Origin of the sequence: Parabacteroides provencensis (assembly GCF_900232875.1) — a bacterium.
Taxonomy (GTDB): Bacteria; Bacteroidota; Bacteroidia; order Bacteroidales; family Tannerellaceae; genus Parabacteroides; species Parabacteroides chinchillae.
This window is the reverse complement of the sequence record NZ_LT960488.1, coordinates 1030001-1145343: the sequence shown is the minus strand read 5'-3', so window position 1 is coordinate 1145343 and position 115343 is coordinate 1030001. Positions and strand designations below refer to the sequence as shown.

Annotated in this window: 99 protein-coding genes, 3 tRNA genes, 2 rRNA genes and 1 pseudogene (2 of these 105 running past the window's edge); 62 read left to right on the top strand and 43 right to left on the bottom strand. The window is 40.0% G+C overall.

Annotated features, from left to right (window positions below; translation table 11 throughout):
• From CTY47_RS05135 to CTY47_RS05080, 12 genes are all read left to right on the top strand, one after another.
• Positions 1-351: the end of a penicillin-binding protein gene (locus CTY47_RS05135; protein ID WP_099463707.1), read on the top strand. 1842 nt of this gene lie to the left of the window's left edge; 351 of the gene's 2193 nt are visible here — the last part of the coding sequence; its start codon lies off the left edge, out of view; it ends in the stop codon at positions 349-351.
• Between the two features lie 22 nt (positions 352-373).
• Entirely contained in the window at positions 374-1855 is a 1482-nt protein-coding gene (locus CTY47_RS05130) for a UDP-N-acetylmuramoyl-L-alanyl-D-glutamate--2,6-diaminopimelate ligase (RefSeq protein WP_099463706.1), read from the top strand.
• A 9-nt stretch (positions 1856-1864) separates the two neighbouring features.
• Positions 1865-3124: a phospho-N-acetylmuramoyl-pentapeptide-transferase gene (mraY, locus tag CTY47_RS05125; protein ID WP_099463705.1), complete on the top strand. Its 1260-nt coding sequence runs from the start codon at positions 1865-1867 to the stop codon at positions 3122-3124.
• A gap of 31 nt (positions 3125-3155) precedes the next feature.
• Entirely contained in the window at positions 3156-4499 is a 1344-nt protein-coding gene (gene murD, locus CTY47_RS05120) for a UDP-N-acetylmuramoyl-L-alanine--D-glutamate ligase (protein ID WP_099463704.1), read from the top strand.
• 19 nt (positions 4500-4518) lie between these two features.
• On the top strand, positions 4519-5802 hold the full coding sequence (locus tag CTY47_RS05115) for an FtsW/RodA/SpoVE family cell cycle protein (protein WP_099463703.1): 1284 nt from the start codon (positions 4519-4521) through the stop codon (positions 5800-5802).
• Positions 5799-6911: an undecaprenyldiphospho-muramoylpentapeptide beta-N-acetylglucosaminyltransferase gene (gene murG, locus CTY47_RS05110; RefSeq protein WP_099463702.1), complete on the top strand. Its 1113-nt coding sequence runs from the start codon at positions 5799-5801 to the stop codon at positions 6909-6911. Before CTY47_RS05115 ends, murG begins: the two co-directional genes overlap by 4 nt.
• Before the next feature lie 16 nt (positions 6912-6927).
• A complete protein-coding gene (gene murC / locus CTY47_RS05105) occupies positions 6928-8310 on the top strand; it encodes a UDP-N-acetylmuramate--L-alanine ligase (RefSeq protein WP_099463701.1) in 1383 nt (460 codons plus the stop codon).
• Positions 8311-8313: 3 nt separating this feature from the next.
• On the top strand, positions 8314-9042 hold the full coding sequence (locus tag CTY47_RS05100; protein WP_099463700.1) for a cell division protein FtsQ/DivIB: 729 nt from the start codon (positions 8314-8316) through the stop codon (positions 9040-9042).
• A gap of 5 nt (positions 9043-9047) precedes the next feature.
• The gene (gene ftsA / locus CTY47_RS05095; RefSeq protein WP_099463699.1) at positions 9048-10385 is read left to right on the top strand and encodes a cell division protein FtsA; all 1338 of its coding nucleotides are present in this window, start codon (positions 9048-9050) and stop codon (positions 10383-10385) included.
• A gap of 26 nt (positions 10386-10411) precedes the next feature.
• On the top strand, positions 10412-11773 hold the full coding sequence (gene ftsZ, locus CTY47_RS05090; RefSeq protein WP_099463698.1) for a cell division protein FtsZ: 1362 nt from the start codon (positions 10412-10414) through the stop codon (positions 11771-11773).
• Positions 11774-11802: 29 nt separating this feature from the next.
• Complete coding sequence (locus CTY47_RS05085) at positions 11803-12252, top strand: GatB/YqeY domain-containing protein (RefSeq protein ID WP_099463697.1); 450 nt, start codon at positions 11803-11805, stop codon at positions 12250-12252.
• 228 nt (positions 12253-12480) lie between these two features.
• Entirely contained in the window at positions 12481-13893 is a 1413-nt protein-coding gene (locus CTY47_RS05080) for a carbon starvation CstA family protein (protein ID WP_099463696.1), read from the top strand.
• Between the two features lie 228 nt (positions 13894-14121).
• Here the strand turns inward: CTY47_RS05080 and rprY are convergent, their stop codons facing one another.
• Positions 14122-14853, bottom strand: coding sequence for a response regulator transcription factor RprY (gene rprY, locus CTY47_RS05075; RefSeq protein WP_099463695.1), 732 nt, complete (start codon positions 14851-14853; stop codon positions 14122-14124).
• A 2-nt stretch (positions 14854-14855) separates the two neighbouring features.
• A complete protein-coding gene (locus CTY47_RS05070; RefSeq protein WP_099463694.1) occupies positions 14856-16415 on the bottom strand; it encodes a sensor histidine kinase in 1560 nt (519 codons plus the stop codon).
• Between the two features lie 451 nt (positions 16416-16866).
• Here CTY47_RS05070 and CTY47_RS05065 point away from each other — a divergent pair, with 451 nt between their 5' ends.
• From CTY47_RS05065 to CTY47_RS05045, 5 genes are all read left to right on the top strand, one after another.
• Positions 16867-17631, top strand: coding sequence for a ParA family protein (locus CTY47_RS05065; protein WP_099463693.1), 765 nt, complete (start codon positions 16867-16869; stop codon positions 17629-17631).
• Between the two features lie 11 nt (positions 17632-17642).
• Positions 17643-18527: a ParB/RepB/Spo0J family partition protein gene (locus CTY47_RS05060; protein WP_099463692.1), complete on the top strand. Its 885-nt coding sequence runs from the start codon at positions 17643-17645 to the stop codon at positions 18525-18527.
• A complete protein-coding gene (locus tag CTY47_RS05055) occupies positions 18524-19207 on the top strand; it encodes a DUF5683 domain-containing protein (protein ID WP_143813339.1) in 684 nt (227 codons plus the stop codon). Before CTY47_RS05060 ends, CTY47_RS05055 begins: the two co-directional genes overlap by 4 nt.
• Before the next feature lie 10 nt (positions 19208-19217).
• A complete protein-coding gene (locus CTY47_RS05050) occupies positions 19218-20792 on the top strand; it encodes a lytic transglycosylase domain-containing protein (protein ID WP_099463690.1) in 1575 nt (524 codons plus the stop codon).
• Between the two features lie 92 nt (positions 20793-20884).
• Complete coding sequence (locus tag CTY47_RS05045; RefSeq protein ID WP_099463689.1) at positions 20885-23170, top strand: RelA/SpoT family protein; 2286 nt, start codon at positions 20885-20887, stop codon at positions 23168-23170.
• 74 nt (positions 23171-23244) lie between these two features.
• Here CTY47_RS05045 and CTY47_RS05040 read toward each other — a convergent pair whose 3' ends face one another.
• Genes CTY47_RS05040 through CTY47_RS05025 form a run of 4 tightly spaced genes read right to left on the bottom strand, consistent with a single transcriptional unit; the run spans position 23245 to position 26040 of the window.
• A complete protein-coding gene (locus CTY47_RS05040; protein ID WP_099463688.1) occupies positions 23245-24192 on the bottom strand; it encodes a calcium/sodium antiporter in 948 nt (315 codons plus the stop codon).
• 9 nt (positions 24193-24201) lie between these two features.
• On the bottom strand, positions 24202-24597 hold the full coding sequence (locus CTY47_RS05035) for a DUF3127 domain-containing protein (RefSeq protein WP_099463687.1): 396 nt from the start codon (positions 24595-24597) through the stop codon (positions 24202-24204).
• Between the two features lie 52 nt (positions 24598-24649).
• On the bottom strand, positions 24650-25042 hold the full coding sequence (locus CTY47_RS05030; protein WP_099463686.1) for a MerR family transcriptional regulator: 393 nt from the start codon (positions 25040-25042) through the stop codon (positions 24650-24652).
• 14 nt (positions 25043-25056) lie between these two features.
• Positions 25057-26040 carry a M23 family metallopeptidase gene (locus tag CTY47_RS05025; RefSeq protein WP_099463685.1) on the bottom strand — a complete coding sequence of 328 codons (984 nt, stop codon included), beginning with the start codon at positions 26038-26040 and terminating at the stop codon, positions 25057-25059.
• A gap of 95 nt (positions 26041-26135) precedes the next feature.
• Here CTY47_RS05025 and alaS point away from each other — a divergent pair, with 95 nt between their 5' ends.
• Together alaS and aroB are read left to right on the top strand one after the other, a co-directional pair.
• Positions 26136-28757 (top strand): alanine--tRNA ligase, encoded by a 2622-nt coding sequence (alaS, locus tag CTY47_RS05020; RefSeq protein ID WP_099464086.1) that lies wholly within the window; start codon positions 26136-26138, stop codon positions 28755-28757.
• A gap of 171 nt (positions 28758-28928) precedes the next feature.
• Positions 28929-29993, top strand: coding sequence for a 3-dehydroquinate synthase (gene aroB, locus CTY47_RS05015; protein WP_099463684.1), 1065 nt, complete (start codon positions 28929-28931; stop codon positions 29991-29993).
• On the opposite strand, the gene CTY47_RS05010 is transcribed toward aroB, so the two are convergent.
• From CTY47_RS05010 to CTY47_RS04975, 8 genes are all read right to left on the bottom strand, one after another.
• Positions 29994-30227 (bottom strand): hypothetical protein, encoded by a 234-nt coding sequence (locus CTY47_RS05010; protein ID WP_099463683.1) that lies wholly within the window; start codon positions 30225-30227, stop codon positions 29994-29996.
• A gap of 194 nt (positions 30228-30421) precedes the next feature.
• The gene (locus tag CTY47_RS05005; protein ID WP_099463682.1) at positions 30422-32266 is read right to left on the bottom strand and encodes a putative barnase/colicin E5 family endoribonuclease; all 1845 of its coding nucleotides are present in this window, start codon (positions 32264-32266) and stop codon (positions 30422-30424) included.
• A gap of 226 nt (positions 32267-32492) precedes the next feature.
• Entirely contained in the window at positions 32493-32843 is a 351-nt protein-coding gene (locus tag CTY47_RS05000) for a hypothetical protein (RefSeq protein ID WP_143813338.1), read from the bottom strand.
• A gap of 28 nt (positions 32844-32871) precedes the next feature.
• The gene (locus CTY47_RS04995; protein WP_099463680.1) at positions 32872-33642 is read right to left on the bottom strand and encodes a zinc ribbon domain-containing protein; all 771 of its coding nucleotides are present in this window, start codon (positions 33640-33642) and stop codon (positions 32872-32874) included.
• Between the two features lie 48 nt (positions 33643-33690).
• Entirely contained in the window at positions 33691-34323 is a 633-nt protein-coding gene (locus tag CTY47_RS04990; RefSeq protein ID WP_099463679.1) for a GIY-YIG nuclease family protein, read from the bottom strand.
• A gap of 502 nt (positions 34324-34825) precedes the next feature.
• Entirely contained in the window at positions 34826-35785 is a 960-nt protein-coding gene (locus tag CTY47_RS04985; protein WP_099463678.1) for a phage/plasmid replication domain-containing protein, read from the bottom strand.
• Between the two features lie 50 nt (positions 35786-35835).
• Positions 35836-36573 (bottom strand): helix-turn-helix transcriptional regulator, encoded by a 738-nt coding sequence (locus CTY47_RS04980; RefSeq protein ID WP_099463677.1) that lies wholly within the window; start codon positions 36571-36573, stop codon positions 35836-35838.
• Positions 36570-37838: a site-specific integrase gene (locus tag CTY47_RS04975; RefSeq protein WP_099463676.1), complete on the bottom strand. Its 1269-nt coding sequence runs from the start codon at positions 37836-37838 to the stop codon at positions 36570-36572. The genes CTY47_RS04980 and CTY47_RS04975 overlap by 4 nt, the downstream gene beginning before the upstream one ends.
• A gap of 304 nt (positions 37839-38142) precedes the next feature.
• On the opposite strand from CTY47_RS04975, the gene CTY47_RS04970 reads away from it, so the two are divergent.
• Together CTY47_RS04970 and CTY47_RS04965 are read left to right on the top strand one after the other, a co-directional pair.
• A tRNA-Pro gene (locus CTY47_RS04970) sits at positions 38143-38217 on the top strand.
• Positions 38218-38382: 165 nt separating this feature from the next.
• Positions 38383-38649: a hypothetical protein gene (locus tag CTY47_RS04965; RefSeq protein WP_099463675.1), complete on the top strand. Its 267-nt coding sequence runs from the start codon at positions 38383-38385 to the stop codon at positions 38647-38649.
• 58 nt (positions 38650-38707) lie between these two features.
• Here the strand turns inward: CTY47_RS04965 and rpsA are convergent, their stop codons facing one another.
• Positions 38708-40501 carry a 30S ribosomal protein S1 gene (gene rpsA / locus CTY47_RS04960; protein WP_099463674.1) on the bottom strand — a complete coding sequence of 598 codons (1794 nt, stop codon included), beginning with the start codon at positions 40499-40501 and terminating at the stop codon, positions 38708-38710.
• Positions 40502-40752: 251 nt separating this feature from the next.
• On the opposite strand from rpsA, the gene CTY47_RS04950 reads away from it, so the two are divergent.
• Positions 40753-41148 carry a DUF6249 domain-containing protein gene (locus CTY47_RS04950; RefSeq protein ID WP_099463672.1) on the top strand — a complete coding sequence of 132 codons (396 nt, stop codon included), beginning with the start codon at positions 40753-40755 and terminating at the stop codon, positions 41146-41148.
• Positions 41149-41194: 46 nt separating this feature from the next.
• Here the strand turns inward: CTY47_RS04950 and CTY47_RS04945 are convergent, their stop codons facing one another.
• Both CTY47_RS04945 and CTY47_RS04940 read right to left on the bottom strand, forming a co-directional pair.
• A complete protein-coding gene (locus CTY47_RS04945) occupies positions 41195-41839 on the bottom strand; it encodes a carbohydrate-binding family 9-like protein (protein ID WP_099463671.1) in 645 nt (214 codons plus the stop codon).
• A gap of 1 nt (position 41840) precedes the next feature.
• Positions 41841-42500 carry a LysE family translocator gene (locus tag CTY47_RS04940; RefSeq protein ID WP_099463670.1) on the bottom strand — a complete coding sequence of 220 codons (660 nt, stop codon included), beginning with the start codon at positions 42498-42500 and terminating at the stop codon, positions 41841-41843.
• A 297-nt stretch (positions 42501-42797) separates the two neighbouring features.
• Here CTY47_RS04940 and CTY47_RS04935 point away from each other — a divergent pair, with 297 nt between their 5' ends.
• From CTY47_RS04935 to CTY47_RS04915, 5 genes are read left to right on the top strand one after another with little or no spacing between them, the layout of a single operon-like run.
• Positions 42798-43724: a Mur ligase family protein gene (locus tag CTY47_RS04935; protein WP_099464085.1), complete on the top strand. Its 927-nt coding sequence runs from the start codon at positions 42798-42800 to the stop codon at positions 43722-43724.
• Positions 43721-44269 carry a DUF4924 family protein gene (locus CTY47_RS04930; RefSeq protein WP_099463669.1) on the top strand — a complete coding sequence of 183 codons (549 nt, stop codon included), beginning with the start codon at positions 43721-43723 and terminating at the stop codon, positions 44267-44269. Before CTY47_RS04935 ends, CTY47_RS04930 begins: the two co-directional genes overlap by 4 nt.
• 6 nt (positions 44270-44275) lie before the next feature.
• Positions 44276-45142 carry a dTDP-4-dehydrorhamnose reductase gene (rfbD, locus tag CTY47_RS04925; protein WP_099463668.1) on the top strand — a complete coding sequence of 289 codons (867 nt, stop codon included), beginning with the start codon at positions 44276-44278 and terminating at the stop codon, positions 45140-45142.
• A gap of 60 nt (positions 45143-45202) precedes the next feature.
• On the top strand, positions 45203-46783 hold the full coding sequence (locus CTY47_RS04920; protein ID WP_099463667.1) for a peptide chain release factor 3: 1581 nt from the start codon (positions 45203-45205) through the stop codon (positions 46781-46783).
• Between the two features lie 6 nt (positions 46784-46789).
• Entirely contained in the window at positions 46790-47803 is a 1014-nt protein-coding gene (locus tag CTY47_RS04915; RefSeq protein WP_099463666.1) for an FAD:protein FMN transferase, read from the top strand.
• Positions 47804-47853: 50 nt separating this feature from the next.
• On the opposite strand, the gene CTY47_RS04910 is transcribed toward CTY47_RS04915, so the two are convergent.
• From CTY47_RS04910 to CTY47_RS04890, 5 genes are all read right to left on the bottom strand, one after another.
• Positions 47854-48549 (bottom strand): YjjG family noncanonical pyrimidine nucleotidase, encoded by a 696-nt coding sequence (locus CTY47_RS04910; protein ID WP_099463665.1) that lies wholly within the window; start codon positions 48547-48549, stop codon positions 47854-47856.
• Positions 48546-49418 (bottom strand): Cbp1 family collagen-binding glycoprotein adhesin, encoded by an 873-nt coding sequence (locus CTY47_RS04905; protein WP_099463664.1) that lies wholly within the window; start codon positions 49416-49418, stop codon positions 48546-48548. Before CTY47_RS04905 ends, CTY47_RS04910 begins: the two co-directional genes overlap by 4 nt.
• 18 nt (positions 49419-49436) lie before the next feature.
• Positions 49437-50141: a 16S rRNA (cytidine(1402)-2'-O)-methyltransferase gene (gene rsmI / locus CTY47_RS04900; RefSeq protein ID WP_099463663.1), complete on the bottom strand. Its 705-nt coding sequence runs from the start codon at positions 50139-50141 to the stop codon at positions 49437-49439.
• Positions 50138-50752, bottom strand: a complete 615-nt coding sequence (locus CTY47_RS04895; protein ID WP_099463662.1) for a hypothetical protein — start codon at positions 50750-50752, stop codon at positions 50138-50140. The genes rsmI and CTY47_RS04895 overlap by 4 nt, the downstream gene beginning before the upstream one ends.
• A 111-nt stretch (positions 50753-50863) precedes the next feature.
• Entirely contained in the window at positions 50864-52279 is a 1416-nt protein-coding gene (locus tag CTY47_RS04890; protein ID WP_099463661.1) for an ATP-dependent DNA helicase, read from the bottom strand.
• 93 nt (positions 52280-52372) lie between these two features.
• Here CTY47_RS04890 and CTY47_RS04885 point away from each other — a divergent pair, with 93 nt between their 5' ends.
• From CTY47_RS04885 to rsmD, 3 genes are read left to right on the top strand one after another with little or no spacing between them, the layout of a single operon-like run.
• Complete coding sequence (locus tag CTY47_RS04885) at positions 52373-53008, top strand: hypothetical protein (protein WP_099463660.1); 636 nt, start codon at positions 52373-52375, stop codon at positions 53006-53008.
• Between the two features lie 11 nt (positions 53009-53019).
• On the top strand, positions 53020-53844 hold the full coding sequence (locus CTY47_RS04880) for a DUF3822 family protein (RefSeq protein WP_099463659.1): 825 nt from the start codon (positions 53020-53022) through the stop codon (positions 53842-53844).
• Entirely contained in the window at positions 53832-54404 is a 573-nt protein-coding gene (rsmD, locus tag CTY47_RS04875) for a 16S rRNA (guanine(966)-N(2))-methyltransferase RsmD (protein WP_099463658.1), read from the top strand. The genes CTY47_RS04880 and rsmD overlap by 13 nt, the downstream gene beginning before the upstream one ends.
• Here the strand turns inward: rsmD and cls are convergent.
• The 6 genes from cls to CTY47_RS04845 form a co-directional block, all read right to left on the bottom strand.
• Positions 54376-55812 carry a cardiolipin synthase gene (gene cls / locus CTY47_RS04870; protein WP_099463657.1) on the bottom strand — a complete coding sequence of 479 codons (1437 nt, stop codon included), beginning with the start codon at positions 55810-55812 and terminating at the stop codon, positions 54376-54378. The two genes, rsmD and cls, sit on opposite strands and share 29 nt — an antisense overlap.
• Before the next feature lie 94 nt (positions 55813-55906).
• Positions 55907-56227: a hypothetical protein gene (locus tag CTY47_RS04865; protein WP_099463656.1), complete on the bottom strand. Its 321-nt coding sequence runs from the start codon at positions 56225-56227 to the stop codon at positions 55907-55909.
• Between the two features lie 121 nt (positions 56228-56348).
• A complete protein-coding gene (locus tag CTY47_RS04860; RefSeq protein WP_099463655.1) occupies positions 56349-57266 on the bottom strand; it encodes a ribonuclease Z in 918 nt (305 codons plus the stop codon).
• Between the two features lie 257 nt (positions 57267-57523).
• Positions 57524-58678, bottom strand: a complete 1155-nt coding sequence (locus CTY47_RS04855; protein WP_099463654.1) for a cytochrome d ubiquinol oxidase subunit II — start codon at positions 58676-58678, stop codon at positions 57524-57526.
• A 41-nt stretch (positions 58679-58719) separates the two neighbouring features.
• On the bottom strand, positions 58720-60276 hold the full coding sequence (locus tag CTY47_RS04850; protein ID WP_099463653.1) for a cytochrome ubiquinol oxidase subunit I: 1557 nt from the start codon (positions 60274-60276) through the stop codon (positions 58720-58722).
• 11 nt (positions 60277-60287) lie between these two features.
• Entirely contained in the window at positions 60288-60515 is a 228-nt protein-coding gene (locus tag CTY47_RS04845; RefSeq protein ID WP_099463652.1) for a DUF4492 domain-containing protein, read from the bottom strand.
• A 245-nt stretch (positions 60516-60760) separates the two neighbouring features.
• Between CTY47_RS04845 and CTY47_RS04840 the strand changes: the two are divergent.
• The 9 genes and pseudogenes from CTY47_RS04840 to CTY47_RS04800 form a co-directional block, all read left to right on the top strand.
• Positions 60761-61765: pseudogene (locus CTY47_RS04840) on the top strand (ISAs1 family transposase); the annotation flags it as partial.
• Positions 61766-61945 carry a hypothetical protein gene (locus tag CTY47_RS17275; RefSeq protein WP_233202118.1) on the top strand — a complete coding sequence of 60 codons (180 nt, stop codon included), beginning with the start codon at positions 61766-61768 and terminating at the stop codon, positions 61943-61945. It abuts the pseudogene before it with no gap.
• Positions 61946-62248: 303 nt separating this feature from the next.
• On the top strand, positions 62249-63736 hold the full coding sequence (locus CTY47_RS04830) for a Gfo/Idh/MocA family protein (protein ID WP_099463651.1): 1488 nt from the start codon (positions 62249-62251) through the stop codon (positions 63734-63736).
• Positions 63737-63760: 24 nt separating this feature from the next.
• The gene (locus CTY47_RS04825) at positions 63761-64639 is read left to right on the top strand and encodes a 3-keto-disaccharide hydrolase (RefSeq protein WP_099463650.1); all 879 of its coding nucleotides are present in this window, start codon (positions 63761-63763) and stop codon (positions 64637-64639) included.
• A 127-nt stretch (positions 64640-64766) separates the two neighbouring features.
• Positions 64767-65273, top strand: coding sequence for a DoxX family membrane protein (locus CTY47_RS04820; protein WP_099464084.1), 507 nt, complete (start codon positions 64767-64769; stop codon positions 65271-65273).
• 8 nt (positions 65274-65281) lie between these two features.
• The gene (locus CTY47_RS04815; protein ID WP_099464083.1) at positions 65282-66940 is read left to right on the top strand and encodes a Gfo/Idh/MocA family protein; all 1659 of its coding nucleotides are present in this window, start codon (positions 65282-65284) and stop codon (positions 66938-66940) included.
• A 286-nt stretch (positions 66941-67226) separates the two neighbouring features.
• Positions 67227-67610: a DUF6249 domain-containing protein gene (locus tag CTY47_RS04810; RefSeq protein WP_099464082.1), complete on the top strand. Its 384-nt coding sequence runs from the start codon at positions 67227-67229 to the stop codon at positions 67608-67610.
• Between the two features lie 10 nt (positions 67611-67620).
• Positions 67621-68184 carry an RNA polymerase sigma factor gene (locus tag CTY47_RS04805; RefSeq protein WP_099463649.1) on the top strand — a complete coding sequence of 188 codons (564 nt, stop codon included), beginning with the start codon at positions 67621-67623 and terminating at the stop codon, positions 68182-68184.
• Complete coding sequence (locus CTY47_RS04800; RefSeq protein ID WP_099463648.1) at positions 68181-68570, top strand: hypothetical protein; 390 nt, start codon at positions 68181-68183, stop codon at positions 68568-68570. Before CTY47_RS04805 ends, CTY47_RS04800 begins: the two co-directional genes overlap by 4 nt.
• A 225-nt stretch (positions 68571-68795) precedes the next feature.
• On the opposite strand, the gene CTY47_RS04795 is transcribed toward CTY47_RS04800, so the two are convergent.
• The 8 genes from CTY47_RS04795 to CTY47_RS04760 all read right to left on the bottom strand — a co-directional run bounded on the left by CTY47_RS04795 (position 68796) and on the right by CTY47_RS04760 (position 78483).
• Positions 68796-70253: an IS1182 family transposase gene (locus CTY47_RS04795; RefSeq protein WP_099463647.1), complete on the bottom strand. Its 1458-nt coding sequence runs from the start codon at positions 70251-70253 to the stop codon at positions 68796-68798.
• Positions 70254-70417: 164 nt separating this feature from the next.
• The gene (locus tag CTY47_RS04790) at positions 70418-71509 is read right to left on the bottom strand and encodes a DUF4097 family beta strand repeat-containing protein (protein ID WP_099463646.1); all 1092 of its coding nucleotides are present in this window, start codon (positions 71507-71509) and stop codon (positions 70418-70420) included.
• A 24-nt stretch (positions 71510-71533) separates the two neighbouring features.
• Complete coding sequence (locus CTY47_RS04785) at positions 71534-72070, bottom strand: hypothetical protein (protein WP_099463645.1); 537 nt, start codon at positions 72068-72070, stop codon at positions 71534-71536.
• 1 nt (position 72071) lies between these two features.
• Positions 72072-72605, bottom strand: coding sequence for an RNA polymerase sigma factor (locus tag CTY47_RS04780; protein ID WP_099464081.1), 534 nt, complete (start codon positions 72603-72605; stop codon positions 72072-72074).
• A 132-nt stretch (positions 72606-72737) separates the two neighbouring features.
• On the bottom strand, positions 72738-73481 hold the full coding sequence (locus CTY47_RS04775; protein ID WP_099463644.1) for a NigD1/NigD2 family lipoprotein: 744 nt from the start codon (positions 73479-73481) through the stop codon (positions 72738-72740).
• Positions 73482-73574: 93 nt separating this feature from the next.
• Positions 73575-74708, bottom strand: coding sequence for a lipid-A-disaccharide synthase (gene lpxB, locus CTY47_RS04770; protein ID WP_099463643.1), 1134 nt, complete (start codon positions 74706-74708; stop codon positions 73575-73577).
• 15 nt (positions 74709-74723) lie between these two features.
• Positions 74724-75491, bottom strand: coding sequence for a 5'/3'-nucleotidase SurE (gene surE, locus CTY47_RS04765; protein ID WP_099463642.1), 768 nt, complete (start codon positions 75489-75491; stop codon positions 74724-74726).
• 193 nt (positions 75492-75684) lie between these two features.
• Positions 75685-78483, bottom strand: coding sequence for an outer membrane beta-barrel protein (locus CTY47_RS04760; RefSeq protein ID WP_099464080.1), 2799 nt, complete (start codon positions 78481-78483; stop codon positions 75685-75687).
• 141 nt (positions 78484-78624) lie between these two features.
• On the opposite strand from CTY47_RS04760, the gene CTY47_RS04755 reads away from it, so the two are divergent.
• From CTY47_RS04755 to CTY47_RS04725, 7 genes are all read left to right on the top strand, one after another.
• Positions 78625-79194 (top strand): RNA polymerase sigma-70 factor, encoded by a 570-nt coding sequence (locus tag CTY47_RS04755; protein WP_099463641.1) that lies wholly within the window; start codon positions 78625-78627, stop codon positions 79192-79194.
• Positions 79195-79268: 74 nt separating this feature from the next.
• The gene (locus CTY47_RS04750) at positions 79269-80303 is read left to right on the top strand and encodes a FecR family protein (RefSeq protein ID WP_099463640.1); all 1035 of its coding nucleotides are present in this window, start codon (positions 79269-79271) and stop codon (positions 80301-80303) included.
• A 25-nt stretch (positions 80304-80328) separates the two neighbouring features.
• The gene (locus tag CTY47_RS04745; RefSeq protein ID WP_099463639.1) at positions 80329-81210 is read left to right on the top strand and encodes a PIG-L deacetylase family protein; all 882 of its coding nucleotides are present in this window, start codon (positions 80329-80331) and stop codon (positions 81208-81210) included.
• 313 nt (positions 81211-81523) lie between these two features.
• Positions 81524-84841, top strand: a complete 3318-nt coding sequence (locus CTY47_RS04740) for a SusC/RagA family TonB-linked outer membrane protein (protein ID WP_233202087.1) — start codon at positions 81524-81526, stop codon at positions 84839-84841.
• 13 nt (positions 84842-84854) lie between these two features.
• Complete coding sequence (locus tag CTY47_RS04735; RefSeq protein ID WP_099463638.1) at positions 84855-86444, top strand: SusD/RagB family nutrient-binding outer membrane lipoprotein; 1590 nt, start codon at positions 84855-84857, stop codon at positions 86442-86444.
• 30 nt (positions 86445-86474) lie between these two features.
• On the top strand, positions 86475-87272 hold the full coding sequence (locus tag CTY47_RS04730) for a glycoside hydrolase family 16 protein (protein ID WP_099463637.1): 798 nt from the start codon (positions 86475-86477) through the stop codon (positions 87270-87272).
• A gap of 6 nt (positions 87273-87278) precedes the next feature.
• Complete coding sequence (locus tag CTY47_RS04725; RefSeq protein ID WP_099463636.1) at positions 87279-88880, top strand: DUF4855 domain-containing protein; 1602 nt, start codon at positions 87279-87281, stop codon at positions 88878-88880.
• A 32-nt stretch (positions 88881-88912) separates the two neighbouring features.
• Here CTY47_RS04725 and CTY47_RS04720 read toward each other — a convergent pair whose 3' ends face one another.
• Entirely contained in the window at positions 88913-89461 is a 549-nt protein-coding gene (locus CTY47_RS04720; protein ID WP_099463635.1) for an RNA polymerase sigma-70 factor, read from the bottom strand.
• Positions 89462-89601: 140 nt separating this feature from the next.
• On the opposite strand from CTY47_RS04720, the gene CTY47_RS04715 reads away from it, so the two are divergent.
• The 6 genes from CTY47_RS04715 (at position 89602) to CTY47_RS04690 (ending at position 98158) form a co-directional block, all read left to right on the top strand.
• Positions 89602-90699, top strand: a complete 1098-nt coding sequence (locus CTY47_RS04715) for a FecR family protein (RefSeq protein ID WP_233202086.1) — start codon at positions 89602-89604, stop codon at positions 90697-90699.
• 180 nt (positions 90700-90879) lie between these two features.
• On the top strand, positions 90880-94143 hold the full coding sequence (locus CTY47_RS04710; RefSeq protein ID WP_099463634.1) for a SusC/RagA family TonB-linked outer membrane protein: 3264 nt from the start codon (positions 90880-90882) through the stop codon (positions 94141-94143).
• Positions 94144-94162: 19 nt separating this feature from the next.
• Positions 94163-95851 (top strand): RagB/SusD family nutrient uptake outer membrane protein, encoded by a 1689-nt coding sequence (locus CTY47_RS04705; protein ID WP_099464077.1) that lies wholly within the window; start codon positions 94163-94165, stop codon positions 95849-95851.
• Between the two features lie 25 nt (positions 95852-95876).
• Positions 95877-96545 carry a 3-keto-disaccharide hydrolase gene (locus CTY47_RS04700; RefSeq protein ID WP_099463633.1) on the top strand — a complete coding sequence of 223 codons (669 nt, stop codon included), beginning with the start codon at positions 95877-95879 and terminating at the stop codon, positions 96543-96545.
• 117 nt (positions 96546-96662) lie between these two features.
• Positions 96663-97034, top strand: coding sequence for a hypothetical protein (locus CTY47_RS04695; RefSeq protein ID WP_099463632.1), 372 nt, complete (start codon positions 96663-96665; stop codon positions 97032-97034).
• Positions 97035-97138: 104 nt separating this feature from the next.
• Positions 97139-98158, top strand: a complete 1020-nt coding sequence (locus tag CTY47_RS04690; protein ID WP_099463631.1) for a DUF4838 domain-containing protein — start codon at positions 97139-97141, stop codon at positions 98156-98158.
• A gap of 17 nt (positions 98159-98175) precedes the next feature.
• Here the strand turns inward: CTY47_RS04690 and CTY47_RS04685 are convergent, their stop codons facing one another.
• From CTY47_RS04685 to CTY47_RS04660, 6 genes are all read right to left on the bottom strand, one after another.
• Positions 98176-98949 (bottom strand): LytR/AlgR family response regulator transcription factor, encoded by a 774-nt coding sequence (locus CTY47_RS04685; protein WP_099463630.1) that lies wholly within the window; start codon positions 98947-98949, stop codon positions 98176-98178.
• Complete coding sequence (locus CTY47_RS04680; protein ID WP_099463629.1) at positions 98942-99967, bottom strand: sensor histidine kinase; 1026 nt, start codon at positions 99965-99967, stop codon at positions 98942-98944. Before CTY47_RS04680 ends, CTY47_RS04685 begins: the two co-directional genes overlap by 8 nt.
• 35 nt (positions 99968-100002) lie before the next feature.
• Positions 100003-101295, bottom strand: coding sequence for a TolC family protein (locus CTY47_RS04675; RefSeq protein ID WP_099463628.1), 1293 nt, complete (start codon positions 101293-101295; stop codon positions 100003-100005).
• The gene (locus CTY47_RS04670; protein WP_099463627.1) at positions 101292-104363 is read right to left on the bottom strand and encodes an efflux RND transporter permease subunit; all 3072 of its coding nucleotides are present in this window, start codon (positions 104361-104363) and stop codon (positions 101292-101294) included. Before CTY47_RS04670 ends, CTY47_RS04675 begins: the two co-directional genes overlap by 4 nt.
• Positions 104360-105409, bottom strand: a complete 1050-nt coding sequence (locus CTY47_RS04665; protein WP_099463626.1) for an efflux RND transporter periplasmic adaptor subunit — start codon at positions 105407-105409, stop codon at positions 104360-104362. The genes CTY47_RS04670 and CTY47_RS04665 overlap by 4 nt, the downstream gene beginning before the upstream one ends.
• A 224-nt stretch (positions 105410-105633) precedes the next feature.
• Entirely contained in the window at positions 105634-106908 is a 1275-nt protein-coding gene (locus tag CTY47_RS04660) for a 3-keto-disaccharide hydrolase (protein ID WP_394340706.1), read from the bottom strand.
• A gap of 753 nt (positions 106909-107661) precedes the next feature.
• On the opposite strand from CTY47_RS04660, the gene CTY47_RS04655 reads away from it, so the two are divergent.
• The 10 genes from CTY47_RS04655 to CTY47_RS04615 form a co-directional block, all read left to right on the top strand.
• Positions 107662-108789 carry a DUF3575 domain-containing protein gene (locus CTY47_RS04655; protein ID WP_099463624.1) on the top strand — a complete coding sequence of 376 codons (1128 nt, stop codon included), beginning with the start codon at positions 107662-107664 and terminating at the stop codon, positions 108787-108789.
• Positions 108790-108795: 6 nt separating this feature from the next.
• A complete protein-coding gene (locus CTY47_RS04650; protein ID WP_099463623.1) occupies positions 108796-109836 on the top strand; it encodes a DUF6562 domain-containing protein in 1041 nt (346 codons plus the stop codon).
• A 54-nt stretch (positions 109837-109890) separates the two neighbouring features.
• Positions 109891-111462 carry a DUF6562 domain-containing protein gene (locus CTY47_RS04645; RefSeq protein ID WP_233202085.1) on the top strand — a complete coding sequence of 524 codons (1572 nt, stop codon included), beginning with the start codon at positions 109891-109893 and terminating at the stop codon, positions 111460-111462.
• 500 nt (positions 111463-111962) lie between these two features.
• Complete coding sequence (locus CTY47_RS04640; RefSeq protein ID WP_099463622.1) at positions 111963-112373, top strand: HU family DNA-binding protein; 411 nt, start codon at positions 111963-111965, stop codon at positions 112371-112373.
• Positions 112373-112567 (top strand): hypothetical protein, encoded by a 195-nt coding sequence (locus CTY47_RS04635; protein ID WP_099463621.1) that lies wholly within the window; start codon positions 112373-112375, stop codon positions 112565-112567. The genes CTY47_RS04640 and CTY47_RS04635 overlap by 1 nt, the downstream gene beginning before the upstream one ends.
• A gap of 1 nt (position 112568) precedes the next feature.
• Positions 112569-112700 (top strand): hypothetical protein, encoded by a 132-nt coding sequence (locus tag CTY47_RS17520; RefSeq protein ID WP_262497702.1) that lies wholly within the window; start codon positions 112569-112571, stop codon positions 112698-112700.
• 446 nt (positions 112701-113146) lie between these two features.
• Positions 113147-114674: ribosomal RNA gene (locus CTY47_RS04630) — 16S ribosomal RNA — on the top strand.
• A gap of 190 nt (positions 114675-114864) precedes the next feature.
• Positions 114865-114938, top strand: a tRNA-Ile gene (locus tag CTY47_RS04625).
• 24 nt (positions 114939-114962) lie between these two features.
• Positions 114963-115039, top strand: a tRNA-Ala gene (locus tag CTY47_RS04620).
• Between the two features lie 174 nt (positions 115040-115213).
• Positions 115214-115343, top strand: a 23S ribosomal RNA gene (locus CTY47_RS04615) (it continues 2749 nt past the right edge of the window).
• Together the 16S and 23S rRNA genes with 2 tRNA genes alongside form the textbook arrangement of a ribosomal RNA operon.

Genomic DNA, 115343 nt, shown 5'->3' with positions numbered 1-115343 from the left:
GAGGTTGATTCTTTGGCCGTGAAAGTCCCTTCGGTGAAAGGTGGTAATTTGAAAGCTCTAGAAGATGTTTTAGACGAATTGGATATAGACACGGATACGGATAGTCTGGAGACCAAATGGGTATTTGCTTCGGATAACCAGGATGAAAAGAAAGTTGATCTGAAAGATGTAACAATACGGGAAGGCCTGGTGCCACGTGTAACCGGAATGGGTGCCCGTGATGCTGTTTATCTGCTCGAAAAAGTTGGATTGAGAGTTTCTTTAGCGGGAGCAGGGCGTGTTGTCTCGCAAAGTATTCTGCCTGGTCAACGTATTGTAAAAGGGCAGACTATATTATTGACATTGAGATAAGGAATAAATTGTACGATTGAATATGGAATTAAAGAAACTGCTTTATTCGTTGGATTCGCCGGAAGTGATGGGTGATGTGGCTGTAAACATAGCAGGTGTCCAGTCTGATTCACGTAAAGTGGAACCAGGCTTTTTGTTTGTTGCTGTCCGGGGTACGGCAGTAGACGGCCATGCGTATATTGAAGGCGCTTTGAAAAAAGGTGCGGTAGCCGTAGTTTGTGAAGAAATTCCTTTTCTTCCGGAAGAATTTATAATTTCTCTCGGAAGGAATCCTATTTTCATCCGGGTGAAAGATTCTGCCGAAGCTTTAGGCAAACTGGTTTCCCAATGGTATGATAATCCTTCGGATAAATTGGTGTTAGTGGGTGTTACCGGTACAAATGGTAAGACTACTATAGCAACTTTATTATATGAAATGTTCCGTAAAATGGGACATAAGGTTGGTTTGCTCTCTACTGTATGTAATTATATAGACGGTGAACCGATACCCACAGAGCATACAACTCCTGATCCGATTACGCTCCATGCTTTGATGGCACGCATGGTGGAAGCTGGTTGCGAATATGCATTTATGGAAGTGAGTTCACATTCAATAGATCAGCGACGCATTAGCGGCCTGTCATTTAATGGTGGTATTTTTACCAATTTGACGCGTGATCATCTGGATTATCATAAAACGGTAGAAAATTATCTGAAAGCTAAGAAAAAGTTTTTTGATGATCTGCCTGCCGGCACATTTGCGATTACGAATGTTGATGACAAATCAGGTTTAGTTATGTTGCAAAATACGGCTGCGAAGAAGTTGACTTACTCGTTACGTACATTAGCCGATTTTAAGGGAAAAATACTGGAGTCCTTTTTTGACGGGACAGATATGCTGATAAATAACAAAGAAGTGTTTGTTCATTTTGTCGGACGTTTCAATGTATATAACTTGTTGGCTGTTTACGGGGCTGCAGTTTCGTTGGGTAAAAATCCGGAAGAGGTTTTAGTGGTGTTAAGTACGTTACATTCGGTGTCAGGACGTTTTCAGACCATACAGTCTCCATTAGGTTATACTGCGATTGTTGATTATGCGCATACACCGGATGCTTTAGTGAATGTATTAAATACAATCCATGAAGTATTGGAAGGAAAAGGACGCGTCATTACCGTTGTTGGCTGTGGAGGAAACCGTGATAAAGGTAAACGCCCTATTATGGCTAAAGAAGCTGCCAGGCTGAGCGACCAGCTTATACTTACTTCGGATAATCCCCGGCTGGAAGATCCTGACGAAATTATTAAGGATATGGTAGCCGGACTATCCAAGGATGACATGCATGATACGCTTTGTATTACCGACCGTGCCCAGGCAATTAAAACGGCGACTATGCTGGCTAAGAAAGGCGATGTAATATTGGTAGCAGGCAAAGGACATGAAGATTATCAAGATGTGCAAGGTGTAAAGCATCATTTTGATGACCGCGAGAAATTAAAGGATATATTTGCAACACAACAATCATAGGAAAACGACATGCTGTATTATTTGTTTAATTATTTGGATCAGTTTGACTTTCCGGGGGCGGGAATGTTTAAATATGTATCATTCCGTTCGGCACTGGCATTGATCTTATCATTGTTTATCTCGACCGCTATTGGCAGGCGTATTATTGACAAACTGCAATTGCTTCAGATAGGGGAAACTGTACGTAATCTCGGTCTGGAAGGACAAATGAGTAAGAAAGGTACGCCTACAATGGGAGGACTGATTATTATTATTGCAATAGTGGTACCAACTTTGCTATTTGCCCGCCTTAATAATATATATGTAATTTTGATGCTGGTGACGACTCTGTGGCTGGGAGCCCTTGGTTTTGCAGACGACTATATTAAGGTGTTCAAAAAGAACAAAGAAGGTATGCATGGTAAATTCAAGATCATCGGACAGGTAGGTCTTGGCCTGATTGTAGGCTTGGTTCTTTTTATAAGCCCGGATGTGGTGATTAAAGAAAATATGGAAGTACGGCATGATAATGTGATTGAAGAAGTGCGTTATCATACGGTGGAGAAAAAGTCAACCAAAACTACAATTCCATTTGTGAAGAATAATAATTTTGATTATGCACAGTTGGTTAGTTGGGCAGGCGATTATAAAGAAGAAGCGGCCTGGCTTATATTTGTAATTATGGTGATTTTTGTGGTAACGGCCGTTTCTAATGGTGCTAACCTGACGGATGGGCTGGATGGATTGGCAGCAGGCAGCTCGGCAATAATAGGAGTGGCGTTAGGTATCTTGGCTTATATGTCGGCGCACTTTGAATTTGCGTCTTTCCTTAATATTATGTTCATTCCGGGAGCGGAAGAATTAGTCGTATTTGCGGCGGCTTTTATTGGAGCGACAGTTGGTTTTCTATGGTATAATTCATATCCGGCGCAAGTGTTTATGGGGGATACCGGAAGCCTTATGTTAGGTGGTGTGATAGCCGTTTTTGCCATTATCATAAGAAAAGAATTGCTTATCCCGATCCTTTGCGGTATCTTTCTGGTGGAAAATTTATCTGTACTTATACAGCGTTTTTATTTTAAATATACGAAAAAGAAATATGGCGAAGGACGTCGTGTCTTTAAGATGGCACCTCTTCATCATCATTTCCAGAAACAGGGTAATGCCGGAATCGAGGCTTTGATACAGAAGCCTTATAATGTGGTTCCCGAATCAAAGATTGTAGTTCGTTTCTGGTTAATTGGTATTATTCTGGCTGTTATTACAATTGTAACGTTAAAGATGAGGTAAATGACGGACAATTGACATTTAAAAGATAAAAATGGATAAAAAGAAAAGAATGGTTATATTAGGGGCTGGTGAGAGTGGAGCAGGTGCTGCCGTACTAGCCAAGGCGAAAGGATTCGATGTGTTTGTTTCCGATCTTTCGTTTATCAAACCTAAGTATAAGGAGATGCTGGATGCCCATAATATTCGTTGGGAAGAAGGACAGCATACCGAAGCCGACATTCTGAATGCCGACGAAGTGATAAAGAGCCCGGGTATTCCTGATAAGGCTCCTATCATTAAGAAATTGAAAGAACAGGGGACGCATATCATCTCCGAAATAGAGTTTGCGGGGAGATATACCGAGTCTAAAATGATTTGTATTACTGGTAGTAATGGCAAAACTACGACAACGATGCTTACCTATCATATATTAAAACAGGCAGGTATAGACGTAGGATTAGCCGGAAATGTAGGAAATAGCCTGGCTTTGCAGGTGGCAGAAAGTCCACATGCAGTATATGTTATAGAGCTGAGCAGTTTTCAATTGGATAATATGTATGATTTTAAGGCGGATATTGCGATTCTTTTGAATATAACACCGGATCACTTGGACCGCTATAATTATGAAATGCAGAATTACGTAGATGCAAAATTACGTATTTTGCAGAATCAGACCGAAGAAGATGTTTTTATTTTCTGGAATGATGATCCTATCATAGCTCGTGAGATTGCCAAGCGTAATCCGAAAGCTACTCTTTACCCGTTCGCCGAAACAAATGAAAAAGGTGTGAAGGGATATACTGATAATAAGCAAGTGAAAATTGAAACGTCAAATGGAACATTTACAATGGAACAAGACTTATTGGCATTAACAGGTACACATAATTTGTACAATTCATTGGCATCGGGTATTGCGGCTAAAGTCGTAGATATTCATGATGAGAAGATTCGTGCTTCGTTGAGTGATTTTGCCGGAGTTGAACATCGTCTGGAAAAAGTTGCCCGTATACGAGGCGTGGATTATATTAATGATTCTAAAGCTACGAATGTAAACTCGTGCTGGTATGCTTTACAGAGTATGACAACTAAAGTTGTACTCATATTAGGTGGTACGGACAAGGGCAATGATTATTCGGAAATAGAAGAGTTGGTAAAACAAAAAGCCCGTGCTTTACTGTTTTTGGGAGTTGATAATAATAAACTGCATGCTTTTTTTGATGGCAAAGTAGAGAAGATCGAGGATGCCCGCTCTATGGAAGAAGCAGTAACAAAAGCCTATAAATTGGCGGAAAAAGGAGATACTGTATTATTATCCCCTTGTTGTGCCAGCTTCGATCTGTTTAAAAGTTATGAAGATCGTGGCGACCAGTTTAAAGCTTGTGTACGTAACCTTTAATAACGAGGTCTGCTAGAGGATGAAACTGGTAAATAAATTATTAAAAGGAGATACGGTGATATGGATCATCTTTATGTTCCTTTGTGTTATATCGTTGGTGGAGGTGTTTAGTGCAACCAGCACTTTAGCCTATAAACAGGCAAGTCCGTGGGTACCTATCCGCAGGCATGCTATGATTTTGGCTTTTGGTGTTTGTTTGATTGTCTTTCTGCACCATGTACCGTATAAGAAGATTGCCGGTTTCTTAGTGTTGCTTTTTCCCATCTCTATTATCCTGTTGATATTGACTCCTATTCTGGGACAAGAAATTAACGGAGCCGGACGATGGCTATGGGGTATACAACCCTCGGAGCTTGCTAAGCTTGCCTCTATCGGCTATATGGCTTATTGGTTGAGCAAGAAAGATACGGTTCCTCCTGATAAGATATTCTGGTGGATATTAGGTGGCGTGGGGGTGGCTTGTGTTTTGATTTTTCCGGAAAACTTTTCTACTGCTGCAATGCTTTTTGGATTCTGTTACCTGATGATGTTTATCGGGCAAGTTGCAATAAAGAAGTTATTGATACTGGCGGGGATTGTTGTTCTGTTCGGTGCTACTATTCTTGCTGTATTATTTATTACTCCTGAAGATACGATGCATAAATATCTGGATCGCGGTTTGACATGGAAGTACCGTATTCAGGAGCATTTGCACGGAGAAGATAAAATAGATCCGGAAACGTATAAAATTAATGATAAAAACTATCAGGTTTCGCATGCGAAAATAGCTATAGCACGTGGTGGCGTTATAGGCAATATGCCGGGACATGGGCAGCAGAGAGATTTTCTTCCGCAAGCATATTCTGACTTTATTTATGCTATTATTATAGAGGAGATGGGATATGCCGGAGGTGTATTTGTGTTGATGTTGTATATAATGTTGCTGGTTCGGGTTGGTATTATAGCTCGGAAGTGTGATAAAGTATATGCTAAATACCTGGTGATAGGGTGTGGGCTTCTGGTTGGTATTCAGGCTCTTGCCAATATGGCGGTGGGTGTTAATTTAATACCTGTTTCTGGTCAGCCTTTGCCATTGGTTAGCCGTGGTGGTACTTCTACGGTGATATCTTGCATCTATTTCGGAATAATCCTGAGTGTAAGCCGGGTTGGTGCACATATGGGCGAGGGAGAAGACGATGAAGTTTTGGAAAATGAAGAAGACAATAATTCTTCCGAACTTCCAGAAGGGGAAATTGCAACACAAGAGTCTCCAATGGCTGCCGTGCAAGAAAATGTAGAAATTATAACAGAAACGAAAGTATGAAACAATATCGGATAATTATAAGTGGCGGAGGTACGGGGGGACATATCTTTCCGGCTATTTCTATAGCCAACACTTTCAAGAAACGTTTCCCTGAGGCGGAGATATTGTTTGTTGGAGCTGAAGACCGTATGGAGATGGAGAAGGTTCCGTCTGCGGGGTATAGTATTATAGGTTTGCCGGTGAGTGGTTTCGACCGTGCTCATTTGGCAAATAATATAAAAGTGATGGGAAGGCTGATTAGAAGTCTTCGCCTGGCAAAACGGACTATCCGCGAATTCAAACCGGATATTGCTGTTGGTGTAGGCGGTTATGCCAGTGGTCCGACACTATGGATGGCTTCTTCTTTGGGTGTACCTACATTGATTCAGGAGCAAAATTCGTATGCGGGAGTGACAAATAAATTACTGGCAAAGCGTGCAGACCGTATCTGTGTAGCATACCAAAGTATGGATAAGTTTTTCCCTGCAGAAAAGATTGTTATAACCGGTAATCCGGTGCGTCAGGATTTGGAAGAGGCTTTGGACAAGAAGAAAGAAGCGTTGGATTTTTTCGGTCTTTCTTCTGATAAAAAAACAATATTGGTTGTGGGCGGAAGCCTTGGTGCGCGAACTATAAATCGTAGTATCATGGGTGATCTTGATAAATTATTTGCATCGGATGTGCAGGTGATCTGGCAGACGGGACGCTATTATCAGGATGAAGCTTTAAAACATTTGAAGGCGTATCGCGGTATGCCGGTATGGTGTTCTGATTTTATTACCCGTATGGATTATGCCTATGCGGCAGCAGATTTGGTGATTTCCCGTGCAGGAGCCAGTTCCATATCGGAGCTCTGCTTGTTGCAGAAACCGGTGATTCTGGTGCCTTCTCCTAATGTGGCGGAAGATCATCAGACTAAAAATGCTCAAGCTCTGGTAAATCAAAATGCTGCAATTATGGTGACAGATAAAGAGGCCGAAAATTCATTGGTAACGACGGCACTGGCAACTATACATAATGATGATTTACTTCATGCGTTAAGTTCTAATATCACTTGTATGGCTCATCATCAAAGTGCGGAGTTGATTGTAGATGAAATTGTAAAGATTATAGAGAAAGAAAAAGCGTAACAGAAGACGATTTAATATGAATATAAACACTGTAAAAGCAGTTTATTTTGTGGGTGCCGGCGGTATAGGAATGAGCGCCCTGATCAGGTATTTTCTTTCTAAAGGGAAGTTTGTAGCCGGTTATGACAAAACTCCTTCTGCTTTAACGGAACAGTTAAATAAAGAAGGTGCTGCTATTCATTATGAAGATAATGTTGATTTGATTCCGGAGGTATGTAAATCGTTATCCGATACATTGGTTGTATATACACCAGCTGTGCCTGAGTCGCATACAGAGCTTGTTTACTTCCATACAAATGGATTTGAAGTGGTGAAACGAGCCCGAGTGTTGGGAGAGGTTACGAATTGTTCCCGTGGACTTTGTGTAGCCGGAACACATGGTAAAACGACTACCTCATCTATGACGGCTCATTTGCTGAAACAATCCCAAGTGGATTGTAATGCTTTTTTAGGAGGAATCCTGAAAAATTATAATAGCAACCTGATGTTGTCGGACAAAAGTGATTTGACTGTAATTGAGGCTGACGAATTTGACCGTTCGTTTCATTGGCTTACTCCCTATATGGCTGTTATTACAGCTGCCGATCCTGATCATTTGGATATTTACGGAACACCGGAAGCTTATCGTGAAAGTTTTGAAAAATTCACGTCACTGATCCGCCCGGATGGTATTTTGATAATGAAAAAAGGAATAAGTATAACGCCCCGATTACAAAAAGGTGTACGTCTGTATACTTATTCTGCTACGGACGGAGGAGATTTTCATGCGGAAAATATACGTATAGGAAATGGCGAAATCTTTTTTGATTTTGTGGCACCGGATGTTCGTATAGCCGATATCCAATTAGGTGTTCCTGTTAAAGTTAATATTGAAAATGGTATAGCAGCTATTGCTCTTGCATGGTTGAATGGAGTTACTGCAGACGAAATAAAAAAAGGGATGGCCTCTTTTGCCGGCCCTGTCCGTCGTTTTGATTACCATTTGAAGAAAGATAATATTGTATTAATAGATGATTATGCTCATCATCCTGAAGAGCTGAAAGCAAGTATATTATCTGTAAAGGAATTGTATGCGGATAAAAAGGTAACCGGGATATTTCAACCCCATCTTTATACGCGTACAAGAGATTTTGCAGCTGATTTTGCGGCAAGCCTGTCATTGTTGGATGAATTGATTTTGCTGGATATATATCCGGCACGCGAAAAACCGATTTCTGGTATTACTTCTCAAGTGATTTTAGATAAGGTAACTATTTCTGCAAAAAGGCTGATCTGCAAGGATGAATTACTGGATTTGATAAAATCGGAAAAGGAATCTTTGGAGGTTGTGTTAATGGTTGGTGCAGGCAATATTGATCGTTTGGTGGAACCGGTAAAAGAAATATTAGATAAGAAATAGATTGTGATACGGATTATCTCCATAGTAGTAGCTACGCTGTTGTTTTGTTACATCGTGTTTGTCACTTTTTTCTTTCGGGAAATGAGACGGGATTATGTTTGCCATGATCTTCAGGTTGTAGTAAAAGATAGTCTGGATAAGCATTTCGTGAGCGAAGGTGATTTGATTGGCTTATTAAAAAAAGCCCATCTTAATCCTATAGATAAGCAGATGAACACGGTAAATACCGACCAGATAGAAAATGAATTGCTGAAAAATCAGATGATCGCTTCCGTAGAGGCTTATAAAACACCTTCGGGTATTATAAAGTTGGAAGTAAAGCAGAAAGTTCCTATCTTGCGCATTATCGGTACTTCCGGGAATTACTATGTGGATAATTTGGGAAGCGTTATGCCTGTCAGTTCCCGTTATGTAGCTCATGTACCAATTGTAAGTGGCTATGTGGAAAAAGAGTTGGCGGTAACCGACTTATATAAATTTGCACTATTTTTGCAGAAGAATGAGTTCTGGAATAACCAGATAGAACAAATCTATGTGGAACAGGATAATGAAATAGAGCTTATTCCGAGGGTGGGAGACCATCGTATTATACTGGGGACGTTCGATAATTTTGAAGAGAAGCTTAATAATTTGCAACTTTTCTATGAACAAGCCATTCCTAAAGTAGGTTGGAAGAAGTATAATGTGATAAATTTAAAATATAACAACCAGATAGTTTGTACTAAAAAATAGATAATATGGCGTACACTGACTTTATAGCAACCATCGACCTGGGGACTTCCCAAATGGTTGGTATGGTGGGGACCAAGAATGCTGCCGGCACTCTTTCGATCATTGCCTACGAAGTTGAAAATTCCGCTAATTGTATACGGAGAGGATGCGTATATAATGTGGAAGAAACAGCTAACAAAATAAAACGTCTCATTCTTAAGTTAGAAAATAAATTGGGAGATGCTAAGATCGGGAAGGTGTATGTTGGCATAGGAGGACAATCTATTCGTTCATTGGAACATGCTGTTCCGAAGGTACTACCTGAGGATGGAGAAGTTACGGAGGAAATGCTGGATGCTCTTTATCAAGAGTGTAAGAACTATCACCCGGAGATGTTGGATGTACTGGCAATTACTTCGCCTACCTATTTTTTAGATGATAAACCGGAAGCGAATCCGAAAGGCATACCCTGCAAACGTATTGATGCCCATTACCAATTGATAGTGGGACGTCCTTCGTTAAAGCGCCATATCATGAACAGTATTTCCGAACGGGCTAAAGTAGAGATTGCTGATATAGTCGTATCTCCGTTAGCTCTTGCTGATGTTATCTTGACGGAAGACGAGAAGATGTTGGGTTGCGCTTTGATTAACTTTGGAGCAGGTGTGACATCTCTCTCTGTATATAAAAATGGTAACTTGGTGAATCTTTCGGTAATACCTTTCGGGGGCAATCTGATTACAAAAGATATAATGAGCCTGCATTTGGTAGAAGCTGAGGCTGAGAGGGTGAAACTAACCTATGGTAGTGCCATGACGGATAAAGATAACGACCAAATGATCAGTATTAACTCTGCTGATGGTATGGGGCTTCGTGAGATTAAGTTGTCCGAACTGAATAATGTAGTTGAAGCCCGTATAAAAGAAATATTGGAAAATATTTATGCACGTATTGAAGATACCGGTTTATTGGGATCTTTGGCAGCAGGTGTTATCGTTACAGGCGGAGCGGCAGCTTTAAAGAATTTGCAGGAAGTGATAAGTAGCCGGTTACAAATGGATGTCAGATATACTTCTGTTAGGAAAGGCCTGGTTGAAGGTGGCGAAATGATAGCTTCCAATCCCGGGTATGCTACAGCTGTAGGATTACTGATGCAGGGTACCAAGAATTGTGCTGCATATATTCCTCCGAAACCGGAACCTGTACCGGAAGTTAAACCTGAACCGGAATCTTTTGTAGAAGAGGTTAAAGCCAAACCGGAAGAGAAAAAAGTGAAAAAGGTAAAGAAGCCCTCAATCTTCGACCGTTTGAAGAAGAACATAGATAATATGACGGGTGATTTGTTTGACGATGAAGAAAGATAATCAGCAACGTAATAAAACCGGACGATATGGACGATAAAATATTAAACTTCGGTTATCCTACGAATACACCGAAAATCATTAAAGTAATTGGTGTAGGCGGTGGTGGTGGAAATGCCGTTGATCATATGTATAAAGAGGGTATACATGATGTAGCCTTTGTATTATGTAACACGGATATGCAGGCTTTAAATCGTTTGGATGTGCCTGATAAATTATTGCTGGGGCGCGAAATCACACAAGGGTTGGGTGCGGGCAACAAGCCTGAGCGTGCCATGATGGCTGCCGAAGAAAGTATGGAAGATATCCGTAAGATGTTAAGTGATGGAACGAAAATGGTCTTCATCACGGCTGGAATGGGTGGAGGTACAGGAACTGGTGCTGCTCCGGTTCTTGCGCGTATTGCCAAAGATATGGGAATACTTACGGTGGGTATTGTTACTATTCCATTCTTGTTTGAAGGTGAACGTAAGATTATCCAGGCTTTGAATGGCGTAGAAGAAATTGCTAAGAATGTAGATGCTCTATTGGTTATTAACAATGAGCGTTTGCGTGAAATATATGCCGATCTTACTGTTATGAATGCGTTTGGGAAAGCCGATGATACATTAACGGTTGCAGCGAAAAGTATTGCCGAAATTATCACTCTGCCCGGTATAATAAACCTGGACTTTGCAGATGTTAATACAACAATGAAAGATGGTGGAGTTGCTTTGATGAGTAACGGTTATGGTGAAGGCGAAGATCGTGTTCATCAGGCGGTCGAAGATGCATTAAACTCTCCGTTGTTGAGCAATAATAACGTAAAGAATGCGAAGAAGATATTATTCAATGTTTATTTCAGCAAAGAATGTGAACTTCGCATGGAGGAAATGAATTACGTAAATAACTTTATGGCCGAATTTAACCGGGATATAGAAGTTATTTGGGGTACGGCAATTGATGATACGCTAGGTGATAAAGTCAAGATAACAATCCTGGCTACAGGATTTGCAATGGATGATATCCCTCAGATTGCTGAAAAACGTCGTCTTGAAGATCAGCAGATGACGGAAGAACAGATTCGCCAGGAAGAGGAACGAATCCAGAAAGAGCAGAAAGAGCAGGAGCTTATCGGTAAGTATTATGGCAGTTCGGCTAAACAAGTAGGGCGTTTTATTTCCAGAGCGTCCGCAATTGTCCTTACTCAGGAAGAATTGGATGATGATGTGCTGATTGCCTTTATGGAGGAGAATCCGACATATAATCGCGATCCGAAGGTGGTTGCCCGCGTACGGGCAAAAGTTCCGGGAGAAGATATTACGGTATCCGGTGCATCTTCAAAACCGGCATCTCCTTCGGCACGTCCTAATACATCTACTAACGGGAAGCCGAAAATTAGTTTCAGATAATTAATTAATAAGATATTTACATCGTCATTATGGATTTGTTTGAAAGAGTCAGCGAAGACATTAAAAACGCAATGAAAGCGAAAGACAAAGTAGCTTTAGATACGCTTCGGAACGTAAAGAAATTTTTTCTGGAAGCAAAAACTGCTCCGGGTGCCAATGATACATTGACAGATGCTGATGCATTAAAGATTATGCAGAAATTGGTTAAACAAGGCAAGGATTCTGCAACTATTTATGTACAACAGGGACGTCAGGATTTGGCTGATGCTGAATTAGCTCAGGTAAATGTGATCGAGGCTTATTTGCCTAAGCAAATGTCTGCCGAAGAATTAGAGGTTGAGCTTAAAACTATAATTGCCCAGGTTGGCGCTACCAGTGCAAAGGATATGGGTAAAGTTATGGGCACTGCTTCAAAAGCTCTTGCCGGAAAAGCAGAAGGACGCTTAATTTCCGATATAGTAAAACGTTTATTAAATTAGTATTATAAAAGCCGGTGTGTCAAAAGTCAGGATTAAGGGACGCAAATGACGCAGAATATGTAGAGTATCGTAGACTTTTCTATTAATAATCAATAAGGCCTGCGTTTATCTTTGCTTTGTTTGTGTCATTTGCGTTCGGTAATAGCTTTTGGCATATTTCTTTTTTCTTTTTTACCCAGCTTTATCTGATCTAGCTTTATTGTTTCTCAATCTTCAATTAAAAAAACCATGATTACATTTATTTGTTGCCTTGTAGCCCTAATCGTTGGCTATTTTGTTTATGGCTCTTTCATTGAGCGTATTATCGGAATTGATCCGTCTCGTAAAACACCCGCTTACACACAACAGGATGGAGTAGACTATATCCCGTTGCCAACGTGGAAAGTTTTTATGATTCAGTTTTTGAACATTGCCGGTTTAGGCCCGATTTTCGGAGCTATTATGGGGGCAAAGTTCGGTACAGCCTCATTCCTATGGATCGTTTTTGGTAGTATCTTCGCAGGTGCAACGCACGATTTTATGGCAGGTATGTTGTCTTTGCGGAATAAAGGAGAAAGCCTTCCTGAAATGATCGGCCGGTATCTGGGAAATAATTTCGGTCAGTTTATGCGCGCTTTTACGGTAATATTGATGATACTTGTGGGATCCGTGTTTGTTGCAGGTCCCGCAGGCTTGTTGGCAAAACTTACTCCGGAACACCTGGATACTACTTTCTGGATTATTGTTGTTTTTATTTATTACGTATTGGCTACTTTATTGCCAATTGATAAGATTATAGGTAAGATATATCCTCTTTTTGCCATCGCTCTTTTATTCATGGCCGTGGGAATCCTGTTAATGCTGTTTGTTCATTATCCTCCACTGCCGGAAATAACGGATGGAATGCATAACACGGATCCTCAGGGTTTGCCTATCTTCCCGATCATGTTTGTGAGTATTGCTTGTGGTGCTATTTCTGGTTTTCATGCTACACAAAGCCCGCTGATGGCACGTTGCCTGACGAATGAGAAGCATGCTAAACCGGTCTTTTACGGAGCTATGATTACAGAAGGTATAGTTGCTCTTATCTGGGCTGCTGCTGCCACTTATTTTTATCAGAATAACGGTATGTCTGAAAATAATGCGGCTGTTATAGTTGATAGTATCACAAAGGAATGGCTTGGTACGGTTGGAGGAATTCTGGCTATATTAGGAGTAATTGCGGCTCCAATAACATCCGGCGATACTGCTTTTCGTTCTGCCCGCCTGATTGTTGCTGATTTTTTACATCTGGAGCAGAAAACTGTGGTAAAGCGTTTGATGATTTGCTTGCCATTGTTCTTAATCGCCATCGGTCTGCTTTTGTATAGCCTGAAAGATAAAGACGGATTTGATATGATATGGCGTTATTTTGCATGGAGCAACCAGACATTGGCCGTATTTACGCTTTGGGCACTGACAGTTTACTTGGTTAATGCCAAGAAAATATATTGGGTTACTCTTATTCCTGCCCTGTTTATGACGGCCGTATGTTCCACATATATTTTCGTAGCCCCGGAAGGATTGGGAATGTCTCCTTATATATCTCAATTGATAGGTATATGTATTACATTAATAGTAGCTGTCGTGTTTTTTGTCTGGAAACGCAGGGTATCCAAATAAAGAGACGTCCACGTTCCATAAATACGAATGGGGTATGTCTTCCACTTTGTCACCAGAGGGCTGTCCCTCAGTTGTAAAATAGTCTGATATTGGCTGTATTTGGGTAGGCAACTAAATTGAACAAGGTAGGTAATCAAACAGAGAAAAGTAGGCAACTAAAAAAACGCAGGTGCAACGGTTGATTTTTTTGCACCTGCGTTGGGTAATACTATTGCGTAAAAAACGTTCTTACAATACTTGTATGCCTTCTTCGCGCGCTTGTTCTTCTCCTGAAGGGGTAATCAGCTTATAGCCTTTACCGTGGATGTTGATGATTTCGATACCCGGATCATCTTTCAGCAATTTACGAAGTTTAGTGATGTACACATCCATACTACGGGCGTTGAAGTAGTTATCGTCTACCCAGATTGTTTTCAGTGCATAATTACGTTCCAGTATTTCATTTGCATGGGCACAAAGAAGGCTCAGCAATTCGCATTCCTTGGTTGTTAGTTTGGTCACTTTTTCTCCGATAGACAATGTTTGTTTTTGAGTATCGAATAAGAAGTTTCCTAACTTGTAGAAAGGAATATCTTTCATTTTTTTGCCTTTCACACGGCGAAGGATTGCTTCAATACGAAGTAATAACTCTTCCATGCTGAATGGTTTTGTCAGGTAATCGTCTGCACCAATCTTAAATCCTTCCAGAATATCTTCCTTCATTGTTTTGGCAGTAAGGAAGATAACAGGAATATCCGGATTAATGGAACGAATTTCCTGAGCTAACGTAAAACCGTCTTTCTTAGGCATCATCACATCCAGTACACATAAGTCGTATTTGCCTTTTGTGAAACCTTTGTAGCCGGCTTCTCCATCAGAGAAAAGATCCGTAACATAACCTTTAGCTTGTAAGTACTCTCTTAACAGCATTCCTAAATTTTCGTCGTCTTCGCAAAAGAAGATCTTCAGTTTTTCTTCCATAACTAACTTTTTATAAGAGGTAAAGTAATAATAAATTTTGTACCAATATTTCCGGGTCCACTTTCGGCGCGTATCGTGCCTTTATGGTCCTCTATAATTTTACGTACGTAAGCGAGCCCCAGGCCGAAACCTTTTACGTCGTGTACGTTTCCTGTCGGTACGCGGAAGAAACGGTCGAATACTTTTTTGAGGTATTCTTTCTTTATTCCGATACCATTGTCTTCCACGGAAATGAGCAGTTTCCCGCCTTCGTTCCATGTGCGCGCCATCAATGTAAGCGGTACTTCCGGACGACGGTATTTAACGGCGTTGTCCATCAGGTTAAACAGTACATTGGTGATGTGCATTTCATCCACATAAATGTCCGATTCGGTAGCTTGCAAGTCTATATCCATTGTACCACCATACTTTTCGACTTTCAGAACAAACGTGTTTGCTATGTTTGCTACCAGATCGTTAGCATCTATTTCTTTTAGTTTCAAGGCTGCTTTTTGTCTTTCGAACAATGACATTTGCAGAACCTTTTCAACCAGGAAGCCTAATCGTTTCGTCTCGTCGTTAATGACACCGGAAATATGTTTAAATACATCCGGGCTCTTCGTTATATCCGTATCTTTCAACATCTGGGCGGCGAGTGAAATAGTAGAAACAGGTGTTTTCAGCTCGTGTGTCATATTGTTGATAAAGTCGTTTTTCATTTCCGATAGTTTCTTCTGACGGAATACTATATATATGGTAAAGATAAATGTTACCAGCAATAGCAGCGAGAAGATAACCGACGGCACAATGAATGTGACCGAACTGGATATATAGTCTCCCTTTGTCGGGAAATACACTTTCAAATAATTTAGCTTGGATGGTGGGTCGTTAGGAAACAAAGCTCTTGTAAAAATGTCGGATGCAATTGGATCCTTCGGAATCTCACCACTTTGGTATACTGTATTTCCGTCTTTGTTAATAACAGAAAAAACGAACGGCAGGTTCAATCCGTTGTTAATAAATTCTGTTTTTAAGTAATTATTCAGCTTTTTAAAATCTATACGTTCCTCTATTGGTTTCAGACTGGCAGTAGATAAGATATTCAGAATCACCTCTTCAATCAATCCACCCTGGTATTGATAACGTCTTTTTAGTGTCCGTTGCAAGTCTTTCGAAGTGTTTACAATACTGTTGGATGATTCCCTTCCGGATAAAGATGATAACGGTTTTATTTTCTGACTACTGAAGCTGTGTAATTCTATATGTTGCACTGCACCGTTGGACTCCGTAATCTGTAATTGATATTTTTCCTGATTAATAACCTGTCCGAGACTTTGTACATCGGGTGCGTTCTGATACATAAAACTGCTTTGGTCCCTACTTACATCTTCTTCCAGATATTTTCTTGTTTCATCCAATTCCAGATTTTTAGATACTTGGTGCAAGCTTCTTTTTACAGTTTCATTAAATTGCTCGCTACGCGCCTTTAATAGTATGCTTACATAGTTTATTTGTAAATAAAGCAAGCCGGTGAAGGCGAATGCCATTACTAATGCAAGCAACCAAATTGTCGACTTCCTCATATCAAATCATATCTCTTAATAATGTAACAAATAACGTGTGTTTTAGTTTAATATTTACACAAAAAAGGTAAAAATAGAGGTCTTGATATGTTAATAATGGTTGGTTGTTAAGTGCGTTTTGTGCGTTAATATTGCTAATAATGAATAGTTTAAATCGTGTGTAAGAATCGTTCTTTTATCATTTGTTTTTTGGGTTGTATTATAAACAATATTCATTATTTCGGTTTAATATCCGCATTATTGCCCGTTTCTTATTCCTAAAACTTCGTTATCATTTCCAAAAAAACGCCCAGTTGCTTAATTTGTAACTGTTTATTCAAATAATTCTGGTTATCTTTGTAAGTTATCAACAGTTAGGGTGACTTATCAACAAAACAGGCATTGTTTTGATTGAACATGATTTGGTTCGGTTTTTAATGTTTAGTTTTGCCCCGAATTAATTGTATATAATATGGGAAAGATTATCGCTTTGGCAAATCAGAAAGGTGGTGTTGGAAAGACTACTACTACGATTAATCTGGCTGCATCTCTGGCTGCTCTTGAGAAAAAAGTGCTGGTTGTAGATGCCGATCCGCAGGCGAATGCTTCGTCCGGACTGGGCGTGGATATACGCAATGTGCAACTTTCTATCTATGAATGCTTGGTGAATGGAGAGGATTCAAAGGGAGCAATAATTTCTACGGAAGTAGAAGGACTGGATATTATTCCTTCTCATATAGACCTGGTAGGTGCGGAGATTGAAATGTTGAATATGGAAAACAGGGAACAGATATTGAAACAGATATTAGTTCCGCTGAAAGATTCATATGATTTTATTCTGATAGATTGTTCACCGTCATTGGGACTAATTACAGTGAATGCGCTTACAGCTGCCGATTCCGTAATGATTCCTGTACAATGTGAGTATTTTGCCCTGGAAGGAATCAGCAAACTGTTGAATACGATTAAAATTATTAAATCTAAACTGAATCCTGCGTTGGAAATAGAAGGCTTCTTGCTTACAATGTATGATGCCCGCCTTCGTCTGGCAAACCAGATATATGAAGAGGTAAAGCGTCCGTTTCGCGATTTGGTGTTTACTACGGTAATACAAAGGAATGTAAAGTTGAGCGAAGCGTCTAGTTATGGTAAACCCGTTTTGTTGTATGATGCCGAATCCAAAGGAGCGGTTAACCATATGCAATTAGCCCAGGAATTGATAGATAAGAACAAATAGTATTTTGATTTATGGCAGTAATGAAACGATCGGCTTTAGGCCGCGGATTGGATGCTTTGATTACGATGGACGATCTGAAAACAGGTGGTTCTTCTTCTATTAGTGAAATAGAATTAAGTAAAATACAGCCTAATCCAAACCAGCCTCGCTCTGTTTTTGAAGAAGAAGCTTTAGAAGAATTAGCAACTTCTATCCGTGCCCTTGGCGTTATTCAACCGATTACTTTAAAAGAAACCGGGACAGATAAGTATATGATTATCTCCGGAGAACGTCGTTACCGTGCTTCTTTGAAGGCTGGTTTGGATAGAATACCAGCTTATATTAAAACGGCGGCCGACGAGAATGTCGTCGAGATGGCGTTGATAGAAAATATACAACGCGAAGACCTGAACTCCATTGAAATTGCTTTGGCTTATCAGAAATTGATAGATAATTACGGGCTTACTCAGGAAAAATTAAGTGAACGGGTAGGTAAGAAGCGTGCGACGATTGCTAACTATCTGCGTCTTTTGAAACTTCCTGCAGAAATACAAATGGGACTGAAGGATAAAAAGATTGATATGGGGCATGCACGGGCTCTGATCTCGGTAGAAGATCCGGAGATTCAGTTGGCGTTATATGAACAAATATTGGCCGAAGGGCTTTCTGTTCGTAATGTAGAAGATTTGGTTCGTAACGCAACAGAAGGAGGTAAACGGGAGAAGAATGAGATTGCTCCCTCCCGGAAATCTATGTTGCCGGAAGAATTTAATCTGCTGAAAGATCATCTTTCCCGTTTCTTTAATACAAAAGTACAGTTAGCATGTAATGAAAAAGGTAAAGGGCGCATTACTATTCCTTTTGCTTCGGAGGAAGAACTGGAAAAGTTGATAAGCTTATTGGATAAGTTAAAATGAAAGATATAATCATATACTTTTTAATATTCATGTTAGGCTGTCCGTGTGTGATGCGTGCGCAGGAAAATCTGCCTGAAGCTGCTCCCGATTCGTCTGTCATGGCTGTATTAAAAAGTGCCGACTCGATTGCTGTTCCGGCTGCTACGAAAATGAAGATGGAATTTAAACCGAGCCCTACCAAAGCAACACTTTTAGCATTAGTTCCCGGATTGGGACAGATATATAATCGTAAATACTGGAAACTGCCTATCGTATATGGAGGTTTCATGGGATGTCTTTATGCTATAACATGGAATAATAAGAACTATCAGGATTATTCTGCGGCTTATAAAGATATTTTGATTGACTATAATAATGGAAATCCGTTGCCGGAGAAAGATTGGCATGATAGTTGGACTTTGCTTTTACCTAACGGGCGTGATGCGGCTGAATATGTGAAAAATACACAGTTTCATAGTCAGTTGAAGAGCAGGAAGGACTTTTACCGGCGTTATCGTGATTTGAGCATTATTATTACGGCCGGTATTTATTTCCTGAGTATTATAGATGCTTATATTGATGCCCAATTGTTTGATTTTGACATATCCCCGGATTTGTCAATGCATCTTGAACCTACTGTTACTCCGAAGACACATTATAGTCCTCGGACGTATGGCTTGAATTGCAGTTTAACATTCTGATTAATTATAAATGAAAACGTACCTGCTTACTGCCCTGTTATGTTCAGTTTGTGCTTTTGGACCTGTGAATGCCCAAACACAGACAGACGGCGAACAAAAGTATTCGGCCTTGTCAGCAGATTCTATTGCTGAGGAGGTGGGCTTGATACCGGAGAGTCTGGATGCAAATGTAGACAGTCTGTTCCGTACCTGGCATGTGCAATATTTTTCTAAGGTAGATGAATATTGCCATGATGATGTTGAAAATGTCTATTTCCCAGACTCTATCTATATTCAGCGTTTGGATAGATTACCCCGCGTGATTTCTTTACCATATAATAAGATCGTGCGCGATTGTATTGATTTATATGCAGATCGTAAACGAGATTTGGTACGCTATATGTTGGGTATGGCCGATTTTTATTTCCCTATTATAGAACAAGTGCTAGATAAGCATGGCTTGCCTATCGAATTAAAATATCTTGCTGTTGTAGAAAGTGCCTTGAATCCGGTGGCTTTGTCGAGAGTTGGAGCTTGCGGGCTATGGCAGTTTATGTTGCCAACCGGCAAAAGTTATGGCTTGGAGATTAATAGTTTGGTTGATGAAAGACGTGATCCTTTAAAAGCAACCGAAGCAGCCTGTCAATACTTTAAGGATATGTACGCAATTTACGGAGACTGGAATCTGGTGCTTGCTTCCTATAATTGTGGTCCGGGTAATGTGAACAAAGCTATTCGACGTTCGGGTGGAAAAACGGATTTCTGGGATATTTTCCCATATTTGCCAAAAGAAACCCGTTCGTATGTGCCGTTATTTATTGCAGCCAACTATATAATGAATTATTATTGTGATCATAATATCTGCCCGATGCAGACAAGTCTTCCTTTGGCTACTGATACGATAATGGTTAATAAAATGTTGCATTTACAGCAGGTTGCAGATTTGCTCCATCTGAGTATAGAAGAACTGCGTGCCTTGAATCCGCAATACAAAAGAGATATTATTCCAGGGAATGCAAAAGCTTCAGTGTTGAAGCTTCCTGCTGCTGAAACGTATGCTTTTGTAGACAAAGAGGACACTGTATACACTCATCGTGCGGAAGATTTACTGGCAAATTGTATTCCTGTAGCCGGTGCAAGCAAGAATTTATCACGTTCGGTAACTCAGGAAAAGATTACTCATATTGTAGGTGCAGGAGAAAATTTGTATACAATTGCTAATCGTTATGGAGTGACCGCTCGGGATATTCGTAAATGGAACGGTCTGAAATCGAATAGAGTTGCAAAAGGAAGGCGTTTGAAATTGTTTGTAGATAATGGCGGTGTAGCAATTGCTTCCAGCCAAAATTCAAAGAGAGACAATAAAAATACAACAACAACTGCTGCACGGAAGACTACGGTTGATAAAGATGCTTCTAACTCAAAGCAGGCAAGTTTGCCGCTTGTGGGGAAAAACTTCGTTTCCTATAAGGTGAAGTCCGGAGATTCGCTTTATTCAATTTCACAGAAGTACCCAGGTGTTACAGCATCGTCGTTGCAAAAGGTTAACGGGTTGTCTGGTTCTGATATTCGCCCCGGACAGGTGCTGAAAATTCCTGTGGGCTGACCTGCTATTTTCCTTGCTTTGTGATGCCCTTCTTCTGAATATTTGTATATTTGTGGCTAGAGATGTTTTTATAAACAGGAGGAAAGGTGATCATGGAGGATAATACAAAGGACACAAAAGATATACAGAGTGCAGGCGAGGCGAAACCTGCTTTATCGGCTGATGAGCAAATGATTCAAGAAGGATTCGATGCTCTTCTGAAAGATTACCTGGCTTCTAATCACCGCCGTAAGGTGGAACGTATCACAAAAGCATTCAATTTTGCTAATCAAGCACATGCCGGTGTAAAACGTCGTTCGGGTGAACCTTATATAATGCACCCGATAGCTGTAGCCCATATTGTATGTAAGGAAATGGGGCTGGGATCTACTTCTATTTGCTCCGCCCTCTTGCATGATGTTGTAGAAGATACGGAATATACTGTAGATGACATTCGCGATATGTTTGGCGATAAAATCGCCCAGATTGTAGACGGCCTGACAAAGATATCGGGCGGTATATTTGGGGAACAGGCTTCTGCGCAGGCCGAAAATTTCCGAAAGTTGCTTCTTACCATGAGTGATGATATCAGGGTGATTCTGATTAAAATAGCAGACCGTTTGCATAATATGCGTACGCTGGGTTCCATGCTACCGGCAAAGCAATTCAAGATTGCCGGCGAAACACTTTACCTTTATGCACCTATGGCTCATCGTTTAGGACTTTTTTCTATTAAGACCGAACTTGAAGACCTGAGCTTTAAATATGAACATCCCCAAGAGTACGAATTCATCAAAGAGAAGCTGAAATCTACCGAAGCAGCCCGTAATGCTTTGTTTCAACATTTTGCAGAGCCTGTAGATAAGAAACTAAAAGCTATGGGGCTTAGCTATGAGATGCGTGCCCGGGTTAAATCTATCTATTCTATATGGAATAAGATGGAAAGTAAAGGGGTGACTTTTGAAGATATCTATGATATATATGCTGTTCGTATCATTTTTGATCCGCTTCCCGGCGTAGATGAAAAGAATCAGTGTTGGGATATTTATTCGGCTATTACGGATATATACCGTATTCGTCCGGACCGTATCCGTGATTGGGTGAGCCGTCCGAAAGCAAATGGATATCAGGCTCTGCACCTTACAGTGATGGGGCCGGATGGAGAATGGGTGGAAATCCAGATACGAAGCCGTCGTATGGATGAAATAGCAGAGAAAGGTTTTGCTGCTCATTGGAAGTATAAAGAGCATCATGTTGAAGAAGATACCGAATTGGATAAATGGCTTCAAACAATTACGGAAATACTGGAAAGCCCGGACCCGAATGCTTTGGATTTTCTTGATACGATTAAGCTGAACTTGTTTACTTCCGAAATATTTGTATTTACTCCGAAAGGCGACATAAAAACTTTGCCGCAAGGCGCTACTTCTTTGGATTTTGCTTATGCTCTTCATACTGATGTTGGCAATCATTGTATAGGGGCAAAGGTAAACCACCGTTTGGTTCCTTTAAGTCATCCGTTGGCTAGTGGAGATCAGGTGGAAATACTTACTTCTCGATCTCAGGAACCGCAGGCAGAATGGTTGAATTTTGTTACAACAGCGAAGGCAAGGGCTAAGATTGACGCTGTACTGAAACGTGTACGTAAAGAAGCAGCAAAGGCTGGAGAAATAAAGGTTATTGCAGCATTTAAGCGTGCAGATATGGAGCCGAACACTTCTAATCTGGACAAACTTTGTATGTATTTTGGTTTTTCCAAGCGTGAAGAATTTTTCTGTGCTGTGGAAAAAGGTGATGTGGTTCTTCCTGAAAATATAAAGAAGTTATTGAAGGAGAAGACTGATAATGTTCTGTTTAAATATGTAAAGCAGGCTTTGCGGGTAGGCACTAAACCTAAAGAGGCCGAGATAGAACAAACACCGAAAGAAAAACCTAAATTTGATAAATCGAAGCCATACATTCTTCGGGAAGAAGCTTTTGAACGTAACTATGTTATAGCAGAATGTTGCAAACCTATTCCGGGTGACGAAGCACTAGGCTTTATTAATGATGACGGAAACGTTGTTGTACACAAGCGTTCGTGTCCGATAGCAATGCGTTTGAAGAGCAGTTTTGGCGAACGTATTCTGAATACAGAATGGAGTAGTCATAAGAATGCTTCTTTTGAGGCCACATTAGAAATAAAAGGTATCGATTCGATGGGAGTGCTTAATACGATAACTAAAATAATTTCCGATGATTTTAATGTTAATATCCAGCGTTTGCTGATAGAGGCAAAAGACGGAGTGTTTGAAGGTAAGATCAAAATGAAAGTACACGATGTGGAAGATATACAGAAAATGTGTGTTACGCTTTCTAAAATCAATAATGTCAAGTCGGTAGGACGCGTGGCCGATTGAACATGGAAAAGGGTAGGCATTCAAATAAAAAAAGGTAAGCATTTGGATCAGTCTGGATGCTTACCTTTTTTTATTTAGTATATCAGGTAGACAGTGTAGGCCACATAACATATAGCCATGAAGATACCTTCCCACCGCGTTATTGTCCGTTTTTTGAAAAGTAGCCCAAAGATGTAAAGTAAAATGCAGGAGCCAATCAAGATTCCTAAATCCATATTGGTAATACCTTGTATGTTCATTGGGCTGATAGTTGCACTGCATCCCAGTACAAAGAATATGTTGAATAAGTTGGAACCAATAACGTTTCCAATCGCCATTTCCGGATTCTTTTTCAGAGCAGCTACTATAGATGTTGCCAGTTCGGGCAGAGAAGTTCCGCCGGCTACTAATGTAAGTCCGATAACAGATTCGCTTATCCCCAAACTGCGCGCAATGCCTGACGCTCCGTTTACGAAAAATTGTCCTCCATAGATAAGCCCGACTAATCCTCCCAGAATGAATAAAGAAGATTTCCAGACGGGCAATTCTTTAATAGGTGTCTCGGTCTCTGCATTTCCATTATGTGCAATGGCAAATGTATAACTTAAGAAAATAAGGAAGAAGCAAAGTAAAATTAATCCGTCGCTACTGCTTATGATATTTGCCGGGGCTTTATTTATGAGCATGTCGTTTGAGCAAATAAATAAAATTATGGAGGCAAGGATGCACAACGGGATTTCTTTGCTTAATGTCCCTTTTGTTATATTGATCGGGACGATGGCTGCCGTGCAGCCAACGATCATTAAAGTATTAAAAATGTTACTGCCTATTACGTTACCTATTGCTATATCAGCGCTTCCCTTCAAAGACGATACGACACTTACGGTTAACTCAGGCGCTGATGTTCCGAAAGCAACGATCGTAAGCCCGATAAACAAATTGGATATGCGGAAGCGTTTAGCAATTGAAGCCGAACCATCCGTAAGAGCATTTGCTCCTACGAGAATAAGTACTAAGCCGCCAATAAGCAAGACGATATTCATACAATTAGTTTAAAATGGTAAATCGTCTATCGGGTTGGCTGGTCCGAAATCAGGTTCAGGTGATGCGATCGGTGCTGCTGCCGGAGCGAAATTATCTGGAGTGATAGTCTCCGCCGGGTTTTGGGTTACAGCTGCTCCTGCACGTTCGATTTTCCATGCACTGATGTTGGTGAACCAACGTCCCTGGTACTCGCGGCTGTCGATGTCGAAAGAAACAGTCAGTTCTTCTCCTGGCTGTATGGCTGCCTGTGCAATCCGGTCGGCCCCAAAAAGTTGGAAGCATACCTTTTTAGGGTATTGGTCGTGTGTTTCTAGTACATACTCTTGTTTTTTCCATTCGTTTCCAGTTTTGCTTATACCGCCTTGCTCCGGCAGTACGGCAATAATCTTTCCAGTAATTTCCATGTTTATCGTTTTATTAATTGACTGCGAAGTTACCCTTTTTACCCGTAACTTGCTAGATGTTTGGTTCGTTTTTATCAACAACCTGGTCTATATCTATAGGGTCAAGGAGATCAAAAGCGGCTTTCAGGGTAAGTAGTTCTTCTTTTATTTGCTTGAGCCGGTTTACGATCTCTTCTTGGTTTATGGTTGTTTCTTTGTTATCTTTAAGTTTCTGCCGTGCACCAGCAAGCGTCATGCCCCGTTCTTTTACCAAGTGATAAATAAGGCGTATTGCATCGATATCTTCCTGCTTATAGAAACGGGTTCCTTTACTGGTTTTCCTCGGACGTATGATATCAAACTCTTTTTCCCAGAAGCGTAGCGTAGACTCATTGACGTCGAATATCTGTGCCACTTCGCTTATGGAAAAGTATAGCTTTTGGTTTTTATTTTTTTTTAGTCCCATAGCCTTTCAAGTAATTAATCCATAACCTGACCATGGTTTTCTGCAATCTGAATCATACGGTCGTACTCTTCAGGTGTAAGATCCATATAGTAATATTTGGAAGGATTGTCGTGTTTACCGTGTACAATTACCTCATAATGCAGGTGAGGCCCGGTGGATTTTCCCGTATTGCCTACTTCCCCGATAACTTCTCCACGAGTAACCTTTTGTCCTACACGGGCTTTGAATTTGCTCATGTGGCCATATAATGTTTCAAATCCATAACCATGATCTATAGTCAAACAGTTACCATAACCTTGCTTCCATCCTGCAGAAGTCACAACTCCATTGCCGGTAGCATAAATTTCTGTCCCGATTTTAGCGGAAAAGTCCATACCTGCATGGAAACGCGGAGTACGATAAATCGGATCGATTCGTACGCCATAACCCGAAGCTGTACGCCTAAGGTCTTTGTTTGATATAGGCTGGATAGCGGGGATGCATTTGCTCCGTTCTTCCAGATTCTTACCCATAGAGATGAGTTCTTCCAAAGAGTTGGATTCAATATATAGTTGTTTTCGCAACATATCCATCTTTTGAGTGGTTGAAACAATAAGCTCCGGATTGGATAAATTCATTAAATGCTCGTATCGATTACTGCCGCCAAAACCGGATTTACGTACCGATTCCGGAATTGATTCTGCTTGGAAGATAGCACGGTATAAATTTTCATCTCGTTGTTGTATGTCATCAAGTGTCTCCAATGCATTGCTTAGCCGTAATGAAAGTACTTCATATTGCGTTTGCATCAACTTGTTTTCTTTCCTTAGTTGCGATTCCATGGGTGAATCTACTAAGTACATCATGGCAAAAAATGTTGCCACACCAAAAACAATACCGGTGCTTAAATGCCGGATTACTGTAAAAAAGCGGTCTCTGCCAGAGGGATAAACGCGCTCATAATTGAGGGTGTTTGGGTTATAAAAATAGTATGTTTTACGAGATTTAAATAGTCCCATTGATTTTTTTATTACTTGGATGTGTGCAAAAATAATAATTTGCAGTACTTTTGCAAATTGTTTTTCAGAATATTAACGAGAACTATATAGTAGATATGTTGACAGCAAAAGAAACCCGTGAGTCCTTTAAAGCATTCTTTGCCTCAAAGGATCACCAGATTGTGCCGTCTGCACCGATGGTGGTAAAAGGTGACCCTACATTGATGTTTACCAATGCAGGAATGAATCAGTTTAAAGATATAATCCTGGGGAATGTTCCTCGTAAATCTCCTCGTGTCGCGGATTCACAGAAATGTCTTCGTGTAAGTGGCAAGCACAACGATTTGGAAGAAGTAGGCCATGATACTTATCACCATACCATGTTTGAGATGTTGGGTAACTGGTCTTTTGGCGATTATTTCAAGAAAGAAGCCATCAACTGGGCATGGGAGTATTTGGTGGATGTGTTGAAACTGAATCCAGAACGTTTATATGCTACTGTATTTGAAGGTAGCCCTGCCGAAGGGCTTGAACGCGATAATGAAGCTGCCGGCTATTGGGAACAATATCTGCCGAAAGATCATATTATCAATGGTAACAAGCATGATAATTTCTGGGAAATGGGAGATACGGGTCCTTGCGGTCCATGCTCTGAGATACATATAGACCTCCGTCCGGAAGAAGAACGCAAGGTACTTCCCGGCCAGGATATGGTAAATAAAGACCATCCTCAGGTTATTGAGATATGGAACCTGGTTTTCATGCAGTTTAACCGCAAGGCAGATGCTTCTCTGGAGCCGCTACCGGCAAAGGTGATTGATACAGGAATGGGATTTGAACGCTTGTGCATGGCTCTTCAAGGCAAGACGTCTAATTATGATACAGATGTATTCCAGCCTATTATCAAGGTAATTGCCGGAATGGCAGGAACTGTATATGGCAATAATAAGGAACAAGATGTGGCAATGCGTGTAATTGCCGACCATATCCGTACGATTGCTTTTGCTATTACTGACGGACAGTTACCTTCTAATGCCAAGGCCGGTTATGTAATTCGTCGTATTTTGCGCCGTGCTGTTCGTTACGGATATACTTTCCTGGGACGGCGCGAAGCATTTATGTATAAATTGTTGCCTGTTTTGATTGAGACAATGGGTGATGCTTATCCTGAATTGATTGCACAGAAGACATTGATAGAAAAGGTTATCAAGGAAGAAGAAGAATCTTTTTTACGTACATTGGAGACTGGTATTCGTTTGCTGGATAAGAAGATGGAAGATACTAAAGCTACCGGAACAAATGTCCTGAACGGAGTGGACGCTTTTACTTTATATGATACTTACGGATTTCCGTTGGACTTGACTGAACTGATTCTGCGTGAAAACGGAATGGAAGTCAATATAGATGAGTTCAATGCTGAAATGCAGAAGCAGAAAGAACGTGCACGTAACGCGGCTGCTATTGAGACTGGCGACTGGATCACTTTAAAAGAAGGAGAAAGTAAATTTGTTGGTTATGATCTGTTTGAGTGTGAAGCCGAAATTCTTCGTTATCGTCAGATCAAACAAAAGAATAAGACGTTGTATCAGATTGTTTTGGATCAGACGCCTTTTTATGCCGAAATGGGTGGTCAGGTAGGTGATACCGGTTGGTTGATTTCGGATGACGAGAAGATTGAAATAATTGACACGAAGCGTGAAAACAATCTGCCGGTTCATTTGATCGTTAAATTGCCGAACGATGTAACAGCAACATTTACGGCAAAGATCAATGAAAAGAAACGTGTGCAGTGTGAATGTAACCACTCGGCTACTCACTTGTTGCATGAAGCATTGCGTGAAGTGTTGGGTACGCATGTCGAACAGAAAGGTTCCTATGTGTCTCCCCAGTCTTTACGTTTCGACTTTTCACATTTCCAGAAAGTAACAGATGAAGAACTTCGTAAAGTGGAACGTTTGGTTAGTGAAAAGATTCGTGCAAACTATCCGCTGGAAGAACATCGGAATATGCCGATTGCCGACGCAAAAGCAATGGGCGCCATGGCTTTGTTTGGAGAAAAATATGGTGATGAGGTTCGTGTTGTAAAATATGGAAGCTCGGTGGAACTATGTGGTGGTACACATATTCCTGCTACAGGTATGATAGGTTCGTTGCGTATTATAGGCGAGAGTTCTATTGCAGCAGGCGTTCGTCGTATTGAAGCTGTAACGGCGGAAGGTGCAGAAGATTATGTATATGCACAGCAGGATTTGCTTAATGAAGTTCGTGCCTTATTTAATAATATGCCAAACATTTCACTGGCTATCAGGAAATCTATCGAAGAAAATTCAGATATGAAGAAGCAGCTGGACAATTATATCAAGGAAAAAGCTGCCGGATTGAAAAAGGATATTGTAGCTAAAGCAATCGAACGTAATGGTGTGAAGTTAATGACTTTTATAGGCAAAGGTAATCCGGATGCGATGAAAGATGTAGCGTTTCAGATTAAAAGTGAGACAGAAGGTAGTTTCCTTTTTGTTGCTGGAATTGTAGACGATGCCAAGTGCACACTGATGGTTATGCTTAGCGATGATTTGGTTGTTGACGGTTTGAATGCCGGGAAGATGGTAAAAGACGCAGCTAAACATATCCAGGGTGGCGGTGGCGGTCAACCTCACTTTGCAACAGCCGGAGGTAAGAATCTGAATGGCCTGTCTATTGCAGTAAATACTGTCATCGAAGCTGCTGGATTAATGTAGAAGAAGTTTCATTCGGAAGAAATTTAGATTTCTCTCGGAAGAAAATATAAAATCCTTCGGATGCACCTCTGATTTACAGTTTGCGTCCGGAGGATTTTTTTATGCCTCTTTGGATAATAAGAATACAAATAATACCTTTGTCGTAAAAGCTACAATTAAATAAGAATAAGTATGTCAGATCAAAAAGTTTTAATTTGCGAAAATCTGAAAGTTGAATTACAGGAATTTCTGTCTTCTCTGAATTATGATAAACTTTTTATCCTGACGGATACAAATACGCAGGAAAAATGTTTCCCTTTAATACAAAGTGTTCCGGCAATACAGGATGCTCCGGTTATAACTGTTGAGGCGGGAGATATGCATAAAAATTTGGAACAAATGTCTTATATCTGGACACGGTTGTCTAATGAAGGGGCCTCACGTAATTCATTACTTATAAATTTAGGCGGAGGCATGATAACGGATATGGGAGGCTTTGCCGGAGCGACATTTAAACGTGGAATACATACTATTAATATTCCAACTACATTGATGGCTTCGGTTGATGCGGCTGTAGGAGGAAAGACCGGGATTAATTTCAATGGATTGAAGAATGAGATAGGTTCTTTTTATCCTCCGTTATGTGTATTTATTGATTGCGGATTTTTGAGTACGTTGGACAGGAATAATCTTTTGTCCGGATATGCAGAGATGATAAAACATGGATTAATCAGTTCCATGGACACGTATGCATCTGTTATGCTTTTTGATTTGGATCAGAAATTAGATTATACATTCCTTAATCGTATGGTTGCTCAGTCGGTGGCCGTTAAAGAACAAATAGTGGAGGAAGATCCGAAAGAAAAAGGTATTCGGAAGGCCTTAAACTTCGGGCATACAATAGGCCATGCTTACGAAAGTTTGTCGTTTAAAAAGAACAAGCCATTATTGCATGGCCATGCTGTAGCTGCAGGTATTGTTAGCGAATTGTATTTGTCTCATAAATTTTGCAACTTCCCTATGGACAAATTAAGCCAGGTCGTTTATTATATCAAAGAGTATTATCCGCCTTTTATGTTTGATTGTAAGGATTATGAAAGCTTATACGAATTAATGACGCATGATAAGAAGAATGAAGGCGGTGTTATCAACTTTACTTTGCTTGCAAATATTGGTGATGTCCGCATAAACCAGGATGTAGAGAAGGAAAATATTTTCGAGTCGTTGGATTTCTACCGTGAAAGTTTTGGAGTGTAACTAAAATAGTTTACCTTTGCACCCGTAAAAATAAAGCGGGATGTAGCTCAGCCCGGTTAGAGTACGCGTCTGGGGGAAGGGAGCAAAAATAAATTTAAAAAACTTATTATGCTTTGATATATAAGGAGTTAGACTTGATTGTTTAGCTCTTTTTTTATTTCTCCCTACCACTTTCATAAAACATTTGCTATATTTTGTTGCAAATGAATGCAAATTCATTTTTTCTTTTTCCATATTTATATTTTGTTTTATTTTAGTATAAAGGTCAGACCTTTTATTGATAGGGACAACAAAATATCAAAGAATCATTGATGTACTTCTTTCCTCCAAATTCTTTGATTGTACCAATTTCAGCTCCTTTCTTGGCCTTTTCAAAATATTCTGGACCAAACTGTTGCTCAAACGACTTTTTTAGCATATCTTTATATTCAGAAANATTTGATATTATCTGATATAACCTTAACTTTAGCTGCTATCCAATCGTTATCTTCTCCACTAATTTTGCCAATTTTATTAAACTCTCTAACAAAAAAATATAAATTATTCATATACTCATTTAAATCAATTCTTTCTTCTCTAGTTTCGACAATCTTTTCTTGATCTTTCTTATAAAATTTTTCAATGCTATCTTCGTTGTCTTTATTAAAGTGTTTGTATTTCACTCCATTATATTCTTTAAATAACAAACCATTAACTATTGGCATTATATCGTTTTCTATCAAACTTTGATTTATAAGAAGTTTTCCTGTATCATTGTTATTGGCATAATCTTCTAAAACTCTCTCTAAAGAGTTTTTTGAAAGATAATATTTTGTATCATCGTTAATAGAATCATAATCGTCTTCTAATTTTAAACTTTCATATTGAACATCGAACTTCGTTTGTAATTCTTTAATCTTATCTTTTTGAGAAAAATTCGAAAGTTTAGCTTCTTTTACTTGATACGCCTTGACTTCCTTAATAGATTTGAAATGAATTTCGTTAGATTCTTGTTTATTTTCCTTTCCTTCATATTCATCTCTCACTCGCTTTTTGAAATCAGCCAAAGACTCTCCTTCATTGGATATAATACTAAATCTTCCTTTAGTAGCTTTATATCTATCTTCACCTTTCATTCTGATAATGATCTGACCATCTTCTACTTTCACATAAGTCTGAGTGATCTTTTTGAAATCTGATTTAGGAGGAGAATCTTTATCCTTTTCTCTTTCAGTTTTATCTGAAGTATCAGTATCTTCTTCTAATTTGTTTCTCCTTCTTTCTAACTCTTCTTTCGCAACTTTTTTCACTTCTTCAGATTGCTTCGGATCTTTCAAAGCTGCCTCTAATTGTTTGTCTGTAGCCTTTGTCGCAAATTGATCTATTCCTGATGTTTTTTCTTTGGACTCATTTTCGACTTCTTTTGGTTTATCAGATAACTCTTCTTCTTGAGAAGATCCTTTCTTCTTTCCATAATATTTCCAGCCTTGAACTGTTTTGATGTACTTCTTTCCTCCAAATTCTTTGATTGTACCAATTTCAGCTCCTTTCTTGGCCTTTTCAAAATATTCTGGACCAAACTGTTGCTCAAACGACTTTTTTAGCATATCTTTATATTCAGAAAAAGAACAAAGATCTTTTCCGAGCGAATAACGGTTAATGACCTCTCCGTGCTCTTGACCATTTTTAGGTTGATTCTGAGGAATGATAGAATCGAGATCTTTTAAAGCGACTTCCGAAGAAGTCGCTTTTCTTATTTTATCTTCCATCGGCTTTATATAATTAAAAGATGTTAAGATCCAAATTTTATCTTTAAAATTATCTTCTTCATCATAAGTTACCTCCCTGATAAGAGTTATTTGATATTTATCGTTTTTAATATCTACCTTACTCTTATTACTATAAAATTCCCCAATCTTACCATTTTTCAAAACATTAGAAATTTCTTTAGTCATGTCCTCTAATGACTTGAAATCATCTTGTTCAATAAAATGACGCTTTCTTATGTGCTGAAGTCCTCTTTTATCGTTTCCCCAAACAATATCTATCTTACCAAGACCTTCTCTTTCCCAAGCTCCAATGACTTGACCTTGTTTTCTCTTTAAAAGAAATTCTATGGCTTTTTCTGGTTCATTTTCAAATTGAGAATAATTAGTTCCGAATTTATCTAATCGCGGATATTGTTTTCTTTTTATTCCTTGTCCTTTTAACGGAATCCAACTACCGTCAGTTTTCTTTTCGTAGCGAATACCTTTCCACTCTCTGATCTCTCCAATAGCAGCTTTCGCTTTCATCAAATCTTGTTCTAGAGACTTTCTGAGCAAATCTTTTTCAAAATATTCTACAGATTTTTGAATATCTGTAGAATTTATGATGTTTTCCTTTGTTTTGAAAGGTATTGTTTTTTGGAATGAATCCTTTCTGTATTTTTCAGAACCCTTTCTTTACACTAATAAATAGAATGTCGCAAGTGAAAAAGTCGTTAATGTATCTCATACAATATATGTTTTGATACTATTTTTAATTTTTTCTTTTAAGTTCATTCGCATTTTTAATCATCGTGTCAAACATTTTGTTTGTGAGATTTTCCTGCTCTTGTTTAGAAGCCCTTTCTATTATCTGGACATTCCCACTATCATTCCAACGGTCAAATTCTTTCGCAAAAACATCGGTTGTTACTCCCATATTCTTTGCACCTTTGTCAACTCTATCAATACCTATGATATTGATGACATTCTTTAATACTTTATTTCTTTGCAAATTCTCATATGCTTCTTCAATAGAGATTATACTTAAAATCTTCTCTATTCGTTCATCATCAAATCCAACCTTTTTCAAGTGGTCTATTATTGCTTTTATCTTTTCTTCCATCATTATAATCCTAAAGACTTCATATTCTTTATAAACTCTTTTTTGTGGGAAAAGAGGCAACCTTCTTGCTGTCGCGATTTAAAATTTCAATGAGAACATCTTCCCTTTTTATTTTTTCAGATCCTATACGTACCTGTAATCCTGCATTATCAATAAAAGTAGATCGGTTTGGAGAAATAGGATCATCCAAACTTGGCCCATGATACATATGGTATGAAGGAGATGCTTCGTTTCCAATTACTACTCTCCATTTACAAAAATCTTTATCACTATTCCAAATGACATCTTTGTCCTTATTATTTTGGAATGATATGACAAACATTGGTGCCTCTTGAAAGGGATTAACAGGAATAATACCTGTTTTTATTTCTGTAATTGTTAATTGAAAAGTTTCTTCAAGAGCATTTAAGTCTTCAAATGAAATATTTGCATCACTAATTATTGATAATTGAATACTATCAGGTTGTTGCTTTGTTGTAGTGTTATTAGTGTCCTTATTATCCGATAGAATGATTCCCCAAAAGAGAATACCTAAAATGAGTATGCATATAAAAGATAGTAAATTGACATTTTGTTTCTTTCCGGTTTCTTTTATTAATTTATATCCGCAATTAGGACAAAATTTAGCGTTTTCTTCTATTCTTTTTTTACAATGTGGACAATTTTTGTATAAGTAGATCAGTTTTGATCCACAATTGGAACAATTCTCGGATCTCTCCTTATGATATATTATTTTACAGTTAGGACAAATTTTTTGGTTTTGTAATTCTTTACTATTTTTTTCTTCTGTCGTTTCCATATCCTTTTAATTTAAATATTCTAAAGGTCTAACCTTTTATTTATTTAATCAACATTCTACTAAAGACTTTTCCCATAAATTGGAAAGTGTCTCTCCTTCATAAATCCAATAAGGTGTAGGATGAGTTATATAAGGTAATAACAGTTGTGTTACGGCACTTAATGACATAATCTCATTGTTATATTTTACCTTATTTCCTTCAATGACTTCTATTTCTATATTATTATTGTTTTTATACGTCAATTTTGCTCCAATAGGGATGCCCATTCTCTCAAAATTAAAAGCAGGTCTCTTTTTCTTCATTGTTTCTCTTGCAACCTTTTCTTCTGTACTGATGTCAGCATCCAAATCATTATTTATTTCTTTTTTTATGTTGTTTGGACCTAATAATTCTAAAATCGCTATAACTCGTTCTATATCCATTTTAAAAAATTCTCTATTAGGATTAATACGGTCAGGAGCAAAAGCAACATGTAAAGCCTTCTCTGTCCTAGCAAAATTTGTTATTTCACAAGCATAGACACATTCAAAAGGTAATGGAACTCCAGTACTACTATATAACTCTTTCATTCTTTGAGCTATTTCCATTCGTGAAGTCATACCTATTTTTACAAGACCTGGCATGGCTGGGTTGGTGAGAGCGTAAACAATACCTACATTTTCTTCTTTTTGATTTTCCATATTTTTATTATACTATTAATCAGTGTATTAATGTGTAAAATCATTGTTTGGATAATTTATAAAATCAATATAATCACTTTTCTGCGTATTGACCATACATAATTTTTTCTCTTTTAAATGTAGGTAATTACACATAAAAGACAGACCTTTATACTACTATACTACAAACTTGATTTTATAAGATTACTAAACTGGATATTTACAATCAATACAAAGAAATTCCACCCAGTTTCGAAGAGGAAGGTTAACTAAAAAAGCGTGAAACTGTTAGTTTATCCTATTATTGAAGCTCTGGACTGCTCTACACACAGGATAAACGTAACAGTCCACGCCTATATCTACAACACTCTTTATAGAGTACGTACATACAAAGCATGGACGTTACATTGTTCTCCTCGTGTGTATGAAATTGTCCAGATTTCAATAATAAGGATTTTCTAAACGCCCTGTCCGTTCCTTACGGACAGAACAAATGTATAAATAATCGTTTTCTTGGCAAAGCTTATGCTTCTTTTTCTAATCCTTTTATTTGTTCTTCATATTCTTTCTTTATTTTCTTATTCAATTCATCAATCATAGACAAAATCGGATGCTTCTTCCTTAATTCCTCCTTTATCTCTTTTATCTTTTTCAGAACATTACTCTTGTTTTGTGCTGTGACCTTTCCTTTTTTTGATGCAATTTCTACTTCTTCTTCCATATTGAAAGCCATTACACATAAACGCAGGCAAGTCTCATATAAATCTTTTTTTCCGTTTAATTTTATCTCACAATAGTCTTCAAGTGATTCTAATCGTTTTTCAATGCTTTTATACATGCTATACCATAAATTAATCAATTCACGATAAAAATCCTCTGAAAACAATTCTAAACATCGAATTTTGCGCTTAAAAGTATATTCTACATTCTTTATTCTTAATTCATACCTTAATAAATTGCGTGATTTCTGTACTAATGGATATCCATCTGAATTTCTTAATTCAGCATTTTTGTCATAAAAAAGTAATTGCAAATTTTCACCGCTCTTCCTTTTACTTTCTTTTCCAAAATATAAACTTGTACCACTAATGTTAGACCTACTAAATCCACTTAAATAATATAATTTTGGTAAATAAAGTCTAGGTTCAAATTGCATTGTAAAAGTCTGTGCAATGTCAATCCTTTTTACTTTCGCCTTTTCTAATGGCACGTTTAATGTTTTACTTAAACTTTCAATTGCCTTTTTTACTTCGGAAAAAACCATCCCTTTTATATTATTTCCCTTAGTATAACTAGTTAAACTCCCTATAACAGATAAAGTCTTCCCTGTAATCATTACACTCATATTATCGATATGACCATAAATCTTTGATATAGTACTTTTCTTTTCGTCTATCTCTATATTACAAGCTACTTCTTCTTTAAATGAAATAGGAATGTCTAAATCATTTTCCTTTAATATTAAATGGATGGTATCATACATAATTATATATTATTAATATCAATAAAACATTTATAATTTTTACTTTATTATTAATTTTCAAATTGATTAAGATATTCCTCTATAGTGCCTATCCTATTCCTTTTCAGCCATGCTTCTATTTCAGAATAAAAAAAGAATAAGCGTCCTTTTTTATTAGGATTGAGCTTGTAGTGCGGTATTTCGTGATTACATACCATATGGTAAATTTTACTTTTTGATAGTCTTGTTATTTTACATACTTCCTCTATTGTGATGATGTCGCAAGGCATTTCCGTAGCAATTTTATTGTTCGAGATTTGCTTTAAATTGTGTTGTTTCTGATTGCTGCATCGTTTTCTTTTCTCTGTTTCCTTATTCTGACATAATTCAGAACTTCGATCTTCTAATAGTCTTAAATAATTTATTAAATTCATATTCTCCAACTGTAAAAGATCTTGTAATAAATAAGCAGCATTATCCCAATCTTTACTTATTTGTTGTCCCAACGGTGAACTTTCTTCAATGTTATATTGATCTATTTTTCGTCTAATGTCATTAAGACTTAATTTAATCATACTTAAATCATAGTATCCTTTCTGTAGCGCTTTCACATTATCTTGTTCCGAAATAACCCCATAGCGTCCGTACCTTTCATTTAATAGTTTGTTGGCTTTATCTAATTGTTTGTTAACTAATAGAATATCATTGCCAGTACTTTTACTAATATACTTTTCTATTTCATTAATATCCAAACATTTTGTTGTAGCAATTAGTTTGGTGAAGAAGTTTTCATAAACAGCTGTTCTCATAATACTATTTTATTTTTATATAGTGATTTATTTGTTGCTTTTTCAATTACATCATTACTGAAACTGTCTAAATATGTATTAGTTGTGCTCAGATCTTTATGTCCCATAATCTGACTGATTACTTCCCTAGGAGTTCCATCCTTTTGTAAACTCATAGCCATAGAATGACGGCTTACATAACTTGTCAACTTTTCCGGAATATCCAATTCTTCTCCTAATTTTTTTAAATTGCTATTATATTTGGCTAATCGTCTTCTTTGATGCTCATACAGTTTCTCTCCTGTATAGTTAATAGTTACGACTGGTAATAAATACTTCCCGATTAGATTGGTGTTTTCAGTAAACCACTTTATTAATACTTTAATATCGTCACTCATCAATATTTTAATATACTTAGAACCTTTACAATGTTCGGTTTTCTGTCGCTTATACATTATATACTCTTTACCTCCTTCAAATATTATATTTTCTTTTTTGATATTAGCCATGTCAATAAAACTCATACCATAACACAAGTAAGAAAATATAAATAACCTACGTGCTATTTCTTTGGAAATGGACTTTGATTGTGTATTCATTAATTTGGATAGAGATTCTTCGGACAAAAACCTTTTACGCGTTTCTTCCCCTAAAGCTGAAACACAAAACCCTCCTTTCCCAAAAGGATAATTATTGGATGAGCATTCTTTTTCTTGTATCGCTTTGTTTAAGATGGCTCTTAATGTTTTTATATTATGTTTTCTTGTATTTCCACACCATCCCTTTTTTTCCATAAAAATATTGTAGTTATTCACATATTTAATGTCAATTTCGGATAGTAACCTTGACTTTAATCGTTTATCATATAAACTTAAATTGTAGATAGAGCTTTCCCATACTTTCGCATTTCCAATATGTCCTGTTCCCTTCATATCATTAATACATTTATTTGTATATTCTATAAACTTTCCTTGTTTAGTTTTATGAAAGAAGGCATTTTTGAATTGTTCCAAAGTCCAATCGATACCTTCTCTGTCAAAATTAATTTCAAGAGCTTGTGCCCGTGCTTGCAATTCTAATAATCTTGCATTATACTCCTTATACATAGGACATATCTTTTTGTCCTGTTTGAAACGTTCAGCATGTTCATCCCATTCTTCTGTTGTCGTGTAAAGACCTAAATTAAAATATTTAGTTCTCATATTTTTTATTATCCGTAAAGAGATGGGATAAGTACCGTCTTTTCTCTTATTTGGCTTATGAAGCACTAACTTAAATGAAGCCATAAACTTTTTTTATTACAAAAATAGATGGATGCTTTGTCTTTATCACCAAAAGTAGGTTATAGTTCTTACTCTTGATTAGCAATTATTAACAATTTGAAATCATATGAATTCTTTCCTAAAACATTCCTAAAATAATAAGTGATAGCGAGGATAATAGAATAGAGACCTTTATATGTGTTAAGTATTTATTAACCAGTGTTTTATTCTTTATTCTAGATGATGGGGAACAAATTTCTGTAAAAATGGAGGGGAAAACTTGTAAAATCCCGTATAATACTCTATTTTTGCACCCGTAAAAATAAAGCGGGATGTAGCTCAGCCCGGTTAGAGTACGCGTCTGGGGGGCGTGTGGTCGCTGGTTCGAATCCAGTCATCCCGACCTGCTGAGTAAAAGGAATTAAGTTGGTAAACTTAATTCCTTTTTTGTTCTCTCTAATTTCTTGAATACAAGTTGTTCTTGCTGTTCTTTTGGTATTATCGATATCTTTAAACATATCACATGAATGGGTGGTTATAAAGATAGAATAACTTAAAAATAAGCCTTATGAATAGCAAACCTTTGGTACATAATAATGAGTTTCATTTGGTGAACAAGAATGAAATTCATAAAGCCGTAGAGGAGCTAATAGAGAAACTGAGTTTAGCTGCCGGTTCTACAGATGGTTTTAATTTATATAAAGTGGTGGAATCTTATTTTGTCGATTTAAATAAGCGGCATAAGATAAATCGTTTGCTTCATATTGATGAAAGCTATGATTATTATGGAGAGAAGGAGCAAGGGCGTGAATTGAAAGATAAAGATGCCAGATAAAGAAAGAGCGGCTGGTTATAATTAACCAGCCGCTCTTGTTTATATTGAAAGTTGTCGATTATTTACCTGACAATTTTTCTTTCAAAGCTGCAAGTTCTTCAATGTCACCCAGTGTTGTCTTTTCAACAGAACCGGTTACCATTGCTGAATCTTCTTCTTTTTTGTTGCGTTTTGCTGATGATTTTTTGTCGGCAGCTCCTTCTTTCTTTGCACCCTTTTGTTCATCTTCGAAGATGCGGCTGTGAGAAAGAATGATACGTTTAGCTTCTTTGTTGAATTCGATTACCTTGAACTGGAGCTTTTCGTCTACTACAGCCTGAGAACCGTCTTCTTTTACCAAATGCTTCGGAGTTGCGAAACCTTCTACGCCATAAGGTAAAGAAACTACAGCACCCTTATCAAGAACTTCGATAATTGTACCTTCGTGGATTGAACCTACTGTGAAGATAGTTTCGAATACATCCCAAGGATTTTCTTCCAATTGCTTGTGTCCTAAGCTCAAACGACGGTTTTCTTTGTCGATTTCAAGTACCTGGACTTCAATTTCTGAACCGATCTGAGTAAATTCAGACGGATGTTTGATTTTCTTAGTCCAAGATAAGTCGGAGATATGGATCAAGCCGTCAACACCTTCTTCGATTTCAACAAATACGCCGAAGTTAGTGAAGTTACGAACCTTAGCTGTGTGGCGTGAACCAACAGGGAAACGAGATTCGATATCTTCCCATGGATCAGCTTTAAGCTGTTTGATACCCAAAGACATCTTGCGTTCGTCGCGGTCTAGTGTTAAGATAACAGCTTCGATTTCGTCACCAACTTTCATGAAGTCCTGAGCGCTACGCAAGTGCTGAGTCCAAGACATTTCAGATACGTGGATCAAACCTTCTACGCCCGGAGCAATTTCGATGAATGCACCGTAGTCGGCCATAACAACAACTTTACCTTTTACTTTATCGCCAACCTTCAGGTTAGCATCCAAAGCATCCCAAGGATGCGGAGTAAGTTGCTTCAAGCCTAAAGCAATACGTTTCTTTTCGTCGTCGAAATCCAAGATAACAACATTGATCTTCTGATCCAACTGTACGATTTCTTCCGGATGAGAAACACGACCCCAAGAAAGGTCTGTGATATGGATCAAACCGTCTACGCCACCCAAGTCGATGAATACACCGTAAGAAGTGATGTTTTTAACGGTACCTTCCAATACCTGTCCTTTTTCCAGTTTAGAGATAATGTCTTTCTTCTGTTGTTCAAGTTCTGCTTCGATAAGAGCTTTGTGAGATACAACAACATTCTTGAATTCCTGATTGATTTTAACAATCTTGAATTCCATTGTCTTACCAACAAATACATCGTAGTCGCGGATAGGCTTAACATCGATCTGAGAACCCGGCAAGAATGCTTCGATACCGAATACATCAACGATCATACCACCCTTTGTACGACACTTAATGTAACCCTTAATGATTTCGTCTTTTTCAAGAGCTTCGTTAACACGATCCCAAGAACGTGTAGCACGTGCTTTCTTGTGTGAAAGGATTAATTGTCCTTTTTTGTCTTCTTGGCTTTCGATGTAAACTTCTACTTCGTCGCCGATCTTCAAATCCGGATTGTAACGGAATTCCGACATTGGAACAACTCCGTCAGATTTGAAGCCAATGTTAACTACAACTTCGCGTTTGTTCATTGCAGTAACAGTACCCATAACCACTTCTTTGTCCTTTACAGTGTTTAGGGTCTCATCATACGTTTTTACAAGATCGTCCTTGCTTACGTCACCGTAAGACTCACCTTGTTCAAAGGCATCCCAGTTGAAATCGTCAACCGGCTGAATGTTCTTTAAATTTTCCATTCTTTAATTGTTAATACTAAGTTTGTTTTAATTAGTAAGTTAGACATTATGTTGTCATTTCTCAAAAATCGGGGCAAAGGTAATGTTTTTTTCTGATACCCAAGTGTTTTTCGAATGAAAAAAGATGTCTGAATAGATTCGTATGTTTGTTTGCTTATATATACCTTCATTTTTTTAATAAAAAGTTGTAACCGAATAAATTTGTTTGCGTCAAATAAATAAACAAATTATTTACTAAAATAGAGAAAGGTATGATGAACTTTATTACAACTCCGCTGATCGTTGGTATTGTGTTTGCCGGGATATATGGCTTGTTCGAATTGTTTTTACGCCGTAAAGAGCGAATGGCCATTATTGAAAAATTGAGCGACAAACAGGGCATGTCTTCTTTAGAGGATAAATTGCATTTGTCGGCTTATTCTCCTTGTTTTTCATTCAGCAGCTTAAAGATAGGATGTCTGTTCTCAGGTCTTGGGCTGGGAATGTTGGTAGGATTTATAATGAATACTTTATTCGTGCTAAATGAGACAGACGATTGGTATAGAAATGAAATTGCTGATACTGCTTATGGTGCTTCTGTTCTTCTTTTCGGTGGCATAGGGTTAATAGTTGCTTTTGTTATAGAGTTGAAGATGGGAAAGAAATGATAAATGGAATAAAAAGCCCGTAGATTAATGTTTTACGGGCTTTTTATTAGAAATAAATTTCTCCGAAAAATTTTGGACAATGGAAATTGGGTTCCGGCAAATCGATAGGATTCCAGCTTACAAAATGAGGAAATTGTGTGTTATCTGCACATTTGTAGAAGTTTCCCATGATCTTTTGTGGAAGATTATTTGGGTCTAGCCCCATTAAGGTAAAAGGAATAACAACAGTGAGTTCCCAGGCAAACACACCTTCTTTTTCCGGGAAAGGTTTAGTTCCTAAGGAAGAATAGGTTTTGATAGATGCATATTCTTCCTGGGATAATGAGCTTTTCTTTTCTCTGGATTCGCGCCGGGCTGCATCACAAGTCCCAATGCAATTGAATTCAAAGTTCATATAGTTGGAATCTCCAGCCTTCTGCATAAAAAACTCTACACAACTATCCTGGTGGACAGGAGAATTGTTTATGCCGTATTCCGCTTTGAGACTATTGCCTTTTACAAAATAGCGGATATACAAATGTGTTTTGGAACGGGCTATGTCGAATGCGACAATTGGTTTGTAACCGTATTCTGATTTCCAGTTAAGCACGTCAACGTATTCGCGTTGTGCATATTTTTCCAATACAGGATCAATGGAAGATGGTGATAATACATCCAGCATTTCCAAATAAGGAACTTTCAGACTTTTCATTTTAAATATAAATTTGGATTAATGGCACGTGGAAATAGGAAGTGAGTAATACGGATAATACGCCTATAATTGATAATACAATAATAATGGTACCCACTATTCTGTTTAACATCCATATACCTCTTACGTTAAACCATTTTCTTAGTTTTGCTACTATATACGTTATGCCGAACCACCATAATATGGCGCCTACTCCGATACAACCGATTCCTCCGGCCAACATCCATATGGAAGAATCCGGTAAAACAAAACCGAAACGGGCAAACAAACCAATATATAATAATACGATTAAAACGTTACTAAAGGTAAGTAAAAAGGCTGTAATGAAATCCTGCGTAAACGATAATTTTTTCTCTCTTTGTTTCTTTATGTTCTTTACTGGGTTGCTTTGATATATATAATAGCCGAAAATGCCTAGAACAATGCTTCCTATAATTTGTAACGGAGCTTGATTGGCCTCAACAAAGTTTACAACAACTCCCATTCCCAGACATGTGAAAGCCGCATATAATACATCTGAAAGGGCAGCTCCCAAACCTGTAATAAAACCATGCCATCGTCCTTTGTTTAGCGTTCTTTGTATGCAGAGCATACCTATCGGTCCCATTGGTGCCGATACTAATATGCCTATTATTAAACCTTTTGTTATCGTTCCGAGCATTCTGAATTAACGCTTTTCTCTTGAATTTCGACTACAAAGATACGTCCATTATACTGATAAAAAAAGGTAAAAACATAAAAAGGATTTATTGAAGATAATTTGGGTTATACCATAATGCGTGTGGAAGTAATAAAATCATCCCGATCTTTTTTTAAAATCATCGGGAACATTTTTTGTAATCATCCCGATCTTTTTCATAAGGTGTTGTTCTGTTTTTGTCAAAATGGAACAACTTTTTATAAAACCTGAAATCGCATATCGGTTAATTTATCGTACATTTGCCGCAAATTATATATGATGCGAAAAGTTCATTTGATCTCCGTAACCGAACCGATAATATTGGACTTAGCTTTAGCAATTCGTGAAAAAGGTTATGACGTGACAGTTTCCGGAACAGGAATATCAGACACTGCTTTTATAAAATTGAGTGAATCTGGTTGTGCCTGCTACGGAGACGGATGGTTTCCGGAGAGATTAACAAAAGATATTTATACTGTAGTACTAGGGGCTAATGTGGAACAGAATAATCCAGAACTGGTAAGAGCAAAAGAATTAGGGTTGCTTATTCAGTCGGTTCCGGAATTTATTTATCAGCGTACACGTTCTAAAACCCGGGTTGTGGTAGCTGGAAGTCGAGGGAAAAAAACAATTATTTCCATGGTGGTAAGTGCCTTGAAGCAACAAAAGTTAGCTTTCGATTATGCTCTTACCAGTGAAGTTCCATTGCTTCCCAGCCGCGTGCATCTGAGTTATGAGTCGCGTATAGCTTTGGTTGAGGGTGATGAACATGTTACTTCTGTCCTGGATCAACATGGCCAACTCGAATTTTATCGTCCTCATATAGCCGTATTGACCAATCTGTCATGGTCGGATAAGACCGGACATGCAACCTCTGAAGATTATTTGGGTACCTATCAGGCTTTTACTACTTCTATTGAAAGGGAAGGAAAACTAATCTATTACAGTGCAGATTCTGCAGTAACCCGGTTGGCAGAAGAAGTACGAACTGATATTACGGCTATTCCTTATGACAGCCATCAGGTAATAGAGAAAGACGGACAGGTTTTTCTCAGTACGCGTTATGGAGATTTTCCCGTTTATATTCCGGATACATATTTTTTGATAAATCTGAATGCTGCACGCTTGGCTTGCCGGCAGTTAGGAGTTAAAGATACTGATTTTTATAAGGCATTATCCGAATATAGCTTATCTTTGCAGCTATGATTGTAGCCAGACAAAAAAGAAAAGAAAATATAGCCGAATATCTGCTTTATATGTGGCAGGTAGAAGATTTGATTCGTGCAAACAAGTTTGATATGGATTCAATTCGTCGTACGGTGATAGCCCATTATGACCAATCGGATGAAGTGAAGAAAGAAATAGAACAGTGGTATGAAGAATTGATCGAAATGATGCGTTCGGAAGGTGTTATGGAAAATGGGCATATCCAATTAAACAAAAATGTTATTATAGCACTTACTGATCTGCATTTACGGTTGTTGAAGTCTCCGAAAGAGATGGTTTATAATGGCGCTTATTATAAAACCCTTCCTTATATTGTACAATTGCGTGCAAAATCAGGTGGACAGGATTTACCGGAGATTGAAACTTGTTTTGCTGCTGTTTATGGTTATCTGCTTCTGAAGATGCAAGGAAAAGAAGTGGGTGCGGAAACGATGGAAGCTATAAAACAAATCAGTTCTTTTTTAGCTTTGCTTGCCGAAAAGTATCGTGAAGATATGAACGGAGAACTGAAACTAGAAGATTAAATTGTTATGAAGACTGTTTTAGTAACCGGTGCCAATGGTCAATTGGGTAATTCACTCCGTCAACTTTCTGGAAAATATCCCCAGTTTAATTTTTTATTCACGGATGTCGATACATTAGATCTCTGTAATAAAGAGGTTGTTTGTTCGTTTGTGCAGACTCATGCTGTCGATTATATTGTGAATTGTGCTGCTTATACGGCTGTTGATAAAGCTGAAGATGATATAGATTTATGTACCCGTATTAATCGGGATGCCGTACGTTATCTAGGTGAAGCTGCCAGTATTGTTGGTGCCCGTGTGATTCATATTTCTACGGATTATGTATTTGACGGAACAAATTTCCGTCCTTATATAGAAACAGACAGGACATGCCCGGTATCTGTTTACGGCCGTACTAAACTGGAGGGTGAAATAGCTTTACAGGAAGTTTGTACAGACGCAGTAATTATCCGTACAGCCTGGTTGTATTCGGAATATGGAAACAACTTTGTAAAGACAGTACTTCGCTTAGGTAAGGAACGTAATGAATTACGTTTTATATTTGATCAGATCGGTTCGCCTACTTATGCCGGAGATTTGGCTATTGCCATATTACAGGTCATAAAACAGGGAGAAGATGGTGCGTATTGTCCCGGTATTTATCATTTTTCAGGAGAAGGCGTATGCAGTTGGTATGATTTTACAGTAAAAATTATACAATTGGCAGGTTTAACGCTCCGTGTAGTTCCTATAGAAACGAAAGATTATCCGGTACGTGCCCCACGCCCTCATTATAGCGTGTTGAATAAGCGGAAAATAAAAGAAACTTATGGCCTTATTATTCCACATTGGGAAGAAAGTTTACGGAATTGTTTAGAGCGGTTGCTTTTGTAAAATAGAAAAATTTCCTTTTTAGTAAGATTGAAAATAACAAAACGAATTTAAAATATAACAATGGGTCAATATTCAGAAGAAATAAAGAGAAGAAGAACATTTGCTATCATCAGCCACCCGGATGCTGGTAAGACTACGTTAACGGAGAAATTATTGCTTTTTGGAGGTGCCATACATGTTGCCGGTGCAGTTAAATCTAATAAGATTAAAAAAACAGCAACTTCCGATTGGATGGAAATAGAAAAACAACGTGGTATTTCTGTCGCGACTTCTGTAATGGCTTTCGATTATAATGATCATAAAATCAATATTCTGGATACCCCCGGACACCAGGATTTCGCCGAAGATACATTTCGTACTCTAACGGCTGTAGACAGTGTTATTATTGTTATTGATATAGCAAAGGGTGTGGAAGCGCAGACACGCAAATTGATGGAAGTGTGCCGCATGCGTAAAACTCCGGTTATTGTTTTTGTAAATAAGATGGACCGTGACGGTAAAGACCCATTTGATTTGTTAGATGAAATAGAAGAAGAATTACACATAAATGTGCGTCCGCTGAGTTGGCCTATCGATATGGGACAACGCTTCAAAGGTGTTTATAATATCTATGAACAGAAACTGAACCTGTATACTCCGAGCAAGCAATATGTAACAGAGAACGTAGAGTTTAAAGATATAAATAGTCCGGAATTGGAGACTTATATAGATTCCATGCAAGCTGAAAAGCTACGTCAGGATATTGAATTGATAGAGGGTGTATACCCTGAATTTGATATAGATACCTATTTGCGTGGTGATATTGCTCCTGTGTTTTTTGGTTCGGCACTGAATAATTTTGGTGTAAAGGAATTGCTGGATTGTTTTATAAATATTGCTCCTTTTCCTCGTCCTATACAAGCGGAGGAACGTGTGGTTGATCCGGAAGAAGAAAATTTTACGGGCTTTATTTTTAAAATACATGCTAATATGGACCCTAACCATCGTAGCTGTATTGCTTTTGTGAAAGTTTGTTCGGGCCGTTTCGAACGTAATGCCAATTATAAACATGTTCGTTTTGGTAAACAGATGCGTTTTAGTAGTCCGACAGCATTTATGGCACAAAAGAAAGAAGTAGTAGACGAAGCTTTTGCCGGTGATATTATCGGTTTGCCTGATACTGGAAATTTCAAGATAGGAGATACTTTGACATCCGGCGAAGAACTTCACTTTAAAGGCTTGCCTAGCTTTTCTCCTGAAATGTTTAAATATATTGAAAATGCTGATCCGATGAAGGCCAAACAGCTTAATAAAGGTATTGAGCAATTGATGGATGAAGGAGTTGCGCAGTTATTTACAAATCAGTTTAACGGCCGTAAAATTATTGGAACAGTAGGACAACTTCAGTTTGAGGTTATCCAATATCGTCTGCTACACGAATATGGAGCCCAATGTAAATGGGAGCCGATCAGTTTATATAAGGCATGTTGGATTGAAAGTGATAACGCAGAAGCTTTGGAGAATTTTAAAAAGCGGAAATCTCAATATATGGCTTTGGATAAGGAGGGTCGAGATGTCTATCTTGCCGATTCAAATTATGTTCTTACAATGGCCCAGCATGATTTCCCGGATATTAAATTCCATTTTACATCTGAATTTTAAGGAAATATGAAATCTGTATTGTTTTGTCTGCTTTGGGGTAGTTTGTTTTTGTTGCAAATGTCTTGTCAACCTAAACAACAGTATTATACGTTGACAGGCCAGTTACATACCCCTTATACGGTTGAGTATGAATATAAGCAACCGTTAACGGACGAAATAAATGCAGAGTTTGAGCGTTTTTATCATTTGTTTAATGCATTTGATTTTACATCTGTTATTTCCCAAATAAACCGGAATACAAATATGTCTGTGGAAGATTCGCTTTTTGCCAAGCTATTTAATACGGCTATATATGTTTCCGAACAAACAGATGGTGCTTATGATATTACATGTGCTCCTATCATTAATTTGTGGGGGTTTGGATTTAGTAAAAAAGATAGTGTTACCCCTCAACATATTGATAGTGTTAAAGCCTTTGTCGGTTATCAGAAAGTGCATTTGGTAAACGGGCAGATTCAAAAGGATGATCCCCGTTTATTGCTTAACGCATCTTCATTGGCTGATGGTACGGTATGTGACATGATTGCCCGGCTGTTTGAAAGTAAAGGTATCCAAAATTTTATGATCGATTTTGGGGGAGAAGTGGTTGCCAAAGGGATGAATCCTAAAGGAGAGTGCTGGCGTATAGGTATAACAAAGCCTATAGACGATGCTTCCGGTATGACGCAGGATTTACAGGATATTGTTTCTTTGTGTGGCCGCCACGGATTGGCGACCTCTGGTAATTACCGCAATTTTTATGTGAAAGATGGTAAGAAATATGCACATACTATTGACCCTCGTGAAGGATGTCCTGTACAACGGGATGTTTTGGGGGCAACTGTTATTGCACCGGAAGGTATGATTGCTGATGCTTGTGCTACGGCTATTATGGTGTTGGGCTCAAGCGGAGCAAAGGCTTTGAAAATAAAAATCCCGGAAATAGAATATTATCTTATCTGCTCTGATTCTGTTGATACTGGCTATCGCGTTGAATATTCCGAAGGATTTCAGCAGTATTTAATAGACCGTAAAGAATAGCTGGAAGGATATGCCCCTGCTTTTGGTTGATTTATTTACCTGATAAAATCTTAAAGGATTTTTTTTATTTCTTCCAAAGAATATACAGTGTATGTTGGAGTGAAATGCCCGGCAGGAAGACCTTCGGGGTTAAACCAGACTTGGTCTATCTTTGAATTGTAAGCTCCTATAATGTCTGCATCCCAGCTGTCTCCTATCATTAAACTTTCATTTCTGCGGGAGTTTGTATTACGCAGGGCAAAATCAAATATTTCTTTATGTGGCTTTTGTATATTGGCATCTTCAGACAATACCATACGCTCAAAGTAAGGGGCGAGGCCGGAATTATTTAGTTTCTTGAATTGTACTTCCCTGAATCCATTTGAAAGAATGAACATTCTGTAAGATGGACGGAGGTATTCCAACAATTCGATAGCTCCAGGAATTAGACGGGTTTTCTTTGTAGTCCGTTGCAAAAAATCATTATTTAATTCCATTATAGATTTGACATCTTCAATACCCATCGGACGGGTCATATAACAGAAGCGTTCGATAATAAGTGTTTGCCGGTTTATTTCTCCGGTACGATATTTAGCCCATAAATTTATATTGTTGGGCATATATATATCAAAGAAAGCCTCGAAGGAGGCATAATAACGCCCGAAATTGTAGGCATTATAAATCTCTTCGAGGCATTCTTTATTGTTGTGATACGTATCCCAAAGGGTATCGTCTAAGTCTATGAATAGATTTTTGTATTTCGTCATCCTACTTCAATTACCAGATATTTACCTAAACTCCAGAATGCTTTTGTGTCTGTGATTTTAAGTGTCAGGTTGTTATCTTCGTCTTTTACAAATTCATAAGAACCTTCCGGATGATTGGATTTTAGTTTTGCTTTACTTGCAAATAAAGGTATTTCTTTTACTTCTCGGATATCGATAGAAATAAAATAATCCTTGTTAAAACCACTTTGCAATACTTTTGATTTTGCAAATAGGCCACCGCCGGAAAGAATTTTCTGATCTTTCAATTCCTTGGATGTACCGAAACAATAATAAGCGGTGTTGATTGTTTGATCTTGCGCATTTATTTTTTCGGATTGAGCAGCTGTTGTAGCTGCCAGAGTTTCCACATCTTCATTTAAAGATGAGACCATTTCGTCCAATTCCTGGATGCGGATATTTTTTTTAGCTAAATCTTCTTGTAAAGCAACAATCATTGTAGCTTTTTGATCAAGCTCGGAAGATAGACGGTCTATAGTCTTTTTCAGTGCTGCCGATTGAATTCCGCTTTTCTTTAGTTTATCCTGCAATTGGTTAATCTGTTCTTTGTTCTTCTTCAAAGTTTCAGTGATTAACTCCATATTCTGCTTAATCTGTTCGCGTTTGCTCAGATTCATTTCACCACCTGTTTGTTGTTGGATGGTTAAATAATTTTCGGCATCACGTATTGATTGAAAGTCTGCTTCTACATCGTTTAATGTGTTCAGCATTTCATTAATTTCGTCAGTGTTGCGGGTATTCTCCAGTCTCAGAGAATCATTTTCAGCTTTCAGCTTCTTATAATCGGCTGAATTTTGTCCACAGGAGGCCAGCATGGCTGTGCAGATACATACTACTAATACTTTCTTCATGTCTTTTTGTTTGTTACGTTAAACATCCTTTTCTGTCTCTTTGTCCTTTTTATCTTTTAAGCCTGCTAATACAATAACAATTTCACCTCTCGGATCGTTCACAGTAAAGTGCGCAGCCACTTCTTGAAGCGTTCCTCTTACAGTTTCTTCATGTATTTTAGATATTTCACGAGAAACGGAAACTTGTCGGTCTGCTCCAAAAAACTCAGCTAGTTGTACTAATGTTTTTACTAACCTGAAAGGTGATTCATAGAAGATAATTGTGCGATACTCAGTCGACAATTCTTTGAGCCGGGTTTGCCTTCCTTTTTTCTGGGGAAGAAAACCTTCAAAACAGAATTTCTCATTCGGTAGTCCTGATGCAACTAATGCCGGAACGAATGCTGTTGCACCAGGGAGGCATTCAACTTCTACTCCTTGTTTTACACATTCTCTAACCAACATAAAACCGGGATCGGAGATAGCAGGAGTTCCTGCATCTGAAACAAGCGCTATATTTTCGCCTGCTTTAATTCTTGCTGCGATTTGTCCCACCGTTTTATGTTCATTAAATTTATGGTGAGACTGCATTCGGTTTTCTATTTCAAAGTGCTTTAATAGAATCCCGGTTGTACGAGTGTCTTCTGCTAAAATAAGATCAGCCTCTTTTAGCACCCGGATAGCCCGGAATGTCATATCTTCCAGATTTCCGACAGGAGTTGGTACAACTGTTAACTTTGTCATAGGAATCGTTTTTCCAGAAGTTTCATGAAGTCCGTTACAGCTTCATCTTCTATATTCCATTTCAATTCATTATTCAGGTAAGCAATCGAATCTTCATATGAATGAATGTCATTAAGATCGGAGATTGCTTTATTCATTTTGTTTTCATCTCCTCCGAACAATTCCCTGCGAAAGCGGAAACGATCATTTAAGCTGAAAGCTTTACGGAAATCGGATAAGTTTTTCTTTTCCAATAAATCGTTGAGGAACAAATTCGGGCGATCAGCTGTATTATTTGTCTCTTTGACCGATTCTTCTACTTTTATGATTTGTTCTTTTACAACAGGAATTTCTTCAATAGCCTTTTCCAATGGAGGGGCATCCGGCATTGGTGTGGCTGTTTGTTTAGGGATAGACTGCAATAAGACTGCGTGTTCTTCCATTTGCTTGCGCAGCATTTCGATCTGAATTGCTTCGAGCGCATGAAGATCTTTGAGTATTTTATGTGTCAAATCAAATGTCTGGCTGAAAAAGGATACCGGATATATTTCGACATCCCTCATGCCGGCAACTTGCTTTTCTAATTCCCGGATGTCCAGTAACAGATAATCTATCTTTTCTTTGTTTGCCATACTTTTATGTATTCAAGCGGGAAGATAATCCGCTCTGTTATTCGCAAAAGTAAGTATTTCTTATTAATGTAACGTTGTATTGATGTAAAATATTGTTGTAAAGATACGTTGTTACTCAATAAATTCGTCTGGCAGGTTTACTAAATAGAGCCTATAGGTTGCTCGTGTAAAAGCAGTATAAAGCCAACGGTAGAAACTTTCTCCTAACATTTCTTCTGTGATGTAGCCGATGTCAAGGAATACATTCATCCATTGTCCTCCTTGTGCTTTATGACAAGTTACAGCATAAGCGTATTTTACCTGGACGACGTTATAATATGGGTCTACTTTCATTTTTTTCATTTTCCCGGCTTTTGTAGGTATATCTTCATAGTCCTCGAGGATGGTGTAAAATAGCTTGTCGTTAAGCTCTTTAGGTAAAGAAGGGGAGTCTGTCTGGAGAGTGTCTAATAAAATTTTTATTTCCATCTCTAAGTCGTAATCCTGAAAACGGACTAATACGTCAGCAAATCTGAAACCATATAAATCTGTTGTATGGCGTACACGTAATACCTGAATAATTTCTCCATTGGCAATAAAGTCCATTTCTTTACATCCGGCAGTCCAATAATAATTATTTTTGGCTACCATTAGACGGTCACCGGAGGATAGTTCTTCTTCACGGTATAGAATACGATTGCGTATGCCGTTGTTGTAAATAGTCGCCCGTTTGTTGGAGCGAGATATGATCATAGTCTCTTCAATACCATCTCTGTCATAAGCCGCTGAAATTTCTTCTATTAATTCATCTCCATTTATTTTTCTGAAGTCGGAAAAACTTTCCAGGTGCAGTTTTGGGAAATTTTCCACCGTGTTGCTTCTTAAAGCGTCTCTGAGGTTAGTTGCATTGAACAAGATACCTGAATTTTCATTTTGGCGGACTACTTGTGTGAGAGTTATTTCTTCTACTTGCAAGTTATATCCTTGAAGAATTTTTTTGTTGAGAGCCGGACTTTCAGATTGGCTTACGGGTGCTAACTGGGCAACATCGCCCATCAGCATTAAGCGGCAGTTTTCGCCTGAGTAAACATAGTGAACCAGGTCGTCTAACAGGCGCCCGGTGCCAAAAAAGAATGTATCTAATCCGTTATTGGAAATCATAGAAGCTTCATCTACTATAAACAGGGTGTCTTTGTGTAGATTAGTATCCGGAAGAAACCCAGTTGGTTCATTAGAAAATGCTTTTTGCCGATATATTTTTTTATGTATGGTGTAAGCTTTCTGTGCAGCATATCCGGAAAATACTTTTGCTGCCCGTCCGGTAGGTGCTAAAAGGATGGTTTTTTGTTTAAGTTCGTTTAAGGTTTTTACTAAGGAACCCACCAGTGAAGTCTTCCCGGTACCTGCATATCCTTTGAGAAGAAGAAGACCGTCCGGTTCTCTTGAAAATAAGAAGTTTGAGATGATTTTCAGGGCGGAAAGTTGGTCATCTGTGGGATTGTATAGGAAATTTTGTGTAATTTGGCAACTCAAATAACTATTTATCATTTTGGAAGTAATAATTTTTGCGATAAAGGTAGTGTATTAAATATTCTTTTTTAAATTTGCCGAACGAAATAAATTCAAAAAACAATACAAACCATGAAAGTTACATTAAAGATTTTATTAGCTGCTGCAGTTCTACTGCTAGTTTACATGTGTTATAGAAGTATTCAGGCACCAAGGGAATATGATGCAGAGAAAGAAATACGTGACAACGCTATCAAGACTCGCCTGATTGATATCCGTAAAGCTCAGATTGAATACAAAAATATTCACAAGGTACATGCCGCTAATTTTGATGAATTAGCTAAATTCTTGACAACAGAAAAACTGCCGTTCTTGGTGAAGGAAGGTGTTTTAACTGATGAACAGCTGGAAAAAGGTATGACTGAAAAGGAAGCTGTAAAGAAAGGTTTGATCAGACGTGATACTATGTGGGTGTTGGCTGTCGATACATTGTTGGGCGCAGGTTATGACGTTGCAGGTATGCGTTATGTACCTGAAGTACCGGGTGAAAAAATAACATTTGATATGGATACTGCTACATTGAAGTCTGGTTCAGGTTATGAAATTAAAGTATTCCAGTGCCAGGTTAAGTTTGCAGACTATTTGTATGATTTGGATCCTCAGTTGACTTATAACTTGATTGAAAAAGCAGAAAAACAATCTAAGTTCCCTGGCTTACGTGTAGGTTCTTTGGAAGAAATTAATAATAACGCAGGTAACTGGGAATAATCGAAAACTATATGACTATCAGTATTCCTGATACGTTAACTGGTAATTCGGAAAAATATATAGTGTCCATCCGGCTATGGTCGGGTGGACTTTCTTTTTCCGGTTATATCCCTTCGGAAGTAGGAAGCTTCTTCTATAGAGAAGCAGAATTTAGCCGGACAGTTTCATATATGTCTTCTTTGAAAGAGTTTTTCTTTGAACATGATTTTCTGAATTGGATGTATAAACGGATTTACGTGGTTTGTGTATCTGCTCAGTATACGCTTATTCCCGAAGATATTTTTGAAGAAAAAAGAAAAAACGACTTTCTTTCTTTTAATTTTTCAACTCCGGAAAAGAAATGTTTGAATAATGCTTTGAAAGCAGATCGAATGGAAGTTGTATTTGGTCTGGATGAAGAAGTATATGAGTTTTGTTCCCGTTCGCTGTTGAATCCTTGTTTTGTCCATTATATGACTCCATTAATATCTTTATGGAGTAAACAAAGCCGGACAAGTCTTTCGAAGCGGATGTATGTGGTATTGCATGCTGGTATGATAGATATTGCCTGTTTTACCCAAGGCAATTTGCTTTTTGTAAACTCTTTTGAGGCAACAGTCCCTGATGATATGTTATATTACATATTAAATGTATGGAGAGAGGTTGGCATGAATCAGGTGAAAGATATTCTTTATCTGGCGGGAAATTCCATGTTGCGTAATGCTATAATGAGTACGTTGCATACATATTTGCAGCAGGTTCACTTAATGGAGATTCCTTCGGAGGCTTATTTGCTGGGAGTTGAGATTGGCCAGGCTCCTATGGATTTAATTTCTTTATCGATATGCGAATTATAAGTGGTAAATATGGTCGTCGGCGTTTTGACGTACCTTCTTCTTTTAGTGCACGCCCAACAACAGATTTTGCAAAGGAGAATTTGTTTAATGTAGTTTCTAATCTTGTTGATTTTGAAGGATTAGATGCGTTGGACTTATTTGCCGGTACGGGTAGTATTTCTTTTGAATTATTATCCCGCGAATGTCGTCGTGTTGTTGCTGTAGAGAAAAATAATGCACATGCATCTTTTATAGCAAAAGTTGTCAAGGAGCTAAAGACAGATGATCTGACACTGATCAGAGGGGATGTATTTCGGTATCTTCATTCGGCTCCGGCGCAAAGTTTTGATTTTATTTTTGCCGATCCTCCTTATGCATTAAAGGAATTACCTCAGGTTCCTGAATTAATATTTAAACGTGATTTATTACGCGAAGGAGGCATTTTTGTCATGGAGCATCCAAAGACAAATGATTTTTCTTCTCTTCCTTATTTTAATCAACACAGAGTTTATGGTTCTGTAAACTTTTCTATTTTTGTCAAAGAGGAACGGATTATAGAAGAGGGGAAAACAGACGCATAAAAGATTCTGCTATCCTTTGTTTCCATGGACGTTTTAGCCATTTGGAAGGTACGAGACGCTCACAATTTTGCATGTCGTGCATAAACACTTTTTTCATTTGCAAAGTGAACTCCCTTTGATATATGAATGCGTTAATTTCAAAATTGTGTTCAAAACTGCGGAAGTCCATATTTGCAGAACCGATACATGCAATGGTATCATCACTTATTACCAGTTTGGAATGTAGGAATCCCGGCTTGTAGAAGTATACTTTTACTCCGGCTTTTACCATCTCGTCAATAAAAGAATGAGTTGCCATGTTTGCTGTGCGGGTGTCTGAACGTTTAGGCAGCATCAGCCGTACGTCAACACCTCCTAAGGCTGCTGTTTGCAGTGCTTGATTCAATCCTTCAGTCGGTAAGAAATAAGGGGTTTGTATAAAGATGTATTTCTTTGCGTTTGCTATAACAAAGATGACTGCCTGTAGCAATGTTCTCCATTGCCCTACAGGTCCACTAGTTGCTATCTGCATGATGTTATCGCTATAAATCTGTGCTGGAGGATAGTATATTTTGTCATTCAGCAGCTTTTTACTTACAACATACCAGTCAATAAGAAAAGCGGATTGAAGGCCATGAACGCCTTTTCCTATAATTTTAAAATGTGTATCTCGCCATGTTCCCCAAGATGTGCCTTTGTCATAACGGTCGGCAATGTTCATACCCCCCATAAAGCCTATTCTGCCGTCAATTACTACTATTTTACGATGGTTACGGTAGTTTACTTTGCTGGTTAAAATAGGAAATACCACTTTAAGAAAAGCATATACTTCAATTCCGGCATCTTGCATTTCTTTGAAAAAGCGGTTCTTTACATTCCAACAACCTACATCATCGTACAGTACACGTACTTTTACACCTTCACGGGCTTTCTTGATCAAAGCTTTCTGTACTTTATAGCCTGTTTCGTCATCACAAAAAATATAGTATTGCAAGTGAATGTGATGAGTGGCATTACTTATTTCTTTTAGTAAATCCAGTAATTTATCAGTGCCATTAGTATAGATTGTTATATCACTTCCGTATAAAAGTGATGATTGGCTGCTGTTGCTTAGCAACGTCGATAGCGGCTGATAAGCTTCAGGCACGATGCACATATCCTGAGGTAGCTTACCTTCTTGAGGCCGCCTCATAATACGTTTGTAGGTTCTTCTCGAAATAATACGTTGTTTGCGATTGTCCTGCCCGAAAAAGAAATAAAAGAGCAATCCGATACCGGGAGCTAATAACAATACAATTACCCATGGGATTGTTTTTAGCGGATTTCTGTTTTCAGTCAGAATAACCAATATTAATCCTACGATAGTTACACAATATAATATAATGAAAATAGTGCCTACTATAAACTGTATATATATAGCCGATAACATTCCTCTTTGTTTATACTACAAACAGCTAAGATATAGAAGAAGGACGAAAAAAACAAACGGACCACGTGAAAATATCTGTGTGGAAACTTATACCTTAACGAATTGCTATTTTGCGTACAGTTTCCCCGATACGGATAATATAATATCCTTTGGCAATGTTTACTGTGTAATCTCCGGACGGTTGTTTTAATTCTATTTCTGCTACTTTGATTCCGACTACGCTATAGATTTCGAGGATACTGCCTATAGGTGCATTTTCTACATGAATGCGATTTTCAGATACAGATATTTCTATTGGTTTAAGATCGTTTTGGTCTATGGCAAAGGTTTCACTCTTCAACTTCGAAGCGTATGCTGGAATTGAAGAACCTACCTGTAAAGTCAGGGCTAACAGTATTGTAATAAAGACTTTCATATTCAAAACCCTAATTTCGCACAAATGTATGAAGAAATCTGTAAACGAAGAAAGAAAAGACCGATTTATTTAGCGTCATATCTAACTTGTCTGTAGCCTCTGAAACAATGGACTATAGAAGCTATGACAATGAAATAACCATGCCTTCGTTGGCTAAGGCTGTATCCGGATATATTTCATCGGCTTCCTGTTTGAGTTGGCTCAGGTTTTCATAGCGTGCAGAGTAATGGCCTATGACTAGTTGCTTTACTTGGGCTCGTTTGGCTATTTCGGCTGCTTGTTTTGCTGTAGAATGAAATGTCTCTTTCGCTCGTGCTGCATCACACTCTGCAAAAGTGGCTTCATGGTAAAGTAAATCTACTCCTTCAATATATGGGATGATATTCGGATAAAATGCTGTGTCGGAACAATAGGCATATCGTTTTGCAGGTTTTGCCGGATGTGTGAGACGTGCATTTGGAATTATCTCTCCTTCTTCCGTTATAAAATCGGCTCCTCTTTTTATCTCTTGCATCATTCGGACGGGAACCTGGTAAAAATCGGTCATTTCCCTGAGAATATGAGCTTCTTTTTGTTTTTCTACGAACAAATATCCGCAGCAAGGTATACGATGTTTTAAAGGGATCGAATACACACTGAGAGAGCGATCTTCCATTATAAGCGAATGTTGATATGTATCCACCGTATTGATTCGTATTTCGTAGGGTAAACCTTTGCAGAAGATTGTCAATACGGGACGTAAATAATTTTCCAGCTCTTTAGGACCATGAATCACGAGTTCTCCGGTCCGGCCAAGCATCCCCAAAGTAGATAACAGGCCGGGTAAACCAAAACAATGATCACCATGCAGGTGGGAAATAAATATATGATTCAGTCTGTTGAACTTTATTCGCATGTGGCGCATTTGTACTTGGGTACCTTCTCCGCAATCGACCATATATAATTTATCTCGTAAATCTATGATTTGGGAAGTCGCTAAATGACGGGTAGTGGGAAGTGCGGAGCCACATCCTAATATATTTATATCAAATTCAGCCATAAAGGGTTTATTGGGATAATTCAATGCAAAGATAATACAAAAGCCTCTCCTTACTGTGAAAAATAACAAAAAAAAGCCTTCCGATGTAGGCTGGGTAAACGGGATTATATATATTTGTTTGCTGTCCTTTCAGGAAGCAATTGCAGTCTGTAAATAAGACTTATGATATATTTCTAAGCCTTAACTAACTTTTTCTTTTTGTTTAAAACGGTTAAATGCAGAAACGGCCAAGCGTGAGCTTCGCCGTTTCCTTTTTTTTAATAGGTATGTCCTTTGTCGTCGCTCATCTCTTTAGTGTTTATCTTGTGCAGGTCAAGTGCTCTCCATGCATAGAATATATATGCCAGAACAAATGGTACGATAATAGATACGTAGCTCATTACTTTTAATGTGAACAGACTGGATGAACTGTTTTGTATGGTCAGCGAACTTTGCAAATCGGCAATGGACGGATAATATGCCGTATTGTTCCAACCGGCGCAAAGCAGTAGTGCCAATACCGTTAGAACTGTCCCGGTTCCGGTAAACCAGATCCCTTTTCTCCATTCTGCAGACAATAGAGTTTTCCCTATTCCAAATAGAACACTTATTACACCTATAACTAATACCGCTAATACTGCCGGCATCTCAATCAGGTTTATAAAGTATTTATAAGGCTGCATGAATACTTCTCCGGTTTCGGGGTTAACGGCAAAACCTTTTGCGAACATTAGATGAACCACAAATAGAAGGAAGAAAACCAGAAAAAGGATTGTTTCAGGAATAAGTTGTTTGCGGCTTCTGTTTATAACTTCGGTATCATCGATATTATTGATGAAATAAAGTAAAGCCAGTGCACGGGCAAGGAAAAATACGGCCAGTCCTAAGCAAAGATTCCAGAATACAATGGCGGCTTCCAGTCCATGCCAGGGATTTGCCCATGTGGATATTACCGGCATTGCTATGTCGGTCAGTTGTCCTTTGTTTACCACAAATTCGGCGCCGTTAAAGAAGGTGGCTACAGCTGTTCCCAGTAAAATAGGACCTGCTATACCATTAATCATCAGAAATATCTGATAGGTTTTCTTTCCCAACAGATTCCCTTTCTTAGCTTGATACTCGTAAGAGACAGCTTGAATTACGAAACAGAGTAAGATAAGCATCCATACCCAATATGCTCCTCCGAAGCTGGTAGAATAGAAAAGAGGAAAAGAGGCAAAAAAGGCACCTCCGAAAGTAACCAGTGTTGTAAATGTGAACTCCCATTTACGCCCGGTTGAGTTTAACAGCATTTTTTGTTGCAATTCGGTTTTCCCTATTGTGTATAGCAAAGACTGTCCGCCCTGAACGAAAAGCAGGAAAACAAGCAGTGCCCCAAGTAAAGATACAAGGAACCACCAGTAATGTTGTAATAATATATATGTACTATCCATATGCTAATAATTATAAGTTGTGAATAACAAATTGTCCGTTATTAATGTCCACTTGATTGTGGTCCTTTTTTGACAGCTTTCACCATGATGCCTATTTCTGCAATCAATAAGATTGTAAAAAGGATGAGGAATAAATAGAATGTGGTCTGCACAGAGGATGGATTCAACTTGGATATTGAGGCCGAAGTCGGCAGTATGTCTTGTATGGCCCAGGGCTGACGTCCCACCTCTGCAACAACCCATCCGGCTTGTCCTGCAATATAAGCCAGTGGAACCGACCACAGGCAAACGTATTGCAACCAACGGGCTTCTGCAAATTTGTTTTTCTTACCATAGATTAAAGCGATGAGAAATAATAAAATGAAATATCCTCCTAATAACACCATAATGCGGAAAGAATAGAAGGTAAGTCCGACATGTGGAATAAGCTCTGCCGGATCTTTAATGTAACCATATCCGAAGTATGCAAAATTGTCGTTCAATATAGTACGGCTTTGTTCGGCCAGTGCTTCGTTTTTGTCTTTTTTAGCTTGGCGGTAATCGGCTAACGCTTTGATTGCAAGTCTGCCCTTTGCTATTTTTTCTTGGGCGGAAAGGGCCGGCGTTCCATTATGTGTTGTGTAGCCTCCTTCAATCAGATTGACAATTCCCGGGACATACGCATCTGCTTTGCGTTCAGCAAGGAAAGACAGAAGTTTAGGAACTTGGATTCGGAAGATGAAAGGGTTAACATTGTCCTGGTAACTTGTCTTTTGCGGATTTAGAATCCCGATAGCTACCAACCCTTGCCCGTTGCTTCCTTCATATAGTCCTTCCATAGCGGCTAATTTCATTGGCTGCTTTTGGGCTACCTGATAAGCGGAACCATCACCTGTCCATATAATTAAGATAGATGCAACTAAACCGAAGATAGCTCCGATTTTGATACTCGACAGGGCAAATTCTACTTCTCTTTTCTTTAATAAATACCAACTGCTGATACCAACGACAAACAGTGCCCCGACAATCCAACCGGAAAGCACGGTGTGGAAAAATTTATTGATAGCGACAGGAGATAGGGCTACATCCCAGAAATTAAACATTTCATTACGAACAGTGTCCGGATTGAATTGCATACCTGTAGGATACTGCATCCATGCATTTGCGATCAGAATCCATAAGGCAGAGAGTGTTGCACCTACGATTGTAAGCCATGTGGATGCAAGGTGGAAACGCTTGCTCACTTTATTCCAACCAAAGAACATGACGGCAATAAAAGTGGCTTCCATAAAAAAAGCCAGAATACCTTCGATGGCAAGAGGCGCACCAAAGATATCTCCTACAAACCAACTATAGTTAGACCAGTTGGTTCCGAACTCAAATTCAAGTATCAGGCCGGTTGCTACCCCAATAGCAAAATTAATACCGAAAAGTTTCATCCAGAACTGGGCCGTTGTTTTCCAGAACTCTTTTCCCGTCCGGACGTAAATAGTTTCCATAATGGCCTGTATAACACCCAATCCCAATGTCAGGGGGACGAATAACCAGTGATACATGGCCGTAAGGGCAAACTGTGCTCTCGACCAATCAATCAAAGAAGTGTCAATGCTTTCAATCATATTATTAATGTTTAAGGAGTAATTGCTCTGTCTATAAGTTGGCTTGAAACGTGTTCTTCTTTTTCTTTATCGCTATTAAACTGGTTGAGGTAATTGGGGAAAAAGAATAACCTAAGAATGAAAAACATAATGAACAATTTGACCAGGATTATAAGCCAAAGGGTTTTACCTAGTGTCATTTCACGAAAACCTTCCAGGTAAAAACGGTAGATTCGTATTAGAATAAAATCTTTTTTCATACATGTATTTTCATTAAGATAACAGATGTGAAAACAAGAATGTTTCAAGTTAATACAAATATAATGAAAAAGACTATAATTGCTGTCTGCAGGATATAATAAATATCTATTAAAAAATAGATTATATCTATCAGCTGGTATTGAATACATGCGTGCAGGGCAAACGCATTAGGATTTTTTCTTTCTTTCCTGTGTTTTTTGTACTTTTTTCTACCTTTGCTTTGTATCTCTAACTTATATTCTTTATGACTCCTTCTTCTGATTACTCTTTATTATTATCTTTTGCTCGTGATGTTGAAGACTTCCGTACAGGTAATCGTCTATACTACCCTTCCTGTAGCATTATTTTCATGGCTTTTGTTGGTATCCTTTGTGGAGGTAAAGACTGGGATGATATCGTTGAAATCGCTGAATCTAGTGAAGATTTGCTCTCTGAGTACTTAGGTTCTTGTTTTGTTGGTGTGCCTTCCCATGATACTTTTAGTCGCTTTTTCTCTTTGGTTAATCCCTCGAGTTTGGAACAGTCTTTTCGCAAGACTATGTCAGCCCTTCAATCTCAATTACGCGGCGATTTGGATCATTCTCAGGCTAGTAAAGATAAAGAAATAGTAGCCTTTGATGGCAAATATGCTGCCTCTGTAACCGATGTTTCTGGTTTGAATGTAGTTACTGCTTATGCTACCGGAACCGGATTGTGTTTAGGACAGGAGGTGGCAGATAAAAAGATAAACGAGCCCGAGCAACTTCGCAAATTAGTTACAGACCTTTATTTGGCAAGTACTATTATTACTGCGGACGCTCTACATTGTCAAAAAGAGTCTATCAAAGCTATTACAGCAGCTAAAGCTGATTATCTGATTATTGTGAAAGCCAATCAAGAGAAATTATATGAAGGTATATTAGAAGGGATTCGAGTAGAAAACAACCGTGATAAAGCTAAATGGATAGATCATGCCGAAGAAATAACCCGAGGACATGGGAGAGAAGAAGTCCGTATTTGTCATTCCTGTTCTCATTAGGGATGGATACCTGAGTGTGGAAAAGAATGGGAAGGAATCAAAAGCTTTGGTACAATTACTTCCCAAAGAACGATACTGTCTACAGGAGAAACGACCACAGAAACAAGATGTTTCATATCTTCCTTGGAGAAAGATGCACCCATGCAATTGAATATCATACGAAATCACTGGAAAATAGAGAACAATTTGCATTGGCAACTAGATGTATCTTTTAATGAAGATGAGACCAAAATGAAAAAGAACCAAGTGTTAAACCTGGCTATATTAAGAAAAATGGCAATGCCGGTACTGAAAGCCTTTACATACAAAAAAGGAGCATCCTTGAAAAAGAAAATGTTAGCAGCAGCATTAAAGCCCAATATAAAGAAAGAGATAATGAAAAAGGCAATGGTACTATATCAAAAATCCTAATGCGTTTGCCCTGTTTATTGCCGGTCTATTATTAAGTTGACAATTATCGGCCGCTAAGTTGATAGTTGTCAACAATCTATTTTGTCGGTATGAAAATCAAATTTGCATTCGGTAAAAAACAGAAAGATGCCGGCATGTAGGAATTATTTCTCTGTTAAAAAAAATTATTTTAAATGATAAAGCACTTTCATAGGCTTGTCTTTAACACAGTATTGGTTATATTTGCGACAATTTGAACCACAAGAAGGTGGAAAAACACATGGAATATTATTGTTAAGTGCTAATCTATAAAAAATTATTACTATGTCAAACATTTCAAGAAGATCTTTCCTCCAAAGAGGAGCAGCCGCTGCTGCTGCATTTTCTATTGTTCCGGGTTCTATCCTTGGTAAAAGTCACGGATATGTAGCCCCTTCCGATAAATTGAATATTGCTGCCGTTGGTATTGGTGGTATGGGTAATGCAAACTTAAAGAACATGGAGACTACAGAAAATATCGTAGCTCTTTGTGATGTAGACTGGAAGTATGCAAAACCTGTATTCGACCGTCATCCGCAAGCTAAAAAATATTGGGACTTCCGTAAGATGTATGATGAAATGGGTAAGTCTATCGATGCTGTATTGGTAGCTACTGCAGACCATACTCATGCTATTGTTTCTGCCGATGCAATGACTTTGGGCAAACATGTATATTGCCAGAAGCCGTTGACCCACTCTGTTTATGAATCTCGTTTGTTGACTAAGCTGGCTGATAAATATCAGGTTGCTACACAAATGGGTAACCAAGGCTGTTCGGACGAAGGTGAAAACCTGGTTTGCGAATGGATTTGGAATGGAGAAATAGGTGAAGTAACAAAAGTGGAATGTGCTACAGACCGTCCTATCTGGCCGCAAGGTTTGAATGTGCCCGATAAAGCAGATAAGATTCCTTCTACTTTGAATTGGGATTTGTTTACAGGTCCGGCTGAAATGCGTCCTTTCAACCATATTTATCATCCATGGAACTGGCGCGGATGGTGGGCTTATGGTACAGGCGCTTTAGGTGATATGGCTTGCCACATCATGAGTGCTCCGTTTAAAGCTCTGAAATTAGGTTATCCTACAAAAGCACAAGGTTCGTCTACATTGTTGCTGACGGATTGTGCTCCGCAGGCTCAGCATGTAAAACTGACATTCCCTGCTCGCGACAATATGCCTAAGGTCGCTCTTCCGGAAGTAGAAATTCACTGGTATGATGGCGGTATGATGCCGGATCGTCCTGTAGGATTCCCTCAAGGAAAAGAACTGATGGGTTATGGAGGCGGATTGTGTATCTTCCACGGAACAAAAGATACATTGATTTGCGGTTGCTACGGACAGAATCCTTGGTTGTTGTCTGGCCGTGTACCTAATGTCGCTAAAACAGAACGCCGTGTTGCTAATGCAACTAGTGGTGGTCATGAACAAGACTGGATCCGTGCTTGTAAAGAAAGCGCAGGAAACCGTGTAAAAGCTAAGTCAGACTTCTCATTGGCTGGTCCGTTTAATGAAATGGTTGTAATGGGTGTATTGGCTGTTCGTTTGCAAGGCTTGAACAAAGAGTTGCATTGGGATGGCAACAATATGCAATTTACAAATATCAGTCCGGATGAAACAATCAAGACTGTTATTAAAGACGGCTTTACAATTAAAGACGGTCATCCTTCATTCAACAAGACATGGACTGATCCGGTTAATGCACAACAGTTTGCGGCTGAATTGATCAAGCATAACTATCGCGATGGTTGGAAGCTGCCTGATATGCCGAGATAATTTGTAAAAAACATAAATCCAAAAATGAAAAAGTCAGTATTATTAGCAAGTGCCGCAGTTATGATGTGTTATTTTACATCCTGTGGCGGTGGAAAGAAAACAGAAGATACAGCTACTGCGGAAGCTACGACAGAAGAAGCTGCTGTTCCCGAATATAGAATTGTGAACGATCTTCCTACTGTTGACTTGTCGACTTTCCCGAAAGACAAAGATGGAAAGATTGTTATTTTTGATGGCAAGACATTCAACGGATGGAGAGGTTATAACCGTTCCGACGTACCTGCTGCTTGGGAAGTTGTAGACGGTACTATTCATATTAAAGGTTCGGGTGCCGGTGAAGCTGGTTCAAAAGACGGTGGAGACCTGATTTTTGCAAGCAAACTGAAAAACTTCGAACTGGAACTGGAATGGAAAGTTGCCAAAGGTGCTAACTCCGGTATCTTCTATCTGGGTCAGGAAGTTATTTCTAAAGATAAGGATGGCAACGATGTAAAAGAACCTCTTTTTATCTCTGCTCCTGAATGCCAGGTGCTGGATAACGAAAATCATCCGGATGCAAAGATGGGTAAAGACGGCAACCGTCAATCTTCTTCTTTGTATGATATGATACCAGCCAAACCGCAGAACGCTAAACCGTTCGGCGAATGGAACAAAGTGAAAATCCTTTGCTACAAAGGCACAATTGTTCATTATCAGAACGACGAACCTGTAGTAGAATATCATTTGTGGACTCCGCAATGGAAGGAAATGCTTGATAAGAGCAAATTCAGCAAAGAAAAATGGCCGTTGGCTTACGAACTGTTGCTAAATTGTGGTGGCGAAAATAAGGAAGGCTTCATCGGACTTCAAGATCATGGTGATGATGTTTGGTTCCGTAATATCACAGTTAAAGAACTGGATTGATCCTTATTAAGTAAACAAATAACTTCAGATAAAAACGCCCGAAGCCGGAATCTAATGTTCTAGCTTCGGGTATTTTATTTTATATGGATATTTTTAGAACCAACTTTCAGACTTAATATACAGAATGATGAATAAAGAACAATGTTATACGAAAGCACAGCTGACCTGGTTGATGATGCTCCGGCTTTTTATCGGTTGGCACTTTATGTATGAAGGAATGGTAAAGATTATGAATCCGAAATGGACTTCGATGCCTTACCTCCTCGATTCAAAAGGTTTTGCCTCTTCCTTTTTTATCGGATTGACGCAAGATGCAAATATGGTAGATATGATCAACCTTGCAAATGAATGGGCTCTTTTGCTTATTGGCCTGGGGCTTACACTTGGATGTTTATATCGCCTGTCTTCAGTGGGTGGAATGATACTGCTGGCTATGTACACTTTGTCGCATCCTTCTTTTATAGGAGCAGAGTATATGATGCCTTTTGAAGGCTCTTACCTTTGGATAGATAAGAATTTGGTAGAACTGGCTGCATTGGGATTATTGTGTGTATTCCCGACTTCTCAGATATTTGGTTTCGACCGCATGTTAGGAAAAGTTTGTCCTATATTACATAAACTTAAATTGATTTGATAAAGGCTATGGCAGAAGATGTTAATAAAACTCCCGCTCAGGAACAACAGCCTGACAAAGGCCGCCGGGATGCGTTGAAAACGTTGGCTACCGTACCTGTATTGGGTGCATTGGCTTACGGAGTCTATCAGAAGAGAAAAGATGCCCTTAGGGGACGCAATATATCAGATGTATTTCAGGTGAGCGGCGATAATGCCAGTTATCTTGAACCTGTAAAAGATGGTAAACAGATACGCTTGGGAATGATCGGATTCGGAATCCGTGGCAAGGATTTGATGCGGGCGGCCGGATTTGCCGAACCTTCCTGGATAGATAAAGTTATTGAATTTCACAAGCAGAACAAGAAAGATACCAATTACGAGCAATATATGTTGCAAGACGACCTTAACGTCGTTGTAAATGGTGTCTGCGATATATTTGATAAATATGCAGAAGCCGCCCAGTTGGCAGCTTCCAATATTAACCGTGAAGGATCAAACGGTAAATTTGGTGGTGCCGTACCAAAGCGTTACCGTACCTATCAGGAACTATTGGCCGCAGATGATATTGATGCTGTAATTATTGCAACCCCCGACCACTGGCATAGCACTATGGCTATAGAAGCTGCCCGTGCAGGAAAACATGTTTACGTAGAGAAACCTCTTTCGTGGACCGTGCCCGAAACCTACATGGTACGTCAGGCCGTGAAAGAAAGCGGTATAGTATTTCAGTTAGGGCATCAGGGACGTCAGACCGACTGCTACCAGAAGGCCGAAGAGATCATAGGCAAAGGGCTGTTGGGTAAAGTGAATCTGATAGAGGTTTGTACCAATCGTAATTCGCCTAACGGAGCTTGGGTATATGATATTATTGAAGGAGCATCGCCCGATACTATCGACTGGAAACAGTTTGAAGGTAATCCTGACCGCGTGAAGGAATATATGGATTATATGACTAAGAATGGCCTGGAAAGATATATCGGTCCGGACGAACGTGATAAGTTCAGTCTGGAACGCTTTTTCCGTTGGCGCTGCTGGTGGGATTACAGTACAGGGCTTTCCGGTGATTTGCTGACTCATGAATATGATGCGGTAAACCAGATTATGCACGTCGGTATTCCTCATTCGGCTACTTCTTCCGGAGGCGTGTACTTCTTTAAGGACGGACGTACGGTTCCGGATGTTTTGCAGACCGTATTCGAATGGCCGGATAAAGATCTCTCCATGTTATATAGTGCAACGTTGGCAAGTGCCCGCGGACGTGGTAAAGTCTTCATGGGACATGATGCTTCTATGGAAGTTTCCAACATGCTGGCCATTACTGTTGATCCTGATTCAACCCGTTATGCCGACAAGATCAGCCAGGGTATTATTCCTACCGATACACCGTTCTATACATATGTGCCGGGACAGAACAGCACAGATTCGGTAACATCGCCGACTGAATTGTATTTTGCAAAACGCGGTTTGCTTTACACTTATGTAAACGGGCGCCGTTATGATACCAGCCACCTTCATATCCGTGAATGGCTGGAATGCATCCGTCAGGGAAAGACTCCGAGTTGTAACATAGACCGTGCTTTTGAAGAAGCTATGACTGCCCACATGGGAACCCGCGCTTATCTGGAAGGACGTACTATGTATTGGGATAAAGATAAAGAAGAAATCGTAAGAGGCGAGAAGGCCTGAGCTTGAAAACGCAGTGCGATTAATGTGGGAGGTCGTTGTAATTAATTTTATGCTTGAAGAATTAATTATGACGACCTTCCTGATTAATTTGTGAACCTTCAATGTAACTACAGCAACCTCTCTGATTAATTTGTAAGCCTCCTATATAATTACAGAGGTCTCCCTGGTTGATTTGTGCCCCTTTTTTTATCTACCGAAAAAAAACGATGTGCGGAGTGTAACCCAATTACTTCGCGTTGCGTCTTATCTACAAAACCAATATATTAACATTAAAAAAAAGAAGAATATGGATGCAGAATTATGGATTCCGATTATTGCAATTGTTTGTGCCGTCGGATTACCTGTTGTATTAGGTATTGTAGCTTGTTATCAGACTATTAAAAGCCGCCATGAAGAACGGATGGCTATGATTGATAAAGGTTTCATACTTGAAGAACCGGAAAAAAAGGCGAATCGCTATCCGGCCTTGCGAAATGGAATTGTAATGATTGGACTTGCTTTTGGACTGATTGTTGGAATTTTTGTATATCCCATGATGCCGGCCGTAGAAGAATGGTTGAATCTGGCAATTCCTACTATGGCGATTCTGTTTGCAGGTATTGCTTTTGTTGTTTACTTCTTTGTTTCGCGCAATATACAGTTGAAAGAGAGACAAGAAGATAATAAATAAAAGTTGCCGGATGGATGAGCAAAAATGGATAACGTGCATTTTGGCAGGGGATACTCAAAGTTTCTCCTGCCTTGTCGCGAAGTACGAGAAGATGGCTTATACCATTGCTTTTCGTATTATGGAGAATCGCGAGGAGGCAGAAGAAGTGGTACAGGATGCTTTTGTAAAGATGTATCGTGCCCTACCGGAATTCCAGTTCGGGAGTAAGTTCTCTACCTGGTTTTACCGGATTGTCTACCGTACGGCCTTATCTGCTTTGCGTGGGCAACATATCTTTGCCGGCTATGAAGAAGCAGGAGCAACCGATCTGACAGTTGCCGAGATGAATGCAGCTTCTTCCGTATTGGAAAGAGAAGATCGTAAGGAGGTCATTTCCCGTGTGCTTAAAGAGCTTCCGGCCGACGAAAGCCTGTTGCTTACTCTCTATTATCTGGAAGAGTGTTCGGTGGAGGAAATCCGCCAGATTACCGATCTTACTACTTCCAATATCAAAGTGAAATTATTTCGTGCACGCAAGCATTTTTACGAAATAGTACAAAAGACTATGAAAATAGAAATATCAGATTTATTATGAATACAACAGAAGAATATGTTAATAAACTGACCCGGGATTTAATGAAAGATACAGCCGAGCAACCCCCTTTTTCGCTCAATGCGCGTATCATGGCATTGATTATGGGAGAAAAGCGGGCAGCTATTCATAAGTGTTACATGAAAAAGCTTCCTTCTTTCAGTACTATACTTATTGTTTTTATTGTCTATATGGCGATTATTGCAGGTGGTGTGATGCTTTGCATGAAAGAGTATGCTGCGACAGACAGTATGATCCAGACGGTAAAGCATTTCTTTCCATTATTACTTACAATCAGTAGTTCTGTTTCGATATTCTTTTTCTTTACCCAACTGGATAATTGGTTACGGATTAAAGAGTCGATGAAGGAAAACTTGCATAATAAATAAAATTGGATAGACATAAAAAAGCCTCAGGATTTACCGAGGGCACTGAAAAATATACAATTTTTCAGCATTCCTCTTCCGATGAGGCAAAACAAAAGGTTCGCCAAGTTCATTCAATTGGATTTGGCGAATTTTATTTTTTTAGAAGGATGGTTCGCTATTGGCTTAGATTGTTTCCCCAAAAGACTTCAAATGGGCTAACTTAAAAAACATATTTTCCATTAATCATTAACTTAATTTGAGGATTCTCTTGATGTTGGCTACGAAAATAACCATAGCGCCTTGCATTCGCATGCAATCTATGCCATACGCCCAGGCCCGGTCATAACCTAATACGTTTTTTAATTCTGAGTTCTTGGCTTCTATCTTATACCGGATTTTAGCCTTCTCTCTGAATTCATCGGACTTCTCGAAGTCGGCTTGTCGCTTGTGTTGCTCGCATTGGATTTGTACGGCATATGTTTTTGTCCTGGCTCCGTCCTTGTAGCAGCCGTTTCTTCGTGAACATGGCTTACACTTCTCTACATCGAAGTAATATACCATAACCTGGTTTTTAGCCTGATTCTTTTTCCCTTGCCGGGCACGCCTTATCGCCATGTGTCCGGCCGGACATACAAACATTCCGGCATCCTTGTTAAATTCGAATTTATCTTCATCTTTACGTGCACCATTGCTTATCATCGGGTTTAGTCTTGCCACCAGCTTAAATCCATTCGCTTCATCATTGGATAAAATAATGTTGTCCTTACCCGAATATGCGGTATCTCCTACAACTGTCTCCACTTCCATACCGTTTGCACGGCTCTGCTCCACAAGTTCCTGAAGTTGTGGACCGTCTCCCTTTTCTCCAGAAGTGACAGTCGCAGCAGTGATGATGCGTTCGTCACTCATGGCAATATGAGTCTTGTAACCAAAGAAGGAATCATCCGTGCTTTTATGGCCCATCCGCGCATCCCCATCCTTGGAAGTCACATAATGATCCTCGATATCCGACAATACCTCCTTGAGCATGTTCAGCCGTTCTTTAATCTTAGGGACCTCGGCCAATGCGGGATTTGAACCCACCACGTCAATCAACGCCTTTGTATAGCCAAGCTCGTGTTCAATATCATCAACCGTGTTCTTTTCTGGAAGAGAACCCTTTATCCGATCGTCAGTGTTATAGATGCTTTTACGTAAATGCTTGGAGCGTAACCGCAATATCTCCAGGGAAGACCAAGGATTGCTCCGTGAGCCGGTGTGGGTGGCATCAACTATTATCGTGCGTGACTTGATAATATCTTTCTCTATGGCTATACTCACTGTTTTACCGATAAGCATATCGAGCAGATCCTTATCTTTAAGCCGCAACTTGCGAAATTTACACAGTGAACTCGGATTGATCAAATCTGTTTCCTCCGGATTCATATCAAGGAAGTATTTGAAAGACATGTCATATCTGGAACGTTCTACCACATCAACGTCTGAAATGTCATAGATCGTCTTCAACAAAAGATACTTGAACATCCGTACTGAGCTTTCTGCCATTCTGCCATTGTCCTGACAATACTTATCTACCAGCTCCTGGTGGATAAAAGAGAAGTCTATTAAATCATTGATTTGCCGCAACAGGTTATCCTTAGGGAGGATCAAATCATATAAATCAGCATAATCGCTGAACTGAATGGTTCGTTGTAGTGGTAACATATCTCTCTGATTATGTACCATAAAGTTACTAAAAAATCGGCACATACACAAGTTTATCACTTGAATATATGCCGATGAATTTTAGATTCCATCAATGGAGAGATACTTTTTCAGTGCCCTCTTTCACAACGCGGGCTTTTTAGTTATTCATAAGCGAGTGTGCATTAATTTGCATTTATCTTTAAGTTGCTATATCCGTTGCCGTTGAAATAGATGGTGCGGTTGCCACCGTTATTTATTTCAGAGCGATAAGTTCTTTTATCTTCTTTCTCCGAAGAGGTGATGTTAAATCCTTTAATGCTGTAGTTCCCATATTTCATATTGTCGGCGCTTACTTTGAAGGCTGCTTTGGCAGGGATATTCAGATTCAGATTGCCGTATCTGGCGTTGACATTTACTTCCCTGAAGTTGGGCGACAATTCTTTTACCGTAAGTGAGCCGTAGCTCAATTCGTCTACAATAAGCTGGCTGGTTATAGCTTGGATGGTTCCTTCACTATATTTCATTTCCAGTGAAACACTTTCGATAGTTCCGGCCTTCAGGTTGCCGTATTTCTTTTCCAGAGATAGTTTTTTTACATCTTGCAGAGTAAGATTGGAATATTTGCTGTCTATGTTCAGCTCTTTGGCATTACCGATACTGACGTTGCCTGCATAGCCAACTTCCAGTTCTGCATTGTTCACATTGCCGATGGTCACATTACTATATTTGGCTTCCACTGTGAGCCCGGCTTTGAAATTTCCGGCCTTCAGGTTGCCGTATTTAACATGCAGATCGCATTTGCCATCGTTGCTGGCTGGCAAGTCAATGTTTCCGTACTTCTGCGTCAAATCTATGGCTAAACCATTTGGAATGTTGATATAGTAGTGGATATTGAGGCTGTTGTTTTCACCGTTTCCCCAGTTCCAGTTGCCTGAACTCTTAGCCAGGCTGGTGATGGCAGATACTGTATTACCGGACTTTTGCAGATCGATATTTACACGGTCCAGTTCTGTCTGGGCTCTGCTTTCATTGCTTGATTTCGATTCTATTACGATACGGAAGGCTACTTCTTTCTTACCCCAGTATGCGATAGTGATGTTACCATAGCGATTGTCTACTTGCAGAAGATCATTCATGCTTACGTTGAAAGATTTGTTTATCTCTTTTCGTTTTGTATATCCCTGATCTTTTGCTAAAGCCGGAAGACTGCATAGTAGCATTAACATGGCTACCAGGCATAGTGAATAGTTTTTTGTTTGTACTGAATACTTCATTTTATTTAAGTTTTTAATTGTTATCTATTTGCTACCCGCTACCTGCTCCATCTGCTTGAGCATAATGGAGAGTCCTTCCAGACTACTGTTGTAATGTTGTGTCATAGCATACAGTCCGTTATTGCTGCAGGGTAGAGTTGGCAGTACGGTTTGTTCGAACATGTAATTGTCTCGAAGCACTTGCTTTGTTGCTTGTAATAATTCTGACGTACCAGGTGTTTTGTCTTCTTTGTAGATTTCTTCCATACGTGCCATTACATCATTCATTTGCATGTTGTAGTAGATACGGAGTTCTTCTATTTCCTGTTTCTGGCAGTGTTGTGCAGTCTGTTGTTTGACAGGGTTGGGAATCGTGCTTCCACCGGGTATCCGAAGGATAAATAGCAAGGCAAAACAAGCAGCAGCAATAAAAGCACCGATCATGTATAGTTGCTTTCTTTTGAAACGTCTACCGGAGGAAGTTATTAGCTTCCGTTCGAAACGTTCAAAGTGTCCTTGGGGAAGCATGTCGTCGTTGAATGCTTCCTTATTGGCATCAATGAAATCTTTTAGTTTATCCATATTAATTAGCTCCTATAATATCTAAAAGTTTACGCTTGGCACGCAGGTATTGGCTGCGTACGCTCGGCGGTTGAATGTTCAGGATAGAGGCAATCTCTTCCATATCATATCCCTCAAAGAGGTAAAGAGAGAGGATTACGCGATAGCCGGCGGCTAGTTTTTTCATGCCTTCTTTTACCTGAAGGACGGTATAGTGGATTTGTTCTTCCACTTCTTTGTCATCGTCCGGTTGCTCGGCCATATTGTCCGGCAATTGTTCCCAATCGGGTTTTTGCCGACGTACGTAATCAATGGCAGTATGGATAGCTATTCTGTGTATCCAGGCTTCGAAACACTGACTATCGTGATACTGGTCGAGGCGGGAAAATATCTTCAGGAATGTATCCTGCATTGCTTCTTCCGCTTCTTCCTGATTGCCGGTGATTCGTACGCAGGTTATGTATAGCCTTTGTGCAAATTGCTTGTAAAGGGCGAGTTGTGAGGCTCGTTTCCCTTGCCGGCAACCTTCTATCAGATGTGCAGTAATTTCTTCCATTTGTTTATATAAACGAAGGCCGTATTTGTAACGTTGCATCAACGATACAAAATTATACAAAAAAAGAGAGGCATCATCCCGATGTCTCTCCTCCTGAACTAAATGATAAAAATAAAAGTTATGTGGGAAGGTTTATTCCAAGTTATCCATATCTCCTGTCATATTAATACTTTTGCTATTGTCAGAAGATTCTTGCTTATCGGAATTATATTCTAATGTATATTCTTTTTCTCCTTCAAATGTTTTTACGCGTAATGTTAATGTTACGGTTTTTCCATTTGTATCAGGCAAGCTTTCCATCCGGAAGCAAACAAGGCCTTCTGTGGATGTAACAGCCGGATCGAAATAGGCATTGTGACGGAATTCAAGCAAATAAGGATTCTTTTCATCCGGTTGTATTACGTTCACAAAGTGTTTTTTTGAACCGCCGTAATTCATACGGAACAGGATATTCAGGAAATTGTCGGAAATCCAGATGTCTTGTTTGGGATTTTTGATGGAAACAGGGTCTGTACCATAGACAGAATCGTTTTCGTCCCCCAGGTTTTTTGCTATATCTTTTGTAAGAATGTCGGATATCCCGTTAATTTTGATAGAGTGAGAATAGTTTCCGATAGAATCACCTAAAATTGTGTAATTTACCCACGCTCTCTGTCGTTCTTTTGCTTCGTAATGAATATAGATCGGGGCTGCCGGCCATAAAGTAGAACCATCGTCTGTCCGTAAATAAAAAGAATTGTCGTTAATGGGCACTACGGTGGCGGGTTCTATCCAGAATTTATCCAGTGAGTAACCGTCATCATCCAGACAGGAATGAAATGTAAGTGAAGTTAAAAAAACTCCTGCAACAAATAAAATTGATTTCAACGTCTTCATACCTTTAGTATCATTACAATGTTATTTCTTCGTTTGTATAAGGAAAGATGAATAACTGTAATAAAATGCTGCATAAGGCGTTAATAAAAGATGTTAATGCAGAAGTGAGTGATAAATTAGTCGTGCTGTCCTCTCGGATGCTCCGGGCTTTCCGAGTATCCGGATTACTTCATCGTAACCATCCAGCATCTTTTGACGATACTCTTTATTTTGTAAAATCCGTCCTAATTCTTCCTGGATTTGCTGCCGGGAAAAACGTGCTCCGAATAATTCTTGTACCACTTCCCGCCCGGCTATCAGATTTACTAATGAAATATATTTTGTATGGAAAAAATGGCGGAAGATGAAACTTGCCAGTTTACCGGCCGGCGTATAATAGCAAACAACTTGCGGTATGCGAAAAAGCGATGTTTCCAGTGTTGCTGTTCCAGAAGTTACCAAAGCGGCTTTGCTATGTTGCAGAAGCGGATAAGTTTTTCCGAAAATGATTTTTACCGGATGATTGCCCGTATAGTTGTTATAAAAATCAGGGCTGATACCAGGAGCTCCTGCTATTATCGGTTGATAATCTGGGTAGGAGGCAGCTACATTTAACATAGTGGGGAGATTGTCTTTTATTTCTTGCCGCCTGCTGCCGGCAAGTAAAGCTAGGATTGGTTTATCGTTCAGGTTTTCTTCTTTATAAAAAATATCACGGGAAACAGCCTTTTGTTCCATATATAGGGCTACTGAGTCGACAGACGGATTGCCTACATAATCTACTGTATAATTGAGCTTATGATAGAATTCAGTTTCGAAAGGTAGTATGCAGAACATCTTATCTACGTACTTTCTGAAATCTTTAATGCGATATTGTTTCCAAGCCCAGATTTTAGGAGATATATAATAGTAAACAGGTAAGTGTAGCACTGTTTTTACAAATTTGGCAATCTTCAGGTTGAAACCCGGATAATCGATCAATATTACCACATCCGGCTGATAGCGGCTGATATCTTCTTCACATGTCTGCATGTTTTTTAATATCGTACGCAGGTTGAGCAATACAGGGATGAATCCCATAAATGCCATTTCGCGATAATGCTTTACCAGAGTACCTCCAACGGCTTGCATAAGATCCCCTCCCAGAAAGCGGAAATCCGCTTCTTTATCTTGTTCTTTCAGTGCAGCCATCAGGTTGGAAGCATGCAGGTCCCCGGAAGCTTCACCGGCTATCAGATAATATTTCATATAAAGAAAAGAATATTATAATTCCCAATTATTGAGGGTAGATATGAAGTCATAATCTGTAACATCTATCTTACATGGTACGAGAGATGCATAGCCGCTGTTCAGCGCTAACATATCATTGTCCGGATGAATGGGTTGATTGCTTTTAAATTCTCCGGTAAGCCAATATACAGGATTGCCGCTTGCATCTTCCGAGCGTTTGAATTCTTTAATCCATCTACCGTCAGCCTGGCGACATACTTTTAATCCTAAAACATGTGAAGTTTTTGGAACATTCAGGTTGAGATATGTACCATGTGGAAGTCCTTCTTTCAACACGCGCCGGGCAAGCATACGTGCCAGACGGCAACTTTCCGAAAAATCGGCGTCGGCAGCATGGTCTAATAATGAAACGCCTATTGACGGTACGTCGAAAATACATCCTTCGGCAGCAGCTCCCATCGTTCCCGAATAGTTTACACAAATGGCCATGTTGCCTCCGTGATTGATGCCGGAAACAAGCAAGTCCGGTTTTCTGTCCAGGATTTCGTTAATGGATAGTTTAATGCAGTCAACAGGGGTACCCGAGCAACTATAGATTGTCAATCCTTCTTCCTTTTTTAGCAATGTATATTTAATAGGAACGAGTGAAGTAATAGCACTTGCCATACCAGAGCGTGGACCGTCCGGTGCAAACACAATAATGTCTCCCAGGTCGCGGAGACAAACAATCAGTTCATTAATGCCTTTTGCCAATACGCCATCATCATTTGTAATTAAGATAAGCGGTCTTTCTTTTGTCATATTTATTGTTTTATTTTATATTTACTGCAGGGTCATGCAAAGATAATGCTTACTAAGCAAAATCCCCCTACTCCTGTAAAACAAAAAAACGAACTCATAGTTATGACTTTTTAAAATCATAACTATGAGTCAAAAAAATTATAGTTGTATTTATTGGGAATGCTTTTATGACGCATGGTAAGTCATTATTTTATCATCCTCTTGGAGGCCCCATTCTTCTATGGCGACCGGGGATCTGGACATCTTGCATTGAGCCGCCTCCCTTAAAGATACTGAAACGATAAATAAAGTGTACCATGAAATAACTACTTAAAGTGTTATATTCCGTATCCTGGATATAGTTGGCCGTAACCGAGCGTGAAATGTTGCTGCGTTGCTGCAGAATATCATATATTTTGAAACGAAGGGTTGCCTGTTTGTTTTTCAGGAAGGTTTTTGATGCCGAAGCATTCCATAGCACTTCTTTTTGCTGAAAACCGTCGGCATATCCTGAATTGGTAGACCAGTTTATATCACTTTCTATTTTAAAATCGAGTGGCAGGTAAACAATCGTATTACCTCCTACACCATAGTTGAAGGTGTTTTGATCCTTTTGCCCTTGTAATGAGTTTGTTGTTCCGTTGTAGCGGATATTACCATTTACTCCCAGATCAAGATAAGCCGAACGGAAGTCTATACCGCCGCGTTCGGAAAGAATCAGGTTTTTGTTCGTGTTTTTTTCTTCGTTGATAAATCCGTTATTGTTGGCAAATGATCCCATTGTCATCGAGTTGATAGAAAAACGTTTATTTCGGAGCGGAGTATTTATCATGGCGCGGATATTTGCGCTGTAATTACCGTTTACGTTTTCGTAAGTCGTAACTTTTTTACCACTGTTCCCTTCGTATGTAGAATAAGTGACAATATCGTTTACGATATAACTGGCATTTGCCATTATCATGAAAGCACGTTGCTTTTCCGGTACAAATTTTTGAAAACGAACCGACAGATTATTTGTATAACGAGGATTCAGATCCGGGTTACCTATGATTGTGTTCAAAGGATTACTAATGTCTGCTACAGGCTGTAACTGGGTCATGCTGGGCTGGCTTGTCCGTCCGCTATACGTGATGCGCAAGTTTGTACGTTTGTCAAACATATAGTTAAACTGGGCCATGGGAGATAAGTTTACAACACTGCGTGACAGATTGGAAAAAGTACTGTCTCCTACAAAATTTTCGCTACTGGAATAAGACGGATCTAAGTTTAAACCGATCGTATAATTGTATTTTTTGCGTTGTGATTTGAAGCTCAGGCTTGCTCTTTGATTGATGAAGTTATTACGGTAACTTTTGCTGTAAGCGGTGTCGAGTACTGTGTATTCATTGTTCTCGTCAATGGTGTATGAGTTTTTCAGAGATTCTTGCTTACGCTGGCTGATGCTATAAGTTAATTGGATAAAATTGTTGTGTCCTATAGGTTCTACCCATGATAAGTAGGCACGGTAGTTGAAGCCTTTGTTGTCGTACCGGAATTTCTGGTCGATGATTTCATCTTTTAGATCGGGTTCCAGCTGATAATATTGAGTAGAAGATTGATTCATTCCTTGGTTATAGGAGTCACTAAGCCCTCCCGATATAGAAGCACTAAACACGCGGCCTTTACTGTTTAATTTGCGACTGAACTCCAATCGGGCATTCAAATTATGCCCTTCACCATCGGAAAAATAGTTGGAATTTCCCACATTTACGGTATCCATATTTCCGGATAAAGTATGAAAATTTCCACTTTCCCAGTTATGACTGTTACTATAGCTGAAGTCGGGAGTAAATATGATTCTGGTAAGAGTATCCGGCTGCCATTCCATGCGGAAATTTATGCCGAAATTATCATTTTTTGTATTACTCCGGTTCTGTTCGTCATAATAAGAGCTACTATCGTTAGGCAGATAATTTTGTTGGGAACTTTTGCTGCTGGCTTCATTGTCGGAATGGGAATACCGTGCATTGCCTCCTAATGTCATCTTTTTATTAAATTCTTTACTGAAATTTAATCCGGCATTGCCCGAAGAGGTAATACCATTTCCTGCTCCGCCACGACCAAATCCCCGTCTGCCTCCACCTCCCATGTCTGCAAACATGGTGGAAGCAAGATCTGAAAACCCCATGTTATTTGTATTATTTATTCCCCCCATGAAAGTAATCTGATCATTGTTGATGAAACGGTTTACCATAGCATTACCTTCGTATCGGTCTTTACTGCCGTAACCGGCAAACGCGTTACCAAACCAGCCCTGTTTCATGCCAGGTTTTACAGTCAGGTTGATAACAGTCTCCTCTTCTCCGTCATCAAATCCGGTCATTATGGCCATATCGCTTTTCTTATCCAGAACTTGTACCTTATCTATCATTTTGCTGGGTAAATTTTTAGATGCGACTTTTGGGTCGTCGGAAAAGAACTCTTTCCCATCTACCATCACTTTCTTCACTTCTTTACCATTGACGGTTATTTTCCCGTCGCTGTCTATTTCAACACCAGGCATCTTTTTTAGCAAGTCTTCAAGTACAGAACCTTCGGTCACTTTATAAGAATCTGCATTGTATTCCATGGTATCGTTGCGGACAACAACTTCCGGGGCTTTGCCTATAACAACTGCTTCGCCCAATTGAATACTTCCGTCGTTTAGTGCCAGTTTCCCTACATTAACCGGATTTGTTTTCCCCGTAATACGCAGTGGTTGATATAAAGGATCATAACCAACAAAGGTAATGTGTAATAAATAGTTTCCGGTTTTGATATTTTTCAAGGTAAAACTACCATTATTTCCGCTGACCGTACCACGAACCAATGCACTGTCTTTTACACTTAGCAAACGGATGGTTGCTTGTTCTACAGGTTCATTCGTGCTTTCTTCCACTACGACCCCATTAACATTTACTCCCGAATTCTGTGCTGAAAGAGACAGTGAGAGGAGTATCAATACCATCAAAATGAGGTATTTTCCCGATTTTATCATAAACTTGTATCCTTTAGTTCTAAATAAGTCTGAGAAAAATAGACAGTCTCTGTTTATATTAGTTTAATGTTTAATTGTTCTATTTGATATAATTAACAATAAGTCGTATCTTGCCGTCAATTACGGGAGACTCGTTTTATGCAAAGTGAATTGATGTTGTTAGCCGAATTAAGAAGGGGAAATAAGGAGGCTTTCTCTATTTTATTTACTTCTTATTATAAAGATTTGGTCCGGTTTGGAGGAGTTTTTCTTTCGAACAAGATGGTTTGTGAAGATATCGTTCAGTCTGTATTTCTTAATTTATGGAATGATCGTGCAAGCCTGGAAATAACCACATCACTAAAATCTTATTTATTGACTTCCGTTCGCAATAGATGTATGAATGAGATTCAACACCGGAACATAGTGCAGGAACATGCTTCTGATATGATGTCTAATCCGGTGCTGGATGAAATTAATACGGAAAATTATGTGTTGTTTTCCGATCTGCAAACTCATTTCCTTTTGGCATTACAACAAGTTCCTGAAGCGTTTCGGTTACCTTTTGAAATGAACCGTATGCAGGGAATGAAGTATAAAGATATTGCTATACGGCTGAATGTATCGGAGAGGACTGTAGAGGTGCGAATAAGTAAGGCGCTGGAAATGTTACGTACTTTATTGAAAGACTTTTTGCTTTGTCTTGTATGCCTATTGAGGTTACTCTGAATTTTAATTATAAATAACGTTGTTTTAATGTGGATACTACTCTCTGAATTGTCTTATTTATAGTAAAACAGAATATGGAACAATCAGAAAAACAAATAGAAGAATTGGTCATTGCTTATTTTTCCGGCGTGGCTACTCCGGAGGAGATAACTATGCTAGCTGCATGGGTAAAGAAAAATCCTGAAAATAAACGGCATTATGAACAATTACAAAACTTATGGCAGTTATCAAATCCGCAGTTTTTAGTGACTGATGATGATTTGGAAAAGGCTCATGCTAAAGTAATGGGTAAACTGTCATTACAGCCATGGTATCTAACTTTATATAAATACTGGCAGCAAGTTGCAGCAGTTTTGCTATTGCCTTTACTGATTCTTTCCGCTTATTTTTATTTTAGAAATGATGCGGGCGAGAATTATGTTTCTTATCAAAAAATAACTGTGCCGTTTGGAACCTATTCGCAAATAAATTTACCGGACGGGTCAGTGGCATGGTTGAATGCGGGTAGTACGTTAAAATTCCCGACAGTTTTCAAAAATGGAGAGAGGAGTGTGTTTTTATCGGGCGAAGCTTTTTTTGAAGTGGAATCGGATAAAGAAAACCCTTTTATTGTAGCAACTGATCTGTTAAAAGTGAAAGCTACCGGGACGGCTTTTAATGTCGAGGCCTATAAAAAAGAGCCTGTTGCTGTAACTATGGTAAGAGGTAAAGTACATGTACAGTTGAATAACGAAGCAGATAAAGTCAGTTTGAAACCAGGAGAGCGGTTGCTGTATGGAGACGTAAATAAATCCTTTGAAATAACGGAAACAGACCCTTATAAATGGTACGCATGGAAAGATGGCAACCTTATCTTCAGGGATGACTCTCTTTCTTATATTTTAAAGAAAATCGGTCAGATTTATAATGTAGATATTACGATCCGTGACCCTGAAATAGGAATGCAGCCCTATAGAGTAACATTTGAGAAGGAATCGTTGCCTGTTATCCTTGAATTGATGAAGCTTACGGCTCCGATTGATTACAAAGTGTATGAACCGAGAAAATCTTCGGATAATCGTTATAATAAAACACATATCGAATTTTATAGTGTAAAAAGAAAGCCATAGCATTTAATTTTTAAATCATATAAATATGAAAAAACTGATTGTTGGGGCAGCCTTTTTGTTGGTTGCATCTTTTCTCTCATTTATGTTTGCCGGGGAGCCGGTTCGGGTTATTGTGTTTGGTGCCCACCCGGATGATTGTGATATTTATGCAGGAGGTACGGCGGCTTTATTTTCAAAAATGGGGCATAAGGTGAAATTTGTTTCTCTTACTAACGGAGATAAAGGGCATCACCAAATGCAACCGGAGGCCTTGGCTGTTCGTAGAAAACAGGAGATGCAAGAAGCAGCCCGTAGTTTGGGCATTGTTTATGAGAATCTGGACAACCATGATGGAGAATTAATGCCGACATTAGAAAACAGGAAAGCGGTTATTCGCATGATCTGTGATTGGAAGGCTGATATTGTGATAACACATCGCCCTAATGATTATCACCCGGATCACCGTTATGCCTCGACAATTGTACAGGATGCTGCTTATATGATTTCTGTACCTTTAATGGTTCCGGGAGGCGAACCTTTGTTAAAAGCTCCGGTCTTTTTATATATGCATGATAATTTTCAGAAACCAGCTCCGTTCTCACCGGATATCGTGATCGACATAACTCCTGTGATTGAACAGAAGTTGGATGCAATTTGTGCCCACGAATCGCAGGTATATGAATGGTTGCCTTGGAACGGAGGGTATGAAGAAGATGTACCTGCGGATGTAGCAGGCAGGAGAAAACTTGTAGCTGATCATTTGTTGAGAAGGAAAATGTCTGATAAATATCGTGAACCGGCTCTTAAATGGTACTCTCCGAAGCAGGTGAAAAATATCTCTTATTTTGAAGCTTTCGAGATTTGTGAATATGGAAATGAGCCTGATAAGGAAGAAGTCCTGCAGCTATTTCCGATGTTACCCAGATAGTATTAATATAAGTTAATCAAGCCTTTTCTAATGTGGAAGAATTTTTGTACGCTGTCTTATTTATAGAGATAAGAGAATATAAATTTTAACCTTAAAAACGAATGGATATGGAAAAACTGAACAGCGGATAAATTTAAATTTCAGTTGATTCTAAATATAAAAGGGAAGGTCTGGTACACCTCCCCTTTAGATCATTTAGTTTCAAAAATGTGCATAATAAACCTTATTTTCTAACTAAACATACAAAAATATGAAATCTTGTTCGATTAAGGAAATCACAGGGCATTTTTTTGCCTCGAAAACATTTCTGGTTATGAGAATATGTCTAATACTATTGATTTGTTGCGTGATGCAATCTGTGGCATCAACCTCTTACTCCCAAGTAACAACACTGACAATGAAGCTGAATGATGTTTCTATCGAGGAAGTGTTGGATCAGATAGAATCCCAAACAGAATTCCGTTTTTTATACAATAAAAAGGTGGTAGATGTAACGCGCAAAGTAGATATTTCCGTTAAGAAAGAGAATGTAACCGAAATATTGAATACTTTATTTAAAAATGGAAATATTTCATACGTAATTAGCGATCGCTATATTGTTCTAAAAGATAAAGTTGAAAAAAAAGATATCCAACAGAAACAAAAGATAACCGGTAATGTCTCTGATAAAAGCGGAGAGCCTGTTATTGGGGCGAATGTGGTAGTAAAAGGTACAGCCAATGGTGTAATAACAGACATTGACGGTAATTTCTCGATAGAAATACCAAATAGTAATGCGATTCTGCAAGTATCCTATATAGGATATAAACCACAAGAGGTACCAATTAATGGAAAAAATAGGATAGATGTTGTGCTAGCTTCCTCTATAGAAGAATTGAACGAAGTGGTAGTCACGGCTATGGGCATCAAACGTGAGAAAAAGGCATTAGGGTACGCTATGCAGGAGATAAAGACGGATAATTTGATTGAAAATCGTTCGGAGAGTGTGTCTAATATGCTGCAAGGAAAAGTGGCGGGAGTGCAGATTTCACAATCAGGTACAGGAATGGGAGGATCGACGCGTGTAATCATGCGTGGTTTAAGTTCGCTAAGTGGAAATAACCAGCCTTTATGGGTGGTAGACGGGATTCCGATTAGTGATAATATGCAAGGGGAGGCGAACGAATGGGGAAATCCTGATTATTCCGGTGGAGCGTCCGAAATTAATCCGGAAGATATTGAGAGCATTTCGGTATTGAAAGGAGCCAATGCTGCTGCATTGTATGGTAGCCGTGCCCAAAACGGAGCGATTCTTGTGGTGACTAAAAAAGGAAAAATAGATCAGCCTTTAACTATAGAATATAATGGAAATGTAAGTTTTAGTACCCCTTATGAATCTTATAAATTGCAGAATATATACGGTCAGGGTAGTAACGGGCAATATTCGATAGATGCAAAGGGAAGTTGGGGACCGGAAATGGATGGTAGTATGACAGTCCCGAACTGGAGAAACAGTATTTACGGAGATGATCGTTATCAGCCATATGCTATGACTTCGCAAAATAGTCAGATGATGGATTTTTATCGTACTGGAGTGAATTATAATAATAGTGTCTCTTTGGCTGCCGGAGGCAAATCTTTATCGGGACGTATGGCATATTCGGATTCCAGAAATAATGGTGTCACGCCTTCTCATAATTTAACTCGCCAGTATATTGATGCCAACCTTAATTTTTCGAACCAATGGTTGCAGGTTGGGATGAAAGCTAATTATATCCGGCAGAAAGGACGGAATCGTCCGGATCAGGGAGAGTATGGTATTGCCAACCAGTTTATAAAAATGCCAAGAAGTATCCGTACTGTCGATTTGGAAAATCCGGAAGGCTTGGATGGAAATCCTGTAAATTGGAGCGGAGCCAGTAATGAATACATTAATCCATATGCTTATTATTATAAAGGGAATGGTAATAAAGATGTCATGAACCGCTTTATCGGCCAGATAAATGCTTCTATAATTTTCACCGACTGGTTGCGCCTGAACGGTAAGGTTGGTTTGGACTGGTATGATACCGACCGGAGAATAATGATGCCGTTTTCATATAATTCGGGCAGCAATCAATATACGATTTATACAAATACATTTCAGGAAATAAACTCGGATGTTATGCTTAACTTTAATAAGACATTCGGTGATTTTTCTCTTATGGCAAATTTGGGTGCAGCTTTCCGTGCGGAAACGAGTAAAGTACTGAATGCGCGTTCCGGACGTTTTACCGTTCCTGGCTTAGTTGCTATATCTAACGGCGGGAATAAAACGGTGGAAGAAGGCTTCAGTAAAAAAGAGGTTCATTCTGTTTTAGGCAATGTGCAGTTCGGATATAAAAGTATGGTTTATTTGGATTTAACCGGGCGTAATGACTGGTCTTCTACTTTACCATCCGATAACTGGTCTTATTTCTATCCTTCTGTTAGTTTAAGTGGGATAATATCGGAGATGGTTAAATTGCCGGAACAGATTTCTTTTCTGAAGATTCGTGGTTCATGGGCAAAAGTGGGTAATGACACAAGTCCATATCGTCTGTATCCGGTGTATGGAGTATATACAATTATTACACCCGTATTGGGTTCATCTGCCCCGAACGGATTTCCGTTGGCTACATTGAAACCGGAATCAACCAACTCTTATGAAGCTGGTTTAGACTTACGTATGTTTAGTGGAAGAATAGGTTTGGATTTTACGTATTATAATTCAAAAACTACCAATCAGATATTGGGAATATCGGTGGCTCAGTCTTCCGGTTATACTACGAAGTTAATCAATGCCGGAGAAATGGCCAGCCATGGTGTCGAGTTGATGCTTAACTTTATACCTGTTCAAACCAAAGATTGGCAATGGGATGTAAATTTGAATTGGGGTACGAATATGTCTCGTTGTATAAAATTGGATCCTACGGTGAAACGTTGGGATATGGGAGGTGTACGCATTGGTAACGTTGTTGTCCGGGAAGGTGAAAAATTTGGCGACATTATAGGAAAAGCTTATGTTCGTGATGAGGTTGGCAACATGAAAATTAATGCTGATGGCTTGCCAATTTTTGAAAGCGATAAGGTAATTGGCAATATGATGCCAGACTGGACAGGGTCTGTATCTACTACTCTTCGTTGGAAAGATGTGATATTTAATATGTTGATTGACATAAAACATGGTGGTGATGTTGTGTCTGTAACAGATGCATATGCCTGTAAATTGGGTAATTCGGAACGGACGTTAGCACATCGTGATGGAGGATTGGTTGTGAAGGGTGTCAGTGTGGATACCGGCCAGCCTAATACTGTAGCTATTACTTCTCAGCAATTTTATGAAACAGTGGGAGGCCCGGACGGTGTTGCCGAAGAATTTTTATATGACGGTTCGTATGTAAAAATGCGTGAAATGTCTGTCGGTTGGAATTTACCTAAAGCATGGATCGATAAAACTCCATTGAAAAGTGTAAAATTTTCACTCGTTGGGCGCGATTTGTTTTTTATAAAGAAAAATACGCCGTCAAATCCGGAAGGAGCCTTTTCACGTAGCGATTATGCACAGGCATTTGAAATTTCATCTATGCCGCCGACAAGAAGTTTTGGCTTCAATTTGAATGTTAAATTTTAAATCGAATTGAGTTATGAAAAATAAAATAAAAAATATATTTACTATAGGTTTGTTTGCCTGCTTGTTGTCTGGCTGTACAGATTCATTTGTGGAATTAAATAAAAACCCGTTGGCATCTTCATCACTTAATCCTGAATTGGTATTTCCTTTTGTTACATGGAAAGTTACGAATATAGCTTGGGATAATTACCAGTTGGGCGATCAATTGGGGGTTGCTTTATATGCTCAATACATTGCAAATACATCAACGGGTTATAGTGTGGACCGTTATGTGTATGAAGACGCTTACCCTACAGGAGGTTTGTGGGGGCCTCACTATACGGGAGTTATGAAAAATATAAAAATGGTAGGTAGCCAGATAACCGAAAACCCGCATTCAGTCCAGACTTATCAACTAATGCGTATCATATTGGCTTATTCTTCGGCTAAGATGACTGATATATACGGAGACATGCCCTATTCGGAAGCTGGAATAAATATCGAACAACCAAAGTATGATAGTCAAAAGGATATTTATAATGATGTTTTCAAAGAACTGCGTGAAGCTGTTGAAGTTTTGCAAAGCGGATTGAAAGGCCAGAATGCACTAGGCAATTCCGACTTTATTTATAATGGAGATGTCTCTAAATGGATAAAGTTTGCCAATTCAATTCGTCTCCGGTGTGCGATACGTCTCTCTTTTATAGATCCTGAAAAAGCACGCCAGGAAGGTGAGGCGGCTTTGGCTGCCGGAGTTATGTCTTCAATAGATGATGGTGCAACCTGTATGACAAATAAAGATGATTGGAATAGCTTGGGGTATCCGTTAATTACGATCAGTCATTGGGGTGAGTTTAGGGTGAGTGCTACATTGGTCGATATTCTGGAAAATACGGGGACGGTGGTTGATCCCCGTGAAACACTTTATATAGGAAAAACGAAATTGTTTGTAACAGAAGGAAAAGGAGACGCTTACAAAGGCGTTCCAAACGGACTGCCGGCAGATCAGTTGGCTATGCCTGGCTACACATTGGATGAAAATTCGAATGTACATGGAATGATGTTTTTCCCTAACTGGAATACAGCAGGAGTAGATCCTACAAGTGTCTGGATTACCAAACGCTATCCGGTAATGCGCTATTCGGAAGTCTGTTTCTTGAAAGCTGAAGCTGCTCTTCGCGGGTGGAATGGAGCCGGAAATGCCAAAGATAATTATGAAGAAGGTATCCGGACTTCTTTCGCAGAATCAAGAGATGGTATAGATACCAAGCTTTTAGATCTGACAAAAGATGAGACGTATATAACGACGGGAAACGTAGCCTGGGATGTTTCCGGTGATTTTGAGTCGAACCTGAAAAAGATTATAACTCAAAAATGGATAGCGCTATATCCGGTTGGTGCCGAAGCTTGGGCTGAGTTTCGCCGGACAGGGTACCCTGATTTGAAACCGATTGTCAGATGTGATGATTCGAATATCAAACCCGGAGAATTTATTAAGAAAATATATTATCCCGATGAAGAACGGCGTATTAATATGGCTCATGCTACCGATAAAAGCCTGAATAACGGCAAAGGTGACGGAGGCCATGTTCGTGTTTGGTGGGATACAGGTAGATGTAAATAAAGTAGTACGTTAAATACAATCTGATATAATATGAAAAATTTGATTCCTGTCTTAGTGACATGTATGTGTATGATGAGTGCTTGTTTGCCTTCGGGTAAGAAAGAAACAACGAAAGTACCAGTTAATAATGCGTTGACTCAAGACGTTTTTATCCCAGAAGACCATGGATATAAGTTAGTTTGGGAAGACAACTTTGATGGAACAGAATTGGATACGGCCAAATGGAAATGTCGTCAAACCGGTCCTCGGCGTATTGGATATAACGATCCGTCTATGGTAAAGGTAGAGAACGGTAATCTATTACTTATGTACGACATTAAGAAAGATAGCGTTCTGGCGAGTATGGTTGGAACAGGTGAAACTTATATGACGACTTATGGTTATTTTGAATGTCGTGCCAAACTACAAAAAGGTGATGGGCCTTGGGCTGCCTTTTGGTTCCAGTCTCCACAGATATCAAATGGAGAAGATCCGGGTAAGTTTGGTACCGAAATAGATATTTTCGAGTACTTCAAAGGGTTAGGTGCTGATACGTTGACACATTGCTTGCATTGGGCTTATGGACCTAATCAGAAATCGAGTGGTCAGATGACCAGTTACCTGGAAGGACTTTCCGAAGGGTTCCACACGTTTGCTTTGGAATGGACGGATCAGAAATATTCGTTTTTTATAGATGGATTGAAATATCATGAGCAGACTGTCGGTATTTCTAATATTGACGAATATATGATTCTGAGTATGGAGATTCCTGCAACTTTGGAAGGTATAAAGAATGCTTGTGCTCCGGATACGTTTATGGTAGACTATGTAAAGGTTTATAAGAGGTAAGATTGTATGAGGTGCAAATATTTGTCTGGGTTATTTTTACTTTGTGTACTTTGGGCTGGGAATTTATTTTCCCAGCCTTTGGCAAAAGGCTATAAACAAACGGATATTTCGGATATGGTCTTGATTTATCAGGGAGGGGCACATCGTATGGATTGGACAGCCGATCAATTTTTGCCTTATGTTGTCCACCAGAATGCGGATGGCAATAAAAACTGGTTATTCGATGGCTTTTTATTTCTTGAATTTAAGGATGGTAAAGGCCGTTGTTATGCTTCCCGTTATGAGAAACTGCCGGCCCGGAAGCAAGAATGGATTTGGTTGATGGATCGTGTTTTTGAGAAAGGTAAATCGTTGTATGCATTGAACGAATGTATTCAATCGCAGGTTAAAGAAATTGGAACTCCTTCTTTTCGCCATAAAGTTGTAATAGGATTACCGGAGCCAATTCCTGATCAGAAAGATTGGGGAACATTAGATGGACAGTCTTTGGATTTTTCGAATGATGCCGATAAATTGAAAGCTTGTCGATGGTATATTGACGAATTGACCAAACGTTTTAAAGAAGCAGGATTTGCTAATTTGGACTTGGCTGGTTTCTATTGGGTATCGGAAGATATAGTTACAAGCAAAGCACTTACTGTTCCTATCGGAGATTATATACGCTCTAAAGATTTCTTGTTTTACTGGATTCCATATTGGAATGCGATGGGATATAGCGATTGGAAAGAATTAGGATTTGATGTGGCTTATGCACAACCGAACCATTTCTTTGAAGCCTCTATACCAGATCAACGGATTGACGAAACTTGCCGTTTGGCACGTACTCATAATCTGGGACTTGAAGTAGAGTTTGATGAACGTGTATTTGCTGGTCAGAAAGATTCCTTTTATGATCGTTTGGTTGCTTATTTGGATCGTTTTGAGAAAAATGGGGTTTATGACGATGCCGCTATTGCTTATTATGAAGGAGGAGGGGCCATATTGGGTTTCTCAAAATCTTCCAATCTCAAAGATAGGGCATTAATAGACCGGCTGGCTTCTTTAGTTTGGAAGAGAAGGCAGATAAGTAAGATTTCGGGTCCTATTATCGGCTTGGATAGTTCGATATGGAAAGTAAAGCAGCAAACACCTTATATTGTTAGTACGAAAGGTTTACTCGAAAAACAATATGGACGTATAGAGGTGAAAGCGAAGTTGCTTTCCGATAATCCCGATGTAAAAGTATCGGCGCGTCTCAAGCCTGTAAAAGGATTGTATGGCCCAGGGATACAAAGTGGAGAGATAACCCTGTTGGAGTATGATGGTAAGTATCCGGATTGTATAAAAGGTGGAATTTTTTCCAAAGAATTAAATTGGGAGACGGGTAATAAGAAAGGAGCTACACTTCCTGTTCTTAATTTGTCGGGAGATTACCATTCTTTTATTTGTGAATGGACGGCCGGAAATATAAAGTTATATGTTAATGATGTTTTGTTTTTTTCTATGGATGACGACTTTAACGGAGATACAGAATATTGGCCGTTTAATCAGCCTTTTTATCTGGAAATAGAAATACATTCCCAAGCTAAAGAATCTATTTTGAAACTTAATAAAGTGTCATTTGATTAGTTATGGTAAAAACGGAAGACAGGCAGGACTTGTCATAAATACATAAAGAGAGGAAGATAGTCTTTTAGTTTGATCCGGAGTATTTTTAAAGATTGTGAAATTCGATACTCCACCGTTTTTATTGAAACGCCGAGAGTCTTTGCGACCTCGGCGTTTGTTTTTTCACCGAAACGACTTAACGTAAATGTCTCGCGATAACCTTCGGGTAGTTCATTAATTGCATTTTGGATGTTCTGGCTCAGTTCGTTTATGAAATAATAATCCGGATTTTCAAATTGGTCTTTTAGTTTTTCGTAGAGTATGGAATGTATTCTTTCATGATAGATTTGTTTTTTTATAGCATTCAGACAACGATGTTTGGCGGAAGTAAACAAGTAGGATTTTAATGAATTTTCGATGACGAGTTTTTCTTTTGTTTCCCAAATAAATAACATAAGGTCTTGAATTAGTTCTTCTGAATCTTCATCAGGGATGTACTGTGAAGCAAATTCACATAAAGGTGAGTAGTACTTCACAAACAACTGTTTGAAAGCATCTTTATTTCCCATCCTCATTAATTCCAATAATGATGCGTCTTCCATACGTATTAGATATACTTTTCCCAGTAAGGCAAAGGTAATTTTTTAATTGTAAAAACAAATGAAACTACATAAAATCAAAAGAAAAAGAAAAAATATTGCCATATGTCTGAAAAAAGTTCCATACTCGTTTAGGGTATGATATGGAAAGTATTGTCTTATTAATAGAAGGCGGTTATATGGAAGAAAAAATTAAATATGATGAGTTAACGGAACCGGGCGGCGTAATTTTATTAAAATACGTCCGTGAGGAAGCTTCGGCAGAAGAGCGGAGACTGGTTGAAGACTGGTTGAAAGAGAATAATGAACATGAAAAAGAACTTCTCCAGATCGCTCGTATTTATTTTGCGCAGCGAACACAGAAGCGTTTGGCTGATCGTGATCCGTTAAAAGCATTTAATCAGATTCAGAGTAAATTGAAGAAACGTTCTTTCAATTTATATTTTCGCCGTATTGTTGCGGTTGCTGCTTGTTTTATTGGGGCATTTTTATTGTCTGTAACTTTACTTGATATGAAGAACTTTAAAGCGTTACGTTTGATAAAGTCTCAGACAATTACGGTTCAAGCCAATGCCGGTATGCGTACAAATCTGGAATTGCCGGACGGTACGGTTGTGTGTTTAAATTCAGGTAGTTCGATTACTTATCCTTTGCCTTATGATAAGGATCTACGGAAAGTATCATTAGTAGGCGAAGCTTATTTTAAAGTAACGCATAATCCTGAATGTCCTTTTATCGTTGGCGTAATTGACGACAAAATGTCTGTAAAAGTATTAGGAACAGAATTTAATTTGCAGGCATATGCCGGAGAAAACAAGATATGTGCCACATTGGTAAACGGACGTATTGATCTTGAGATTAAAACAGCAAAAGGACAACTTAGCAGGGCACTTTTGCCTTCGGAGAGAGCCTCCTATGATTTATTATCTAATACTTTGAATGTAGAAACAGTAAATACTATGTATGATACAGGGTGGATGGAGGGAAAGTTAATGTTTAAGGACAGCCCTTTACCTGAAGTTCTAAAGAGATTGTCTTATTTCTATAATGTCGATTTTGAGGTTAAGGATGCGATTATTAAGAGCTATTGTTTTACTGGTACATTTGTCAACCGGCAATTACCTCAAATATTGGATTATTTGAAAATATCATCAAATATAGATTATAAGATAAATCATGTCTTGACAGATGACAGCGAGAAAATAACGAAAACCAAAGTTATCCTTTGGAATAAAAAATAATGATTAATGTCTAATAAAATCAGTTTGCCTATGGATAAAACCGAAAAGTAAAACCGACAGACTTACAGAATAAAAACATACGGAAACATGTTACCAGCATCTTCCCGTATGAAATATTCAATAGTAGGTCTTAAAACGAACTAAAGAATTTATTTTTTAATCTTAAATCACTACAAAAATATGACAAAGAATTGTTATATCCAACTTGGTGCACACTTTTATGATAGATTCTGGTGGGTGCCTAAATTGACGAGAACCATGAAGTTAACCTGTTTATTACTGTGTATGTCTATCAGTATTGCATTCGCTTCTCATTCGTATGCACAAACTGCAACATTGTCAATCCGCATGACGGAAAAAACAGTGGCGGAAATTCTGGAAACGATAGAGAAACAAACCGACTTCCAGTTTTTCTACAATAGCAAGCTGATAAATGTAAACCGGAAAGTTTCTGTAAACGCACAGGATGCAGATGTTTTTGTTGTGCTGAATCAATTGTTCGAGGGCTCAGATGTTCACTATAAGGTGGTGGATAGGGATGTGATTCTGACAAAGATGAATGTTCTGGTTGATGAAAAGACAAGAATAACCGGACGTGTTTTGGATGAATACGGAGAACCGATAATTGGAGCGAATGTCCTTGTTAAGGGTACTTCCTTCGGCTGTATTTCAGATATAGAAGGAAAATTTGAATTTGAGACTCAGGATATTGGAAATGGGGTATTGCAGGTTTCATATATTGGATATATTACTCAGGATATACCATTGAAAGGGAAAACAAGCTTAATTGTAAAACTGGAGACGGATGTATTGAAGGTATCGGAAGTCGTTGTAGTAGGGTATGGATCAGTAGAAAAAAAGGAATTGACTTCTGCGGTTACGTCTGTTTCCAGCAAAGACTTTTTACAAGGAGCGTTTACTAGTCCGTTGTCTATGATTGATGGAAAAGTTTCAGGTGTGAGTGTTTCAAATCCGGCAGCAGCAGATCCGAATGCATCTCCTAATATACAAATGCGTGGTGCCTCTTCTATTGATGCGGGAAATACGCCGTTGGTTATAGTCGATGGAATGCCGGGAGCTGATTTGAGAAATATTGCAAATCAGGATATAGAATCGATAACAATTTTAAAAGATGGTTCGGCGGCGGCTATTTATGGTTCTCGCGCTGCTAACGGGGTTATTCTGATTCAGACGAAAAAAGGTAAGGCAGGAAAAGTTTCTGTTACCTATGATGGCTATATGGATCATGACATGGTTGCTAATAAGCCGGAAGTTCTTTCTGCAGAGGAGTTTCTGGCACATAAAAGAGATATAGATTTTGGCAGTCATACAAATTGGTATGATCAGTTATTGAGGAAAAATAACATAGGCCAGAATCACTACGTTGCCGTATCCGGTGGAGGAGAGAATCTAACATTCCGGGCTTCGGCTAATTACAAAACGAAGGAGGGGTTGGATATTGGTTCTTCCCGAAAAGAATATGGTGTCCGAATGGGGTTTTCTGCTAAAACGTTGAAAGGATTGTTGGAAGTGAGTGGAAATTTGTCTACACGCGTAATAAATGAAGAATATGTAGACTATAAAGTGTTTCAGCAAGCAGTTAAGCTGAACCCTACTCATCCGATGATGGATAAAGACGATCCTGATAAATATAGTATTTTGTACGGATTTGACACCTACAATCCTGTAGGAGATATAAAAGACCAGGAAAATGGCGGAGATAGACAGTTCTCCCTTGCCGATTTTAAAATTAAGTTGAATATTTTGCCTAATCTGAATACCGAGGTTTCTTTGGCAAGACAAAGCCAGGAGTATTTGAGACGCCTGTACATCAATTCCAAGCATAAAGAATCTGTAGATAACATGCGTCAGGGGCGTGCTCGGTTGCAGAATGAAAACTGGACGGATTATACCTTTGAATGGATTGGTAATTATTTCACTTCAATAGATAAACATACCATTAAATTAATGGCAGGATATTCGTACCAAGAGTTTAATCATCGGATGTTTTTTGCGGAAAATGCAAACTTTCCCTCGGATGTGCTTTCTTACAATAATCTGCAAGCGGGGGATTGGAATATGGCCTCCGGACGTTTGGGTATGGAATCATTGAAAGAAAAAGAAAAGACAATCGGTTTTCCTGCCCGTTTAAATTATAACTATGATGATACGTATTATTTGACTGCTTCCGTCAGGTATGAAGGGAATAGCAAATTTGGCGCTAATCATAAATGGGGTTGGTTTCCTGCGGCCTCAGCTGCATGGCGTTTGTCTAATTTGCCTGTGATAAAGTCTGTTAAGAATATTGATGAATTAAAGCTTCGTTTCTCGTATGGAGCAACGGGACGTTCCGGCTTCCCGATGTATTCGGCACTGGCTCGTTATAAAGGGGGCGAAAGATGGCAGAATGATCTTGGACAGTGGATACAGACATGGGGGCCGGCAAATAACCCCAATCCCGATTTGCACTGGGAAAAACAGATATCGTATAATTTAGGGCTCGATTTCGGATTCTTTCAGAATAAGCTATCCGGTAGTCTTGATGCTTATATACGGAAAGGGAAGGACGTTATTTCCAATTATGATGCTCCTCTTCCTCCTTTCATGTATGATCAGATATTTACAAACGTTGCCTCTACCAGTTCAAAAGGCATCGAACTAACGCTGAATTGGGATGCAGTCCGGACAAAGGATTTTTCTTATTCAACAAATGTTATAGTATCTTATACCAAGTCTAAATTGGATAAATTCTCAAATGGTACATATCAGAAGGGATATATGGACCGTTATTATTTGCCTGCTCCCGGACTTCCCGGATATGCACAGCGTTTGAAAGATGGAACGGAAGTTGGAACATTTTGGGGGTTAAAATATGCGGGAGTCGATGAGAGCGGTAATATGTTGGTGTGGAAGGATGCCAAAGAAGGAGGCGAGAAAATACTGGCTAATGGGGTTGCCAGTGATGCCGACAAAGGCAGCATTGGGCATGGAGCTCCTCGGTATGCATTGACTTGGGGGAATACGTTGCGTTATAAAGGCTTCGATCTGACTTTGTATTTTCAGGGAAAGTTTGACTATCAGATATTGAATATGTATCAAATGTATTATGGTTTGATGGCGGAGCCGGGTATTAATTTGTTGAAAGATGCTTATGGGAAGAATGGACTTATTACTTCGGGAAAAGTGATGTGTGATTACTTTCTGGAGAACGGAAATTATTTCAGACTTGATAATATTACTCTAGGGTGGACTCCGAGTTTAAAAACAGACTGGATTAGCAATTTGAGAATATACGGTACAATAAAGAATGCTTTTACGCTTACCGGATATTCCGTAATGGACCCTACGGCTGTTGATATAAATGGCTTGGAACCGGGTGTCAGCGGTCTTAATGTCTATCCGGTGGCTCGTTCTTTTACAATTGGGATCCAAATATCTTATTAACCTTAAATTATCTATTATTATGAAGCTGTTTAAATATATAATAAGTTTATGTATAGTTGGCTCCGTTTGGGTTTCGTGTACGAATCTGGATGAAGAGGTTTTCAGTCAGATTACGGCTACCAACTATTATCAAAATAGTGAGAATGTTTATGCTGCTCTGACAAGCAATTATACATGGGCTCATAAAACAGGATGGGAAGATGCCCGTTATTTTTTACAGGAGGTGACGGCCGATCAATTAATGATTCCCACCCGTGGAAAGCATGGATATAACGGTGGTGAATATGTTCGTTTACATGAGCATAAATGGACAGTGCAGGAAAATTTTGTTTATAATGCATGGGTTGGACCTTATAAGGGAGTTACGTTGTGCAATAATGTGATTTCAGATTTTGAAAAATTAGATTTTTCTAGATTTAAATTAAATGAGAATGTAAAAAATCAGTATATTGCCGAAGTACGTGGACTTAGAGCTTGGTATTATATGTTTTTGATCGATTTTTTCAGATATGTGCCTATAGTTACCGGAGTAGATGAGATAAAAGGACAATCTTCTCCTCAGGAAGTTTTTGATTTTATCGAGTCAGAACTGTTAGCTGTTATTCCGGCGTTGCCGAAAAATATAACTTCTTCACGTCTCGACCAAGGAGGGGCTGCCTCTATATTGGTACGTTTGTATCTAAATGCTGAAAAATGGACGGGAAAGTCCCGTTATGATGATTGTGCGCGCGTTGCTCAGGAAATTATAGACGGTAAATACGGTAGTTATAGTATCGATCCGGATTATCGCGGTCCCTTCCGGGCTGGTATTAACGGATACAAGTCGCCGGAAAACATATTTGAGTTTGCCCATAAAAAAAATTATCTGGAAGCATCATGGATGTACAATATGTGGATGCATTATCAGGATCGTTATTCTTTGGATAATGACTGGCAAGGTTGGAATGGAGGAAATCTAGCTCCGTCAAGAGACTTGAGAGGTAATCTTTACCAAGACAAACTGGGGATGCCATTTGAGAAATTTCCGAATGAGGATATTCGGAAAAAACCGTTTAGAGTGACGAGTGTGGAAGGTGATTATGAAGGCTTTTTCCTTATGGGCACGCAATATAAGTTTGATTATGACAAAGGCTATGGCTATACCGATGAGATCATTACAGGTACAGAAGAATATAACGGAAAGCCTTTGGTTTATGTAGATCAGGTAGGCCGTTTTTCAGAGGGGGAAGCCGGACTAGCTAAAGGTTCTCATGTTATATATGGAGAGGAAAATACAGGGTATCGTTTAATTAAATTTCCTTGGCTTCCTCAATCCAAAGATTTATTTCAAATGAACTCTATTCCTGAAATACGATTGGCGGAAATTTATTATTCATTGGCTGAGTGTAAGTATCGGGCAAATGATAAATCGGGTGCGGCTCGTTTGTTGGATGCTGTGAGAAAGAGATATTTCTCGGCTGCAGATTGGCCTCGTTTTAGTTATGAACAGAACCCTGCAAAACTGACTGATGATGAGTTTGTAGATGAATTGGGGCGTGAATTTTTAGGCGAACGCCACCGTCGTATAGATTTGATAAGATGGAACCGTTTCAGTGAAGGAACTTGGTGGGACAAGAGCCCTGATGCATCAAATCAAGATGTTTTCCCTATACCCTACAGGGCACTCAATGCCAATCCATTGTTAGAGCAAACAACACCTGGTTTTTAATTGTTTAACTATATAAATTACCATTATGAACAAAACAAGTATCGGAAAGCTGTTAGCTTTATTTGTGTGTTGCCTTACTTTGGCAGCTTGTAGTACAAAGAATGACTTTAAACCGTTGTTTGCCGACGATTTGTCGAATGCAGATTATGACCAGGCCGTGTGGAGTATGCAGGATGGTATCTTGACTGCTAATGCCGATCAGGCTATTTGGACGAAAGACCAGTATGAAAATTTTGTATTGGAACTGGAGTTCAAAACAGACGTGAATACTAATAGCGGTGTTGTTATTTATTGTCCGGACAAAAAAGACTGGATTCCTACATCTATAGAAATCCAGATTGCCGACGATCATCATCCACAATGGAAAGAACTTGCGGAAAATCTGCGTTGTGGTGCTATCTTCGGACACAAAGGGGCAAATGAACAGCTGGTTGTTAAGGAGCCGGGTAACTGGAACCAGATGACTGTCACAGCCAAAGGTCAACAAATTGATGTGGAGCTAAACGGTAAAAAGATTGTTTCGGCAAATCTGGCCGATTGGACTTCCGGTACAAAAAATCCTGACGGAACAGATATTCCGGCCTGGTTGCCTAAACCATATTGCGAAATACAACCGAAAGGCTATATCGGTTTTCAAGGCAAGCATGGCGAATCCGGTATATGGTTCCGCAACATAAAGATTAAACAATTGTAAAAGAGCCGGTAGCCTGAAAAAAAATCAGGCTGCCTTTAAACCTTTTGCCTCGTTTTCGGTCTATTGTTTCGAAGCGCTTCACAAACAAGTATTAATTAAACAAATTGGTATAGTTTTATGAAAAAGGTAATAGGTTTGTGTTTAGTTATTGTATTAAGTTCCGTTTCAGTATTTGCCCGCGATGGCAAAAGAATGGATAAAAGAAACGATGATTCATCCAAACGTTATGAAAGGATGGTCGAATCATTGAAATTGGATGAAAAACAAGCTGCCGAGTTCCGTAAGATCAATCAGGAATTTGCTGATAAAATGAAGGTCGAGCGTGAGAAAGCAAAGGTTGTCCGTGATAAAAAACGTGCCGAAATGACGGCTATGCGTACAGAACGTGATGCTCAACTGAAAAAAGTTCTTACTGAAGAACAATACAAATTATATCAGGAAAAGATGGCAGCAAAGAAGATTCACCGCAAAGGAAACGGACGAAGATAATTATTTCACTTGAAAGGTGACGGTGGACAGTTGACGGTTGCATACGCAATATTTTTGACTGTCCATTGTTGTTTATCAGCTGTCAACTTTTTTAATATTATATCATGATGAAAAAACTGCTGTTAAGCTTGTTGGTACTGCTGTTATGTGCATGCCATTCCGAAGAATCGTTTTTTAAGATGAGAGGTGTTGTTCTCTCCGTTCACGATCTGGAAACCGTAGATTGGCCCAGCTTGGCTGCCGAAAACGGTATAAACACTATTGGTACACATGTTACTCCCAAGGAAGTAGAAGCTTTTATCAAATCTGAAAAAGGGCAGAAGTTCCTTGCCGATTGCAATAAATATGGCATTCAGGTCGAACATCAATTGCATGCTATCCACGAATTATTACCCAGGGAATTATTTTCAGAAGACTCTACCTTGTTCCGCATGGATGAAAACGGGAATCGCGTGGCCGACTTCAATTGTTGTGCCAGCTCTTCTAAAGCATTGGATATAATAGCTGAAAACGCAATTCATTATGCTAAACTACTTCCGTCTACTAATCATCGCTATTATTATTGGCTGGATGATGGTGCACCTCTTTGCTTTTGTCCAGAATGTGCTCATCTTTCCGGAAGCGAACAGGCTTTGATGATAGAAAACCGGATTATACAAGGACTTAAAACGATTGATCCCAAAGCACAGTTAGCCCATCTTGCTTACCATACTACTATGGAAGCTCCTAAGAAGGTAAAACCGGCCGATGGCATTTTCCTTGAGTTTGCACCTTTTTATCGTAGTTGGGAAAAGCCTCTTTCCGACGAATCTGCTAGTGGAAGAGGTATGACACATGCCGAAAACGTAAGGTTTTTAGAAGATAATTTAAAGGTATTTCCGGCCGAAACCGCTGTAGTACTTGAATACTGGCTGGATGTTTCCTTGTTTAGCGATTGGAAGAAACCGGCTGTTAAACTGCCTTGGCATCCTGACGTATTTATGTCTGATTTGAAAACGTATGCCGGATTCGGTATTAAAAACATTACTTCCTTTGCTGTTTATATGGACGACCGGTATTGGCAACAATACCCTGACCAGACTTTCCTGAAAGATTATGGTGAAGGAATGAAGCGTTTACAGTAAAACCGGGCAGTGAAAAGCTAATAGTTCAGCCATTGTTTGAAAGAAGATAGCTTTTCTTCACTGATTGTTATCTTCTCTTTGAAAGCCGGTCTTACAACCACAATAATCTTCCCGTTGAAGTAAGGTTCAGCATGATCTACTGCATCTATGCAAAGAATAATCTGTCGGTTGGCCCGGAAGAATCGTTCCGGGTCCAATTGCTCCATAAGTTTGTTTAATGAGAAGTCTATCGCATGTTCCTGCCCTTTTTTTGTTACGGCAAAGACTACTTTATTCTCCGAATAAAAATAAGCAATATCGGATACTTGTAATGACCAAAACTTGTCTGCTCCCCAAATAAGGAAGCGATTGCGATAGCGTTTACCCTTGCTTCGTAACGTATCTAACAGGGTATCCAGATACCCTTCCGGCCGACTGTCACCGGCTGGTAATAAAGACTCATACTTGACGATCGCATCCAGCAGGCGCTTCTCGTCGACAGGTTTTAGTATGTAGTCGATACTGTTAACTGTAAAGGCACGAAGGGCATACTGATCGTAGGCCGTTGTGAAAATAACGATAGAGGAGGGCTTGGCGGCCGACAGAAAGTCGAATGAATCGCCATCGGCCAGTTGTATATCCAGAAATAAGATGTCCGGGTGGGGATTCTCGCCGAACCATTGTACGGCTTCTTCCACACTCCCCGGCAAAACGGTCACTGTCCATTCCGGACGCAACCTGCTTACCATCGAGCAGAGCAGACGGGCTGCCGGAACTTCGTCTTCTATGATAACTGCACTTAATTTATTCATACGATAATGGAATTTTTACGATGAACTGGTTTTCCAGCTTCGTTATTTCTATTTCTTTTCCTTGTATCAGTTTGCAACGATTCGAAAGGTTTTTTAGTCCGATATTTGTTGTTTCTCCGCTTTTACGTGGATGGATAGGGTTGCTTACCACCAGATAGTCGCTTTCTTCTTTTACATCAATCTCCATTGGTTTGCTCATCGTGATGGAGTTATGTTTGATTACATTTTCCACCAGCAATTGCAATGTAAGCGGAGGGAGCATATAATCCATTTTTTCCACTGGTATTTGCAGATTCCATCGGAGACAATCGCCTAGCCTTACTTCATGCAGGAAGAGATAAGCCGTCATAAACTCAAGTTCCTCCCCAAGAGATATAAGCGTCTTATCCTGGCATTGCAGAACATAGCGGTACACGTTGGACAGGTTTTTGGTGAAACTGATAGCATTCTGCGGGTTGTATTCAATCTCTGCAATCAATGTGTTCAAACTGTTAAACAGGAAGTGCGGATTCAACTGGTTTTGCAGGGCTGTATACCGGGCAATGTCATTTTCTTTCTGGAGACTTACAGCCTTACGTTGTAGTTTAAGGGTGTTTTGCATGGAGCGGTTGGCCAGTAATAAGCCTAGGATAACCAACTCTACTAGCCATACAACCAGTAATATCCGTATGCCTCCGGTCTGGAAAGAGAATGGGGTCATTGTGCCTGCCAGCAATTTTGCCGAGACTAGAATACCGTAATTGAGCAACAGGAATGAGAGCATCACTGCTGTGTATACAATGATAATTCTCCATTTACGCTGGTAGTTCAGGGCATACTGATTGTTCAGCCACGAACTGATACGGAGCGTGGAATATCCCAGCAGGTTAAATGCCAGGATGAAGAACAGGAAACCGCCGGTAGAATACAATACCTCTACTACCTTATCCGGAAGTTCCGTATAATTGGCAAGCAGCAGGAAGGAAAAGACTCCAAGTCCCGAAAACAGCAGGCTATATAATAATGTATTCCACTTCATGTAATATATTCAGACGGTAAAGGTAAGCCATAATTTCAATTTTCGTACTTATTCAGGGATCTTATCAAATCAGAATAGGCACCTTGCGCTTTCACTTTTGCTTGTACATAATTCAGTTGCGAGGTCTGGCGGTAGGTTTGTGCTTCGATCACTTCTACTACCGATACTTTTCCTTCTGCATAACGTTCCAGGGCTTTTTGTTCGTTCTCACCGGCCTTCTGTAAAGAGTTTTCACTTAATTCGACCTGCTCTATGGCTTGTGCAAGCGAAACACGGGCTGTCTCGGTCTCCAGCCGGACGGCATCTTCCACTTTATTCAACTGGTCGTTTGCCATACCGATACGGTTGTTCGAAACCCGTTTTTCGCTTTTTCGTTTTCCCCACTCAAATAAAGGAACGGATAATTTTAGGTAGACAGCATAATTAGGGTCAAGGTCTGAATGGAAATCATATCCCGGAGAAGAATAACTTCCGTCTATTCCTATGTATAGTTGAGGCTTATATTTGGAATCGGTTAACTTCATCGAACTTTCAGCCAGCTTGATATTATCAAGTGCCAATTTTACTTCCGGCCGGTTGTTTTCTCCGGACAACCCAATGCCATCGTTTATGTTTACTTTCGGGACGGAAGCATCGACAGCGGTGGGTTGTTGCAAAGTGACTCCTATCAGTGAGTTTAAGGCCATTCTTCCTGTTTCGAAGTTACTTTGAGCCTGGAGTAATTGGTATTCTGCTTCATTCAGTTTTACTTCTGCCATCAACCGGTCTTGCGGATCAACTAACCCGACCTTTTCGCGTTCGCGGATAGTCTTTACTAAGGAGGCTATCGAATTGCGGAAATCGGTAGTTATACTTACTACCTCTTTCCGGGCGACCGTACTCCAGTATTGTATATCGGTCTGATAGCAGATGGATGAGCGAAACAACTCTGCCTGGTGGGCTGCTTGCGATTGCTGGTGTTTTGCTATCCGGATTGTTTCCAGAATCCGTCCTCCGGTATAGAGGGGTTGTAATAATGTAAGAGAAGCTCCGTACTTCATGTCGCGTCCTTCAAACTGTACAGGTGTTTCCATCCCCGGCAGGTCGAGGGTCAATTGTATCGGCTTTCCTGTGTGTTGGAAGTTTGCATCACCCGACAGCTTCGGCTTCAGGCCTGCTTTGGCCATTTGCTCGACCTCCAGGCTGGCCGAGATGTTTTTCTCGGCAGCTTTCAGGTCATGGCTATAATTCAGAGCCATAGAGCGATATTGTTTTAGTAATTCGCTCTGTTGGGAGAATGAGGGTATTACACACAATGCAAAAGCGCATATTATTATTTCTTTCTTCATGGTTGTTTACTTCTAGAGAATAACGAGTCGTTATTCGTTGTGTTCTTTACTTTATAGAATATCGTGTATAGGGCGGGGGTGATGAACAGAGTCAGTAATGTAGCAAACGTTAGTCCGAAAATGATGGTTGCCGCCATCCCGCCGAATGCTACATCAAACAATAACGGAACCATCCCCAGTATCGTAGTCGTGGCTGCCATCAATACCGGGCGGGTACGAACCACTGTCGATTCTATGACGGCAGTATAAGCTGTTATCCCGTTTTTGCGCTGCACATTGATTTCGTCAAGCAGAACAATTACATTCTTGATTATCATTCCCAGCAACCCCAGCCATCCGGCAATCGGGAAAAAACCGAACTCAAATCCGGTAAGCAACAGTCCGATTGCAACGCCGATGAGCGAGAGGGGTAATACGCAAAGAATGATCAGCGGTTGTTTGAAGTTACGGAATAGAGCAACCAATATTACGATTAACATCAGGAAAGCCAAAGGGAAGAATTTAGCGAGTGCTTGTAATCCTTCGCTTTGATCTTTGTATTGTGAATCCCAAAAGAAAGTATATCCTTCGGGCAGCTCCATTGCTTCTATCTCTTTTCGTATCTCGTTATGTACTTCTGTCATTGTATGCCCCGGCTTTACGCCACACATTGCGGCCATGGATAACTGGCGGTTATAGGTACGTATCTGAGGATATTCCCAGGTTGTTTCGATGCGCTCTGTTACCTGTGACAGCGGAGCCGACTTATCGCCGTTCCATACCGAGAAGTCTCCCAGCGAACGGGCGTCCGTAATGTTGGTAGCTTCCGACTTCAGTAATACGGGAACTTTCTTTTCGTCGTCGCGGTAAATGCCGACCACTGTCCCGTCACTGATAGATTTGACCGATTCCATCATTGCAGCCTTCGTTATGCCGGCTATTCCGGCTTTAACCGGGTCATAGATCGGACGGATCATCAGCGTCATGTTCCCCCACTCATTACGGGCATCGGCTACTTTTGGATTGCGGCGCATGATTTCGATTGCTTCTCCGGCGAGTGAATCCAGTACGGCAGCATCCGGTCCGAGGAAACGGGCTTCTATCAGAGCTTCAGTGAGCGGACTCAATTCGAACTTGTTCACTTTGATAAGTGGTTCCGGATATTTGATGCGGATCGAATCTTTCAGTAAAGCGTGCAACTTCCTCGATTCTTTGGGCGATTTACCTTTTACCAGTATTTGTGCGTAGTTAGGTTGGGGGCCGAACGATACATTTGACAGATAGTAGCGAGGTGGTGTACGTCCCACATAGGAGGATACCATTTCCGTCTGTTCCTGAGAGCGGATGTAATCGGCAATGCCGGTGGCAAAACGGTCTGTTTGCTGTATATTTGTTCCTTCCGGTAACCACATATCCAGAGTGAAATATTGTTTGTCCAGTGCTGGAACAAATACTTTCGGGATGAACTTGAAACTCCATGCCGAAGCCAGAAGTAATATCACTAACGAACCTATTGTTACGTATCGTCGTTTGATTACCCATCGGAGTGAAGTGCGGAATCGGTTATAAATAGTATTATTGAATAAATCTGCCTGTAATTCTTCCGGACGTGGGCGGCGGACAAATTCTTGTATGAAGAAAGGGGTCTGCATCAGTGCGAATATCCAGCTGAACATCAGGGATACGCCAATCACTATTACCAGGGATGAGAGCAGTTCGCCAGTAATATGCGGCGAATAATAAATCGGAAGGAATGTGAGGATCGCGATCACCGTAGCTGCCAGAAGTGGTATGGCGGTAGAGGTGCAAGCTCTCATGATGGCTACCCGCTTCCGCATGCCTCGTTGCATATTGACGAGTGCGGAGTCGGATACGACGATGGCGTTATCCACCAACATTCCCATGGCTATGATTATAGCTGCCAACGACATGCGTTGCAAGGCGATTCCTCCGGCAAGCATAACGATCAGCGTGGCAAATATGGAAAAAACCAGGCCGCTGCCTACCAGGATACCGTTCTTGAACCCAATAAAGAATAATAAAATTGCAACTACCGTTATGACAGAAATAATGAGGTTCAGGATGAACCCTTGGTTAGCCACATCCGATTCATATCCTTGGTCATAGATAGAGGTCAGGTTAAATCCTTTGGGAAGTTGGCCGGCCATATTGTCGAGTTGTTTTTTTACGGCTGCAGCCATGTCTACCACATTGCCGGTAGGAACAGTCGAAATTGCAATGCCTATTGCCGGTTTTCCGTCTATACGCATGAAGTTGGATGAGGGCGTCTGATAGCTTTCATTGATTCTGGCAATATCTTCCAACCGGAAATGTTCGCCTGTATGCGAAACAATCGTCAGGTTACGGATGTCATCCAGTGAATAGAAATTGCCTGTCGATTCGATGCGGATACGGTTTGTTCCGGCGTCGATTCCTCCAGCATCCACAACCTTATTCTGTACGTCGAAAGCACGGGCTATGTCAGCTGTTGTAATACCACTACGCGCCATCACCGAAGAGCTTACTTCCACGTCGATAGTAGGTGTTTGTACTCCGTAAATCTCCACCTTGGCTACGTCTTTTACTTTTAGGATTTCGTTCTTAATCCGTTTTGCCTGATTTTCCAGCTCCCGATACGAATGTCCGTCACCGGTCAGGCCATAGAATACTCCTAACACATCCCCAAAATCATCGTTTACCACCGAAGTCCCAGCTCCGGCAGGCAGTTTGCCTTGTACGTCGTTTACTTTACGTCGTAGTTTGTCCCAGAGTTGTTGCATCTCATCGGCACGAATCTCCTTCTTTACATAGACCGTTATTTTGGAGAGACCTGCCCGGTTTTCTGTCTTCAGGTAATACAGTTCGCCGAGCGACTGGATTGATTCTTCCAATACATCAGTCACCTGTGTTTGTACTTCCGTTGGGGACGCTCCGGGGTAGGGTGTCAGTACCAATGCCTGCTTGATAGTGAAAGGGGCATCTTCCAGCTTTCCCATTTTTACGTATGAGAATATTCCGCCTGCCAGTACCAGGATCAGGAGGAGTACTGTTATGGCTTTGTTCTGCAAAAAATATTTCACCAGTTTCATCTTACTTCTTTTTCAGAGATTTGTACAATCATTCCATCCGAAAGGAAACGGAGTCCGCTTACGGCCAGTTTCTCTCCGGTGCGAAGTCCGCCTCTCACAGCAATATATCCGTTGGGTAGTAAATCGCCGGTATTTATTTCCCTGCAGTTCACCTTTCCTGTTGCTTCGTCTACAACCCAGACGTAGTTACCTTTGGAGGGGCGGTGGCAAAGGGCGGTTTGTGGAATTGCCAATGTTTCTGTACCGGAAGTTGTTTCCAGAAGTATTTTCCCTGACATACCTGAGAGTAACTCTTTGCTTGTATTTGATAACAGGGCTGTTAATATATAGGATAAGTTGTTATGGGAGGTATTCTTCGATACTTCTGCCACTTTTGCCCGAAAGTATTTATCCGGCAAAGCGTCGAAACGTACCGTTACGCTGTCCATACTTTGAATCTGTAGGGCTACCTCTTGTGTGACGAAAGCCTCTAACTTCAGGCGATCCGTTTCGATAAAGGAAAGTACCGGTTGAGAGGCTTTTACCTCTTGGTAATTTTCTACATGCACTTCGCCTATGTATCCGCTGAAAGGGGCAGTCAGGCGGGTGTCATTCAGTTCGTTACTGGCAGTTTCGAAGGCGGTGCGGGCGGTTATGCAATCGGCTTTCGCTTTTTCATAGGCGCTTGCGGAGATATTATTCTTTTCGAACAAAATCCGGATACGTTCATACTCGGCTTTCGCCTGATTGTAGAGTGCTTCCGTACGTTCCTTCCGGATGCGAAAGTCACGTGGGTCGATACCGGCAATGAGACTTCCCTGCGGATAGTAGTTACCTGGATAGACCTCGAAGTGTTCGAGTGGGCCGCTTACCCGGAAGGATAATTCGGATGTACGGAACGGCTTCGAAATAAACGGATATTCTTTTTCTCCGTTTCCGGCGATAGGGGTTACATCGGAAACGTTTACGATTATTGTTTGCTTTCCCTCGGTTTTGCCTGCGTTCTTGCAGGATATAAGCAAAAGAAAAGCACTTAAAAGCAGCATTGTATTTGTACCTGTTTTCATCTGTCTGTTTTTCTATTTTGCGCCAAAAATAGAAACGGCTACTTTTATTTATCGGATAATAGTTGCTGAAACCGGAAATAAGGTGTATGAAGCCGGATGGGAAAGGGGCGAGGGCGAGGTGTATGGAAAGTTGGTATATAAAAATCCCCCCACAATCTGTAAAAGACTGTAGGGGGATCTCTTTCTATCTGAAAATATCTCTTTTTGCTTTGTCTGAGATAAAATTATAGAGTTGTTAATTTCAGGTTACGCCAGCGAACTTTAATTCCGCCGCCATCATGAATCTGCAATGCGATACGTCCTTGTCCGGCACCGATCTTTTCGTCGTTGATGTTTACCATTTCTTCACCGTTTAACCAAGTCTGTACATTGTCGCCATTTACTTTGATGCGTAGGGTGTTCCAGTCGCCTTCTTTCAGTATGTTTTCTTTTTCATCCGGAATCTGGATCAACCAGCCGCGGCCGTATGATTCATAAATACCGCCTGTGTCGTGCCCTTTAGGAGCTACTTCAACTTGCCAGCCGTTTACTTTTGCTCCATCTTCAACGAAAGAACGGATAAACACGCCTGAGTTGCCATCGGCTTCCTGTTTGAATTCAACAGTCAGATCGTAATTGTCATAATAATCGCGTGTAGCCAGATAACCATATTGTTTGTCCGGACCACTTTCGCAAACCAGTAAACCATTATTGTCTACATACCATTTTTCCGTTCCATAGGCTTCCCATCCGGTCAGGTCTTTACCATTGAATAATACAACTTCTTGTCCGGTTTTACGTGGGAGCTCTTTAATTTTAATATTACGGAATGAAGCAGGATAACCATGGTCTTGCAGACATAATACACCTTTCTTTGCCAATCCGTATTCAGGAGCTTTAGCCCATTTGCCGCTGTTCTTTTTTGCATGCCAGTCATCTGTCCAGGCTTCAAATTCCAGAATCTTTTCTCCGTTCAGCCAATGTTCTACGTGGCCGTTATCGAATACGATTTTGGAATTGTTCCATTCGCCTTGCGGGTTTACTTTCATTTTGGCTTTATCGGGCAAATGCATTGCATAGTCTACGCCTAACTTTTGCCATTCTTCCAGTGGCTCCGGGAAGTTCGGTTCGTCTATCAACTGATATTCCGGGCCGGTTACGTAAGGTACAGAATACTGTGGACGTTCAACCACATGATACAGCATGCCGCTGTTTCCACCTTTGGAAAGTTTCCAGTCCCAAGACAATTCAAAGTTCTCATACTGTTTGTCTGTAACGATGTAACCGCTAGCATCGCTACCGTCTCCTTTAGCTTGAATACATCCGTCTACAACATGCCATGGCTGTGTAAGCGTAGTACCGTTGTAATCTTTCCAGCCATTCAATGTTTTACCGTCAAACAACAATTGCCAGCCTTCGGCAACTTCTTCGGGAGAAAGCGTGTTTTGCTCTTTTTCGGCACAAGAAGAGAACAAAGCTAATGAAACTGCACAAGAGGCTAATAGACTGGTGGCAGTCATTTTACTCATAATAAATTCCATTTTTTAGAAGTTAGATTAATATTAGATTTAAATACTTTTCAGCCACAAATATATAGATAAAAACCGAAAGTCAATACAAGAATGTAACAGGATAGATGTTAATAGGATGAAATATGTCAAAATACATTTCTCAGGGAACCTGTTTGAGAGAACGGAATTAGTCATCCCGATCATTTTTGCAAATCATCCCGATGATTTATAAAAATGATCGGGATGAAATATTTTTCTTTGAGTGGTTGTTATTTTGAAACTTAATAATTGGAGAATATAATATTTAGTTTTGTGCCAATCTGTAATCGTTGGGTGCTATTCCTGCTATCATCATACTCTTTAATAGGTTATTATTTGGTGCGAAACGCAAAATAATGTATATTTATAGCCTAATATGATGTAAATGGATATGTGTTGTAACAACGGAACAAGAAATGAAAGCATGAGCGATGCCCCGAACAGGGCTCCGGGAAGCGGAAAGATATCTTTTCCTACTATTTTAATGCCTGAAAATTTGGAAGTTTCGGAAATTCGTGTAAACACACACAATTCTTATTTCGCGTGTAATTAAGCAAAAACTTCTTAATTACCAATACTTTCGCAATTCGGCTTATGGCTGTCTTGCGTCTTTTTTTATTGCTCCTTTTCTCCCGATTCTTTATCCGGCAATTCCCGCTACCCGCGCAATACGGGAGGGTAACGGATTGCCTGTTTGTTCATGAAATAAAAATAAGAAACCAGATGATACGAACTTTACTTGCCTTTCTGGGCCGCTGCCACCACGCGGTTGCGTGCCTTGCGCTGATCTTTTTATTATCGCCAGCCGCATTAAAAGCGCAGAACGGGAATATCGTTCCCGGCACGACTGAGCGCGATTCAGTGATGATGCGCACGACGTTTTATTTCTCGCTCGGCAACGGCGAATGGATTGAGCGGAGCGATTACCCGAAGTCGGGGTGGTTGGTTCGCTGGGCCGGGGCGAACCCTGATGCACGGATCGTCATCCGGGGCTGGGCGGATGCGAGCGGACGGGCGGTGCTCAACGATACGCTCTCGCTACGCCGTGCCCGCACCGTGCGCAACTACCTTGTACGGAAGGGTATCGCCGCCGAACGGATCGCCTACGCGGGTGCGGGCGTGGATACCGAAGCGGAAAGCCCGGAGAAAGCCCGCCGTGCCGAGGTGCAGGGCATTATCAGGCTTGCCCTCGCGGATGCACCGGAAGTACGGGCGGAAACCGAATCCGTACCCGTGAAGCAAGAAGCGGAAAAGGTTGAGCCGCCTGTTCCGGAGAAAGAAATAACGGTAGAAGAGATACAACAAGCGGAACAACCGGCCCTCACGGTAACGCCGGAAACCGCATCTTCCTCCGGTCGCTACCTCGCCGTCAAGACCAACCTTGCAGCATGGGCGGGTACGATAATGAACCTTGCCGCCGATGTGCAGGTGAGCGAACATTTCTCCGTAGAATTGCCCGTACTCTGGTGTCCGTGGTACGTGGGCAGCAAACATGCCGTGAAGACGTTTACCATCCAGCCCGAAGCCCGCTACTGGCTGTCACGTCCCGGTACGGGGCATTTCTTCGGCGTACATGCACACGTGGGATGGTTCAATGTAAAGTGGAACCGCGACCGCTATCAGGATACCGGGCGTCCGCTGCTGGGCGCAGGCATCAGTTACGGTTATCTGCTGCCTTTCAATGAACATTGGGCGGGTGAGTTCACCCTCGGCGCAGGCTATGCCAACATGCGCTACGACACCTATTATAATATAGATAACGGTGCACGCATAGACACACGTACCAAGAATTATTGGGGCATCACCCGTGTAGGGCTGTCCGTGGTCTATCGCTTTAACCTTAAAAAATAACGGCTTATGAAACAGAAATACACGATAGGATTTATCGCCCTTGTGCTGGCAATCGTCCTTGCCGGTTGCGTACACGACTACCCCGGCATGACGGATGACGGTGAAGAAGGCGTTGACCCTACACTGGTAGAGGTCAAAACCGAAGTGACACTCGATCTGGAACTTGTTCCGCTGGAAATCATCACGCAGAAAAATGCACGCAGCGGAACAACAAAAGCCGATGACGGCTACCGCCGCCGCTTCATCATCGAGGCGTGGCGGGAAGGCAAGCCCACAGCCCGGCAGGTAACGGTGATGGAGACCGCCGAAGAAGAAAACGGCGACGGGAAAATCTCGCTCCCCATTCATCTGAAACTTCATGCGCTGGAATACACCCTCGCCGTATGGACGGACTATGTAAAGGCAGGCACGACGGACGACCTCTATTACGATACGGACAACTTGCAGCAGGTAGCCTGCCGCGACCCCTATACGGGCAGCACCCCTTACCGGGATTGCCTTTACGGAACAGCGCCGCTCGACTTGCGCAACTACCGGAATGAATGGAATGCCAAAGTACAGGTGCAGGTAGATCTGGTGCGCCCGCTGGCACAATACCGCATTATCGCCACCGACGTGCAGGAGTTTCTACGTAAGACACGGCGGAAACGGGATGGAGAAAGCGGCAACAGCACTTATACCATCACCTTTTCCTACGGCTTCTATTTCCCGTTGGAGTTCAACACTGCCACGGGCAAGCCGATGAACTCGGTGCAAGGCGTGAAATTCTCCGCACCCCTCGCCATCCCCGACGACGGCTCGGAAGAGTGCGTGCTGGGGTCGGACTTCATCTTTGTAAACGGCACGGAATCTTTTGTGCCCCTGAATATCGAACTGACGGATGCCGAAGGAAAGGTGGTGTCGCGCACACGGGGACTGGAAGTGCCCTACCGTCGGGGACACCTCACCACCTTACAGGGCAAATTCCTCACCAACGAGATGCAGGGAGGCATTGACATCGACACCGGATACGACGACGAGATAGACGTAGACCTCGATTCTTTCTGAAGTGACAGGTAATAAAATAAACTCAATTAAATCACAGTAAAAATGAACAGAAGTATGAAAAAGAACCTTTTCTTCGGGTTGATGGCTCTGGCAGGGCTATTCACCTCGTGCAGCCAGGACGACGCTTACGCTCCCCCGACTGCGGACAGCAACCAAGTAAGCATGAGCATCGGAATGCCTGCTGACTTTGTAAAAACACGGGCAACCGCCTCCGCTCCCACTAACCATGAATTGCGCTGCATCCTCGAAGTGTGGACGCTAAACGGATCTGAACGGAAAGTACGTCAGGAACAACCGGTGACGGCAGGTGCAACCAACATTACTTTCAATTTTGAATTGGCAGACCAAGACGATTATAAAGCCGTGTTGTGGGCGGATTACATCGCTGAGAATGCAACGGAAACAAGCGGGCATTATGCTGATAAGTATTACAAAACCGACGATGCCGACGGATTGAAGAAAGTAAGCATCATCACGAATGCTTATCCATACACCGACCAAGTACGTGAGGCATTTACGGCAGTAGTGCCGTTCACCAAAGGTGCTACGGCTAAAAACGACCTTACCGCCAGGCTTGTCCGCCCGCTTACGAAAGTGACGATTGCGGAAAAGAACGCCGATATGTTCGCCAAGTGTACAAGCATGACGGCTACATACACCGTTCCATCAGAGTTCAATGCTTTCGACGAGACAGTAGGAGCGACTACCTACACCACCACCTACAACGCAGCCCCGGTGAGCGGGGCAGATATTACCATCAGTGGACAGGCTTGCAAAATCCTCTTCTCGGATTATGTCTTTACCGCTGCCAACGGCACAATGGGCGGAATAGAGCTGACGTTTACCGGAAGCGCAACGCTGAAGAACAAAAGCATTCCTGCCAACATTCCCCTGAAACGCAACAATTGGGTACGGGCTGCCGGAAACCTGATTACAGCGGACGCTTCCGGATACGACCCGAACTTAATTATGACCGTAGATATGACCACTGACTGGGTAAATCAGGATATTCCGGATATTGATGGAGCGAGAGTAGGCGACTACTATTACGAGGACGGCACATGGTCGTCAACCTACACCAACAATTCCTCGAATCCCTGCATCGGCATCGTGTACGAAGTGAATGCTGACGGCAAGAGCGGTAAAATCGTAAGTCTGGACGAACCGCCGGCAAATTGGAGCGGAACTAATGATGCCGGCAGATTGAGTTGGGGACCGATGGCTACTCAGACCAATGCAACCAATCTAACCGATGGTTTACAGAATATGGCTACCATAAAGAATCTATCCAATGATTTCAGCAATTACGATGCTTTCAGGTGGGTGCATGCGCGGAACCCGTCAGAAACGAACTATTCGTCAGCGACTACCGGAGTGTGGTATCTGCCAGCTAGAGATGAGTTAAAAGCACTTTACGACTCTTATGGTGCTACTTCCGGTATCGGTAAAGAAAACTTTAATAATAAACTGACCAGTGCAGGCGGAACAGCGATAACCCGAATATATTACACTAGCTCCACGGAGAAAGATAATGGTAAATTCCACACCTGCACGTTATCTTTTGGAACCCTCACTGATGTTGAGAAGACGACTGCGTTTAACATCCGTTGTATTAGAAGATTTTAATATTCTACGGCGGATTAGCTATTTAACAGCCCGTCTTGATGGGCTATTTAACACTTTGCGGCGCAGCGTCAAAAACTGCCCATGTAAGTGAAAGAAATGAATAACAGCGAAGTTTGATTGATAAAGAGCGGTACTTCCGGGCATGGACGGACACTATTGGGGAAGTCCGTGCCCATCCGCCCGCCTCCTTTCAAGCTCACTGTAAATTCAATTCAAACAGCTATTCGGACAGCCATGCGTTAATGTCCGGGTGCTGCCGAGCAATGCAATAAATCTTTATTTATCTGTTTCCGGTAAGTTGATATAATGTAAAAAAGCGACAATATAAGTTGGGGTGAATAGTCCTTTTTTGAGTGTGAATGTTTTTTTATTTGTGATATTCAGTTTGTTACAGCTTTTTTTAAGCCATAATGCGGATTTTTTCCTGTTTTACATTTGCATCGTGTTCAATGGTGAGCACATAACAAATTAAATTTATAAATTATGTCACAAGGATTTAGTTGGTACAGCGTTCATGTAAACCTGGCGAAAAGGATGCAGCTAAGAAGTATTATGCAGTAGCAAAGAGTAATGGTACGTCTGGTTTGAAACATTTATGTAAATTGATTGCTGCCCGTAGCACGGTTTCAAGTGCGGATGTCAAAGCGGTTCTGGATAACCTTAATTTTGTAATGGATATGGAATTGCAGGAAGGTCGTATTGTTCAGTTGGGTGAATTTGGAAATTTCCGTTTGTCTGTTAGTAGTGATGGGGTAGACGAAGAGAAGGATTTTAACAACAGTCTGCTTCGTAGAGCGAAAATCGTTTTTACCCCGGGGAAAGAACTTCGTGAAACAAAGATGACTACCGAGTTTACAAGGGTAATCCCGGAAGTGGTGGAAAAGGAATGTGATCGTCCTCATACTGTATAATGTCAAGATTGACGTTTCAATTGGTAATGGCCTTGCTGCTTTGTGTGGCAGGCCTTACTCTTTTATTTATGGGATTTTGGGTGCCTCCTTCGGGTGAAATACATGGAAGCGTATTAGTTGCCTTTGGAGAAATCAGCACATTTGCCGGTGCATTGGTCGGCGTAGATTATTCATATAAATTAAAAAACAAGTAAGATGAATGCAGAAAAAATTATGGATATATTATCGGTAGTCAGTCGTTGTATTGGGATTGTTAAGAGAATGATCGGTAAGATAACCGGAAAAAATAAACCTCAGAATATGCCTTCTAAAGAACTTGATGAATAATCCCGTACATTATATATATAAATAAATCGTATAGATTTAGTGATAACGAATCCTATAATTTTTTTTCATGATGTAACTTCCGTTTGTTATGATAATTAGGTTGTGCGCTTTGTTCAGTTTAGGAAAATAGTTGTCATAAAGTTTGGAATATATGTTTAAGAGCATTACTTTTGCATCCGCATTCGAGAGAGAATGAATGGAGAATAGATATAGAACAATATTTTTATCAAAAAAGTTCCGAAAACATTTGGAGCTAATAAATAAAAAGTTTTATCTTTGCATCCACGTTCGCTAAAAAGCGGGTGTATAACGAGTTCTTTGAAAGATTTACATACAACAAGTAGTACAAGTATTATACAGACATTGATGTTTGTTTAAAGAATAATAATACCGTCAATTACTTAATAGATTTAGAGATTCTGAGCAAAGGTATAAAAAACAAATTAACAACGAAGAGTTTGATCCTGGCTCAGGATGAACGCTAGCGACAGGCTTAACACATGCAAGTCGAGGGGTAGCAGGGGATAGCAATATCCCGCTGACGACCGGCGCACGGGTGAGTAACGCGTATGCAACTTACCTATCAGAGTGGGATAACCCGGCGAAAGTCGGACTAATACCGCATAAAACAGGGGTCCCGCATGGGAATATTTGTTAAAGATTTATTGCTGATAGATAGGCATGCGTTCCATTAGATAGTTGGTGAGGTAACGGCTCACCAAGTCGGCGATGGATAGGGGTTCTGAGAGGAAGGTCCCCCACATTGGTACTGAGACACGGACCAAACTCCTACGGGAGGCAGCAGTGAGGAATATTGGTCAATGGGCGAGAGCCTGAACCAGCCAAGTCGCGTGAAGGATGAAGGTTCTATGGATTGTAAACTTCTTTTAGAGGGGAATAAAGTGCGGGACGTGTCCTGTTTTGTATGTACCCTCTGAATAAGCATCGGCTAACTCCGTGCCAGCAGCCGCGGTAATACGGAGGATGCGAGCGTTATCCGGATTTATTGGGTTTAAAGGGTGCGTAGGTGGATGTTTAAGTCAGCGGTGAAAGTTTGTGGCTCAACCATAAAATTGCCGTTGAAACTGGGCGTCTTGAGTATGTTTGAGGTAGGCGGAATGCGTGGTGTAGCGGTGAAATGCATAGATATCACGCAGAACTCCAATTGCGAAGGCAGCTTACTAAACCATAACTGACACTGAAGCACGAAAGCGTGGGTATCAAACAGGATTAGATACCCTGGTAGTCCACGCAGTAAACGATGATTACTAGGAGTTTGCGATATATTGTAAGCTCTACAGCGAAAGCGTTAAGTAATCCACCTGGGGAGTACGCCGGCAACGGTGAAACTCAAAGGAATTGACGGGGGCCCGCACAAGCGGAGGAACATGTGGTTTAATTCGATGATACGCGAGGAACCTTACCCGGGTTTGAACGTAAGAAGACCGACCAGGAAACTGGTTTTCTAGTAATAGCTTTTTACGAGGTGCTGCATGGTTGTCGTCAGCTCGTGCCGTGAGGTGTCGGCTTAAGTGCCATAACGAGCGCAACCCTTATCACTAGTTACTAACAGGTCAAGCTGAGGACTCTAGTGAGACTGCCAGCGTAAGCTGTGAGGAAGGTGGGGATGACGTCAAATCAGCACGGCCCTTACATCCGGGGCGACACACGTGTTACAATGGCATGGACAAAGAGCTGCTACACAGCGATGTGATGCAAATCTCCAAACCATGTCTCAGTTCGGATCGGAGTCTGCAACTCGACTCCGTGAAGCTGGATTCGCTAGTAATCGCGCATCAGCCATGGCGCGGTGAATACGTTCCCGGGCCTTGTACACACCGCCCGTCAAGCCATGGGAGCCGGGGGTACCTGAAGTCCGTAACCGTTGAGGATCGGCCTAGGGTAAAACTGGTGACTGGGGCTAAGTCGTAACAAGGTAGCCGTACCGGAAGGTGCGGCTGGAACACCTCCTTTCTGGAGCGACGGATCTCTGAAGAAGTAAAGACTCAGGTATTAAGTTCTTTACTTGTACTACGGTTGCTATGTATTAAAATATATGATCTTACTCACAAGAGGGTATAAGTATGGATATAGTGTCCATGTTTGTCCTTTAGGTAGAGAAAGAGAGAAAAATGATGCTGAGAGTAATCGAGGCAAAGTTGACAGTCCTATAGCTCAGTTGGTTAGAGCGCTACACTGATAATGTAGAGGTCGGCAGTTCAACTCTGCCTGGGACTACAAAAAAAATCTCAAGAAAAAAAGGGGGGATTAGCTCAGCTGGCTAGAGCATCTGCCTTGCACGCAGAGGGTCAACGGTTCGAATCCGTTATTCTCCACCAAAAAGTTCGACACACCGCAAGAGTATAGTTGATTAAACTGTCAACTGTCCCTTGTCACCTGTCAACTGAAAAAAGATCTTTGACATGATGGACAAAAGAATAAAGTAAAGTAGAGCAAAGCTGAAGATATATCAGCCCGACGCGGTACTAATTATAGTACAGTGTCAAAGGTAAAAGAAAGTAAGCAAGGGCAGACGGTGGATGCCTAGGCTCTCGGAGGCGATGAAGGACGTGATAAGCTGCGATAAGCTTGGGGTAGGTGCAAATAACCATTGATTCCAAGATTTCCGAATGGGGCAACCCG

Coding starts and splice junctions, on each gene's coding strand:
- CTY47_RS05115 (WP_099463703.1), top strand. CDS start 4,519: ATGAAACTGGTAAATAAATTATTAAAAGGAGATACGGTGATATGGATC.
- CTY47_RS04830 (WP_099463651.1), top strand. CDS start 62,249: ATGTCAAACATTTCAAGAAGATCTTTCCTCCAAAGAGGAGCAGCCGCT.
- CTY47_RS04945 (WP_099463671.1), bottom strand. CDS start 41,839: ATGAAAAGTCTGAAAGTTCCTTATTTGGAAATGCTGGATGTATTATCA.
- CTY47_RS04680 (WP_099463629.1), bottom strand. CDS start 99,967: ATGAAGTGGAATACATTATTATATAGCCTGCTGTTTTCGGGACTTGGA.
- CTY47_RS04825 (WP_099463650.1), top strand. CDS start 63,761: ATGAAAAAGTCAGTATTATTAGCAAGTGCCGCAGTTATGATGTGTTAT.
- CTY47_RS04930 (WP_099463669.1), top strand. CDS start 43,721: ATGATTGTAGCCAGACAAAAAAGAAAAGAAAATATAGCCGAATATCTG.
- CTY47_RS05030 (WP_099463686.1), bottom strand. CDS start 25,042: ATGGGACTAAAAAAAAATAAAAACCAAAAGCTATACTTTTCCATAAGC.
- CTY47_RS04885 (WP_099463660.1), top strand. CDS start 52,373: ATGAAAGTTACATTAAAGATTTTATTAGCTGCTGCAGTTCTACTGCTA.
- CTY47_RS04920 (WP_099463667.1), top strand. CDS start 45,203: ATGGGTCAATATTCAGAAGAAATAAAGAGAAGAAGAACATTTGCTATC.
- CTY47_RS05050 (WP_099463690.1), top strand. CDS start 19,218: ATGAAAACGTACCTGCTTACTGCCCTGTTATGTTCAGTTTGTGCTTTT.
- CTY47_RS04710 (WP_099463634.1), top strand. CDS start 90,880: ATGACAAAGAATTGTTATATCCAACTTGGTGCACACTTTTATGATAGA.
- CTY47_RS04810 (WP_099464082.1), top strand. CDS start 67,227: ATGGATGCAGAATTATGGATTCCGATTATTGCAATTGTTTGTGCCGTC.
- CTY47_RS04800 (WP_099463648.1), top strand. CDS start 68,181: ATGAATACAACAGAAGAATATGTTAATAAACTGACCCGGGATTTAATG.
- CTY47_RS04725 (WP_099463636.1), top strand. CDS start 87,279: ATGAGGTGCAAATATTTGTCTGGGTTATTTTTACTTTGTGTACTTTGG.
- CTY47_RS04860 (WP_099463655.1), bottom strand. CDS start 57,266: ATGGCTGAATTTGATATAAATATATTAGGATGTGGCTCCGCACTTCCC.
- CTY47_RS04735 (WP_099463638.1), top strand. CDS start 84,855: ATGAAAAATAAAATAAAAAATATATTTACTATAGGTTTGTTTGCCTGC.
- CTY47_RS04670 (WP_099463627.1), bottom strand. CDS start 104,363: ATGAAACTGGTGAAATATTTTTTGCAGAACAAAGCCATAACAGTACTC.
- CTY47_RS05045 (WP_099463689.1), top strand. CDS start 20,885: ATGGAGGATAATACAAAGGACACAAAAGATATACAGAGTGCAGGCGAG.
- aroB (WP_099463684.1), top strand. CDS start 28,929: ATGTCAGATCAAAAAGTTTTAATTTGCGAAAATCTGAAAGTTGAATTA.
- CTY47_RS04990 (WP_099463679.1), bottom strand. CDS start 34,323: ATGGAAAATCAAAAAGAAGAAAATGTAGGTATTGTTTACGCTCTCACC.
- CTY47_RS04820 (WP_099464084.1), top strand. CDS start 64,767: ATGAATAAAGAACAATGTTATACGAAAGCACAGCTGACCTGGTTGATG.
- CTY47_RS04950 (WP_099463672.1), top strand. CDS start 40,753: ATGATGAACTTTATTACAACTCCGCTGATCGTTGGTATTGTGTTTGCC.
- murG (WP_099463702.1), top strand. CDS start 5,799: ATGAAACAATATCGGATAATTATAAGTGGCGGAGGTACGGGGGGACAT.
- CTY47_RS04775 (WP_099463644.1), bottom strand. CDS start 73,481: ATGAAGACGTTGAAATCAATTTTATTTGTTGCAGGAGTTTTTTTAACT.
- CTY47_RS04845 (WP_099463652.1), bottom strand. CDS start 60,515: ATGAAAAAAGATTTTATTCTAATACGAATCTACCGTTTTTACCTGGAA.
- CTY47_RS04795 (WP_099463647.1), bottom strand. CDS start 70,253: ATGTTACCACTACAACGAACCATTCAGTTCAGCGATTATGCTGATTTA.
- rpsA (WP_099463674.1), bottom strand. CDS start 40,501: ATGGAAAATTTAAAGAACATTCAGCCGGTTGACGATTTCAACTGGGAT.
- rsmD (WP_099463658.1), top strand. CDS start 53,832: ATGCGAATTATAAGTGGTAAATATGGTCGTCGGCGTTTTGACGTACCT.
- CTY47_RS04940 (WP_099463670.1), bottom strand. CDS start 42,500: ATGCTCGGAACGATAACAAAAGGTTTAATAATAGGCATATTAGTATCG.
- CTY47_RS17520 (WP_262497702.1), top strand. CDS start 112,569: ATGAATGCAGAAAAAATTATGGATATATTATCGGTAGTCAGTCGTTGT.
- CTY47_RS04750 (WP_099463640.1), top strand. CDS start 79,269: ATGGAACAATCAGAAAAACAAATAGAAGAATTGGTCATTGCTTATTTT.
- surE (WP_099463642.1), bottom strand. CDS start 75,491: ATGACAAAAGAAAGACCGCTTATCTTAATTACAAATGATGATGGCGTA.
- CTY47_RS04695 (WP_099463632.1), top strand. CDS start 96,663: ATGAAAAAGGTAATAGGTTTGTGTTTAGTTATTGTATTAAGTTCCGTT.
- CTY47_RS05040 (WP_099463688.1), bottom strand. CDS start 24,192: ATGAATATCGTCTTGCTTATTGGCGGCTTAGTACTTATTCTCGTAGGA.
- mraY (WP_099463705.1), top strand. CDS start 1,865: ATGCTGTATTATTTGTTTAATTATTTGGATCAGTTTGACTTTCCGGGG.
- CTY47_RS04850 (WP_099463653.1), bottom strand. CDS start 60,276: ATGATTGAAAGCATTGACACTTCTTTGATTGATTGGTCGAGAGCACAG.
- CTY47_RS04790 (WP_099463646.1), bottom strand. CDS start 71,509: ATGAAGTATTCAGTACAAACAAAAAACTATTCACTATGCCTGGTAGCC.
- CTY47_RS04780 (WP_099464081.1), bottom strand. CDS start 72,605: ATGGAAGAAATTACTGCACATCTGATAGAAGGTTGCCGGCAAGGGAAA.
- CTY47_RS04745 (WP_099463639.1), top strand. CDS start 80,329: ATGAAAAAACTGATTGTTGGGGCAGCCTTTTTGTTGGTTGCATCTTTT.
- CTY47_RS04720 (WP_099463635.1), bottom strand. CDS start 89,461: ATGGAAGACGCATCATTATTGGAATTAATGAGGATGGGAAATAAAGAT.
- CTY47_RS05010 (WP_099463683.1), bottom strand. CDS start 30,227: ATGGAAAAAGAAAAAATGAATTTGCATTCATTTGCAACAAAATATAGC.
- CTY47_RS04675 (WP_099463628.1), bottom strand. CDS start 101,295: ATGAAGAAAGAAATAATAATATGCGCTTTTGCATTGTGTGTAATACCC.
- CTY47_RS04635 (WP_099463621.1), top strand. CDS start 112,373: ATGTCAAGATTGACGTTTCAATTGGTAATGGCCTTGCTGCTTTGTGTG.
- alaS (WP_099464086.1), top strand. CDS start 26,136: ATGTTGACAGCAAAAGAAACCCGTGAGTCCTTTAAAGCATTCTTTGCC.
- CTY47_RS04740 (WP_233202087.1), top strand. CDS start 81,524: ATGAGAATATGTCTAATACTATTGATTTGTTGCGTGATGCAATCTGTG.
- CTY47_RS05065 (WP_099463693.1), top strand. CDS start 16,867: ATGGGAAAGATTATCGCTTTGGCAAATCAGAAAGGTGGTGTTGGAAAG.
- CTY47_RS04865 (WP_099463656.1), bottom strand. CDS start 56,227: ATGAAAGTCTTTATTACAATACTGTTAGCCCTGACTTTACAGGTAGGT.
- CTY47_RS04935 (WP_099464085.1), top strand. CDS start 42,798: ATGCGAAAAGTTCATTTGATCTCCGTAACCGAACCGATAATATTGGAC.
- rprY (WP_099463695.1), bottom strand. CDS start 14,853: ATGGAAGAAAAACTGAAGATCTTCTTTTGCGAAGACGACGAAAATTTA.
- CTY47_RS05070 (WP_099463694.1), bottom strand. CDS start 16,415: ATGAGGAAGTCGACAATTTGGTTGCTTGCATTAGTAATGGCATTCGCC.
- CTY47_RS04880 (WP_099463659.1), top strand. CDS start 53,020: ATGACTATCAGTATTCCTGATACGTTAACTGGTAATTCGGAAAAATAT.
- CTY47_RS05025 (WP_099463685.1), bottom strand. CDS start 26,040: ATGGGACTATTTAAATCTCGTAAAACATACTATTTTTATAACCCAAAC.
- CTY47_RS04855 (WP_099463654.1), bottom strand. CDS start 58,678: ATGGATAGTACATATATATTATTACAACATTACTGGTGGTTCCTTGTA.
- CTY47_RS05085 (WP_099463697.1), top strand. CDS start 11,803: ATGGATTTGTTTGAAAGAGTCAGCGAAGACATTAAAAACGCAATGAAA.
- rfbD (WP_099463668.1), top strand. CDS start 44,276: ATGAAGACTGTTTTAGTAACCGGTGCCAATGGTCAATTGGGTAATTCA.
- CTY47_RS04905 (WP_099463664.1), bottom strand. CDS start 49,418: ATGAAGAAAGTATTAGTAGTATGTATCTGCACAGCCATGCTGGCCTCC.
- CTY47_RS04895 (WP_099463662.1), bottom strand. CDS start 50,752: ATGGCAAACAAAGAAAAGATAGATTATCTGTTACTGGACATCCGGGAA.
- CTY47_RS04980 (WP_099463677.1), bottom strand. CDS start 36,573: ATGAGAACAGCTGTTTATGAAAACTTCTTCACCAAACTAATTGCTACA.
- CTY47_RS17275 (WP_233202118.1), top strand. CDS start 61,766: ATGAAAAAGAACCAAGTGTTAAACCTGGCTATATTAAGAAAAATGGCA.
- CTY47_RS04785 (WP_099463645.1), bottom strand. CDS start 72,070: ATGGATAAACTAAAAGATTTCATTGATGCCAATAAGGAAGCATTCAAC.
- murD (WP_099463704.1), top strand. CDS start 3,156: ATGGATAAAAAGAAAAGAATGGTTATATTAGGGGCTGGTGAGAGTGGA.
- CTY47_RS05055 (WP_143813339.1), top strand. CDS start 18,524: ATGAAAGATATAATCATATACTTTTTAATATTCATGTTAGGCTGTCCG.
- CTY47_RS05080 (WP_099463696.1), top strand. CDS start 12,481: ATGATTACATTTATTTGTTGCCTTGTAGCCCTAATCGTTGGCTATTTT.
- murC (WP_099463701.1), top strand. CDS start 6,928: ATGAATATAAACACTGTAAAAGCAGTTTATTTTGTGGGTGCCGGCGGT.
- CTY47_RS05130 (WP_099463706.1), top strand. CDS start 374: ATGGAATTAAAGAAACTGCTTTATTCGTTGGATTCGCCGGAAGTGATG.
- cls (WP_099463657.1), bottom strand. CDS start 55,812: ATGTTATCGGCTATATATATACAGTTTATAGTAGGCACTATTTTCATT.
- CTY47_RS04655 (WP_099463624.1), top strand. CDS start 107,662: ATGATACGAACTTTACTTGCCTTTCTGGGCCGCTGCCACCACGCGGTT.
- CTY47_RS04705 (WP_099464077.1), top strand. CDS start 94,163: ATGAAGCTGTTTAAATATATAATAAGTTTATGTATAGTTGGCTCCGTT.
- CTY47_RS04985 (WP_099463678.1), bottom strand. CDS start 35,785: ATGTATGATACCATCCATTTAATATTAAAGGAAAATGATTTAGACATT.
- CTY47_RS04890 (WP_099463661.1), bottom strand. CDS start 52,279: ATGATAAATAGTTATTTGAGTTGCCAAATTACACAAAATTTCCTATAC.
- CTY47_RS05035 (WP_099463687.1), bottom strand. CDS start 24,597: ATGGAAATTACTGGAAAGATTATTGCCGTACTGCCGGAGCAAGGCGGT.
- CTY47_RS04805 (WP_099463649.1), top strand. CDS start 67,621: ATGGATGAGCAAAAATGGATAACGTGCATTTTGGCAGGGGATACTCAA.
- rsmI (WP_099463663.1), bottom strand. CDS start 50,141: ATGACAAAGTTAACAGTTGTACCAACTCCTGTCGGAAATCTGGAAGAT.
- CTY47_RS04915 (WP_099463666.1), top strand. CDS start 46,790: ATGAAATCTGTATTGTTTTGTCTGCTTTGGGGTAGTTTGTTTTTGTTG.
- CTY47_RS04690 (WP_099463631.1), top strand. CDS start 97,139: ATGATGAAAAAACTGCTGTTAAGCTTGTTGGTACTGCTGTTATGTGCA.
- CTY47_RS04645 (WP_233202085.1), top strand. CDS start 109,891: ATGAAAAAGAACCTTTTCTTCGGGTTGATGGCTCTGGCAGGGCTATTC.
- ftsZ (WP_099463698.1), top strand. CDS start 10,412: ATGGACGATAAAATATTAAACTTCGGTTATCCTACGAATACACCGAAA.
- CTY47_RS04975 (WP_099463676.1), bottom strand. CDS start 37,838: ATGGCTTCATTTAAGTTAGTGCTTCATAAGCCAAATAAGAGAAAAGAC.
- CTY47_RS04755 (WP_099463641.1), top strand. CDS start 78,625: ATGCAAAGTGAATTGATGTTGTTAGCCGAATTAAGAAGGGGAAATAAG.
- lpxB (WP_099463643.1), bottom strand. CDS start 74,708: ATGAAATATTATCTGATAGCCGGTGAAGCTTCCGGGGACCTGCATGCT.
- CTY47_RS04665 (WP_099463626.1), bottom strand. CDS start 105,409: ATGAAAACAGGTACAAATACAATGCTGCTTTTAAGTGCTTTTCTTTTG.
- CTY47_RS04910 (WP_099463665.1), bottom strand. CDS start 48,549: ATGACGAAATACAAAAATCTATTCATAGACTTAGACGATACCCTTTGG.
- ftsA (WP_099463699.1), top strand. CDS start 9,048: ATGGCGTACACTGACTTTATAGCAACCATCGACCTGGGGACTTCCCAA.
- CTY47_RS04660 (WP_394340706.1), bottom strand. CDS start 106,908: ATGACTGCCACCAGTCTATTAGCCTCTTGTGCAGTTTCATTAGCTTTG.
- CTY47_RS04715 (WP_233202086.1), top strand. CDS start 89,602: ATGGAAAGTATTGTCTTATTAATAGAAGGCGGTTATATGGAAGAAAAA.
- CTY47_RS05000 (WP_143813338.1), bottom strand. CDS start 32,843: ATGGAAGAAAAGATAAAAGCAATAATAGACCACTTGAAAAAGGTTGGA.
- CTY47_RS04995 (WP_099463680.1), bottom strand. CDS start 33,642: ATGGAAACGACAGAAGAAAAAAATAGTAAAGAATTACAAAACCAAAAA.
- CTY47_RS04815 (WP_099464083.1), top strand. CDS start 65,282: ATGGCAGAAGATGTTAATAAAACTCCCGCTCAGGAACAACAGCCTGAC.
- CTY47_RS04730 (WP_099463637.1), top strand. CDS start 86,475: ATGAAAAATTTGATTCCTGTCTTAGTGACATGTATGTGTATGATGAGT.
- CTY47_RS04650 (WP_099463623.1), top strand. CDS start 108,796: ATGAAACAGAAATACACGATAGGATTTATCGCCCTTGTGCTGGCAATC.
- CTY47_RS04965 (WP_099463675.1), top strand. CDS start 38,383: ATGAATAGCAAACCTTTGGTACATAATAATGAGTTTCATTTGGTGAAC.
- CTY47_RS04700 (WP_099463633.1), top strand. CDS start 95,877: ATGAACAAAACAAGTATCGGAAAGCTGTTAGCTTTATTTGTGTGTTGC.
- CTY47_RS04685 (WP_099463630.1), bottom strand. CDS start 98,949: ATGAATAAATTAAGTGCAGTTATCATAGAAGACGAAGTTCCGGCAGCC.
- CTY47_RS05060 (WP_099463692.1), top strand. CDS start 17,643: ATGGCAGTAATGAAACGATCGGCTTTAGGCCGCGGATTGGATGCTTTG.